This is a genomic window from Ruegeria sp. YTSC106 (assembly GCF_059609765.1).
The window spans coordinates 335,842-434,175 of the sequence record NZ_JBXWMI010000002.1 but is presented as its reverse complement, the minus strand read 5'-3'; the positions used below and the strand labels follow the sequence as shown (position 1 = coordinate 434,175).

94 protein-coding genes (1 of these 94 only partly in view) are annotated in these 98,334 nt (G+C 57.4%); 42 read left to right on the top strand and 52 right to left on the bottom strand.

Features of this window, described 5'->3' with window-relative positions:
- Positions 1–58 precede the first annotated feature (58 nt).
- Positions 59–700 carry an acyltransferase family protein gene (locus tag AC2FEB_RS04360; RefSeq protein WP_496671661.1) on the bottom strand — a complete coding sequence of 214 codons (642 nt, stop codon included), beginning with the start codon at positions 698–700 and terminating at the stop codon, positions 59–61.
- Between the two features lie 316 nt (positions 701–1,016).
- On the opposite strand from AC2FEB_RS04360, the gene AC2FEB_RS04355 reads away from it, so the two are divergent.
- The 4 genes from AC2FEB_RS04355 to AC2FEB_RS04340 all read left to right on the top strand — a co-directional run bounded on the left by AC2FEB_RS04355 (position 1,017) and on the right by AC2FEB_RS04340 (position 6,664).
- Positions 1,017–2,900, top strand: coding sequence for a glycosyltransferase family 92 protein (locus AC2FEB_RS04355; RefSeq protein WP_496883855.1), 1,884 nt, complete (start codon positions 1,017–1,019; stop codon positions 2,898–2,900).
- 94 nt (positions 2,901–2,994) lie between these two features.
- On the top strand, positions 2,995–3,666 hold the full coding sequence (locus tag AC2FEB_RS04350) for a class I SAM-dependent methyltransferase (protein ID WP_496681730.1): 672 nt from the start codon (positions 2,995–2,997) through the stop codon (positions 3,664–3,666).
- Positions 3,667–3,688: 22 nt separating this feature from the next.
- Positions 3,689–4,741, top strand: coding sequence for a glycosyltransferase family 2 protein (locus tag AC2FEB_RS04345; protein ID WP_299896191.1), 1,053 nt, complete (start codon positions 3,689–3,691; stop codon positions 4,739–4,741).
- A gap of 27 nt (positions 4,742–4,768) precedes the next feature.
- The gene (locus AC2FEB_RS04340) at positions 4,769–6,664 is read left to right on the top strand and encodes a hypothetical protein (RefSeq protein ID WP_496883854.1); all 1,896 of its coding nucleotides are present in this window, start codon (positions 4,769–4,771) and stop codon (positions 6,662–6,664) included.
- Positions 6,665–6,713: 49 nt separating this feature from the next.
- On the opposite strand, the gene AC2FEB_RS04335 is transcribed toward AC2FEB_RS04340, so the two are convergent.
- Entirely contained in the window at positions 6,714–7,016 is a 303-nt protein-coding gene (locus tag AC2FEB_RS04335) for a DUF6476 family protein (protein WP_496671673.1), read from the bottom strand.
- On the opposite strand from AC2FEB_RS04335, the gene AC2FEB_RS04330 reads away from it, so the two are divergent.
- The 6 genes from AC2FEB_RS04330 (at position 7,015) to AC2FEB_RS04305 (ending at position 11,671) form a co-directional block, all read left to right on the top strand.
- The gene (locus tag AC2FEB_RS04330) at positions 7,015–8,049 is read left to right on the top strand and encodes an RluA family pseudouridine synthase (protein WP_496883853.1); all 1,035 of its coding nucleotides are present in this window, start codon (positions 7,015–7,017) and stop codon (positions 8,047–8,049) included. The two genes, AC2FEB_RS04335 and AC2FEB_RS04330, sit on opposite strands and share 2 nt — an antisense overlap.
- Before the next feature lie 145 nt (positions 8,050–8,194).
- A complete protein-coding gene (gene rpoH / locus AC2FEB_RS04325) occupies positions 8,195–9,091 on the top strand; it encodes an RNA polymerase sigma factor RpoH (protein ID WP_299643484.1) in 897 nt (298 codons plus the stop codon).
- Positions 9,092–9,336: 245 nt separating this feature from the next.
- On the top strand, positions 9,337–10,311 hold the full coding sequence (locus AC2FEB_RS04320) for a Gfo/Idh/MocA family protein (protein ID WP_496671679.1): 975 nt from the start codon (positions 9,337–9,339) through the stop codon (positions 10,309–10,311).
- A 58-nt stretch (positions 10,312–10,369) separates the two neighbouring features.
- Positions 10,370–10,639: a DksA/TraR family C4-type zinc finger protein gene (locus AC2FEB_RS04315; RefSeq protein WP_170346639.1), complete on the top strand. Its 270-nt coding sequence runs from the start codon at positions 10,370–10,372 to the stop codon at positions 10,637–10,639.
- 165 nt (positions 10,640–10,804) lie between these two features.
- The gene (locus AC2FEB_RS04310) at positions 10,805–11,098 is read left to right on the top strand and encodes an alpha/beta fold hydrolase (protein ID WP_496671682.1); all 294 of its coding nucleotides are present in this window, start codon (positions 10,805–10,807) and stop codon (positions 11,096–11,098) included.
- A gap of 33 nt (positions 11,099–11,131) precedes the next feature.
- Positions 11,132–11,671, top strand: coding sequence for an alpha/beta hydrolase (locus tag AC2FEB_RS04305; protein WP_496671685.1), 540 nt, complete (start codon positions 11,132–11,134; stop codon positions 11,669–11,671).
- A gap of 120 nt (positions 11,672–11,791) precedes the next feature.
- Here AC2FEB_RS04305 and AC2FEB_RS04300 read toward each other — a convergent pair whose 3' ends face one another.
- The 3 genes from AC2FEB_RS04300 to AC2FEB_RS04290 all read right to left on the bottom strand — a co-directional run bounded on the left by AC2FEB_RS04300 (position 11,792) and on the right by AC2FEB_RS04290 (position 14,962).
- Positions 11,792–13,612, bottom strand: coding sequence for a M3 family oligoendopeptidase (locus AC2FEB_RS04300; protein WP_496883852.1), 1,821 nt, complete (start codon positions 13,610–13,612; stop codon positions 11,792–11,794).
- 85 nt (positions 13,613–13,697) lie between these two features.
- Entirely contained in the window at positions 13,698–14,672 is a 975-nt protein-coding gene (locus tag AC2FEB_RS04295; protein ID WP_496671691.1) for an alpha/beta fold hydrolase, read from the bottom strand.
- The gene (locus tag AC2FEB_RS04290; RefSeq protein WP_299642517.1) at positions 14,672–14,962 is read right to left on the bottom strand and encodes an SCP2 sterol-binding domain-containing protein; all 291 of its coding nucleotides are present in this window, start codon (positions 14,960–14,962) and stop codon (positions 14,672–14,674) included. Before AC2FEB_RS04290 ends, AC2FEB_RS04295 begins: the two co-directional genes overlap by 1 nt.
- 30 nt (positions 14,963–14,992) lie before the next feature.
- Here AC2FEB_RS04290 and AC2FEB_RS04285 point away from each other — a divergent pair, with 30 nt between their 5' ends.
- From AC2FEB_RS04285 to AC2FEB_RS04260, 6 genes are all read left to right on the top strand, one after another.
- Positions 14,993–15,601: a tetratricopeptide repeat protein gene (locus tag AC2FEB_RS04285; protein WP_496671695.1), complete on the top strand. Its 609-nt coding sequence runs from the start codon at positions 14,993–14,995 to the stop codon at positions 15,599–15,601.
- Positions 15,602–15,624: 23 nt separating this feature from the next.
- Positions 15,625–18,450 carry a helicase-related protein gene (locus tag AC2FEB_RS04280; RefSeq protein WP_496671698.1) on the top strand — a complete coding sequence of 942 codons (2,826 nt, stop codon included), beginning with the start codon at positions 15,625–15,627 and terminating at the stop codon, positions 18,448–18,450.
- A 6-nt stretch (positions 18,451–18,456) separates the two neighbouring features.
- Entirely contained in the window at positions 18,457–18,822 is a 366-nt protein-coding gene (locus tag AC2FEB_RS04275) for an RNA-binding S4 domain-containing protein (RefSeq protein ID WP_496671701.1), read from the top strand.
- A gap of 66 nt (positions 18,823–18,888) precedes the next feature.
- The gene (gene fdxA, locus AC2FEB_RS04270) at positions 18,889–19,227 is read left to right on the top strand and encodes a ferredoxin FdxA (protein WP_117869283.1); all 339 of its coding nucleotides are present in this window, start codon (positions 18,889–18,891) and stop codon (positions 19,225–19,227) included.
- Positions 19,228–19,509: 282 nt separating this feature from the next.
- Positions 19,510–20,019 carry a CarD family transcriptional regulator gene (locus AC2FEB_RS04265; RefSeq protein WP_117869282.1) on the top strand — a complete coding sequence of 170 codons (510 nt, stop codon included), beginning with the start codon at positions 19,510–19,512 and terminating at the stop codon, positions 20,017–20,019.
- A 118-nt stretch (positions 20,020–20,137) separates the two neighbouring features.
- Entirely contained in the window at positions 20,138–20,899 is a 762-nt protein-coding gene (locus tag AC2FEB_RS04260) for an ion channel (protein WP_117869281.1), read from the top strand.
- On the opposite strand, the gene cobS is transcribed toward AC2FEB_RS04260, so the two are convergent.
- Positions 20,896–21,660 (bottom strand): adenosylcobinamide-GDP ribazoletransferase, encoded by a 765-nt coding sequence (gene cobS, locus AC2FEB_RS04255; RefSeq protein ID WP_496671706.1) that lies wholly within the window; start codon positions 21,658–21,660, stop codon positions 20,896–20,898. The two genes, AC2FEB_RS04260 and cobS, sit on opposite strands and share 4 nt — an antisense overlap.
- A 78-nt stretch (positions 21,661–21,738) precedes the next feature.
- Here cobS and cobT point away from each other — a divergent pair, with 78 nt between their 5' ends.
- Positions 21,739–22,749: a nicotinate-nucleotide--dimethylbenzimidazole phosphoribosyltransferase gene (cobT, locus tag AC2FEB_RS04250; protein ID WP_496671709.1), complete on the top strand. Its 1,011-nt coding sequence runs from the start codon at positions 21,739–21,741 to the stop codon at positions 22,747–22,749.
- A 30-nt stretch (positions 22,750–22,779) separates the two neighbouring features.
- Here the strand turns inward: cobT and AC2FEB_RS04245 are convergent, their stop codons facing one another.
- Together AC2FEB_RS04245 and AC2FEB_RS04240 are read right to left on the bottom strand one after the other, a co-directional pair.
- Positions 22,780–24,660: a monovalent cation:proton antiporter-2 (CPA2) family protein gene (locus tag AC2FEB_RS04245; RefSeq protein ID WP_117869279.1), complete on the bottom strand. Its 1,881-nt coding sequence runs from the start codon at positions 24,658–24,660 to the stop codon at positions 22,780–22,782.
- A 20-nt stretch (positions 24,661–24,680) separates the two neighbouring features.
- Positions 24,681–25,136: an Lrp/AsnC family transcriptional regulator gene (locus tag AC2FEB_RS04240; RefSeq protein ID WP_117869278.1), complete on the bottom strand. Its 456-nt coding sequence runs from the start codon at positions 25,134–25,136 to the stop codon at positions 24,681–24,683.
- 147 nt (positions 25,137–25,283) lie between these two features.
- Between AC2FEB_RS04240 and hppD the strand changes: the two genes are divergently transcribed.
- Positions 25,284–26,381, top strand: a complete 1,098-nt coding sequence (hppD, locus tag AC2FEB_RS04235) for a 4-hydroxyphenylpyruvate dioxygenase (protein WP_117869277.1) — start codon at positions 25,284–25,286, stop codon at positions 26,379–26,381.
- Positions 26,382–26,469: 88 nt separating this feature from the next.
- Here the strand turns inward: hppD and AC2FEB_RS04230 are convergent, their stop codons facing one another.
- Positions 26,470–28,422, bottom strand: coding sequence for a hypothetical protein (locus tag AC2FEB_RS04230; protein ID WP_496671717.1), 1,953 nt, complete (start codon positions 28,420–28,422; stop codon positions 26,470–26,472).
- Positions 28,423–28,586: 164 nt separating this feature from the next.
- Here AC2FEB_RS04230 and AC2FEB_RS04225 point away from each other — a divergent pair, with 164 nt between their 5' ends.
- Complete coding sequence (locus AC2FEB_RS04225) at positions 28,587–29,282, top strand: SIMPL domain-containing protein (protein ID WP_496883851.1); 696 nt, start codon at positions 28,587–28,589, stop codon at positions 29,280–29,282.
- 2 nt (positions 29,283–29,284) lie between these two features.
- Here AC2FEB_RS04225 and AC2FEB_RS04220 read toward each other — a convergent pair whose 3' ends face one another.
- The 3 genes from AC2FEB_RS04220 to AC2FEB_RS04210 form a co-directional block, all read right to left on the bottom strand.
- A complete protein-coding gene (locus AC2FEB_RS04220) occupies positions 29,285–29,995 on the bottom strand; it encodes a GNAT family N-acetyltransferase (RefSeq protein WP_496671723.1) in 711 nt (236 codons plus the stop codon).
- A 2-nt stretch (positions 29,996–29,997) separates the two neighbouring features.
- Positions 29,998–31,290: an O-acetylhomoserine aminocarboxypropyltransferase/cysteine synthase family protein gene (locus AC2FEB_RS04215; protein WP_299896258.1), complete on the bottom strand. Its 1,293-nt coding sequence runs from the start codon at positions 31,288–31,290 to the stop codon at positions 29,998–30,000.
- 72 nt (positions 31,291–31,362) lie between these two features.
- Positions 31,363–32,358 (bottom strand): GT-B fold glycosyltransferase domain-containing protein, encoded by a 996-nt coding sequence (locus tag AC2FEB_RS04210; RefSeq protein ID WP_496671727.1) that lies wholly within the window; start codon positions 32,356–32,358, stop codon positions 31,363–31,365.
- A 453-nt stretch (positions 32,359–32,811) separates the two neighbouring features.
- Here AC2FEB_RS04210 and AC2FEB_RS04205 point away from each other — a divergent pair, with 453 nt between their 5' ends.
- Genes AC2FEB_RS04205 through preA form a run of 3 tightly spaced genes read left to right on the top strand, consistent with a single transcriptional unit; the run spans position 32,812 to position 36,352 of the window.
- Complete coding sequence (locus tag AC2FEB_RS04205) at positions 32,812–34,146, top strand: NAD(P)-dependent oxidoreductase (protein ID WP_496671730.1); 1,335 nt, start codon at positions 32,812–32,814, stop codon at positions 34,144–34,146.
- Between the two features lie 46 nt (positions 34,147–34,192).
- Positions 34,193–35,029 (top strand): methyltransferase domain-containing protein, encoded by an 837-nt coding sequence (locus AC2FEB_RS04200; RefSeq protein ID WP_496671733.1) that lies wholly within the window; start codon positions 34,193–34,195, stop codon positions 35,027–35,029.
- A gap of 18 nt (positions 35,030–35,047) precedes the next feature.
- Positions 35,048–36,352 carry an NAD-dependent dihydropyrimidine dehydrogenase subunit PreA gene (gene preA / locus AC2FEB_RS04195; RefSeq protein WP_496671735.1) on the top strand — a complete coding sequence of 435 codons (1,305 nt, stop codon included), beginning with the start codon at positions 35,048–35,050 and terminating at the stop codon, positions 36,350–36,352.
- A gap of 47 nt (positions 36,353–36,399) precedes the next feature.
- On the opposite strand, the gene AC2FEB_RS04190 is transcribed toward preA, so the two are convergent.
- Complete coding sequence (locus AC2FEB_RS04190) at positions 36,400–37,008, bottom strand: TetR family transcriptional regulator C-terminal domain-containing protein (protein ID WP_496671738.1); 609 nt, start codon at positions 37,006–37,008, stop codon at positions 36,400–36,402.
- A 172-nt stretch (positions 37,009–37,180) separates the two neighbouring features.
- Here AC2FEB_RS04190 and AC2FEB_RS04185 point away from each other — a divergent pair, with 172 nt between their 5' ends.
- The 10 genes from AC2FEB_RS04185 (at position 37,181) to AC2FEB_RS04140 (ending at position 46,506) form a co-directional block, all read left to right on the top strand.
- Positions 37,181–38,431 carry a Zn-dependent hydrolase gene (locus AC2FEB_RS04185; RefSeq protein ID WP_496717310.1) on the top strand — a complete coding sequence of 417 codons (1,251 nt, stop codon included), beginning with the start codon at positions 37,181–37,183 and terminating at the stop codon, positions 38,429–38,431.
- A gap of 93 nt (positions 38,432–38,524) precedes the next feature.
- On the top strand, positions 38,525–39,979 hold the full coding sequence (hydA, locus tag AC2FEB_RS04180) for a dihydropyrimidinase (protein ID WP_496883850.1): 1,455 nt from the start codon (positions 38,525–38,527) through the stop codon (positions 39,977–39,979).
- Positions 39,980–40,034: 55 nt separating this feature from the next.
- Positions 40,035–40,832: an ABC transporter ATP-binding protein gene (locus AC2FEB_RS04175; protein ID WP_496883849.1), complete on the top strand. Its 798-nt coding sequence runs from the start codon at positions 40,035–40,037 to the stop codon at positions 40,830–40,832.
- The gene (locus tag AC2FEB_RS04170) at positions 40,822–41,265 is read left to right on the top strand and encodes a GNAT family N-acetyltransferase (RefSeq protein ID WP_496717313.1); all 444 of its coding nucleotides are present in this window, start codon (positions 40,822–40,824) and stop codon (positions 41,263–41,265) included. Before AC2FEB_RS04175 ends, AC2FEB_RS04170 begins: the two co-directional genes overlap by 11 nt.
- Entirely contained in the window at positions 41,262–42,179 is a 918-nt protein-coding gene (locus AC2FEB_RS04165; RefSeq protein WP_117869265.1) for an ABC transporter permease, read from the top strand. Before AC2FEB_RS04170 ends, AC2FEB_RS04165 begins: the two co-directional genes overlap by 4 nt.
- Complete coding sequence (locus AC2FEB_RS04160; RefSeq protein WP_299896290.1) at positions 42,176–43,021, top strand: ABC transporter permease; 846 nt, start codon at positions 42,176–42,178, stop codon at positions 43,019–43,021. The genes AC2FEB_RS04165 and AC2FEB_RS04160 overlap by 4 nt, the downstream gene beginning before the upstream one ends.
- 59 nt (positions 43,022–43,080) lie before the next feature.
- Positions 43,081–44,070: an ABC transporter substrate-binding protein gene (locus tag AC2FEB_RS04155; RefSeq protein WP_496671745.1), complete on the top strand. Its 990-nt coding sequence runs from the start codon at positions 43,081–43,083 to the stop codon at positions 44,068–44,070.
- A gap of 157 nt (positions 44,071–44,227) precedes the next feature.
- Positions 44,228–44,941 (top strand): ABC transporter permease, encoded by a 714-nt coding sequence (locus AC2FEB_RS04150; protein WP_496883848.1) that lies wholly within the window; start codon positions 44,228–44,230, stop codon positions 44,939–44,941.
- Positions 44,934–45,668 carry an ATP-binding cassette domain-containing protein gene (locus AC2FEB_RS04145; protein ID WP_117869261.1) on the top strand — a complete coding sequence of 245 codons (735 nt, stop codon included), beginning with the start codon at positions 44,934–44,936 and terminating at the stop codon, positions 45,666–45,668. Before AC2FEB_RS04150 ends, AC2FEB_RS04145 begins: the two co-directional genes overlap by 8 nt.
- A gap of 22 nt (positions 45,669–45,690) precedes the next feature.
- A complete protein-coding gene (locus tag AC2FEB_RS04140; RefSeq protein WP_496671752.1) occupies positions 45,691–46,506 on the top strand; it encodes an ABC transporter substrate-binding protein in 816 nt (271 codons plus the stop codon).
- Between the two features lie 48 nt (positions 46,507–46,554).
- Here the strand turns inward: AC2FEB_RS04140 and AC2FEB_RS04135 are convergent, their stop codons facing one another.
- The 11 genes from AC2FEB_RS04135 to AC2FEB_RS04085 all read right to left on the bottom strand — a co-directional run bounded on the left by AC2FEB_RS04135 (position 46,555) and on the right by AC2FEB_RS04085 (position 56,114).
- Entirely contained in the window at positions 46,555–47,427 is an 873-nt protein-coding gene (locus tag AC2FEB_RS04135) for a substrate-binding domain-containing protein (RefSeq protein ID WP_496671755.1), read from the bottom strand.
- Positions 47,428–47,553: a hypothetical protein gene (locus tag AC2FEB_RS04130; RefSeq protein ID WP_256369669.1), complete on the bottom strand. Its 126-nt coding sequence runs from the start codon at positions 47,551–47,553 to the stop codon at positions 47,428–47,430.
- Between the two features lie 13 nt (positions 47,554–47,566).
- Positions 47,567–48,829, bottom strand: a complete 1,263-nt coding sequence (locus AC2FEB_RS04125; protein WP_496883847.1) for a c-type cytochrome — start codon at positions 48,827–48,829, stop codon at positions 47,567–47,569.
- Positions 48,830–50,026 (bottom strand): formate dehydrogenase subunit gamma, encoded by a 1,197-nt coding sequence (locus AC2FEB_RS04120; RefSeq protein ID WP_496671762.1) that lies wholly within the window; start codon positions 50,024–50,026, stop codon positions 48,830–48,832. It abuts the gene before it with no gap.
- 27 nt (positions 50,027–50,053) lie between these two features.
- Entirely contained in the window at positions 50,054–50,404 is a 351-nt protein-coding gene (locus tag AC2FEB_RS04115) for a putative quinol monooxygenase (RefSeq protein ID WP_117869256.1), read from the bottom strand.
- A gap of 109 nt (positions 50,405–50,513) precedes the next feature.
- Positions 50,514–51,107, bottom strand: a complete 594-nt coding sequence (gene fdh3B, locus AC2FEB_RS04110) for a formate dehydrogenase FDH3 subunit beta (protein WP_010439472.1) — start codon at positions 51,105–51,107, stop codon at positions 50,514–50,516.
- Between the two features lie 12 nt (positions 51,108–51,119).
- Positions 51,120–54,014, bottom strand: a complete 2,895-nt coding sequence (locus AC2FEB_RS04105; protein WP_496671766.1) for a formate dehydrogenase subunit alpha — start codon at positions 54,012–54,014, stop codon at positions 51,120–51,122.
- 105 nt (positions 54,015–54,119) lie between these two features.
- The gene (locus tag AC2FEB_RS04100; protein WP_117869254.1) at positions 54,120–54,308 is read right to left on the bottom strand and encodes a ubiquinol-cytochrome c reductase iron-sulfur subunit N-terminal domain-containing protein; all 189 of its coding nucleotides are present in this window, start codon (positions 54,306–54,308) and stop codon (positions 54,120–54,122) included.
- Between the two features lie 57 nt (positions 54,309–54,365).
- Complete coding sequence (locus tag AC2FEB_RS04095; protein WP_117869253.1) at positions 54,366–54,977, bottom strand: TorD/DmsD family molecular chaperone; 612 nt, start codon at positions 54,975–54,977, stop codon at positions 54,366–54,368.
- 4 nt (positions 54,978–54,981) lie between these two features.
- The gene (locus tag AC2FEB_RS04090; protein WP_496671770.1) at positions 54,982–55,563 is read right to left on the bottom strand and encodes a DUF3306 domain-containing protein; all 582 of its coding nucleotides are present in this window, start codon (positions 55,561–55,563) and stop codon (positions 54,982–54,984) included.
- A complete protein-coding gene (locus AC2FEB_RS04085; RefSeq protein WP_299896325.1) occupies positions 55,560–56,114 on the bottom strand; it encodes a DUF3305 domain-containing protein in 555 nt (184 codons plus the stop codon). The genes AC2FEB_RS04090 and AC2FEB_RS04085 overlap by 4 nt, the downstream gene beginning before the upstream one ends.
- A 263-nt stretch (positions 56,115–56,377) precedes the next feature.
- Here AC2FEB_RS04085 and AC2FEB_RS04080 point away from each other — a divergent pair, with 263 nt between their 5' ends.
- Positions 56,378–58,330 carry a 4Fe-4S binding protein gene (locus tag AC2FEB_RS04080; RefSeq protein ID WP_496883846.1) on the top strand — a complete coding sequence of 651 codons (1,953 nt, stop codon included), beginning with the start codon at positions 56,378–56,380 and terminating at the stop codon, positions 58,328–58,330.
- Here the strand turns inward: AC2FEB_RS04080 and AC2FEB_RS04075 are convergent.
- A complete protein-coding gene (locus tag AC2FEB_RS04075; protein ID WP_496671776.1) occupies positions 58,324–59,052 on the bottom strand; it encodes a c-type cytochrome in 729 nt (242 codons plus the stop codon). The two genes, AC2FEB_RS04080 and AC2FEB_RS04075, sit on opposite strands and share 7 nt — an antisense overlap.
- A gap of 122 nt (positions 59,053–59,174) precedes the next feature.
- Here AC2FEB_RS04075 and AC2FEB_RS04070 point away from each other — a divergent pair, with 122 nt between their 5' ends.
- The 3 genes from AC2FEB_RS04070 to AC2FEB_RS04060 are packed head-to-tail and all read left to right on the top strand — an operon-like array spanning position 59,175 to position 61,407.
- Positions 59,175–60,236, top strand: a complete 1,062-nt coding sequence (locus tag AC2FEB_RS04070; protein WP_496671779.1) for an Mrp/NBP35 family ATP-binding protein — start codon at positions 59,175–59,177, stop codon at positions 60,234–60,236.
- Positions 60,233–60,928: a biotin/lipoate--protein ligase family protein gene (locus tag AC2FEB_RS04065; RefSeq protein ID WP_117869247.1), complete on the top strand. Its 696-nt coding sequence runs from the start codon at positions 60,233–60,235 to the stop codon at positions 60,926–60,928. Before AC2FEB_RS04070 ends, AC2FEB_RS04065 begins: the two co-directional genes overlap by 4 nt.
- Positions 60,928–61,407: a DUF6505 family protein gene (locus AC2FEB_RS04060; RefSeq protein WP_117869246.1), complete on the top strand. Its 480-nt coding sequence runs from the start codon at positions 60,928–60,930 to the stop codon at positions 61,405–61,407. Before AC2FEB_RS04065 ends, AC2FEB_RS04060 begins: the two co-directional genes overlap by 1 nt.
- Here AC2FEB_RS04060 and AC2FEB_RS04055 read toward each other — a convergent pair.
- The 8 genes from AC2FEB_RS04055 to acs form a co-directional block, all read right to left on the bottom strand.
- Positions 61,404–61,904 carry a flavin reductase family protein gene (locus AC2FEB_RS04055; protein ID WP_117872785.1) on the bottom strand — a complete coding sequence of 167 codons (501 nt, stop codon included), beginning with the start codon at positions 61,902–61,904 and terminating at the stop codon, positions 61,404–61,406. The genes AC2FEB_RS04060 and AC2FEB_RS04055 overlap by 4 nt on opposite strands.
- An 88-nt stretch (positions 61,905–61,992) precedes the next feature.
- On the bottom strand, positions 61,993–63,405 hold the full coding sequence (locus AC2FEB_RS04050) for a 3'-5' exonuclease (RefSeq protein ID WP_496671783.1): 1,413 nt from the start codon (positions 63,403–63,405) through the stop codon (positions 61,993–61,995).
- 2 nt (positions 63,406–63,407) lie between these two features.
- Positions 63,408–63,926 carry a hypothetical protein gene (locus AC2FEB_RS04045; RefSeq protein WP_117869244.1) on the bottom strand — a complete coding sequence of 173 codons (519 nt, stop codon included), beginning with the start codon at positions 63,924–63,926 and terminating at the stop codon, positions 63,408–63,410.
- 27 nt (positions 63,927–63,953) lie between these two features.
- A complete protein-coding gene (locus AC2FEB_RS04040) occupies positions 63,954–65,777 on the bottom strand; it encodes a DUF294 nucleotidyltransferase-like domain-containing protein (RefSeq protein ID WP_496671786.1) in 1,824 nt (607 codons plus the stop codon).
- A gap of 108 nt (positions 65,778–65,885) precedes the next feature.
- Positions 65,886–67,670, bottom strand: a complete 1,785-nt coding sequence (locus tag AC2FEB_RS04035; protein ID WP_299896339.1) for a sodium:solute symporter family protein — start codon at positions 67,668–67,670, stop codon at positions 65,886–65,888.
- Between the two features lie 5 nt (positions 67,671–67,675).
- Complete coding sequence (locus AC2FEB_RS04030) at positions 67,676–67,957, bottom strand: DUF4212 domain-containing protein (RefSeq protein WP_117872784.1); 282 nt, start codon at positions 67,955–67,957, stop codon at positions 67,676–67,678.
- 180 nt (positions 67,958–68,137) lie between these two features.
- Positions 68,138–68,821 (bottom strand): adenylate kinase, encoded by a 684-nt coding sequence (locus tag AC2FEB_RS04025; RefSeq protein WP_117869241.1) that lies wholly within the window; start codon positions 68,819–68,821, stop codon positions 68,138–68,140.
- A 7-nt stretch (positions 68,822–68,828) separates the two neighbouring features.
- Entirely contained in the window at positions 68,829–70,793 is a 1,965-nt protein-coding gene (gene acs / locus AC2FEB_RS04020; RefSeq protein ID WP_299896346.1) for an acetate--CoA ligase, read from the bottom strand.
- Positions 70,794–71,220: 427 nt separating this feature from the next.
- Here acs and AC2FEB_RS04015 point away from each other — a divergent pair, with 427 nt between their 5' ends.
- From AC2FEB_RS04015 to AC2FEB_RS04005, 3 genes are read left to right on the top strand one after another with little or no spacing between them, the layout of a single operon-like run.
- Positions 71,221–72,237, top strand: coding sequence for a C4-dicarboxylate TRAP transporter substrate-binding protein (locus AC2FEB_RS04015; protein WP_117869239.1), 1,017 nt, complete (start codon positions 71,221–71,223; stop codon positions 72,235–72,237).
- A gap of 57 nt (positions 72,238–72,294) precedes the next feature.
- Positions 72,295–72,924, top strand: a complete 630-nt coding sequence (locus AC2FEB_RS04010; protein ID WP_117869238.1) for a TRAP transporter small permease — start codon at positions 72,295–72,297, stop codon at positions 72,922–72,924.
- A 3-nt stretch (positions 72,925–72,927) separates the two neighbouring features.
- Positions 72,928–74,331 (top strand): TRAP transporter large permease, encoded by a 1,404-nt coding sequence (locus AC2FEB_RS04005; protein ID WP_299642438.1) that lies wholly within the window; start codon positions 72,928–72,930, stop codon positions 74,329–74,331.
- A gap of 138 nt (positions 74,332–74,469) precedes the next feature.
- Here AC2FEB_RS04005 and ocd read toward each other — a convergent pair whose 3' ends face one another.
- Genes ocd through rocF form a run of 3 tightly spaced genes read right to left on the bottom strand, consistent with a single transcriptional unit; the run spans position 74,470 to position 77,360 of the window.
- Positions 74,470–75,510, bottom strand: a complete 1,041-nt coding sequence (ocd, locus tag AC2FEB_RS04000; RefSeq protein ID WP_117869236.1) for an ornithine cyclodeaminase — start codon at positions 75,508–75,510, stop codon at positions 74,470–74,472.
- Between the two features lie 9 nt (positions 75,511–75,519).
- Positions 75,520–76,440 carry a citrulline utilization hydrolase CtlX gene (gene ctlX / locus AC2FEB_RS03995; RefSeq protein ID WP_496671794.1) on the bottom strand — a complete coding sequence of 307 codons (921 nt, stop codon included), beginning with the start codon at positions 76,438–76,440 and terminating at the stop codon, positions 75,520–75,522.
- A complete protein-coding gene (rocF, locus tag AC2FEB_RS03990) occupies positions 76,440–77,360 on the bottom strand; it encodes an arginase (protein ID WP_117869234.1) in 921 nt (306 codons plus the stop codon). The genes ctlX and rocF overlap by 1 nt, the downstream gene beginning before the upstream one ends.
- An 86-nt stretch (positions 77,361–77,446) precedes the next feature.
- On the opposite strand from rocF, the gene AC2FEB_RS03985 reads away from it, so the two are divergent.
- Together AC2FEB_RS03985 and mprF are read left to right on the top strand one after the other, a co-directional pair.
- Positions 77,447–77,875 (top strand): Lrp/AsnC family transcriptional regulator, encoded by a 429-nt coding sequence (locus tag AC2FEB_RS03985; protein WP_117869233.1) that lies wholly within the window; start codon positions 77,447–77,449, stop codon positions 77,873–77,875.
- Between the two features lie 117 nt (positions 77,876–77,992).
- Positions 77,993–80,602 (top strand): bifunctional lysylphosphatidylglycerol flippase/synthetase MprF, encoded by a 2,610-nt coding sequence (gene mprF, locus AC2FEB_RS03980; RefSeq protein WP_496883845.1) that lies wholly within the window; start codon positions 77,993–77,995, stop codon positions 80,600–80,602.
- Between the two features lie 3 nt (positions 80,603–80,605).
- On the opposite strand, the gene AC2FEB_RS03975 is transcribed toward mprF, so the two are convergent.
- The 6 genes from AC2FEB_RS03975 to AC2FEB_RS03950 all read right to left on the bottom strand — a co-directional run bounded on the left by AC2FEB_RS03975 (position 80,606) and on the right by AC2FEB_RS03950 (position 85,339).
- Positions 80,606–82,156 (bottom strand): efflux transporter outer membrane subunit, encoded by a 1,551-nt coding sequence (locus tag AC2FEB_RS03975; RefSeq protein WP_496671802.1) that lies wholly within the window; start codon positions 82,154–82,156, stop codon positions 80,606–80,608.
- An 11-nt stretch (positions 82,157–82,167) separates the two neighbouring features.
- Positions 82,168–83,313, bottom strand: coding sequence for an HlyD family secretion protein (locus AC2FEB_RS03970; protein WP_117869231.1), 1,146 nt, complete (start codon positions 83,311–83,313; stop codon positions 82,168–82,170).
- Positions 83,314–83,334: 21 nt separating this feature from the next.
- Positions 83,335–83,697, bottom strand: coding sequence for a DUF3302 domain-containing protein (locus AC2FEB_RS03965; RefSeq protein ID WP_496671805.1), 363 nt, complete (start codon positions 83,695–83,697; stop codon positions 83,335–83,337).
- 35 nt (positions 83,698–83,732) lie between these two features.
- A complete protein-coding gene (locus AC2FEB_RS03960; protein ID WP_496671808.1) occupies positions 83,733–84,302 on the bottom strand; it encodes a disulfide bond formation protein B in 570 nt (189 codons plus the stop codon).
- 10 nt (positions 84,303–84,312) lie between these two features.
- The gene (locus tag AC2FEB_RS03955; RefSeq protein ID WP_496671811.1) at positions 84,313–84,468 is read right to left on the bottom strand and encodes a DUF5993 family protein; all 156 of its coding nucleotides are present in this window, start codon (positions 84,466–84,468) and stop codon (positions 84,313–84,315) included.
- Between the two features lie 109 nt (positions 84,469–84,577).
- Positions 84,578–85,339: a DeoR/GlpR family DNA-binding transcription regulator gene (locus tag AC2FEB_RS03950; protein ID WP_117872782.1), complete on the bottom strand. Its 762-nt coding sequence runs from the start codon at positions 85,337–85,339 to the stop codon at positions 84,578–84,580.
- Positions 85,340–85,519: 180 nt separating this feature from the next.
- Between AC2FEB_RS03950 and glpD the strand changes: the two genes are divergently transcribed.
- Entirely contained in the window at positions 85,520–87,103 is a 1,584-nt protein-coding gene (gene glpD / locus AC2FEB_RS03945; protein WP_496672131.1) for a glycerol-3-phosphate dehydrogenase, read from the top strand.
- A gap of 74 nt (positions 87,104–87,177) precedes the next feature.
- Here glpD and AC2FEB_RS03940 read toward each other — a convergent pair whose 3' ends face one another.
- From AC2FEB_RS03940 to AC2FEB_RS03895, 10 genes are all read right to left on the bottom strand, one after another.
- Positions 87,178–90,315, bottom strand: a complete 3,138-nt coding sequence (locus AC2FEB_RS03940) for an efflux RND transporter permease subunit (protein WP_496671814.1) — start codon at positions 90,313–90,315, stop codon at positions 87,178–87,180.
- A gap of 3 nt (positions 90,316–90,318) precedes the next feature.
- Positions 90,319–91,419 (bottom strand): efflux RND transporter periplasmic adaptor subunit, encoded by a 1,101-nt coding sequence (locus AC2FEB_RS03935; RefSeq protein ID WP_496672134.1) that lies wholly within the window; start codon positions 91,417–91,419, stop codon positions 90,319–90,321.
- Positions 91,420–91,721: 302 nt separating this feature from the next.
- Positions 91,722–93,467, bottom strand: coding sequence for a methionine--tRNA ligase (metG, locus tag AC2FEB_RS03930; RefSeq protein ID WP_496671817.1), 1,746 nt, complete (start codon positions 93,465–93,467; stop codon positions 91,722–91,724).
- Between the two features lie 33 nt (positions 93,468–93,500).
- Positions 93,501–93,665, bottom strand: coding sequence for a hypothetical protein (locus AC2FEB_RS03925; protein ID WP_496671820.1), 165 nt, complete (start codon positions 93,663–93,665; stop codon positions 93,501–93,503).
- A gap of 59 nt (positions 93,666–93,724) precedes the next feature.
- Positions 93,725–94,954 (bottom strand): MFS transporter, encoded by a 1,230-nt coding sequence (locus AC2FEB_RS03920; protein WP_117869224.1) that lies wholly within the window; start codon positions 94,952–94,954, stop codon positions 93,725–93,727.
- A gap of 80 nt (positions 94,955–95,034) precedes the next feature.
- Entirely contained in the window at positions 95,035–95,631 is a 597-nt protein-coding gene (locus tag AC2FEB_RS03915) for a YceI family protein (protein WP_496671823.1), read from the bottom strand.
- The gene (locus AC2FEB_RS03910; protein WP_496671826.1) at positions 95,628–96,842 is read right to left on the bottom strand and encodes an MFS transporter; all 1,215 of its coding nucleotides are present in this window, start codon (positions 96,840–96,842) and stop codon (positions 95,628–95,630) included. Before AC2FEB_RS03910 ends, AC2FEB_RS03915 begins: the two co-directional genes overlap by 4 nt.
- A 62-nt stretch (positions 96,843–96,904) precedes the next feature.
- Positions 96,905–97,525 carry an ImuA family protein gene (locus tag AC2FEB_RS03905; protein ID WP_496671829.1) on the bottom strand — a complete coding sequence of 207 codons (621 nt, stop codon included), beginning with the start codon at positions 97,523–97,525 and terminating at the stop codon, positions 96,905–96,907.
- A 48-nt stretch (positions 97,526–97,573) separates the two neighbouring features.
- Positions 97,574–98,155, bottom strand: coding sequence for a retropepsin-like aspartic protease family protein (locus tag AC2FEB_RS03900; RefSeq protein ID WP_496671832.1), 582 nt, complete (start codon positions 98,153–98,155; stop codon positions 97,574–97,576).
- A gap of 42 nt (positions 98,156–98,197) precedes the next feature.
- A protein-coding gene (locus tag AC2FEB_RS03895; protein WP_117869219.1) for a MarC family protein crosses the window boundary here: on the bottom strand, positions 98,198–98,334 show its end. 481 nt of this gene lie beyond the right edge of the window; only the last 137 of its 618 coding nucleotides appear in the window; the start codon falls outside the window, past its right edge; the stop codon is at positions 98,198–98,200.

Sequence of the window (98,334 nt, the reverse complement as noted above, 5' to 3'; positions counted from 1 at the left end):
CCAAAGGTATTCCTCTCGGCCATCGCTCTCGCTGCTACAGTCCTATTCTGGCTGTAATTCAATGAGTCTGGAGCCTAGGTGTCCAACGGTAGGCGCACCAAACGATCAGGCCCAACGCAAAGTACGGGGCGTTCGTGAAAAAACTGGTCCAATAGTAAAAATCGGGAACTTCACCCTGACCAGATAAGTTTACATACGCCCATCCCAAGCAGGCGAGCAAAAAGAGAAACATCGCTGACCAAATGCTCCGCCAAATCCAAAGGAAGGGGAACAGAAGATAGAAGATTGCTTCGACGCCGATTGACCAACCCGCCGGAACAAGACTGGTTTGTTCACTGGGGACAAACCCGAACAGAAATGTAATATTCCTGATGATCGTACCTGTTTCGGCCTGGACCCCTATATACAGCCAAGCAAAGAGCATCAGGTAGAAGAGTGGGGCAATTCGAAAAAAACGGCGTAAGGCATAGGCCCAGCTTCGATCAAAGGACACTCCCTTTTGGTAAGCCAGCGACATAGACATCGCGCTTATTATGAAAAACAGCGGCACTCCCATCGCATAATAGTCGGCACCCCAGTTCTTGTAGTAGACGCCGAGTGGATGAATGTGCACTGCGTGTACAAACACGACCGCAGACGCTGCGATACCGCGCAGTGAATCAAGGCCATGCGCCCTTTGATCTTTTAGATTACCTGTCATGATCCACTCGAGGTACCGCATCCTTGCTGCCAAAAACCTTTGGCGACATTGAAGGTCAGCTATAAATGGTTGGCGCCCGAAGGCAATCAAATTGTCGTTTTCAAGCATAAGGCCCTACGCATTGAACGCTGCCCACGGGGCTGCGATCGTCTGCGGAGTTTGGAGTTGGCAGTCGCTGAACCGCGGGCTCGTCCACTTGCAATGCAATTCCGGGGCCCGTAACAAAGCCGCAGGCAGGGATGCGCGCTATACATCTGCAAAGATGCGTTTTTTCCCGCTATCCTGAATTTGCGGGCCACGGGTGCAGGTAGATGCGATGAGACTTGTCATATCCACGATGAAAGACGAAGGGCCGTTCATCCTGGAATGGATTGCATACTATCTTTCGATCGGCTTCACGCATTTTATAGTCAATTCAAATGATTGTTCCGATGGCACCGACGCGATCCTTCGGCGATGCGAGGAGCTTGGATTCCTGGCGCATATCGACAATCCCGGCCCGTGGGAGTTTGGACCTCAGGCTTCAGCTTATGCAAACGCCATGGAACACCCCTGGAGCAAAGAGGCCGAATGGATATTGGTCTGCGACGTAGATGAATTCCTTGATATTCGCATCGGCGACGGGACACTGGACGATTTATTTCGTGCATTGCCGCACGCAGATGGGTTTGCTGCAATTTGGCAGTTGTTCGGGCACAACGGAATCGTCGAGTTCGAAGACCGGTTCGTTGTCGAGCAATTCACCCGTGCAGGCGAGCTTGGTGCCGTCAGTCCCCATAACTTGCGGGCGTTCAAATCGCTGTTCCGCAATAACGGATCGTATCGGACGATAAGTACGCATCGTCCGCGGGGTCCGATACCAAACAAGGCGGATCGATTTGCGTGGGTAGATGGGGATGGTGACCCGTTGCCGCCAGCAATGCGAAGACGCGGGTGGGCGTATTCATCGACGGGCGCAGGGTTTGGGCGCAGGCTTTTTCGGATGAACCACTATGCGGTGAGGTCTGTGGAAAGCTATCTGATGAAGCGACTGCGAGGGGATGTGAACACCTCGAGCTTTCACCCGAAGATGGAGGCAACTGGTCAAGCTTACTGGAAACTGCATTGTTATAACGACGTCGAAGAAACCTCGGTCCTGTCCAAAGTCACACGCCTTCGCGAGGTTTTTGAAAAACTGCGATCAGATCCTGTTTTGGGGCAACTGCATCATCAGGCGGTTGCATTTCACAAGGAACGTATTGCAAGCCTCCGAAAAACCGAGGTAGCGCGGGATTTTATCGCAAAGTTCAGCCGCTTTCGCAGCGGGCGCTATGTCAAGGCACTGGAGCTCGGGGTGATGGAAGATGGTGATTTGTCCTTCAACGCCGAAATGTACAAGGACCCCGAAATCACATTTGCCCAGGTCGCGAAGTGGACCCGCCTTGGCAAAATGTCCAAACCCGAGAACTCCAAGCCAAACAATTTCCCCTGGTTTGTTCGGCTCGATGCCCTCGAAACGTCGTTCGATTACGAAGAGGCCGCCGCGCAACACGCGCAGATTACGGATGCCAAACAGGTTTCGGTGCCGTTTGATCCAAAGGATCCTGTTTTCCTGCCTGCTGCCCCTCCTGAAGTTGAAAGAACAAGAGACCAGCGGCAGAGTTTTCTTGGATCAATCAGCGGCAAGAAGAACTGGGTGCTGATCGGACATGTTGAGACTGAAATCATAGAAGAAATTCTTGGCCTGGACGCTGTCGAAAAATTGACGGTCATAGGGCCTTGGGGGCTGTCATGGGACGGCTTCACCTGTGCGGATGCAACTCAGGATCCCGAGCTACAGGCATTGGATCGCACGTTTTATGCACTGCTGGAATATTTCCGCGACCCCATTCTTGCCGGACGATTGCATGTCTACCGGGCGCTGCCCCCCTTGATGCTGAAGCTGTTTGAAGACGAAAGCGTCGGTGTGGTCATCATTCGCGGAGTTCGGGCAGAGCAGGTGATGAACCAGCTTTTACGCCGCATCGACCGGGTTCTCGCGCCCGGGGGCAGTATCGCGTTCACATCCTATCGCCGTCATGGAGGTGGGTCGTATACCGGTATGAATGCAGCGATAAACAGTTTTCTGGGGCGCAATGCCGCACGGTACCGGATAACCAGCTTGCAGCCACCGTGGCTTGGTATCGACAAGTTGCCACCACTTGACAAAAAGGATGCATAGCTTCTGGTTCTTGAGCCGACGGCGTGGTAGCCATGTTTCAATAAACAAAACGGGTTTTGCGTGAACAGGACACCCGTCTGCAAGTGAGGTCGAGATGTCAAACGAACCCAAGGTTATCGGTGTTGCGCCCGGCAGCCAGAAGAAACCGAAGGCTGACAAGGCGACCAAGCGCAAGAACAGCAAGGAAGCAATCCGTCGCACATTCCTTTCGCGTCTGCCAAAGGGCGGGGTGGCCGTTGAGATCGGTGTCTGGCAGGGCGAATTCTCTCCGACCATTCTGAAGTTGATTGAGCCCAGTCAGCTGTTTCTGATCGATCCGTGGAAACACATTGGTGAGGATTCGCATACAACTGCGTTTGTGGGCCGGACCGAAGACGAAAAGATGGAGGCCATCTTCCAGAAGGTCGTAAAGTCTTTCGAGGCCGAGATCGAAGAGGGCAAGGTCGCTATTATCCGGGATTTCTCGGTGCCCGCGCTTGAGCTTTTCGATGATGACAGCATCTCGTTTGCCTATGTTGATGGGGATCATTCATATGAAGGCGTGACCGCCGATCTGGCCGCTTTGTTTCCCAAGATCAAACCCGGTGGGATCATGGCATTCGACGACTACCACCGCCGCGGCTGGTGGGGCGATGGCGTGATCCGTGCGGTCAACGAATTTCTGGGCCAGCACCCCCGAGAGTTGCGCATCCGCGCGATTGCCGGCGCGCAGATCGCAATCGAAAAGATTGTCCCGCAAGATGACAGCAAAGGTCAGAACGACTAGGCAGCGGGGATAAGTGGCAACGATGGAAAAGCCTGAAAAAGTCCTCATCACTGCGATGAAGAACGAGGGTCCCTATATTTTGGAATGGGTGGCCCATCACAAGGTGTTGGGGTTTGACCGGATCATTGTCTACACCAATGATTGCACGGACGGCACCAACCAGATTCTGAGACGCTTGCAGGACTTGGGCCATGTGGAGTTTCACACAAACCGCGTCGGAACCGGCGGGATTCATCGATCTGCGCTGAGGCAGGCGCGACGCTTGCCAGTGGTGAAAGACGCAAAATGGATATATGTCGGCGACGCGGATGAATTCCTGAATATTCACGTTGGAAATAACAGGGTTGATGATCTGATCGAGGCAACGCCTGGCGTTGACGTCATTTCCATCCCCTGGAAGATATTCTCGAACAGTGGTCGGCATGTTATGCGCGATACGCTCGTAACGCGACAGTTCTACGATTGTGAACTGGATTTCGAACAAGGCGGGGCAGGGCGTCGGTTTGTCAAATCCCTGTTCAGACAGGGGGATTTTTATCTTCGCTACGGGTTGCACAACCCGCACCCCCGCCCCGAACTTCAGGCCGGCGTGTTCCGGTCAGTGCCCGGAGGGCACGCCACGGAACCTGCCCCATTCGGTAACCACGTGGCGCCCCCATTTGGTTTTGAAGTCGCACAGATCAACCACTATGCCGTGAGATCTACGCAGGCCTATCTGGCCAAGCGCAGCCGAGGTCGGGCAAATCATTCGTCGCAGACACTGGGAACCGAATATTGGGACCGCTGGAACCGTGGTGGTGCCAAAGATGAAACAATCCTGCGGTACAAGGATGAAGTGGATGCGGTGCTGGAAGAGTTTCGCGCTGACGACAGGCTTCGACGGTTACACAGAAGAGCGTTCCGCTGGCACAAGGCCCTGATCAACGATCTGCTGAAACTGCCAGAGTATGATGAGTTGTATCAGAAGCTTCTTGAAAAACCTGCTGTGGATTTTGTCGCAAAAGACCGCGGCGTGCGGGAACGTCTGTCTGCCGGCGCACCGTCTTCGTCTGACGAAAACCGGACAGAGTCCTGACAACACAGCCCTCGGAGAAATAGACTAATGGTTGCGGATCGCTCTCTTCCGACGATTGGGATGCTGTGGATGGAAGGCAGCCTGAGCTTTCTGGAGCAGATGTGCATGCTGTCCTTCGTGGAATGCGGTCACAGGGTCGTTTTGTTCCACTATGGACAAGTCGACAATATTCCGAATGGTATCGAACTGGTGTCGGCAAACGAAATCCACGAACCTAAGCAGTTCATCGTAAACAACCAGTTCAAGACGCCCGTGCCCCAATCCGATATCTTCAGATTGCACCTGATGAAGAAAACGGACTTTCTGTGGTGCGACACGGATGTGTTGGCGCTTGCCGCGATACCAAGGGCAGATCATGTCTTTGGGTATTTCAACCGCGATACCATCTGCAATGCCGTCATGCGGCTGCCATCCGACAGCCCCACGTTGAATGCGTATTCCGAATACTGTCAGGATCCTTATCCGATCCGCCCGTGGGTTGAAGGTGAAGAACGGGAGAAACTGGAACGTCAGAAACGCGCGGGTGAATTGCCGCATGCGTCAGATCAGGAACACAGCGTCTACGGCCCCGGTGTCATGACGTGGTTTCTTCGCCACCACGACGAACTGAAACATGCCAGCCCCATACCGGTCTTTTATCCTTTGCCTTTCAGACGGGCAGGACAAGCCAATGATATTCACGTCCGAGAGTTCAGGGACGCGTATATCAAAGACGAAACGCTTGCCGTACATCTGTGGGGGCGTCGGATGCGATGGTGGATTGCAAACGGTATCAAGCGGCATTCGTTTCTGGACCGACGTCTGAGGAACCTGGGCGTGCGACCCGGCGATGCGCCTTTGCCACGCCACGGCAGAGGGGGCCTGAAACCGGTGGAGTTTCCGGCAAATCTGCCCGCATTGCGCGCAACGACAGAAGAAATCCACGTCGCCACCGGCGGCGCAATGTCAGTTGCCCTTCTGTCTGACCGGGAAGACTATCTTAAGGCGGCTCAGGCTGAATTCGACGCGATCACAACTGACGATCTGTACGGTGTGAACAATCCGCCACGCGTCGGTTTTTCGCGCGGTTGGGAACACTACGGCAGTGACCCTGCACGGCTGAATGCGCTTGGCATGTCACTTTACAACTATGCAGATAGCCATAGGTCTTTACCCGACCTGAGCGCCCCAAAGACATTTGCCGAAAAGCTGGTGGTCATGAAGCTGTTTGGCGAAGTCCCCGATACGTTGATCTCTGACCGGTCCAAATACGTGGGAAATGCCTCGGAACTGCTTGCCTGCCCACAGCGTATGTGGGAGGCGCAAATTCCGGAATTGCCGGAAACACCCGACATAGGGCCCGGCCAGTATTGGTTGAAGGGAACATTGAGCCAGGATCACACGCTGGCCCTGTCGTTTCCGCTGAATGGTACGCAGCGCGACGATGTCAACCAGCAACTGGCCGCGTGGCATAAGACCAAAACGCCCGAGGGCTTCTGGACAGGCGAATGGTGGCGAGTCACAAAGCAGCCCCTCTATTACATCGAAGAGGATCTGACGAACGGGGACCGACAGTGCGGCACCTGGAAATTCTGGGTAATCGCCGGACGCGTGCAGCTTGTGCAGGTTGACCGTGACCGGGGGAGAGGGCGCGTTCAGATGCTCCATGATCGCGACTACAGGTATGTCGAAGATGAGTTGTCTTCACCAACCAGCAGCGCCGTTGAACTCCGGCCTGAGCGCTTTGATGACATGATCCAGATCGCTGAAGCCCTGGGGCAGGACCTCGAATGCGTGTGCGTAGAGCTTTTCCCGGTCGGTGACAGGATTTGCTTGAGCGACATCATGCTGTCCCCGGTTTCAGGCAAGCACAAGATACGGTCGGATGCGCTGGATCAGCGTCTGGGTGCTGCGTGGACCGGAACTCGGCTGTTTCCCGGTTGAAGCAAGGTGATCCTCTGATCTTTCATGCCGCCGGAACGGGCTGCAGGGCCTATTCGATTGCGATCTCCTGGCGCAGTTTTCCTGTTGTTTTGTCAAAGATCAGTATGCGATTGTCATCGGTAACGACGGCATACCAGTTTGACCCGATGGTCAGGGCCTGCGCCCGGGCACCATCGGGCAGTTCGATCTGATCCGGTAAGGTGGGGGTGCGGTCCGATAGGCGGATGACAATCAGGGCGAATGTCACTAGAACCCCGCCAATCATCACCGCGGTCAACAGCATGACCATCCGCCGCAGCAATCGCAGTTGCGGAGTTTCCTGCGGTTCTTGAGCTTCGGAAGGGACAGTCATGGGCACCCGCCAGATTGAGTTTCACATCGCGGCCAATCCGCCGCCTCGCCTTGATAAGGCGCTTTCCCGGGATGTGCCAGATGGGGAAAACCTGTCGCGCACCCGGCTGGCCCGTCTGATCGAAGAAGGTGCGGTTCAGATCGACGGTGCCGAGACATGCGATTCCAAGGCCAAGGTGGTCGAAGGGGCGCGGGTCACGATTGTCGTGGCCGAGGCCGAAGACAGCCATATCGGCCCTGAAGACATCCCACTTGAGGTCGTTTTCGAGGATGCAGACCTGATCGTCGTCAACAAACCCGCAGGTATGGTCGTACATCCTGCGCCGGGATCACCCGGCGGTACTCTGGTTAATGCTTTGCTCCACCATTGCGGAGACGATCTGTCGGGCGTCGGCGGGGTGAAACGCCCCGGTATCGTGCATCGAATCGACAAGGAAACAAGTGGCCTTCTGGTGGTCGCTAAGTCCGACGCGGCGCATCACGGTCTGGCCGCGCAGTTCGCGGCGCATAGTGTCGAACGGTATTATCGCGCGGTGTGTTACGGGGTGCCGGATGCCAACGATCCTCGTTTGCGAGGTGTCAAAGGGATCAGCTTTGAACCCGGCAACATCATGCGCGTGACAACGCAACTTGCGCGGCACAAGACTGACCGTCAGAGACAGGCGGTTCTGTTCCACGGTGGGCGCCATGCCGTGACGCGTGCACGTGTTGTCGAAACCTTTGGAGCTCCTGCGGGTCTTGCCCTGATCGAATGCTGGCTTGAAACGGGCCGAACCCATCAGATCCGCGTTCATATGGCCCACGCAGGGCACGGGCTGGTGGGCGACCCGGTTTATGGTGGCAAGCGAAAGCTTTCTGCCAAGGCGTTTTCCGCAGCCGCCGCCGGGTCTGTAAGCGCTTTCCCGCGTCAGGCGCTTCATGCAGCCGTTTTGGGATTTGAACACCCGGTCACTTGTGAAACCCTGCGGTTTGAGGCTGATTTGCCGCAAGATATGCAGAACCTTATTGAACGTCTGCGCACACCGCTGTCATAATAAGCAAAGTCCTGTGAATAAGGGCTTTTTATCTTTCCTTAACGTAAGATTAATTCCAGATTGTTAGCAGCACCTCTTGAATGGGAAGGGTTCCTTACCCATATCCTATGTTAAAGACTTAAACATTTGTCGGAGGGACATCATAATGGCAAACTACGCAAATCTCCCCGCACCGACGCCCGAGGGCGGCCTGAATCGCTATATGCAGGAAATCCGCAAGTTTCCCCTGCTGGAGCCGGAAGAAGAATACATGCTGGCCAAGCGCTGGGTCGAAGAGCAGGACACTGAAGCCGCACACAAGATGGTGACATCTCACCTGCGTTTGGCAGCCAAGATTGCCATGGGCTATCGCGGCTATGGACTGCCGCAGGCCGAAGTGATTTCCGAGGCCAATGTGGGCCTGATGCAGGCAGTCAAAAAATTCGACCCCGAGAAAGGCTTCCGTCTGGCGACTTATGCCATGTGGTGGATTCGCGCCTCGATTCAGGAGTATGTCCTAAGGTCTTGGTCGATGGTCAAGTTGGGCACGACTTCGGCTCAGAAAAAGCTGTTTTTCAACCTGCGTAAGGCCAAGGCCCGCATCGGAGCGCTGGAAGAGGGTGATCTGCGCCCCGAAAACGTCAAGAAAATCGCGGAGGATCTGGGCGTCACTGAAGACGAAGTCATCAGCATGAACCGCCGAATGTCCGGTGGCGATGCGTCCCTGAACGCCACGGTCGGGTCCGAAGGCGAAGGCACCATGCAATGGCAGGACTGGCTTGAGGACGAAGATGCCGATCAGGCCGGTGATTACGAAGCACGCGATGAGCTGGAAGCGCGTCGGGAACTGCTGGCAGCGGCTTTGGATGTGCTGAATGATCGGGAAAAGGATATCCTGACCCAGCGCCGTTTGATGGATCAGCCTGTCACGCTCGAGGAATTGAGCACACAGTATAACGTGAGTCGCGAGCGAATTCGCCAGATCGAAGTACGCGCGTTCGAGAAGCTGCAAAAGAAAATGCGGGATCTGGCGCGGGAAAAAGGCATGCTGGGCGTCAGCTGACAAATAGGCCCTTGGGCCGACCCTGTCGCGTTTACGCGAAGACAGAAAACGCTCTCTGAAGATCAGGGGGCGTTTTTTTTGCAATTATTGGCAGCCACTGACGCTGAGGCGCGAAAAAGTGGCTGAAGGCCGGAAGCTGTGCTACGAGAAAGAACAGTTTTTCTTCTTTGATATTGTGGCAGGTCGAGCCTTCGGGGACCCTTTGTAAGCGCACAATCTGAAACGAGACGAGTACGGAGGGCGCAATGCAAAAACCGGTTCAATTTGGTGTATTGGGTGCTGCGAAATTTGCCCGTGAATACATGGCCCCAGCGATACATGCTGCCAACGGGGCGCGTTTAGCCGCGCTGGCAACGTCCGATGCCGCAAAGGCCGAACCGTTTCAGTCTTTTTGCCCGGATTTACACGTGTATGACAGCTATGATGCGCTGTTGGCAGACACCGGAATTGACGCAGTCTACATCCCGTTGCCCAACCATATGCATGCGGAATGGAGCCTGAAAGCCTTGGAAGCTGGCAAGCACGTTCTGTGCGAAAAGCCAATGACCATGAAGGCTGATGAATTCGACGCGTTGATCCAAAAGCGGGATGAAAGCGGCCTGCTGGCCGCCGAGGCATACATGATCGTTCATCACCCTCAATGGCAGCTTGCAAGGAAACTGATCGCTGATGGTGCCATCGGAAAACTGGCACATGTGACCGGTGCATTCAGTTTCGACAATCGCTCTGACACTCGGAACATTCGAAACCGTGCGGAAACGGGCGGCGGAGGTTTGCGTGACATCGGGGTCTACGTGATCGGTGGAGCACGCTTTGCAACCGGGCAAGAGCCTGTGTCGGTGCAATCCGCGATCCGTTGGCAGGATGATATCGACATCTTTACCGAAATTCGCGCGCAGTTCCCTGGATTTACCTATTCCAGCTATGTGTCCATACGGATGCATCCCCATCAGGAGATGGTATTTCACGGCGAAAGCGGTTTGATCCGTCTGACGACCCCGTTCAATGCACGTGTGTTCGGAGAGGCTCGGGTCGAGCTGCACCGGCCGGGGCTTGACGTTCAGGTTACCCGCTTCCCCGGAGCAGACCATTACAAGTTGCAGGTCGAGGCCTTTTGCCGATCAATCAAGGAAGGGGCGGAATATCCTTGCCCTTTGGAATTCTCACGCGGGACGCAAGAGGTGATTGATCGTGTATTCGAGGGCGCGGTTTCACTGTAACTTGCGTTGCGGCCAGCGGCTCAGCTATCCTGAGTGTCACAATTTCAGGAGATGACCGATGGCCGGAGGTTGGGCACGCGACGGCGCTGTGAGCGAACAGATCGAAGCATCGATCTCAGATGAACTGGCGCGGATGCAGGCGCAAAAGCGGCCCCAGGGCGAAAGCCTGACCCATTGTGCCGAATGCGAAGAACCTATCCCGGAAAAGCGTCGCGTCGCGTTGCCGGGGGTAAAGCTCTGCCTGGATTGCCAGCAAGAGCGGGACGGCGCGTTCAAGGCACGTGGCGGTGTCAATCGGCGTGGATCGAAAGACAGTCAGTTGAAGTGATCTTGGGTATGGCCGCTATGAGCCCAAATCGACATCTGCGTTTCATTGTGCGGTTTAATAGTTATGGTTCAGAAATAATGAGTATGGCTCGTATCTATAAATCAAATCTATGCCAGCAGCCTGATGAACACACGACTCGAAGCTATTTCGCTGTAGGAGAGCAACTTGAACCAACACATGACGCTCAGAGATGGTAGAACGCTCGCCTTCAGCACTTACGGCGATCCAAATGGAACACCGGTGATTTTTAGCCATGGGTTTTCTGACTCTCACGTCATTCGTCACCCCGACGACAGTCTGACCGCTTCGCTTGGCGTACGGTGGATTGCAGCCGACGAACCCGGTGTCGGCGGGTCGAGCCCGAAGAAAGATCGGAGAATGGTCGATTGGGGCGCTGATATGGAGGCTCTGGCTGACCATCTTGACCTCGATACCTTCAATGTCGCGGGCCATTCCTGAGGCGGCCCTCACGCATTGGCAGTGGCATTCCACATGCCCGAACGTGTGCGCAAGGTCGCGCTCGCTTCTCCTGTGGCTCCGTTTGATGAGCCCGGCGTTACCAAAATGCTGGTATTGAAGGACCTGAAGACCATCGCGAAACTGCGCCACCTGACCTTCCTAATCCGCTGGGCAGAGCGTGCTGGTGCCAAAAGTGCATTGAAAGACATCCCTTCATATGTGGAGTCCGTCGTTGACCAGATGCCCAACGAGGCCAAAACAATACTCCGTACTCCCGAGCAACAAGCCCTGTTCGAAGAAAACTTTCGCCTTGGGTACCAACAACACGAGGAGGGTGTTTTCGAAATGACGATGGCCCTTTGGGATTGGGGCTTCTCGCCAAGTGATATCGCGCAACCCGTGGAACTCTTTTATGGTACTGCGGACGACATTATTTCACCGGAAATGCCACGACACCTATGCTCTGAGCTTCCCAATTGCACAGCGCATGAGTGGCCGGGTGCAGCACACTATGGGTTTGTGGACCGCGCGCGGTGGACCGAATTTGTCGGCGCGGTTGCTAGTCTGTCTTAGCAAGCCAAAGGCAGATTTGTCCGCGTAGCGGACATTCAAGAGCCCCTTGGGCGCGACATTGCCGGACATGGCAAGTTTTTTTCCGCAAGGCAGATGTCGCCACCCTCTGTTAAGGGCGTCTCAGCCCTCCATCGCCTCCAACTCATCAATGAAGCCTGAGATCATCGACAGGCCCTTGTCCCAGAATTTCGGGTCGCTGGCATCCAGCCCGAACGGGGCCAACAGTTCCTTGTGGTGCTTTGATCCACCTGCGCGCAGCATTTCGAAATACTTGTCCTCGAACCCGTCCGCGCCGCTTTCATAGACCGAGTACAGCGCGTTCACCAACCCGTCGCCGAAGGCATAGGCATAGACGTAGAAAGGCGAGTGAACAAAGTGCGGGATATAGGCCCAGAAGGTCTCGTACCCGTCCATGAATTCAAACGCGGGGCCAAGGCTTTCGGCCTGAACGCTCATCCACAGGGCGTTGATGTCGTCCGGGGTCAGTTCCCCTTCGCTCCGGGCTGCGTGCAACTTGCATTCAAAGTCGTAGAAGGCGATCTGGCGGACCACCGTGTTGATCATGTCCTCGACCTTGCCGGCCAGCAGCACCTTGCGCTGTTCGGGCGTTTCGGCCTGGTCCAGCATCTTGCGGAAGGTCAGCATCTCACCGAAGACGCTGGCGGTTTCGGCCAGGGTCAGCGGCGTTGACGACAGCATCTCGCCCTGATCGGCGGCCAGCACCTGATGCACGCCGTGGCCCAGCTCGTGGGCCAGGGTCATTACGTCGCGCGGTTTGCCCAGGTAGTTCAGCATCACATAGGGGTGCACATCGGTCACGGTGGGGTGCGCGAAGGCGCCCGGGGCTTTGCCGGGTTTCACCGCAGCGTCGATCCAGCCTTTCGAGAAGAATGGGGCCGCGATGTCGCCCATGCGGGGATCAAAGGCGTTATAGGCATCCATTACCGTCTTTTCGGCTTCGTCCCAATTTACAATGCGCGTATCTTCCATGGGCAGCGGTGCATTGCGGTCCCAGACCTGCATGACGTCCAGACCCAGCCATTTGCGCTTCAGCTCATAATAACGATGGCTCAGTTTGGGGTAGGCGGCCACAACCGCCTCGCGCAGGGCCTCGACCACTTCGGGTTCGACATCATTCGACAAGTGACGCCCTGTTTGCGCGGTTGGCATACTGCGCCAGCGATCGACAATTTCTTTTTCTTTGGCCTGCGTGTTGTGAACACGTGCAAATGTTTTGATGTTCTCCTGAAAGACCGAGGCTAATTCGCGCGCCGCAGCCTCACGTTTGGACCGGTCCTGTTCGGTCAGCAGGTTCAGGGTACCTTCGATGTTCAGTTCATTACCGTCCACATTGAACGTCAGACCGGCAATGGTTTCATCAAACAGGCGTTCCCACGCGTCGCCGACAACGCCCAGATCGTGCAGGAATTTCTCAAGCTCATCAGACAGCTGATAGGGTTTCATCGCGCGGATGCGGCGGAACACGGGCTCGTATCGGGCAAGATCCGGGTTGGCAGCAAAATGTGCCTTGAGCACATCATCTTCAATCCGGTTGATCTCGAGCGTGAAAAACACCAGAGGCGTTGTGAAAATCGTGACTTTTTCCTGCATGTCCGACAGGAATTTGGCCCGCTCTGCGTCGGTAGTCAGTTGATAATAGCGCAAACCGGCAAAGGACATGATCCGGCCTGCGATGGCGTTGATCTTTTCATTGCGCTGAACGCAGGTCAAAAGGGCCGCTGCGTTCAGTTCTGCCAGCTTGCCTTCATAGTCAGCAGCGAAAGCCGCACATTCGCCTTCCAGCCAGTCCAGGTCGCGCGCCAGTTCGGGCGCCTCTTCGGATGCGTAGAGATCCGTCAGATCCCATTCGGGCAGATTGCCCAGATTGTCGGCACCGCCCATTGCGTTTGCGTCACGGACGGGAAAGGGAAGGTCGCGCATGGATCACCTTTTGTAGACTGCTTTTGCAAACATCTAGGGTTGGCGCGCCCGGATCACAAGCGGCCAATCCCGAAGGTGAAAAGGTTTACGAGGAAACCAGCTTGGCCGCTCCATTTGATTGGTTGGCCAGGAAATGCTTGGCAAGCTGGTCCAGAACCGGTCCCCGAACGTCGGGTGCTTCCATCAGTACCTCGTGTTCTCCGTCCGGGATTTCGATCAATGTGCCGTTCGGCCAATTGGCCATACGTGCCCTTATGGCCTTGCGATCGACGATTTGCTCGTGGCTGCCCAGAAAAGTCAGACAGGGTGTCTTTGGGGCAGGCTGCTCCATCAACCATTCACATTCGTCCAGCGACTCGCGCAGCCACCGGTTGGAAGGGGCACCAAGTGCAAGTTCGGGATGCGCATTCAGCTGATCTTGCATCATCCGGTACATGTCCGGGTCGCGGGTCAGCATATTCCCGTCGAAAGGTTGAGACAGGACATAGCTTTCAAGCGTTGTGGTCGGGGGAGTGCGTTCGCCAAGGCCAAGCGCCGTGCCCCAATATGCGGTAACGCGGCTCAGGGGTTTCATCACCGGAGTGAAGAAAATTCCCCACATCGGGCCCGTGAACGCGCAAGCGGCAAAGCACCCTTTTTCGATGACGGCACGCAACCCGATGGCGCCGCCCATCGAATGCCCCACGACGTACCACGGTTTCGGCAAATCCAGAGCGTCTGCAAGGTCCAGGGTTGCCTGAACATCGTGCTGGTAATCGGTGAAATGATCGACATGGCCGATGCGTGGGTTTTCCAGCAGCCGATCCGCAAGACCCTGACCGCGCCAGTCTACGGCCAGCACCGCGAACCCTCGATTCACGAATTCTCCGGCGGTATTGCCATACTTTTCTATGTATTCCGTGCGTCCGGGAAACACCATGACGGTGCCATGGGCGCGACCAACCGGACGCCAGTGACCAACGCGAATGCGTTTTTGGTCAGACGTCGTCAACCAGTGGGCCTTTCCACCGGCAGGTCCGCCGGCCACGTCTTCAAAAAAGGGGGCCGGCGACAACTCCATCAGGCCAGCACCGAGGCAAGCTTCATGGCAACACCCATGTCGCCATCAATGCTCAGCTTGCCGGACATGAACGCGCCGGTAGGGTTCAATTCACCGCTGAGGATCTGTTCGAATGTGTCGGCGTCAGCGCTCATGGTAACGTCAGCGTCGTCATCACTGACCCGCGCGCCATTCTCGTCCAAAACAATTGCGCCCAGATCGGCGATATCAAACTTGGCCGAGGCATCGAACGCGCCGCCTTCCAGTTTTTCGTTCAGCGCGGCAGCTGCCTTTTCAAGAATCTCGCTCATGCTTTTCCTCATATTGTTAGTGCGCCGTGAATGGACATCCCCGGTCGCAACGCTACACTGACTATTGTTATGAGCATTGCAATTCACAATCTCAAAGGTACCGTTGCGGCACTTTTTGTCCTAGTCACGTTTTCCACCAATTGCTTCGCGCAACAGGCGGATTCGCGGGACGAGGGCGAGTTGTTGCAAAAACTGGCCCACTCGACGCCCGAACAGGCATTTGCCATTGATAAGCAATTGCAGGCTCTTTGGTCGCAATCCGGCTCGCCGTCAGCTGATCTGTTGCTGGAACGGGGCCGTGAAGCATTGGATGATGGCGAAGTCGACGCCGCACTGGATCACCTGACGGCACTGACGGATCACGCTCCTGATTTTGCCGAAGGTTGGCATCTGCGCGCGTCTGCCTTTTTCGGCGTCGAGCGATTTGGTATGGCGGCTGCCGACCTGGAACATGTGCTGACCCTGAATCCAAATCACTATGAGGCGATTTACGGTCTGGGGCTGATCTTCGAAGTTATCGGGGAACCTCAGAAAGCGTACGAAGCATATTCTCGGGCCTTGGCTATACATCCCCATCATGAAGAAGTAACCAAAGCCGTGAATCGGCTGAAGCCTCAGGTTGAAGGCAAGGCGCTGTAAGGCTCAAGGCGCAGGGGGCGAATGTGAGCGGGTCATCCCGAATCGTGGCCGTACTGGGCCCGACCAACACTGGTAAAACCCATTACGCTATTGATCGCATGCTGGGCCATCGGACCGGCGTGATCGGTCTGCCGTTGCGCCTGCTGGCGCGCGAGGTCTATGACAAGATCGTTGCGATCCGTGGGCCGTCGGTCGTGGCGCTGGTTACGGGTGAAGAGAGGATTGTGCCGCCTCGCGCTCAATACTGGGTGTGTACCGTTGAAGCGATGCCAGAGGGCATGGGCGCAGACTTTGTTGCCATCGATGAGATACAGCTCTGTGCCGATCCTGAACGGGGTCACGTCTTCACCGACCGTCTTCTCAGGTCACGCGGTACGAACGAGACATTACTCCTGGGCTCGGACACAATGCGTGGCCCCATTTCGGCGCTGGTCCCCCAGGCACAGTTCGTGCGGCGAGAGCGGATGTCGCAACTGGTTTACTCTGGCTCCAAGAAGATCAGCCGGATGCCCCCGCGCAGCGCCATCGTCGGATTCTCGGTAGAAAACGTCTATGCCATCGCCGAATTGTTGCGCCGCCAGAAAGGTGGTGCAGCGGTGGTTATGGGCGCGCTCAGCCCGCGTACGCGGAATGCACAGGTAGACCTGTACCAAAACGGCGAGGTTGATTACCTGGTCGCCACGGACGCTATTGGGATGGGGTTGAATCTGGATGTGAACCATGTTGCGTTTTCATCCCTGTCCAAGTTCGATGGGCGCCGGATGCGTCCACTTGCGCCAAATGAGCTGGCGCAGATCGCAGGCCGGGCAGGTCGCGGTATGTCCGATGGTACCTTTGGCGTGACTGGAGAGGCCCCACCGCTGGACGAAGGGTTGGCTCAGGCGATCATGGACAGCCGGTTTACGCCGATGAAAAAGGTGAACTGGCGGAATGCTGCCCTGAGGTTCGGCTCGATTGACGCGCTGATCGGTTCTCTTGAAGTCAGCCCAGATGATGAACACCTGATCAAAGCCCGCCCCGCTGACGACCTGAACGCGTTGAAATCGCTGTCGCAAGTGACCGAGGTCATAGCCCGTGCAAGCGACGGCCCGTCCATCCGCTTGCTGTGGGATGTGTGTAGAATCCCTGATTTTCGCGGTATCAGCCATGCAGAACACGCCAGTTTGCTTGAGGTGATCTATGGCCACCTGCATGAACGGGGATCTATTCCCGACGAATTCATGGCACGGCAGATCCGGCGGATCGATCAGACCCACGGCGATATCGACGCTTTATCTAAAAGATTGGCATATATTCGCACGTGGACATATGTTGCGCAGCGAAAAGGTTGGGTTCGTGACGAATCACATTGGCGCGACGAAACCCGCACTGTAGAAGACAGACTGTCTGACGCTCTGCATGAGCGTCTAACGCAAAGATTTGTGGACCGGCGCACGTCTGTGTTGCTGCGCCGGCTCAAGCAGAAGGAGGCCCTTTTGGCCGAAGTAAATGATAAGGGTGAAGTGACCGTCGAAGGCGAATTCGTCGGTCGTTTGGAAGGGTTCCGGTTTACTCCGGACAAAAGCGCGCAGGGAACCGAGGCGAAAGCTCTGAAATCGGCATCCCTGCAAGCACTCGCGCCGCAATTCCATCTGCGCGCCGACCGCTTCTACAATGCGCCCGATACAGAAATTGATTTCACTGATCAGGGTGGCCTGATGTGGGGCGAATATGCCGTTGGCAAACTGGTTGCCGGGGCAGAACCTCTCAAACCTGTTGTCGAGGTATTCGTTGACGAAGCCGCAGGGCCGGACGTCGAACAGAAAGTGCAGCGCCGGTTGCAGCATTTCATTGACCGAAAAGTAGCGGCATTGTTTGAGCCGTTGCTGAACCTGTCACGCGATGAGGAACTCAGCGGTCTTGCCAGAGGTTTTGCCTTCCGCATGGTCGAAGCGCTGGGCGTTCTGCCGCGCGCTCAGGTCGCACAAGAGGTCAAGGATCTCGATCAGGATGCCCGTGGCGCCTTGCGCAAACATGGTATCCGGTTTGGCCAGTTCACCATCTTCATGCCGCTATTGCTGAAACCAGCCCCGACGCGTCTGCGTTTGGTGCTGTGGGCGTTGTCCAGTGGGTTGCAGGAGTTTCCCGAAGCGCCACCACCCGGGCTGGTCACCGTGCCGGTCGCCAAGGATGCACCGCAGGGTTATGACACCATGTGTGGCTACCGCGATGCAGGCGAGCGCTCGATCCGTATCGACATGCTGGAACGCTTGGCCGACATGCTGCGTGCTGAAGACAGCCGCGGCGGTTTCGAGGCCAAACCCGATATGCTGTCGATCACCGGGATGACGCTGGATCAGTTCGCCGATCTGATGCAGGGTCTGGGCTACAAGGCAGAACGTGGCGAGCGCGCGAAAGTCAAACCTGCACCGGTCGAACAGCCTGCGGCAGATGCGGCTGACAAACCGACCGCCGAAGAGGCTCCGGCGAGTGAAGTCGCGGCGGAAGAGGTCGCCACACCCGCCGAGGCGGCAGCCGAGGCCGCTGACAGTACCGAGGCGGCAGCCGAGGTTTCCGCAGAGAGTCTAGCCGCAGAACCTGTGTCAGACGAACCCGAAGTTGAAGTGTTCTATACCTTCACCTGGGCCCGTCAGCGACAGCCCAACCGGGCCCCGCGCCGTGAACAGGGACAGGGCAAGGGCAAACCGCGTGGCAAACCGCAGGATGGCCGTGGCAAACCTCATGGCAAGAAAGGCGGCAAACCTCAGGGGGCCAAGACCTTCTCGTCACGGCCTCCGAAAAAGGAAAAGGCCATCGATCCCGACAACCCGTTTGCTGCTGCGCTGATGGGTTTGAAGGACGGTAACTGATCCGAAATGGCCGAGGCCAGGCTGCGGATCGATAAATGGTTGTGGCAGGCACGGTTCTTCAAGACCCGTAGCCTGGCCGCCAAACAGGTCAGCGGCGGTTATGTCAGGCTGAACGGAGACCGGGTGCGGAAACCGGCGCAAGCTGTGGCTCCCGGTGACGTTCTGACGTTTCCACAGGGCCGCATTGTTCGTGTCATACGCGTGGAAAAACTGGGTGAACGCCGTGGTCCGGCACCCGAAGCGCAAATGCTGTATTTCGATATGACCGAAAAACAGGACGTCCCGCCTAAAAATCCGGGGTTCGAGGGAAAAGGTCGTCCGACTAAGAAGGACCGTCGCGCACTTGATCTTTCTCGCACAGAAGATCGCTGATCTTATCTTGAAGAGTAGGCCAGACTGAATTAGCTAAACGCTCAAACCGCAAACGGGAATCCGATCATGACCTATGTTGTCACCGAAAACTGTATCGCTTGCAAATACACCGACTGCGTCGAGGTGTGCCCGGTGGACTGTTTCTATGAAGGTGAGAACACATTGGTCATTCACCCCGACGAATGCATTGACTGCGGTGTTTGCGAGCCGGAATGTCCGGCAGATGCGATCCGTCCCGATACCGAGCCAGGCATGGAGCAATGGGTCGAATTCAATCGCAAGTTCTCGGAAATATGGCCCGTGATCGTTACCAAGAAAGACCCGCTTCCCGACGCCGAAGAACACGATGGTGAAGAAGGTAAGATGGAGAAGTATTTCTCGGAGGCGCCTGGCGAAGGCGGCTAAGCGATTCGCGCTCATATCCATGTTTTCTGCACAAGGAATGCAGCATAACCAGTTGAAAACAGGATAAATATGAAAAATTCCCGTGGGGTAAACTTTCGGGTGTCGTGTTTTTGTGATATACTCTTTACCTGTATGATGACCGAGATTGGGATGCGCTCCACAAGTATGCTCACTTTGGAGTTCTGAATTTTTGACAATATCGCCGCCTGTCGGGGCTGAAACAGTCCCCGCATGTGGTGTTTTTGTTGTCTGTGTCCCGTCCGTAAGCAAGGAAAAAACTGAATGACAAAGTCGAAAAAGCTCGAGTTCCGCCCGAACGACTATGTTGTCTACCCCGCACATGGCGTAGGCCAGATCATCTCGATCGAAGAACAGGATGTCGCGGGGTTCTCTCTGGAGCTGTTCGTCATCTCATTTGAGAAAGACAAGATGACGTTGCGTGTGCCGACGAACAAGGCTACCGAATCCGGCCTGCGGTCGCTCAGCTCACCCGATGTGATCAGCCAGGCGATGAAAACGCTGAAAGGCAAGGCGAAGGTTAAGCGCGCCATGTGGTCCCGGCGTGCGCAGGAATATGAGCAGAAAATCAACTCTGGCGACCTGATTTCGATTGCGGAGGTGGTCCGCGATCTGCATCGCACGGACGATCAGCGCGAGCAGAGCTATTCCGAGCGTCAGCTATACGAAGCGGCCTTGGAGCGTCTGACCCGCGAGGTCGCGGCCGTTTCTGGTGCAGGCGAAGTATCCGCCGCCAAACAGGTAGACGAAGTTCTGACCTCACGCGCTGCCTGATAGCGAACTCTATGAAAAAACGGGGCCGCTCCAAGTTTGGGGTGGCCTTTTTCGTGACTTGGTGAATTGCCCAAGTGCCGCTAATTTCACTGTAGATGCAGCAAGCTACAGGGCGGACATGAAGCAGACAGTTAGATATCTGTATATCGGACATGACCCGATTTCGGTCTGGTTTCGGTACGCGCTGATCCTGTTCGATGTTACGACAATCGTTTTCTTTGTCGCGACGGCACATGTCCCTCACGGTCCCGGCTTGGTCCTTGCAAGCCAGTTGATCGGTTTTTTGATTTTGTTGGACTTCTCTGCGCGGCTTTGGATTTCAAAAGACCGCTGGAAGCTGCTGCGCCAGATTTATACGCTGGCGGATATTGTCGTTATCATGTCGTTGGTTCTGGATCCGTTCCTGACGGGGAACCTGGCTTTCCTGAGGATTCTGCGTGCCTTGCGCCTGATCCACTCATACCATCTGCTCAGGGACTTGCGACGCGACAGCAGCTTTTTTCGCACCCATGAAGACGCGGTGATTGCAGCGATCAATCTGATGGTTTTTGTCTTTGCCACCTCTACGGCGGTTTTGGTGTTCTTTATTCCGGAAGACGCACAGACGCCTTACATAGACGCGCTGTATTTCACCATGGCCACCCTGACCACAACTGGTTTCGGTGACATCACGCTGAGCACCCCCTGGGGGAAGCTGTTCTCGGTTTTCATCATGGTCGTGGGTGTCGCGTTGTTTGTCCGTTTGGCGCAGGCGATCTTTATGCCGCAGAAAGTACGTCACAAATGCCCAAGCTGCGGGTTGTATCGGCATGATCCGGATGCCGTGCATTGCAAGCATTGTGGTGGAACACTGCGGATCGAAACTGGCGGCGCGTCCTAAATCCGGGCGCTGATGGCAAGCAGAAACGCGATCTCTGCCAGTTGTTGCGATGCCCCAAGTATGTCCCCGGTCTGGCCGCCGATTTTCTTGCGCGCTATCAACGCCAAGATGGCTGCAACCAAGGCAGCAGAGAAGATGGCGGTGATCGCCATACCCCCGCACAGGAAAACGGCGATTAGAACGGCCAGGCCCAGGGACATGCTGACTGAAATCGTGCTGGGGGTTCCCACCGAATGGCTCAGCCCGGATTTTCTGGCGTTCGGCAGGGATGCCATCAAAACCGGCATCAGGGCGCGTGAACACGCGCAAGCCGCCAGAATCGTCCAAATCGATCCGCTTGCCAAAATCGCGGCAACTGCCAAAACCCGAGCAAGCTGAGAGATAACCAAAGCAAGAACACCATAGGTTCCGGTCTGGCTGTCTTTCATGATTTCAAGTCGGCGTTCGGGGGTGAATCCGCCCCAGAGGCCGTCGAACGTATCTGCCAGACCGTCCTCGTGCATTGCACCCGTCATCATGATCAATGTCGCAACCAACAAGGTCGCAGCAACCAACGGGGACAGATGAAAGACCATTGCCAGCCATCCAACCATACAGGCAATCCCTCCGACTACCAGCCCGGCGACGGGGAAGGCCCATGCCGCCTGTGCCTGCCGTCTGAACACAGGTTCAGGCAAACGGGGCAGGGGCAGGCGGGTCAGCAGCACCAGCGCCAGCGGAATATCCCACAGGGAAAAGGGTTTGGTGTCGTTTTTTTGCACGCCCGTGCCTTTCCGGGTCTTGTTGGATTCAATGCTTCGGTTAAACACACAGGACCACTCTGATGCAATGAGGCTTTCATGTTGCCTGAACTGAATGATTTGAACGCGTTCCGCGCTACGCTCGTAGCTGCTCCGGGGCCGGATGCCACCGCGGCGCAGGGCGCGGCAGAGCGAAACGGACAACTGACGAAACCCCCCGGTGCGCTGGGGCGACTTGAAGATTTGGCTATCTGGTACGCAGGATGGCGAGGAGATGCCCGGCCACAGATAACGGCGCCACAGGTCATTGTCTTTGCAGGAAACCACGGAGTCACTGCACAAGGGGTCTCGGCTTTTCCGTCGGAAGTGACCGTGCAAATGGTGATGAACTTCGAACATGGCGGTGCGGCGATCAACCAACTGGCCCGGGCGGCGGGTGCGGCGATGGATGTACACGCACTGGCTCTGGACAACCCGACCGCAGATTTCACCCAGGCACCGGCCATGGCGGAAGCCGAATTGCTGGACGCGCTGCGTACCGGCTGGCAAGCCGTGGATCAGCAGGCTGACCTGTTGGTCGTGGGCGAGATGGGCATTGGCAACACCACCCCGGCTGCCGCCATTGCCTGCGCGCTGTTCGGTGGTGACGCGTCTGATTGGACGGGTCGCGGGACGGGCGTCGATGATGCAGGTCTGACCAACAAGACCCGTGTTGTGGCCGAAGGTGTAGCGTTGCACAGGTCAGAGGATGGCCTGGAAATCCTGCGCTGCCTCGGAGGGCGTGAGATCGCAGCGATGGCCGGGGCGATTGCCGCGGCGCGAGTATTGCGCATTCCTGTGATCCTTGATGGGTTCATCTGCTCGGCCGCCGCTGCCTGCCTGTGGAGACTGTCGGATACCGCGCTGGATCACGCCGTGGCAGGCCACCAAAGCGCCGAGGCTGCGCATGGCGCCGTGTTGGCGAAGCTGGGCAAGGAACCGCTGTTGAGCCTTGGTCTCCGGCTGGGTGAAGGGTCGGGCGGGGCTCTGGCGATCAACATTCTCAAAAGCGCCGTGGCCTGCCATTCCGGTATGGCGACCTTTGCCGAGGCAGGGGTATCTGACGGCTGAGTACTTGCGTGACCCGGGCACAGACCTGGGTCAGGCGGATTTCTTGGCGTGCTTTTCAGCCAGTTCCAGCAGCGCGGTTTCCAGATCTTTTTCCAGTTGCTGCGCGCGCTCGATGTACTTCTTGTTTTCCGCTGTTGGCAAACCCGGGACCCAAAGCTCGGCCAGATCGCGAACTGACATCCGGTCATGGTGGTAAAAGGTCTGCTCCGCCTGCGCGGCTTCGTATTCACTCAACCCGATATTCTCCAGAACATAGCGGCCTGCGCGCAGCGAGCTGTCGAACAGTTCCCGCACGATGTCATTGGCACCAGCCTGATAAAGCTCATACACATGGGTACGATCTCGGGCGCGGGCGATGATGTGCAAGTCAGGGCGCTGCCGTCTGGCAAAACTGACGAGCCGTGTGACTTGCTTGTGGTCATCCATAGCAGCCACAAGAACCGACGCTTTTTCCAACCCCGCAGCGCGCAGCAACTCGGGGCGAGTGGGATCGCCCAGAAAGCCTTTGACTCCGAAACGGCGCATCAGCTGAATTGTTTCGATGTTGTGGTCCAGTACAACCGTCTTGAAACCGCTGGCCCGCACCAGCCGGTTTACAATCTGTCCGAACCGGCCAATCCCGGCAATGATGACGGGGCCTTTTTCATCAATCTCATCCGGTACAGGTTCTTTGGAGGTGTCGCCGATCTTTCGAGACAGAAGATCGTAGATGATAAACAGAAGCGGTGTGATCAGCATCGTCAGAGCGATGATCATCAGCAGTTTTTGGGACAGGTCGGGGGGTATGACATTCTGTTGCGTTGAAAATGCCAGCAGGACAAAGCCAAACTCACCGGCTTGCGCCAGCCCCAACGTGAACAGCCAGTGATCGCGCGCATGCAGCTTGAACGCCTTGCCAACGAGATACAGGATGATCCCTTTTGCAAGGATCAAAAGAAGCGCCAGACCGATCAGGTCAAGGGGGTCATCGAAGAAATACGCAACATCAATACCGGCACCGACCGTTATAAAGAAAAGCCCGAGCAATAGCCCTTTGAATGGCTCAAGGTCGCTTTCCATTTCGTGCCTGAACTCGGAACTGGCCAGAACCACGCCCGCCAGAAAAGCGCCAAGGGCAGGGGAAAGGCCGACGAGGGTCATCAGGAAGGAAATCCCGACCACGATCATTAGCGCCAGAGCGGTATACATCTCGCGCAGGCGGGTCGCGTGGATGAAGCGAAACAGCGGGCGGGTCAGGTAGACACCGGCCAGAATGACAAACACAACTGCGCCGATCGTGACCAGCGTGACGGCCCAACCCGGCAAACCTTCGACCAGAGAAAGGCTGTGATGGTCCGCGCCGTGAAGATCACCGGCCCCGCGGTCGATCGAACCATCCGATTCGATATGAGGCATGGCCGGCAAGGCCAGAAGTGGCAGCAAGGCCAAGATCGGAATGACCGCAATGTCCTGTGTCAGCAGTACCGAAAATGTAGCTCGACCGCCATTTGTCTGCATCAGACCCTTTTCCGACAGGGTCTGAAGAACGATTGCTGTAGAGGACAGCGACAAGGTCAGCCCGACGGCCAGAGCAACCGACCACGGGTGGTTCGCATAGATTGCCACGGCAGCGATCGCAGCCGTTGACAACGCAACCTGCAACCCGCCCAACCCCAGCAACTTGTCACGCATATCCCAAAGCGCGCGCGGCTCCAGTTCAAGGCCAATCAGGAACAGCATCATCACCACGCCGAATTCGGCAACGTGCTGAAGGTTTTCCGTTTCCGCACCGACAAGCCCGAGAACAGGGCCAATGATGATCCCGGCGGCCAGGTATCCCAGAACCGATCCCAAGCCTAGCCTCGCAGACAGGGGAACGGCGATGACTGCCGCTGCCAGATAGATCGAAGCCTGGTATAGGAAAACGTCCATTTGTGTCCTCTAGGGCCCGTTCAGGTGGGCAGGGGCGCGTCGCGTTTCAGTTGATCCATTACGATCTGGCTCTGAACTCTTGCAACGGCAGGATGCGGCAGGATGACCGAATGTAGCAAGCTGTTGAGGGCGGAAAGATCGTCACAGTAGATATGCAGCAGGTAATCTGCCTCTCCGGTCATCGTCCATGCGCTGGTAATTTCGGGACGGGTATCGACCATGCGGGCAAAGCTTGCGGATTGTTCAGGGCCATGAGTACCCAGATGAACCTGAACAAAGCCTTGCACGTGAAGACCCAGTTTCAGCGGGTCAAGCCGGGCGGCATACCCGGTGATGTACCCTTCGGCCTCAAGCCGTTGTCGGCGACGTCCTGCCTGACTGGGCGACAGGTTCAACATCTCGCCCAGTTGGTGTGCGGTCAGATGCGCGTCCTTCTGCAGGGCGGAGAGCAATCGCTTGTCGGTCGCGTCCAGCATGTGCGGAAGAATCCTGACTTTAATAACTTTTATGCGCGTATTGCGCGCCTAACGGCAGTCTACAAGAAAACAATGCGCAGAAACAGCGCCAAAAAAGTCGTATTTTTGAATCAGCAAAGAAATTCCTGTTCTCGAAGGAGACGCGCCATGGGTCCTTTCCCGCACAACGCACCGAAATCTGTTATCAGCGAAGAAAACCCTGCCGGTACCGATGGGTTTGAATTCGTCGAGTTTGCCCATCCTGAACCGCAGGAGCTGCGTGATCTGTTCGCAAAGATGGGGTTTGACCTGGTGGCCCGCCATAAAGACAAACCTGCCATCGAACTGTGGCAGCAAGGGGATGTCACCTATATTCTCAACGCTGACCCTGACAGTTTCGCGGAAAAGTTCGTGGCTGAACACGGCCCGTGCGCTCCTTCTATGGGCTGGAGAGTCGTGGACGCGCAGAAAGCATATGACCATGCGGTATCAAAGGGTGCAGAACCTTACAACGGTGCCGACAAGACCATGAATGTGCCTGCGATCAAGGGCATCGGCGGATCATTGATCTATTTCATTGATCAGTACTACGACACGTCGCCCTACAATCAGGAATTCGAGTGGATCAAAGAATCCAAACCACGGGGTGTGGGGTTCTTCTATCTCGATCACCTGACGCACAACGTCTACAAGGGCAACATGGACAAGTGGTTCAAGTTCTACGGCGACCTGTTCAACTTTCGCGAAATCCGCTTCTTTGACATTCAGGGCAAGTTCACCGGGCTTTTCAGCCGCGCGCTGACATCTCCCTGTGGCCGCATCCGTATTCCGATCAACGAAGATCGCGGTGAAACGGGTCAGATCGTGTCTTATCTTAAGAAATACAAAGGTGAAGGCATTCAGCATATCGCCGTCGGCAGTGACGACATTTACGCCTCGACCGATGCAATTGCGGAAAACGGCCTGAAATTCATGCCGGGCCCGAACAAGGCGTACTACGAAATGTCCAAGACCCGCGTGGCCGACCACGATGAGCCGCTGGACCGGATGATGAAACACGGCATCCTGATCGATGGCGAAGGTGTCGTTGATGGGGGTGAGACCCGGATCTTGCTACAGATATTCTCGAAGACTGTCATCGGTCCGATCTTCTTCGAGTTCATTCAGCGCAAAGGTGACGACGGTTTCGGCGAGGGGAATTTCCAGGCGCTATTCGAATCCATCGAACGCGAACAGATCGAAAGCGGCGAGATTTCCGCAGCCTGATTGAAACGCACTGGCACGCCGGGGGCTGTTCATCTGCCTCCGGCGCTTTTATGTGACAGTTGTTGCGTCAAAAGATCGGTTGCCGGTTTCAGCTGCGCGGCATCGCCAGCGTCACGTTTCGACCCTTTTTCTGATACCGAAGTTCACTGTCACTGATCGCAATGACCTTGCCGCCGTCAATGCGGTCTCCGACTTTCAGCTTCTTGTAACGCCCGCTGGGAAGCCGCACCAATGCGCGTCTGTTGGCTGGCGTTCCGTAGACTCCGATCAGGTTCAGCCTGCGCAGATTGATTGCGTTGTCGATCGTGGCTTGTCGTGCGACGGACGCGGTCGAGGGGATTTTGGGTGCGACGGTCTTTGGTTGGAACGACCCTGCTTCATCAGATGTCTGATCCAATGCTGCCGTAGACCCCAGATTTGAACTGCTTGAAGCGGGTGTTTTGGCAGGGGCCAATCCGGCTGGACGGGACTTGGGGCGCGGGACTCTGACGACAGCCAAAGCGGTTGGTGCTTCGTCAACTTGCGGCTGAACCTGAAGGCTTTCGGGGCGCTCTTTGGGCCGCTTGCTCGCCAGCTCTTCCAATGACCGGCCACCCAGCTGGCCGCGCTCAAAATTCTCAACCAGATCGGAGGGGCGTGGCTTGGGGCGAATTCCGGCCAACCTGCCGTCGGCTTCGTCAACCAGCGGTTCTTCTTCGAAACGAACCGGAGTTTCAGGGGGAACCTTGGAGGGGCGCCCTAGAAAAACAATGACCCCATCCGGATTCACGGTGCCATCCGGTGTTGGCACGACCAAGCCGTTCTCATCCAGATCAAATCGTGTGCCAGCAATGTTTGGGGATACGTCGGGTTTGAAAGGAGCGTCAGTGTCAAAACTGGGGTCGGGAGGCAAGGCAACCGCATCGGTGAACAGATCGGAGTTGTCAAGCGATGCCAGATAAAACTCCTGCGGTTCCACGGTCTCCGGTATTTCCGGTGCTGCAGGCGCGGTTGTGTTGACGCCCGTAACGGCCAGTATATCCTTCTGCGTCGCGGGGTCCTGAGCGACGGATTCCACCGGGGTAGGGGCAACCTTGAGGGCTTCCAGAATAGCTGCGTCTGTAGCGGTCAGATCCGGCTGCGCATCGGTCTCCGCCTCTGAGACGTTGGTTCGAGGCTCTTCAGGATCATCGGTGGCAAGATCCGAAACTACTTCCTGCGGGTCCTCCAGCGCGGCCGTGTCCGGCTCTGGCTCGGGCGTGGGCCCTGGGGTTGGTTCTGGGGTCGAAACCTCGACCGGCGCAGGGCTCTGTTCCGCCTGATCCTGTTCAGAGCCGAACCCCATGGCCAGCCATGCGCCAACAAGTCCGCCAACAAGCAGCACAGCGGCAAAGACAGGAATGGCAGACCGGTTTACCCCCGCAGGCCCAACAACGTTCTTACCCGTGGTTTCCGGGGGCGCGCGGAAAGCCTCGGGCGCGGTGGCGCCGGCAATAGGATGGGTGGGCAGGCCGGACGTATTGGCCTGTTCAGGAGCGTCCGATTCTACCAGTGCAGGCTGGTCTTCCAGGAGTGAACCCTCGGAACTGTCTGAGGTTTCGCGGAACACCGCCTCGCGCGGGAACGCGCCCTCGTGACCTTCGGCGGTGAACGTCACCACCACAAAACCATGTTCCGAGGCAAAGGTTCGCGCTTCGGCCAGAGTTTCAACCGCGACGGCAGAAACATAGGTCGTATCACCTTCGGTCTGGCTGTCATAACTCAGTTCTGACAGGGCGTAAGGTGTGGCTTCCACCAGAGCATTCTTGATACGTTCCGTCCGGTCTTTTGGGGGCAACCCATCGGTCGATAGCTGTAGAAACCGAACCTGATCCGCCGGTAGCACAAGCTTGCAGCTCAGATCATTTTCCAGCGCAAACGCCTTTTCCCGCAATGCCTGCATCTGTCCGGACAAGTCCGGAACATCCAGCGGAATCGTACCGATGACGAACCAGTCGTCATCCGAACGGTGGTACAGTGTTATTCCGGTCGTAGAAAAAGACAGCGCAAAGGCGGGTTTCATATTCCGGAGGAACCATAATTATCAACGTCAATGCAAACGACTTTGCGTGTGCAGACCGACATTAAAGCAGGAACCCGCCGAGGGAAAGAAAAAGGCAACCTCTCCTCTTGTATAGCCAAGCCCTGCCAACCCATCTTGGAACAGAACAACTTGGAGTGATAACCTTGAAGACATTCGCTTTTCTGGCCGCGATGATGGCGGCAACGGCCGCTGGAGCAGCCCATGCGGAAGAACGTCGCATCAACGTTGATGCAACCGGGACCGTGCAGGTCGCGCCCGATATGGCGACGATCACGCTGGGCGTAACAAACGAAAACGCCGAAGCCTCGGCTGCGATGCAGGCAACGTCGGATGCCGTTTCCAAAGTCCTGGCGCGCCTGACCGAGATGGGTATCGAAGATCGTGACGTCCAGACACGGGACCTGTCATTGTCGCCCGTTTGGTCGGGTCGTCATGGACAGAATGGGGAGAAGCCTGAAATCACCGGCTTTACAGCGTCCAACCGCGTGTTTGTGCGCGTGCGCGATCTGACCCAATTAGGGAAAATCATGGACGCGGTCATTCAGGACGGCGCCAATGATTTCGGGGGCTTGAGCTTTGGCGTACAGGATCCCAAACCGATCGAGGCGCAAGCCCGCGCCAAAGCCGTAGGTGAAGCCACTGCCAAGGCACAACAGTTGGCGCAGTCAGCGGGCGTAACGTTCGGCCCGGTTCAATCCATATCCGAACAAACGGCCGGTATCCGCCCGATGGCCGAAATGCGCGCCATGAGCATGGCGGATGCGGGTGGTGTTCCCGTTGCAGGCGGAGAGGTCTCGGTTTCCGTCAGTGTTTCGATGGAATTCGAGATTTCGGAATAAGATCAAACTTTCGCGCGGGCCAGCAGCGGTTTACGCTGCTGGCCCTTGCTGTCAAAATTGTCGGGCGACAGCCAGGATTCGAATGCATCGCGGATGCGCGGCCATTCAGTGTCGATGATCGCGTACCATGCCGTGTCCCTGTTGCGGCCCTTGTAATGGGTCGCCTGCCGGAACACCCCTTCGAAAGTAAATCCCAGCCGTTCAGCGGCACTGCGTGACGGTGCATTCAGCGCATCACATTTCCACTCATACCGGCGATAGCCAAGCTCGTCGAAAATCCGCTTCATCATGAGGTACATGACCTCTGTCGATTGCGGCTTGCGCTGCAGCAGCGGGGAAAAGTGGATATGCCCAACTTCGATGGCGCCAGCTGCGGGTTCGATCCTCAGATAAGATGTCATGCCCACCGGCACCTCGTCCGCATCCAATACAGTATGAAACATCGGGTCCGCATCCATGCAGTTGGCACGGACCCAGTCTTCAAACTGCGGCTCACTGTCAAACGGGCCATAGGGCAGGTATGTCCAGTTACGACCATCCCTGTCATTTGCAAACGCCCGGAACAGTCCGGGCGCATGTCTGTTCACATCAAGTGGCACGACAGAACAATACTGTCCTTCCATCGGTGTATACGGCGGTGTCGGGCGCGGAAATTCACCCGAAACCGGTAAACCGATTGGCTGGCCAAGGTCGTTTGTGTCGTGCCCGGTCATCGTCAGGCGCTGGCTTTAGCCAGAGCTTGATCAAGATCCGCGATCAGGTCGTTCACGTCCTCGATCCCGATGGAAACACGCACCACGCCCGGACCTGCGCCGGCAGCCTCCTGCTGTTCCGGCGTCAGTTGTCGGTGGGTGGTCGAGGCCGAGTGAATGATCAGCGAGCGTGCGTCACCCAGATTGGCCACATGGCTGAAAATCTCAAGGGCGTTGACCAGTTTGATACAGGCGTCATAGCCACCCTTCACCGCAAAGGTGAACAATGCACCGGCGCCACGTGGATATTGTGACTTGACCCGGTCCTTGTAAGGCGATGACGGCAATCCCGCATAGGTGACGTATTCCACCCGGTCATCCGCTTCCAGCCACGCAGCGATTTTCTGGGCGTTTTCAACGTGACGCTCCATCCGCAGCGACAGTGTTTCGATTCCCATCAGCGTGTAATGGGCTGCCTGTGGGTTCATTGTCATACCCAGATCGCGCAGGCCAATGGCAATACCGTGGAACGTGAAGGCCAGCGGGCCAAAGGTCTCGTGGAACTTCAGGCCGTGATAGGCTGGTTCAGGTTCGCTCAGTGACGGGAATTTGTCATTCGCGGACCAGTCGAACGTGCCCGAATCCACGATGCACCCGCCAGTGACGGTGCCGTTGCCGGTCAGGTACTTGGTGGTCGAATGCACAACCAGCGTCGCACCGTGCTCAATCGGGCGGCACAGGTACGGCGTGGCTGAGGTGTTGTCGACGATCAGCGGGATGCCCGCAGCATCAGATACGTCTGCCAACGCACGGATATCAGTCACATAACCGCCGGGGTTGGCGATGGATTCGCAGAACACCGCGCGAGTGTTTTCGTCGATGGCAGCTTTCACGGCATCCAGATCATCGGTGTCCACGAATTTTGCCGACCAGCCAAATCGTTTGATCGTCTGGCTGAACTGCGTGACCGTGCCGCCATACAGACGGGTCGAGGCGACAACGTTGCAACCCGGTCCCATCAACGGGAACAGCGCCATGATCTGTGCTGCATGCCCGGACGAGCAGCACACCGCTCCGACGCCGCCCTCAAGCGTCGCCACGCGTTCCTGCAGAACGGCGACGGTTGGGTTGGTCAGGCGGGAATAGATAAAGCCCACCTCTTGCAGGTTGAACAAGGCCGCTGCGTGGTCCGCATCGCGGAACACATAGGCAGTTGTCTGATAAATCGGTGTCTGGCGCGCTCCGGTCGCCGGGTCGGGGCGGGCGCCCGCATGAATTTGCAATGTGTCGAAACCGTAGGTCGGGCCGTCAGACATCTTGAAAATCTCCTGTTGGTATCTGTCTTGCGGAATCTGTAGGCCATTGCCCGCCTGCGCACAACGATCCTGTCAGCGCAGCCAGAGGCCTTTGCTTTTGATCGCGTTGCGCAGCGCTTGCTCCCGTCGCGGCAGGTTGTCCTGATCAAACAGGCCGCGGATTTTCGCGCCTTTCCCCTGAAGAACCAGCTTTTTCAGCGGATCATACTGTTTGAGCACTTTTTTGACCTTGTTGGGGGCCACGACGGTTTCCAGCACATCGATCACGTGATCGCTTTCGCGGGCATAAAGCAAAGGGAACAGGCGATAGTGGCAGCTGACGGAACCGTCCAGAAGCCCGTCAGGCAAAGCATCCCGCCCGCCGCCGAAAGAATGAATGACCAGCGGCAGGGCCGCCTGATCCAGCCATGGGTCAAGGTTCTGGCCCGTCAATTCGGGAATGTTTTCATCCCGGATAGTTCTTGCGTAGTCCAGGTACCGTTCACCGAAAATCCTGGGGCATTTGTAAAAGAAGTAACCCGCGTTGAAGTAAAGGTAGCGCCGCCAGTAACCATCGGGTTGGTCCGGATCCACCGAGCTTTCGAAATCCAGCCCGAAGCGCGCATAAAGCGCCCGCCAGATACCGTCAAAGCCGGGGCCGTACAGCGTCGGCTTTGGCCACGTGCCCTCGACCTTCAATGAGGCTCCGGGGCGGTCGAAATCGAACGGAACGCTTGTGATGTCACCGGTGATCAGCGTGTCCGTATCGAATAACACAAAGGGTTCACCTTCCGGCAGGGCCAACAAAGCCTCGATCTTGTTGCCATAAGGGTAGCTTTCACCAAAAACATGCGAGTCGAATGGCAGGATTTCGACATCCAACTGGTTCAGGGCCCTCAGAACGTCCTCGTCCTGAATGCTGGGGTCGTGCTTCCAGCGCGGGCCCGGGTTGGGTGTGGCGACAAACAACCTGCCCTTGAACTCAGGTGAGCAATGGCGAAGCGAGGCCGCGAACAACAGGGCCTCGTATTGCAGGCGGTTGTTTTGCCCGACAACCGCGATGTTGAAATTCTGAGAACTTGCCTGCATCTGTGCCCATTTCTGAAAGCTGCCGGAACCGGCACCCTTGGTCCGGGTTACAGCAAGCGGAGTGGGGCGTCAAAAGCCGATAGTTTGATTTTTCATCATCTATGTCATTCCCTTCACCGGGCCGAGGAAGGTTTCGCGCAAGGTGGTCTTTGCAGACATCTCGAGGGTTTCACAGTCCATATGGAAGGGAGAAATCGGCGACGTGCCATGCTCAGTGGGCCGTTTTTTTGATCCCCGCACAGCCTGAAGGCGGGTGTATTTCTGTCAAATCCGAACACCTGCCCCAGTTATACGTCGTTTTTTGTGTTCAGTTCGCGGGTGAAGCGCCTGAGAATGCAGGTGTTTTGACTGGGCTTGTCATTTTTTGATCATTTGGCAAATTTTACCAATTGATAAAAAATTTATTTGTGGCAAGCTGAGAGCATAACAAACATATCTACAGGGAGTAGAGTGATGGCACAGGGCCAGATGGCACCCGGTATCGTAGCCGGGCGGCTTTCAAGCGATGAGCTGACCTCAAATTTCACCGATCTGCATCCGCCACTTGCGCAGCATGAGGCCGCAGTAGCCGCAGATCGCTGTTATTTTTGCTACGACGCACCATGCGTTACGGCCTGTCCAACGGATATCGATATCCCGTTGTTCATTCGCCAGATTCAAGCCGGTCAACCGCAATCAGCAGGGCGCACGATCCTGGAACAGAACATTCTGGGCGGAATGTGCGCTCGGGTCTGTCCAACCGAAACACTGTGCGAAGAGGCCTGTGTTCGCGAAGCCGCCGAAGGCAAACCGGTTGAAATCGGGCGCCTGCAACGTTTTGCCACCGATGAAATCATGGCCTCGGGTGTGCATCCGTTCGAACGTGCGCCTTCGACCGGTAAGACAGTTGCGGTTGTGGGGGCTGGGCCTGCGGGTCTGGCATGCGCCCACCGGCTGGCCATGCTGGGCCATGATGTGGTGATCCATGAAAGCAAGCCCAAACCCGGCGGCCTGAATGAATACGGTATTGCGGCCTACAAATCGACCAACGATTTTGCACAGGCCGAGGTGGACTGGCTGCTGAAAATCGGCGGGATTGCAATCGAGACCGGTTCGGTTTTGGGCGAAAGCATCTCATTGGATGGGCTGGTCGAAAACTACGACGCGGTGTTTCTGTCCATTGGTCTTGCTGGCGTCAACGCCCTGCGTGCAGGCGGTGTCGATAAAGACGGAGTACGGGCTGCGGTCGATTTCATCTCGGACGTGCGGCAGGCCAGTGACCTCGCCAATCTGCCCGTTGGGCGGAATGTGGTCGTTATCGGCGGAGGCATGACCGCGGTGGATGCTGCTGTGAAGTCCAAGCTTCTGGGCGCGGAACATGTGACCATTGCCTATCGTCGTGGCCGCGACGCTATGGGGGCCAGCCGGTACGAGCAGGATCTGGCAGCGTCGCACGGTGTTCGGATTTTGACAAATGTTCAGCCAGTGGCCGTACACGGCAATGGTGCAGCGGCCGAGATTGAGTTGGAATATACATCCAGCCAGAACGGTCAGCTCACTGGAACCGGAGAGATGATCCGCCTGCCAGCAGATCAAGTGCTCAAGGCTATTGGGCAGACGCTGGAAGGCACACCGGACGGGCTGACGCTGGACGGCAACAAGATAGCCGTCAGCGGGGCTGGCCGAACCTCCTTGGCTGGTGTCTGGGCTGGTGGTGACTGTGCTGCGGGTGGCGAAGACCTGACCGTAACCGCTGTTGCCGAAGGTCGGGACGCGGCGATGGACATCCACGCGACGCTCTTTTCGTGATAGGGTGGGGTATTCACCCCATTCCTTTCGCTGCTGAGGTATTCCCATGTCCCAGATCGAACAAGCTGTTGCTCAACACTATACCACCGGTGCACTGACCGAACGCGTCCGAGCGGCACTGGAGGCCAGCGGCATCGACCCGGATGCGGCCACGGTCGCTGATCTGAAGGCTGGGGATGAGTTCCATACAGGCGGCGTTCTTGCAACCGACAACCTGTTTGCGCAGCTTTCGCCGACCCATGCGACACGTGTTCTGGATGTCGGATGCGGCATCGGAGGCACATCCCGGTACATAGTGGACAAATATGATTCAACGGTAACAGGGGTCGACCTGACACCAGAGTTCGTTGAAACCGCCGCCGCGCTCAGTGATCTGGTCGGTCATTCTGAAAAGGCCAGCTTTCACGTTGGCAGTGCACTGGACATGCCTGTGCCAGATGCGGGGTTCGACCTTGCGGTCATGATGCATGTGGGCATGAACATCGAAAGTAAGGCCGGGCTGTTTGCGGAAGTGTCGCGGGCGCTCTCCACGGGCGGAACCTTTGCCCTGTTCGACGTCATGGGCGGAGAGGTGGATGAGCCGCTGGCTTTTCCGCTTCCCTGGTCCACTTTGCCAGAAACCTCCTTTGTTCACGCGCCGGATGTCTATAAGGACGCCGCAAAGAAGGCTGGTCTTGAATTGGTCACCGAAACAGACCGCACCGCGTTTGCGATCCAATTCTTCGAGGACGTGTTTGCCAAGATAGCCGAGACCGGACCAGCACCGCTGGGTATCCACCTGATGATGGGCGAAACGGCGCCCGAAAAGTTCCAAAACTACGTCAAAAACCTCAAGGCCGGGCGCATTCGCCCGACCGAAATGATATTCAAAAAAACCGGCTGAGCCGGGAAGGGAGAAGCCATGGCCGATCTGACGACAAACTTTCTGGGCATTTCCAGCCCCAACCCGTACTGGCTGGCCTCTGCGCCGCCGACGGACAAGGAATACAACGTTCGCCGCGCGTTCGAAGCGGGATGGGGTGGCGTTGTCTGGAAAACTCTTGGGTCCGAGGGACCTCCGGTCGTGAACGTGAATGGCCCGCGTTATGGCGCAATTTATGGCGCTGATCGCAGATTGCTGGGCCTTAACAATATTGAACTGATCACTGATCGTCCGCTTGAGGTAAACCTTGAGGAAATGGCGCGGGTCAAATCAGATTACCCGGACCGTGCTCTGATCGCGTCAATCATGGTGCCATGCGAGGAAGAGGCGTGGAAGGCGATACTGCCGCGTGTGGCTGAGACTGGTGCCGACGGGATCGAGCTGAACTTCGGCTGTCCGCATGGGATGAGCGAACGCGGTATGGGCTCGGCCGTTGGGCAGGTTCCGGAATATATCGAGATGGTCACACGCTGGTGCAAGAAATACTATGACCGCCCGGTCATCGTGAAGCTTACGCCAAACATAACTGACATCCGTAAACCGGCTGCGGCCGCCAGAAATGGCGGCGCGGATGCGGTGTCGCTGATCAACACAATCAATTCGATCACCAGCGTCAATCTGGACACGTTCAGCCCTGAACCTTCGATTGACGGCAGGGGTAGTCACGGTGGGTATTGCGGCCCGGCAGTAAAGCCGATTGCCCTGTCGATGGTGTCCGAGATCGCGCGGGCCGAGGCGACGCGAGGCCTGCCCATTTCCGGCATCGGCGGCGTCACCACATGGCGCGATGCGGCCGAGTTCATCTCGTTGGGCTGTGGCAACGTTCAGGTGTGTACAGCCGCGATGACCTATGGCTTCAAGATCATCGACGAACTGACGGCGGGTCTGTCGGAGTGGATGGACGAAAAGGGATATTCAAGCGTCGACGAGGTGATCGGGCGTGCGGTGCCCAATGTCACCGACTGGCAGTATCTGAACCTCAACTACATCGCCAAAGCCAAGATCGATCAGGATCAGTGCATCAAGTGTGGCCGGTGTTACGCGGCCTGTGAAGACACCAGCCATCAGGCGATTTCCATGTCCGAGGACCGCGTCTTCGAGGTGATGGATGACGAATGCGTCGCCTGTAACCTCTGCGTCGATGTTTGCCCGATCGAAGGCTGCATCGATATGGTGCCGATGGCAGCGGGCGAGGTTGATCCCCGAACCGGAAAAGAAGTTCAGCCAACTTATGCGAACTGGACGACGCATCCGAACAACCCGATGGCCAAAGCGGCCGAATGAGGGGATTGCGACAGATCGTCAAGGGGCCGTTGTTGCGGCCCCTTTTTTCAGGGGCTCAGAAGTTTTCGGTACAAAGTATCAACAAAGGTTTCTGCGCCCTCGAACGGATCTTCGTTGCCCAGAATTGCACGAACCTGAACATCGAAATCAGCATAGTGCTGTGTCAAGGCCCAGATCGAAAACATCAGGTGGTAGGGATGCACCCGTGCGATTTTTCCCTGATCCATCCAGCCGGTAAGGATCGTGGTCTTTTCGTCGACCAGTGCCTTGAGATCATTGGACAAAGCATCATGAATGCGCGGTGCGCCCTGCACAAGCTCGTTGGCGAAAAGGCGGCTTTCGCGTGGTAACTCCTGACTCATCTGCAACTTGCGCCGAATGTATGCCAGGATTTCTTCCATAGGATCGCCTTTTGCGTCCAGGTCGTGCAGCGGGGCCAGCCAGGTCTCTAACAACCCGGAAAGCAGCTCTGTATGGATCGCCTCTTTTGAAGGGAAATAATACAGCAGGTTCGGTTTGCTCAGACCCGCTTCGGCCGCAATCTGATCAACGGTTGCTCCGCGAAACCCGTGAGCAGAAAACACGTTCAGGGCAGCCTCTAGAATCGCAGCACGGTTCTTTTTCTGAATGCGAGTCGGTGCGCGGTCTTTTGGCATGTTTTCAACGTGTCTCTTTTTTCGTCGAACAGGTGCGGAATACACTGAAAATTTCAGCCGTGCCGCGCAAATTCTTGACTGATACCAAACCCGTGATAGCGTGAGTTTGACCATATGGTCAAATCAAGACACCAAAAGCGAGCTAAATCGCAAGCAAACAGGGAAGATGAACATGGCAGCTCCGGCGCAGAATCTCAGGATCAATGGCGACAGGTTGTGGGACAGCCTGATGGAGATGGCCAAGATCGGCCCGGGTGTCGCCGGTGGCAACAATCGCCAGACCCTGACGGATGAAGACGCGGAAGGCCGCGCCCTGTTCCAGAAGTGGTGCGAGGAAGCGGGCTGTACCATGGGGCTCGATCAGATGGGCAACATGTTCGCCCTCCGCGAAGGCACCGACCCGGACGCGTTGCCGGTTTACGTGGGATCGCATCTGGATACGCAGCCTACGGGAGGTAAATACGATGGTGTGCTGGGTGTCTTGGGTGGGCTGGAACTGATCCGGACGCTGAACGACCTAGGGATCAAGACAAAACATCCGATCGTCGCCACCAACTGGACAAACGAAGAAGGCACGCGTTACGCACCGGCTATGCTATCCTCGGGCGTGTTTGCAGGGATGCACACGCAGGATTGGGCATATAACCGCGAAGACGCTGAGGGCAAAAAGTTCGGGGATGAGTTGAACCGTATCGGCTGGCGAGGCGATGAAGAGGTGGGCGCCCGCAAGATGCATGCGTTCTTTGAGCTGCATATCGAACAGGGGCCGATCCTTGAAGCCGAAGGCAACGATATCGGCGTCGTCACCCATGGACAGGGGCTGAGTTGGACGCAGATCACGGTAACGGGCAAGGATGCTCATACCGGATCGACACCGATGCCGATGCGCAAGAATGCCGGGCTGGCCATGGCGCGGATCCTGGAAAAAGTCGACGAGATCGCCTGGTCTCATGCTCCGCATGCGGTGGGTGCGGCGGGGCATATCGATGTCTATCCGAACTCACGCAATGTGATCCCGGGCAAGGTGGTGTTTACGGTCGATTTCCGCTCGCCCGAGCTGGAGGTGATCACCGACATGGAAAACCGCCTGCGGGTGGCTGCCGAGGATATCGTTGACGAGATGGGCCTTCAGATCGAATTCGAGAAAGTCGGTGGGTTCGATCCGGTGAAATTTGACGAAGCTTGCGTGTCTGCCGTGCGAAACGCAGCCGAACGGCTGGGCTATTCGCACACCGATATCATTTCGGGTGCGGGGCATGACGCCTGTTGGATCAACAGGGTTGCTCCGACCGCGATGGTCATGTGCCCCTGTGTTGATGGGCTGAGCCATAACGAGGCCGAGGAAATCAGCAAGGAATGGGCGGCAGCCGGGGCGGATGTTCTGCTGCACGCCGTGGTCGAGACTGCCAAAATCGTGGAATAGGGGGCGCTGCCCCCCGTCGCCCCGAGGGCGACTCCCCCGGGATATTTTTGGCCAGATGAAGCAAGCGGCGTAGACCGCATCAGGGAGTTCAAAATGAGTACTGTTATCAAAAATGGAACCGTTGTCACTGCGGACCTGACTTACAGGGCGGACGTATTGGTCGACGGTGGCGTGATCACCGAAATCGGTATGAACCTGACGGGGGACAAGGAGCTGGACGCAACCGGCTGTTTTGTGATGCCGGGCGGGATTGATCCCCATACCCATCTCGAAATGCCGTTCATGGGCACTTATTCCAGCGATGACTTTGAAAGCGGGACGCGGGCGGCCTTGGCCGGCGGCACGACGATGGTTGTCGATTTTGCTCTTCCCAACCCTGGTGAAAGCCTGCTGGATGCGCTGAAACGTTGGGACAACAAGTCGACACGGGCGAATTGTGACTATTCGTTCCACATGGCGGTGACCTGGTGGGGAGAACAGGTGTTCGACGACATCAAAACCGTGATCGAGACGCGCGGTATCAACACCTTCAAACATTTCATGGCCTACAAGGGTGCGCTGATGGTGAATGATGATGAGCTGTTCGCCTCGTTCAAGCGTCTTGCGGAGCTTGGCGGTACTGCCCTGGTTCATGCCGAGAACGGGGATGTGGTGGCAGAACTGAGTGCCAAGCTGCTTGCCGAAGGGAACACCGGCCCCGAAGCACATGCGTATTCGCGCCCGCCGCAGGTGGAAGGTGAAGCCACCAACCGGGCGATCATGATTGCGGACATGGCGGGTGTGCCGCTTTACGTTGTACACACCTCGTGTGAAGAGGCGCATGAAGCTATCCGCCGGGCGAAAATGCAGGGTAAGCGAGTGTGGGGAGAGCCCCTGATCCAGCACCTGACATTGGACGAAAGTGAATACTTCAATCAGGATTGGGACCACGCGGCGCGACGGGTCATGAGCCCTCCGTTCCGGAACAAACAGCATCAGGACAGTCTGTGGAACGGCCTGCAATCCGGAACGTTGAGCGTGGTTGCAACCGATCATTGCGCCTTCACAACCGAACAGAAACGCTTTGGCGTTGGGGATTTCACCAAGATACCGAACGGCACCGGCGGGCTGGAAGATCGGATGCCGATGCTGTGGACGCATGGGGTCAACACAGGGCGCCTGACGCCGAATGAATTCGTAGCTGTTACTTCAACAAACATTGCCAAGATTTTGAATTGCTATCCTAAAAAGGGCGCAGTTCTGGTAGGTGCAGATGCTGATCTTGTCGTTTGGGATCCTGAGAAATCCAAAACGATCAGTGCCGGTTCCCAGCAATCCTCGATTGACTACAACGTGTTTGAGGGCAAGGAGGTCAAAGGTCTGCCACGCTTTACCCTGACACGGGGACAGGTGGCGGTGCATGACGGTGAAATCCGCACGCAGGAAGGTCATGGGGACTTTGTCGCGCGCGAGGCGAACACTACCGTCAACAAGGCGCTGAGCACCTGGAAAGAACTGACGGCCCCAAGGCCTGTCGAGCGGACGGGAATTCCGGCGACCGGTGTTTGATCAGTTGGGGCGGCCTTGCAGGCGGCCCTGGCACCACTCTTCTCAAGGCAATAAAATGAACACTGAAAGCACGACCCGGCCCGTCATCGAGGCAAGGCAGCTAGACCTGACATTCCAGACCAACGATGGGCCAGTACACGCCCTCAAGGACGTGAACCTGACAATTGAAAAGGGCGATTTCGTCAGTTTCATCGGTCCGTCCGGTTGTGGCAAAACCACCTTTCTGCGCTGCATCGCAGCCCTTGAGATACCTACGGGCGGGACGCTGACCGTCAATGGCATGACCCCCGATGAGGCGCGTCGAAACCGGGCGTACGGGTATGTCTTTCAGGCTGCGGGCCTTTATCCCTGGCGCACAATTGCCAAGAACATAAAACTGCCTCTTGAGATAATGGGATTCACCGCTGTCGAACAGGATGAGCAGGTGAAAAGGGTACTGGAACTTGTTGATCTGGAAGGGTTTGGCGGCAAGTTTCCCTGGCAGTTGTCGGGCGGGATGCAGCAGAGGGCCAGTATCGCGCGTGCCCTTGCCTTCGATGCGGATATCCTGCTGATGGACGAGCCGTTCGGGGCGCTGGATGAGATCGTGCGGGACCACCTGAACGAGCAGCTTCTTGAGCTCTGGGCGCGGACGGAAAAGACGATCGGATTCGTGACACACTCCATTCCCGAGGCGGTTTACCTGAGCACAAAGATCGTGGTGATGAGCCCGCGGCCTGGGCGGATTGCTGATGTGATTGACAGCCCGTTGCCCAAGGAGCGGCCGCTGGATATTCGTGACACTCCGGAGTTCATTGAGGTCGCGTATCGCGTCCGGGAAGGTTTGCGGGGTGGGCATTCCAATGACGACTAAGCTGAATGCGGATAGGATCCGGCGTGCGGCTCCAGGTGATGTGCCAGCCTGCGCCAGGGTTGTTCATGACTGGGTCACGCAAACAGACTGGATGCCCGATGAACTGCCGGTAGAAGAGTTGGCGAAACTGATCAGCGACGCATTCGACGACCGTGAAATGTGGGTCGCCGGTGATCCGGTCGATTGCTACATGTCAGTGGACCCGACACAGAACAAAATCGGTGCGCTGTATTGCGGCCGGAGGGGACAGGGTATCGGCAAGCGCTTTGTCGACAAAGCAAAAGAGGGCCGCGATTTTCTCTGTCTGACGACGCACCGGCCCAATACGTCGGCGCAACGCTTTTATCGCCGCGAAGGGTTCGAAGTGACGGCCGAAGAACCCCCCGTGCCGCCGGATACCGTGCCTGTCTATAGGATGGAGTGGCGTGCATGAAGCAGGTCATTGCCGTATTCACCGTCGTCGCCGCAATTGTTCTGTTCTGGTACGTGGCCTGCATTCCGATGAACATAAAGGGCGTGTTGACCGAACAGGAACGTGCGGGGGCCGTGGTGCAGCCGCCATCCGCCAAGGACCGGCGTGACATGTCCGAGGTTGGTCTTGTTTTGAACAACGCCTTCGCCATCCCGGCCACGTGGGAACAGGACAGGCCTCGACTGCCGGCCCCGCATCAGGTCGCCATCGAGATGTGGGAGACGACGGTCCAGAAAAAGATTACCTCGAAACGGTCGCTGATCTATCACGGCTGGGTCACGCTGAGTGCTACGATGCTGGGATTTGCGATTGGCACCGGGCTGGGCATTCTGCTCGCAGTCGGGATCGTGCATAGCCGCGTGATGGATTTGTCGGTCATGCCCTGGGCGATTGTGAGTCAGACTATTCCGATCATCGCGCTTGCGCCGATGATCATTGTTGTTCTGTACTCCATTGGTATTCAAGGGATCATTCCCAAGGCGATTATATCGGCCTATCTGAGTTTCTTCCCGGTTGTTGTTGGCATGGTCAAAGGATTGCGCAGTCCTGATGCGATGCAACTGGACTTGTTGCGGACGTATAACGCAAGCCGGTCTCAGGGTTTCTGGAAGCTGCAATTGCCTGCGTCGATGCCGTATCTGTTCACGTCGCTCAAGATTGGGATCGCTGCATCGCTGGTCGGTGCCATTGTTGGTGAGCTTCCGACAGGCGCCGTCGCAGGTCTGGGCGCGCGGTTGCTTGCCGGCAGCTATTACGGGCAAACGGTACAGATCTGGTCGGCCCTGTTTGCTGCAGCCATTCTGGCGGCGTGCCTGGTCGGGCTGCTGGGGCTGATTGAACGGGCCGTACTGAAACGGATGGGGATGGCGCAATGATACTGGTTTTCTGTGCTATCCTGCTTTGGCTTTTTGGCTGGTGGTTGAACAGTCGGTTGGCCAGTGGGCCTTACGCCGATACCCGAATGGTGCGGTTTCTGGCCCCCTTGATCTTTGGACTGACTGTCATCGGGATCTGGGAGCTTTTGGTGCGCGGCCTTGAGGTTCCACTGGTCATCCTGCCAGCGCCATCGGTGATTGCGGTGCGGTTTGCGGACAGCCTTCCGATCCTGTGGGCTGACTTTGTGCAGACCATCATCAAGGGCGCGTTAAGCGGCTATGTCATCGGGTGCTTTGCGGCCTTTCTGATGGCGATTGCGGTGGATCGCTGGGATTTCCTGCGTCTGGGCCTGTTGCCGGTCGGCAATTTCGTGGCCGCCCTGCCGATTGTCGGGACCGCCCCCATTCTGGTGATGTGGTTTGGGTTTGACTGGCATTCCAAAGCGGCGGTGGTGGTTGTGATGGTGTTCTTTCCGATGCTCGTGAACACCGTGGCCGGGCTTCGTGAGGCCACCTCGATGCAGCGCGACCTGATGGAGACTTATGCCGCAACCTATTGGCAGAGCTTTTTGAAGTTGCGACTGCCTGCGGCGATGCCCTTCATTTTCAACGGGCTGAAGATTTCCACCACTTTGGCGCTGATCGGCGCTATCGTGGCTGAGTTCTTCGGTTCACCGACACTTGGTATGGGGTTCCGGATATCTACCAGCGTCGGGCAACTGTCATTAGACATGGTCTGGGCCGAAATCGTTGTTGCGGCACTCGCAGGTACAGCTTTTTATGGTCTGGTGGCGGGGATCGAAAAAGTGGTGACCTTCTGGCACCCGTCACAGCGCGGATAAAACAAGGAAATCAACAGACCCCGAAATTGGGGCACAACAAGCAACTAGGAGAATTGAAGATGAACAAGCTACTCAGCGGGGCGGTTGCCGCCTTTGGTCTGGCAGCCAGTGCGGCGCTGGCTGCGGACGAGGTGACATTGCAACTGAAATGGGTCACGCAAGCACAATTCGCGGGCTACTACGTTGCCAAGGACAAGGGCTTTTACGAAGAAGAGGGGCTGGACGTCACCATTCTTCCCGGCGGACCAGACATTGCACCGACGCAGGTGATCGCAGGTGGCGGCGCTGACGTGACCGTTGAATGGATGCCCGCCGCGCTGGCTGCACGCGAAAAGGGTTTGCCTCTGGTCAATATCGCGCAGCCGTTCAAAAGCTCGGGCATGATGCTGACTTGCTGGAAAGATGCCGGGATCGCGGCACCCGAAGACCTTAAGAACCGCACGCTGGGCGTCTGGTTCTTTGGCAACGAGTTTCCGTTCATGAGCTGGATGAGCCAGTTGGGCATCAGCACTGATGGCAAAGGCGAAAACGGCGTGGAAGTTCTGAAGCAGGGCTTTAACGTGGACCCGTTGCTTCAGCGTCAGGCGGATTGCATCAGCACCATGACCTACAATGAATACTGGCAGGTCATTGATGCCGGTGTCAGCCCGGATGAACTGGTGACCTTCAAGTACGAAGACCAGGGCGTGGCGACGCTGGAAGATGGTCTTTACGTTCTGGAAGAGAACCTGAGCGATGCGGCCTTCACTGACAAGATGGAGCGGTTCGTTCGCGCGTCGATGAAGGGTTGGAAATATGCGGAGGAGAATCCAGACGAAGCGGCGGAAATCGTTTTGGAAAACGATGCAACCGGTGCCCAGACGGAAGAACACCAAAAGCGTATGATGGGTGAGATCGCCAAGTTGACCGCAGGGTCGAACGGAGCGCTGGACCCGGCTGATTTCGACCGCACTGTCAACACTCTGCTGGCAGGCGGTTCCGATCCGGTTATCACCAAAAAGCCCGAAGGGGCTTGGACGCATCAGATCACCGAAGCTGCGCTGAATTAACTTCAGCCCTCTATTCACGAATTGAGACGCGGTCCCAATCGGGGCCGCGTTTTTCATTTAGAATGCCGGATATGTGTCTGTACTCAAACCAAAAACAGAGTAGTATTTGCTTGTAAAAGAGCGCATTTCGTACGGAATGCAGAAAAAGTGGAAAAAAATGCATGGATTTGCATCAGAATTCAATTCTGCGATCGCTCTGATCTTTGAGGGAGACCCAGAGCTTTGGGCGATTGTGCTGTTGTCCCTTAAAGTATCCGTGTTTGCGGTTCTGATTTCTGCCCTGATTGGCATGCCTGTCGGTGCTTCTTTGGCTGTGGCCCGGTTTCCGGGACGGCGGATGCTGATCGTTCTGATGAACGCCTTGATGGGGTTCCCACCCGTGGTTGTGGGGTTGCTGGTCTATCTGATGCTGTCCCGTTCTGGCCCGCTGGGTGTGCTCGAGCTTTTGTATACCCCGACGGCAATGATCATCGCTCAGGTCGTGTTGGTCACTCCTATTGTTGCCGCGCTGACCCGACAGGTGGTTGAAATGCTGGCCGAGGAGTACTCTGAACAGTTGCGATCACTGGGCGTGTCACGGCTTGCATCGGTCCCTGTGCTGCTGTGGGATGCACGGCTGGCATTGGTCACGGCCTTGCTTGCGGGGTTTGGGCGCGCCATTGCCGAGGTGGGCGCGGTGATCATTGTGGGCGGCAACATCAACCATGTTACGCGCGTGATGACCACAACCATCGCGCTGGAAACCTCGAAGGGAAATCTGGCGCTGGCACTGGCCTTGGGGGCAATCCTGATTGGGATAGCGGTGGCCGTGAACGCGATGGTGAGCGCGGTCAGCCTGCGCGCCGAACAGGAGGGGGTGCGCCATGCGTGACCTGCTCTGCGACATGGTGAATTGCCTGAAGGTCGAGAACCTGCAAATCCGCAGTAGTGGCAAGGCGTTGTTGGACGTCTCGTCATTGGTATTGGATGGGCCGGGGCCAACCTTGATCCTTGGCCCCAACGGTGCAGGCAAAAGCCTGTTGCTGCGCTGTCTGCACGGGCTGATCACTCCGGATCGGGGGCAGGTCGTCCAAGATGGAAAACCGCTTGGCGCGGCACAAAAAGCCCGCCAGGCCATGGTGTTTCAGAAACCGGTTCTACTGCGTCGATCAGTTGCGGCAAACCTTGACTTCGTTCTAAAGCGTCAAGGCATGGGGCGAACGGCACGAAAGGCCCGCATCGCCGAATTGCTGACCGAAGGCGGGCTGGACGGCAAGGCCAGACAACCCGCGCGATCATTGTCCGGAGGGGAAGCGCAGCGGTTGGCGATTCTACGGGCGCTGGCATTGAGCCCCGAGACTTTGTTTCTGGACGAGCCCACCAGCGCACTGGATCCAAGCGCGACCCAGATGATTGAACGAATGATATTACGGGCTTCGGCTCGAGCTGTGCGGATCGTGATGGTGACACATGATATCGGTCAGGCACGCCGTTTGGCCTCGGACGTGGTCATGATGCAGGGCGGACATGTCGTGGAACACGGTGCGGCAAAACAGGTCTTGGATTCTCCCGAAAGCGATGCGTCGCGCCGCTATTTGGCGGGCGGATTGGTTACCTGAAAAAGAGAAAGAGGAGAGTGTGATGTTCCGGAAACCAATTCGGGCAGCGGTGATAGCTTTGGGCCTGTTGACCAGCGCGGTTTCAGCAGAAGAACCATTTATTGTGGTGCAGTCGACAACGTCAACGCAGAACTCGGGACTGTTGGATTACATCCTGCCGTGGTTCGAAGCCGAATCAGGTATCGATGTCCGTGTTGTGGCAGTGGGCACCGGTCAGGCCATTCGCAACGCCATCAACGGGGACGGGGATGTTCTTTTGGTTCACTCCAAACCGGCTGAGGAGAAGTTCGTTGCTGACAGTTGGGGCGTGGAGCGGAAGGATCTGATGTATAATGATTTCGTTCTGATAGGCCCCAAGTCTGACCCTGCTGGAATTCGCGGCGGCACCGATGTGTTGGCCGCGCTCTCAAGAATCGCCGAGGCGGAAGTTCCGTTTGCATCTCGTGGTGACGACAGCGGAACGCACAAGGCCGAGCTGGGCCATTGGTCCGCGGCCGGGCTGGACCCTGCCGAGGCTTCAGGTGCTTGGTATCGCGAGACCGGATCTGGTATGGGGGCGACGCTGAACGTGGCCAGTGGAATGGATGCCTATACGCTGACGGATCGGGCCACGTGGTTGTCTTTTGGAAACCGGGGAAACCTTGGCGTTCTGGTCGAGGGGGATCCGCGCCTGTTCAATCAATACGGTGTGATCCTCGTGAATCCTGAAAAACACCCGCATGTGCGGGCAGCTGCCGGTCAACGCTTTATCGACTGGCTGACGGGGCCGGACGGGCAGGAGGCGATCGCGTCTTTCAGGCTGGACGGGCAGCAGGTGTTCTTTCCGAACGCCCAATAGCTGGCCTGCGGCAGAAGTACCATGACAAGGAACAAGGTGGGTGATGGTTCACCCGCTGGCACCGTTGTGGTGTATCGTGCCCAGGCCTGACAGGTCGTAGCCACCGAATTCACGGGCCCTTTGCGCAAATTGATCCGAGCGCAGCAGCGTTATCAGTTTTTGCATTGGCGGATCAAAATATGACCTGCGCCAAATCGCCAAATCCAGCCTCTCGGAATGGGTGGAGACGAAACCCAGATTGTAAAGCCCTGCCAAAGCACCCAACCCAAAGCCAACCTCGGCCTTTTGGTCGTGAAGGGCGATGGCCAGTTCCTCTTCGGTGCGTGCGCAGCCGGGGGTTACGTCCAGATCGTCTCGGCACATGCCATGTGCTTCAAGCTGTGTTTCGAACAGGCGTTGGCTGGCTGCACTGTCCTGACGCATGATTAGGCGGCGCGACTTGAGATCTTCGAATGTTCTGATATCCGATACGCCCGGGGCAAGAAGCAGCCCGCGCTTGCGCCGGGCGACTTCGTACAGGATCACCGGTGCTTCGCCAAGGGCGCCCCGAAGAGAGTCTTTGTTGAACCCTCCATCTTCGTGGATGTGCAACACCGCAGCCTGAGCGTTGCGTTCACTCAGCCTTGTCAGCCCGTCAAAAGAACCGTCGTAATAGGTGGCAAGCCCCGAACCGCTTTCGCGCAGCGCCCAGTCCAACAGGGGATCGTGGCTGCCGGCAACAATCTGGGGCAGGGGCGGTTCGGCAACCTGTGGACCGGATCGCGAAGCGTTGAGCCAGGCAAGAACCTCGGCGCGCGGGAACAGCAGTTTGCCCATGGCGCGCACGCAGGGCACCTCGCCTGACGAGGCGAGATCATAGGCTTTGCGCTCGCCAATGCGCAGCAGATCGGCCAGTTCGCGGGTGGTCAGGTATTGCGACATTCAGTCGAGGCGCACGGCAGAGCCGGACGTGGCGTCGGCGGCGCTGAATCCGATCTGCTCCAGCACAAAAGGCGCTGCTACTGCAATGACGACCATTGCGGCGACTGCGGCAAGAAAGGCTTTCATGGTCTCCTCCAGTTCAGTTCCGGGCACCCGTTGCGCGGCGCAGAAAAGCAATAAGATCCTGACGATCCTGAGCTGCCGTAATTCGCTGCATCGGCATCTTAGACCCCGGAATGTAATGGTCAGGCCCTTCGTCGAAAAGAGCATTTATTGTTTCGTCATTCCAAATGATGTCAGAGCCTTGCAGCGTGTCCGAGTATAAATATCCGGGCGACGTACCGGCCCGTCTGCCGAAAACCCCGTGTAAGGTAGGACCTGCGCGGCGTTCGCTGTCGGGTGTCAGGCTGTGGCAGATTGAACATTTGCGCGCGAACTGACGCTCACCATTGTCCATCTCGTCAGGGTTTTTGAGGAAACTCGGCTCTGCTGCCGCCATTTGTTGCTGGTCGGAAAAGGCGGTTACGGGCCAACTGTACATGGCCTCGTCTATTCCGCCCGCATGGATGTTTTCACCATCGACGGAAAAGGCCAGGGCCCAGACTGGCCCTCGCAACGTCGCGCGAAAATCCCGCGTGATACGCCATTCGGCGGTATCGATGACCATGATATAACCTTCGCCGTCACCCACGGCGAGAAGCCTGCGATCCGGGCTGAGTGCCAAGGCAAGGATGGGTCGGCGATCCAGCGTAAAATCACGTTCTTCACCCGTGGAAAGGTCCAGTATTCGGGTCACGCCATCAACAGCACCGTAAGCGATCCAGTTGTCTGGTTCATTCAGGACCAGTTCATTGATGCCGAACCCGTGTTCGATGAGACGGGTGATCTCTTGTCCACTCATCACGTCCCAGATGCGCAGCGATCCATCCATACCTGCCGAATAAAGCTGTGTGCCGTCAGAAGAAAACACCACGGCGTTCACACCGCTTCCGGTTGGCCCAAGAGTAGTGGGGCCGGTTCCGTTTACGGGCCACACCCCGATTGTTCCGTCCCAACTGGCGGTCGCAACGTGTGTCTTGGACGCTGCCAGACCAACGATCTTGCCCTGATGGCGCCCAACCACGTCGCCACCGGGCCACTTGCGCAGAGTGAAGTCATCTCCGGCGGAATAGATGGCAGTACCATTGAAGGCAACAGCGTTCACGGCGGCTTCATGGCCCTCCAGCCATTCGGGGTTCTGATCAACCCATAGCCCGACGGAATTGTCGAAACTGGCCGTTGCGATACGCCCGTCCGGGGCTGTGGCGATTCCCATGATTGGGCCGCCGTGCCCTTTGAGTGTGAAGAATTCGGCCAAGGCGGGCAGCGGGATCAGCGCCAGGGCCAGAACCAGCCCCCGCATCTATTCAGCGGGTGAGGCGGCGGCCTTGCCTGCCTCTTTTTCCTGAACTTCCTCCAGCCACAGCGAGTGGTGTTCGCGCGCCCATTGTTCTTCGACCTCGCCGGTGCCCATGGCGTCAAAGGCGCCCTCCATTCCGACAGAGCCGAGATAGATATGCGCCACGATGATCGCAATGAACACATAAGCCACCATCACATGCCAGACTTGGGCGTATTGCATCTCTTCCTGCGGCGACATCTGCACCGGCAGGTTCAGGCCCATCATTTGCGGAATACCGGTCGAATTGGCGATCTGGAAGGTTTTTGCAAACAAGGGCATCTCGAACGGGAACAACAGCGACAGACCCGACAGGCTAATCGATGCGCCCAGCAGGATGCACGCCCAGAAGATGATCTTTTGGCCCGCGTTGAACTTCTTTGCCGGCGGGTGGCTGTTCTTGGTGAACAATCCGCCGCCTGCGGCCAGCCATTTCAGATCCACGCGGTTGGGGATGTTATGGGCGATCCAGTTTACCGTGACGATGATCAGGCCAAGCATGAAGGCCCAGGCCAGATTGTTGTGCAGCCACTTGCAACCTTGCGCAATGGTGGCAAACCCTTCCTTCCCGAACAGCGGGATCAGGAAGTCACGCCCGTAAAGCGTCAGCAGGCCAGTTGCACCAAGGATCAGGAACGACCCCGCAAAAAGCCAATGACCAAACCGTTCAAACCCGTTGAAACGCGTGACCGTACGGCCGGTTTTTTCACCGTCGATGCGTATTTTGCCACGGATCAGGAAAAACAGCAGGATGATACCCAGCATCCCGGCAACGATATAGGTGCCGTATTCGCGTAGTGGCCCGGTGCGGAAGTTCAGCCACCACATGCCGCCATCCTGAATCAACACGCTCGCCGCAGGGCCATGCGACGACACCGTCACATCAGCCGAGCCGTAGCGCAATGCGCGGTATACGTCGCTGTCCGAGGCCACGCCGCGCGTGCCAAGCTGGCCCAGCAACCCCTCTGCATTGCCCTGACCGGTATTCTCAGAGCGATATCTGTTGTCGACATTCTCACCACGTTGCCGGGCAAGAATATCTTCCAGGGTTGTCGCTCCGCCGGTCGAGGTGCGCTCATCCGCCGTGGGTTCAGAGGTCTCTTGCGCCCATGCGGCTCCGGTTAGAAAAATCGAAACGAGCAGGTACTGAATCAGGCGCATAGGGGTATCCTCCTGTGCATTTTCATATCAGCGGTCAAATCCACCGATTTGCTGGTGAAAAACGGCGCCGACTGGCGTGAGTGCTTCGCGAAGATCATCCTTGGCCGGACCATAAACGTCCAATCCCACTGGCGTCAGAAGGGCCAGAAAACGTTCAGCAAAATGCGCACCGAAATTCTGCATATGTATCATGGCATCTTCGGAACTGGCGTAGCGTTCGAAGATATGGACGGCCGAACCGGTCATGTGCCATTCATAGCTTCTGGCGCCGGTCTCCTGCTGCGTGGCCGCGACCATCTCTGCCATAAGCGCTTCGAACTCACCCTTTTTATCCAGATCTAGGTCAAGTTTCAGCAGCCAGTAAACATCATTGGTCATGTGCGCCTCTAAAATAGATTGTTGTGCCAATGCAGGAAACGGATCCCTGCTCGAAGCATCCGGAAAGCCTCCCGCACGTGGCGGGAGGCCATTTTTCTAAGGCCGGGTTTTACCCGTCTTTCTGGTCGTAGGCAGTACCCCAACCCCAGGCGCCCGAGCCGAAACCGCGCGCCACGACGCGTTCACGGTAAACTGCGGACACCACGTCGCCGTCACCAGCGAGCAGGGCCTTGGTGGAGCACATCTCGGCGCAGATGGGCAGTTTGCCCTCGGCGATCCGGTTGCGACCATATTTGGCGAACTCTGCGGTCGAATGCGTTTCCTCGGGGCCGCCGGCACAGAAGGTACATTTGTCCATCTTGCCACGCGATCCGAAGTTACCAGCCTGCGGGTATTGCGGCGCGCCGAATGGGCACGCGTAGAAGCAATAGCCGCAGCCAATGCACAGGTCCTTCGAGTGCAGGACGACCCCTTCTTCGTTTTGATAGAAGCAGTCGACAGGGCAAACCGCCATGCAGGGCGCGTCGGAACAATGCATGCAGGCCACCGAAATAGAGCGTTCGCCCGGATTACCGTCATTGATCGTCACCACCCTGCGGCGGTTGATGCCCCAGGGCACCTCGTGCTCGTTCTTACACGCAGTTACGCAGGCGTTGCACTCGATGCAGCGTTCAGCGTCGCAGAGAAACTTTGCTCTAGCCATTTATCGTCCTCCTTACGCTGCCGAGATCTTGCAGAGAGTCGCTTTGGTCTCCTGCATCTGGGTCACTGAATCATAGCCATAGGTCTGGGCGGTGTTGGAACTTTCACCCAGCACATAGGGGTCAGCGCCTGCGGGGTATTTGTCCCGCAAATCCTGACCCTGGAAATGGCCGCCGAAGTGGAATGGCATAAACGCCACGCCGGCACCGACCCTGTTGGTCAGCATCGCCATCACCTTGACCTTGCCGCCTTCGGGACCTTCCACCCAAACCTGCGCCCCGTCCCGAATACCAAGGTTGTTGGCATCGCGGGGATTGATCTCGACGAACATGTCCTGCTGCAGTTCAGCCAGCCATGGATTAGACCGGGTTTCATCGCCGCCGCCTTCGTATTCGACCAGACGACCTGACGTGAGGATTATCGGATAATCCTTTGAAAAGTCGTTCTTTTGAATTGAGGCATACAAGGTCGGCAGACGATAGGCCTGACGGTCCTCGTAGGTCGGATAGTCCTCCACCAGATCGCGCCGGTTCGTATAGAGCGGTTCGCGATGCAGTGGGATCGGATCCGGGAAGGTCCAGACAACCGCGCGGGCTTTGGCGTTCCCGAAGGGCGCACAGCCATGGGCGATTGCAACCCGCTGGATACCGCCGGACAGGTCGGTTTTCCAGTTGGTCTCTGGTCCTGCCACGGCATCAATCGCCGCGCGTTCCTCAGCCGTCAGATCGCCATCCCAGCCAAGGTCCATCAGCATCTGCATCGTGAATTCAGGGTATCCATCCTGAATTTCGGATCCGACGCTATAGACCCCTTCGGCCAGCAGGTTGTCACCATCGCGTTCCACACCGAAGCGGGCGCGGAAGGTCAGGCCGCCTTCGGCCACCGGTTTGGACATGTCATAGAGGTTTGGTGTCCCCGTATGACCCATCTCGGCGGTGCCCCAACAGGGCCAGGGCAGACCGTAATACTCGCCGTCGTTTGGTCCACCAATGGCTTGCAGCGTGGTTCTGTCGAACGTGTGCTGGTTGGCCATGTGGCTTTTCAGGCGTTCCGGCGACTGACCGGTATATCCGATGGTCCAGAGGCCCGAGTTGAACTCACGCGTGATGCTTTCAACATTCGGGGTTTCCGGGTCTTCCATCTCGATATTGCGGAAGAGCCGATCCGCCCAGCCGAACTTGTTGGCGAACTTGGCCATGATGACCTCGTCCGGCAAGCTTTCGAACAGCGGATCTACCACCTTATCACGCCATTGCAGCGAACGATTCGAAGCCGTGACCGAGCCCCGCGTTTCAAACTGTGTGCAGGCCGGCAGCAGGTAAACGCCATCGGTGCGGTCATGCAGAACGGCAGAAACGGTGGGGTACGGGTCGATTACCACCAGCATGTCCAGCTTTTCCATTGCCGTCTTCATTTCCGGGCCCCGCGTTTGCGAGTTCGGCGCATGACCCCACAGAACCATGGCGCGGACGTTGTTGTCCTGATCCATGTTCGCCGGATCTTCCAGAACACCGTCGATCCAGCGGGAGACCGGAATGCCACGCTCATTCTGCAGCGACTTATCCTTGCCTTCCTTGTCCTTGATCGACGCGAACTGACCCGCCAGCCATTCAGGCTCTTCACCCCAGACACGTGCCCAGTGGCCCCATGCTCCCTTTGACAGGCCATAATAACCGGGCAGGGTGTGGGACAGAACACCTAGGTCCGTTGCGCCCTGAACGTTGTCATGGCCACGAAAGATATTGGTGCCACCACCAGAGGTGCCCATGTTGCCGAGCGCAAGCTGCAGCACGCAATAGGCGCGGGTGTTGTTGTTGCCGTTGGTGTGCTGTGTACCGCCCATACACCAGACGACCGTACCGGGACGGTTGTTCGCCATCGTGCGGGCAACACGCTTCAGCTGCGACCCCGGAGTACCGGTGACGCGTTCCACCTCATCCGGGTTCCACTTGGCAACTTCTTCGCGGATCTGATCCATGCCCCAGACGCGGGTGCGGATGAACTCTTTGTCTTCCCAACCGTTGTCGAAGATGTGCCACAGGATACCCCAGACCAGCGCAACATCTGTGCCGGGACGGAAACGGACATATTCATCCGCATGGGCCGCTGTTCGTGTAAAGCGCGGGTCGCAGACGATCAGCGGTGCGTTGTTCTGCTCTTTTGCGCGCAGAATATGCAGCAGCGAGACGGGGTGCGCCTCGGCCGGATTGCCGCCGATGATGAAGATCGCCTTGCTGTTGTGCATGTCATTGTACGAATTGGTCATGGCGCCGTAGCCCCATGTATTCGCAACGCCAGCAACAGTGGTCGAGTGGCAGATACGGGCCTGATGGTCCACGTTGTTCGTGCCCCAATAGGCCGCGAACTTGCGGAACAGATAGGCCTGTTCGTTGTTGTGTTTCGCGGAACCCAACCAGTATACGCTGTCTGGCCCGGATTCTTCGCGGATACTCATCATGCCGTCGCCGATCTCGTTGATCGCCTCTTCCCAGCTGATGCGCTTCCACTCTCCGCCTTCCTTTTTCATCGGATATTTCAGGCGGCGTTCGCCATGGGCGTGCTCGCGAACCGATGCCCCTTTGGCGCAGTGTGCACCCAGGTTGAACGGGCTGTCCCAACCGGGTTCCTGCCCGATCCAGACACCGTTCTGCACTTCGGCAACGACCGTACAGCCGACCGAGCAGTGGGTGCATACGGATTTGATGTTTTCAACGGCGGTGTTCGCCGCTGTCTGGGCACTGGCCGGCGTCACGGTTCCACCCGTGGCGCTGATCGCGGCAAGGCCGCCGATCGTCAGGCCCGAGCCACGCAGGAATGCGCGGCGATCGACGGTTTTCTCGCCGACCTGGGACAGGATACTTGTCCGCTGGGGGCGTCTCGCAACCCCGTTGGTCTTTTTCCTAAGCATTTGTTTCCTCCCTTGCGCGCCGTGTGTGCCACGGCTGGCTTGGTACTGCTGAAGCCGACGTCGGGGCCAATCGCAACCGTCAGTCGGGTGTGAAAACGTCCGATCCTAGAACCGGGTGCTTTCGATGTAGGCGCGTGTATGCGCAGTATCCTGAATGCGGGTATCGTCGGTCGGCAACTCGGCCGCTTCGGCTTTCCCGGTCAGGCTGGCGGCGGCAACGGCAGCAGGTGCTGCGGTTCCGGCCAGTTTGAGGAAGTCGCGGCGTGTGGCGCCTTCTTCCTTGGTCTTGCTCATGGGCTCCTCCTGTCCCAATTGCGGTTTGGTGCCCATTGGACACCGGCGATTTGCGGGTTACCCCGCCGTCATCCGGAATGCTTCGCGCTCGATCTCCATGAAAACCCGACCGGCGGTGCCGACGGATGCATAAAGAACCGAGTTCTCGGCGGCTTCCAAATCTGAATAGAAATGCGTGGCCCAGGGGCCGATATGTTTGTTCCAGAACGCTTTCTGGTCTTCCAGTGAGGCCGGGGTGCCAAAACGCCCAACGATCATTCCGGCCATCATTTCCATCAATGATGCGATGTTGTCCTCAGGCTCAAACACGTTTTGGGCACGTGTGATCCCACGTACCGCCATGTCGTTGCGCAGCTGTGCCAAGGGTTTTTCGTTCAGGAAACCCGTCAGGTAGAAGCTGGCATAGGGCAGCAATTCGCCCCGACCCAAACCGATGAACAATGCATTGAATTCCCGCTCGGCCCCGGCGGGCTTGGTGACCTTGGCGACCCGCGCCATGGCTTGAATGGCCTGGCCCAAGTCAGTGTCATCGCCGCCCAGACCAGCCAACTGATCCAGCAGCATCTGGTCGGGCGGGCCGGCCAGCAGCAAGCCCAGAAAGTTGTAGAAATCCGCGCGCAGGCGATCCTCGGTTGAAACGTCCAGAGCATGCGCGTCACTTGCGGTCATTCGGTCATCCTTCAAATTCAAATATCATTCGACGTGGTGCCGGGGGAAGGTCGAATTCCTCCGGCTCTTCCGCCCGAGCGACTGAAACCGGCTCGGGTACTAGATCGGGTTCGACCGGCGCGGCCTCGGGTTCAGTACGCGTATCGGCTTCACTTTCAACGACATCGTCTGTTGTTTCTTCTGCGTCGGCCGCCAGTGCTTCGATATGCGCCAGCATGCCTTTGCCAACTTGATAGGCGGTCTGGATGTTTTCGATCACGCAGGCCGCATCGGTATAGTCCTCGCCATAATCAACCAGCCCGTCGACATTGGCCAGAACCGGGTTCAACCGCCACAGCCGACGAAGGGCGCGGCGACGCAGGCGATCTGGCACGGCCTTGGCCATAAAACCCGATACATCATCGCCGGGCTGCAACATGTCCGGATCGGGTAGGTCAAACTCAGCAAGAATGTCCGCGTCAGTCTTTTCATCCAGCTCCGCTTGCTGAGCCGCGATCACTTGGTCTTCCGCAACCAGAACCTCGGCTTCGGCTTCAGCCTGAACAGCGGCCTTTCGGCGCGACCAGAAATCACGCGGCCGCGTCATTGGAACACCTTCCTGGGGGCGCGGTAAACGTCCGATTCCTGCCTGATACGCGCGTCACCTTTGCCGTCTTCCACCAGATCGGTCCGTTTCTTATCGCGGCGGCGCTTGACGAAAACTTCGTGCTGATGATGTTTCAGTGTGAAATCCCGAACCCAGGCGATCAGCCCTTCGGTCATCGGGATTTTCTCGACAATTTCTTCGCCGGTATCCGCATAGTCCTGCCCTTCGAACGGAGAGGCGGTGATCAGAACTGCATTCAGGGGCGTGTCACCCTTCAGTTCGTCTCGCAGCACAAGGTATAGCGAAGGCTGTCCATCCGACAGGTTGACCATGTAGGCTTCGGTTTCATCTGCCCAGAGCGTCAGCGGCAGGGTGGCGGCGTGATACTCGACCGCATCGCCTTCACGGCGCAGCTCCTGCCAGTTGGCTGCTCCTGCGCCGGGTAAAAGGGCAACGGCACGCCAGTTCCACCGGGCCCAACGTGTGACCCCGGGTGTCTTGCGCACGATGACGCCAACCGGCATTTCAGTCTGGCTTGCGGCCTTGGCCACTGGCTCCTCCCCGAAAGGCTCTCCCCTGCCTTTGCAAGTCCACTATGGTACACAAACTGGCTGTGTGCCAAGCCTAAGCTCTACGACTTTGGTCGTAGTCCAGGGTAGCAACTGCGTGAGCAGGCCCAATGAACGCTTATGTTTTCTGACAATTTGGCCCGAAATGCAGTCTGGAGCAGGGCGTGCGGCAAGGGGTTGAAGTTGTCTTGCCGGGGGTACAGCCTAGTGTGCATGGGACCAGAACGGTTTCCCGAGGAGGGGATATGGGCACCAAACTACTGCTATGCGATTGCGCCGGTACTCAGGCGCTGGACCCGGACGTGATTGAGAGCGCTTGCAGTATCAGGTGTTCCAGAGTGCACACCGCGCTTTGTACAACCGAACTGAAATCAGCCGCCAAGCTGATGCAGGAAGGCGAAACAGTCATTGCCTGCCTGCAAGAGCAGGAAGTTTTTCGATCACTCGCCGAAGACCTGAATATCGATGCGCCCGGATTTGTCGATCTGCGCGATCGGGCAGGGTGGTCCGATCAAGATGCGGATGCGACCCCCAAGATGGCGGCCTTGGCGGCCGAGGCCATATTGCCGCAACCCGTCACGCCCAGCGTGGATGTCTTCAGTGAAGGCACCTGTTTCATCATCGGGCCCGGTACGGTGGCCTTTGATCTGGCAAAGCGTCTGGCCGACTCAATGGCTGTGACCGTCATGACGACCGATCTGTCGGATCCTCTCTCGCGGGACTATGACGTGGTGCGGGGGCGGCTTCGTTCGGTTTCCGGTGCGCTCGGTGGGTTTTCCCTGCGGCTGGACGCGCTGCAGCAAGTCGTACCCGGAGGGCGCGGCGCTTTTGCATGGACCGATCCAAAGGACGGAGCGCTTTCTGCGTGCGACATTGTCGTTGATCTGGCGGGTGAAACACCTTTTGTTCAGGCTCCGGCAAAGCGCGAGGGCTACCTGCGAGCTGATCCCAAGGATGCGGTTGCTGTGGAAAGGCTGGCTTTTGAAGCTGCACAATTGGTGGGAACGTTTGAAAAACCTCTCTATGTGCGGTTGGAAGAAACCCTGTGTGCCCATTCCCGCGCCGGGCAGGTGGGCTGTTCCAACTGTCTGGATATCTGCCCAACCGGAGCGATTTCCCCAGCGGGCGAGTATGTCGCCGTCGATCCGATGGTATGCGCCGGCTGTGGTGCTTGCGCTGCGCTATGCCCTTCAACGGCGATAACCTATGAAGACCCACCTGTTTCGGCGCTGTTGTCGCGGATGCATATTCTGGCCCGCACTTATCGCCGGGCTGGTGGCACCGCGCCTCGGTTGCTTGTGCATGACGCCCACGGTGCTGAGATGACCCGGCTGGCTGCTCGTTTCGGGCGCGGATTACCTTCGGATGTCATCCCGTTGGAACTGAACGTGATTTCTGGCTTTGGCCATGCCGAGATGCTGGCGGCTTTGGCGCATGGGTTTGCACGGGTGGATGTTCTTCTGGCCCCGACGACCGAACGCCAAGCGCTGAACCGGGAACTCGAATTGGCACATGCCATTGCAGGCTCGGAGGGAATAGGTCTGATTGATGAGGTTGACCCCGATGCGATGTCCGATCTGCTGTACGGGCAAGCGGTGCCCCGACCTTTGTCTGATCCGGTTCTGCCGTTGGGCAATCGCCGGCAAATTGCACGGCTGGCAGCGCAGGCGCTGAACCCGCAGGCCGACGCGCCTTTGCCATTGCCCGAGAATGCGCCTTACGGGGCGGTTGCAGTAAACACCGATAGCTGCACCCTGTGCCTCAGCTGTGTGTCGCTGTGCCCATCAGGTGCTTTGATCGACAACCCGGACAAGCCGCAACTGAACTTCCAGCAAGACGCCTGTCTGCAATGCGGGATGTGCAAGACCATTTGCCCCGAGGACGCGATCACTCTTGTTCCACAACTTGATCTCAGCGATGCGGCCCTGTCACAGCAGGTTCTGAACGAAGAGGAACCTTTTGCCTGCGTAGAATGCGGGGCGCTGTTCGGCGTGAAATCCACGGTTGAGCGGATCATGGAGAAGCTGTCGGGTACGCACCCGATGTTCGCGACTTCAGATCAGGCGCGGATGATCCAGATGTGTGACAATTGCCGGGTGAACGTGCAGTTTCAACAGCAAGACAATCCGTTCCAGTCAAAACCCAGGCCTCGGGTCGTCAGAACCGAGGATTACTATTCGGACAGAAAGGATCACTGAAGCTTTAGAGGGGCACCCAGATCTGCGGCGTCGATGCGCGATACGAACGCCAGAATCGCGTCAAGATCATCCAATGTCATCTCAACCGGGTGAATTGGAGAAGGGCGTTCGGGATCAAAAGGGGGCGTCAGCCCGTCGATCTGCGTGAATGCAGGGTGGGGGTTCAGGGCGAAAAACGCCTCGAACCGCCGCGACCAGTCAGGCATTGCGCGCAGAACGGCGAAAGAGGGTGTCGACCCCAGGCCATTCATGCGGTTCTTTGGCCCGACAACATGACAGCGTCCGCAATGGGTCATCGACAATTCTTCGCCGAGTTGGGTGTCGCCATCGACGATGTCATCGGCCTCAACAACTGCGAGGTCGAAGCTGGCAGAAAAGGGCTCTCCCTGTGCCGGAGCAAAGCTTTCCACCGTGCGCTTGCCGATATCCGATTTCAGCCATTCAAGAAAACGGGCCTGGCGGTCACTGTCTTCGATACGCAGGTGATAGATCACCTCGCCGCGGGCAAAGACCGGATCACCGGGCGGCGCGGTTTCCAGCACCATAACCCCGGCGTCGTCCGCAATAACGCGGATCCCGGTCTTGAGAGAGAAGCGAGGAAGGATATGTTGCAACAGGCCAGAGCCGTTCACGTCTGCCGGGGCCGCAAGGCCAATAGCCTCTTGTGACCAAGAGGGGGTGGCAGAGAGCGTCAGGCTCAGGCACAAGAGGACAAAGCGCATGGCTCAACGTAACTTCGCGGGGCGGGATGCGTCAATTGAACAGAAAAAGACGGAGACACGTGCAATGAGCGGTGAGTCGATACGCACGCCCCTGTCAGCAGGGCACATCAAGGGGAACAAGCATGAGTGTTCGTGACGCGGTTCTGGCGAACCTGAAAAAGATCACCGACCCGATTTCCGGGCAGGACATTGTAAGTGCGGGCATCGTGCGTGCCCTGAACGTAGACGGCGATACTGTGCGCTTTGTGCTTGAGATCGACCCCAAGAACGCGGAAAAGATGGAACCTGTCCGCGCTACGGCCGAAAAGGCCGCGCAAATGGTTGAAGGCGTTGCAAGTGTTTCGGCCATGATGACCGCGCATTCCGAAAAGGCGCCGCCGGATCTGAAACCGAAACCCAAGCCATCACAAACCGGGCCGCAGGCGGTACCGGGTGTGGATCGGATCATCGCCGTTGCGTCCGGCAAGGGTGGGGTAGGCAAATCCACTGTATCGGCCAACCTTGCCTGCGCATTGGCTGCGGAAGGACGACGTGTGGGTTTGCTGGACGCCGATGTCTACGGGCCGTCGCAGCCCAGGATGCTGGGTGTCTCGGGCCGTCCGGCCAGCCCTGACGGCAAGACGATCCTACCACTGCGCAACCACGGCGTCACCATGATGTCGATGGGCTTGATGACCAATGAAGGTCAGGCGGTTGTCTGGCGGGGGCCGATGCTGATGGGTGCGCTGCAACAAATGATGAGCCAGGTGCAATGGGGCGCGTTGGATGTTCTGATTGTCGATCTGCCACCGGGCACCGGTGACGTGCAACTGACGCTGAGCCAGAAGTTTCAGGTGGACGGAGCCATTGTCGTTTCGACGCCGCAGGACGTAGCCCTCATTGATGCCCGCAAAGGGATCGACATGTTCAATCAGCTCAAGACACCCATTGTCGGGATGATCGAAAACATGTCCACGCATATCTGTTCGAACTGTGGACATGAAGAACATGTTTTCGGTCATGGTGGTGTCAAGTCCGAGGCAGAGGCGCTGGGCGTGCCGTTGCTGGGTGAAATCCCCTTGCATCTGGACATCCGGGTCGCCGCTGACGGAGGCGCGCCGATTGTCGTCAGCAAACCTGACAGCCCGCAGGCCGAGGCGTTCCGCAAAATCGCCCGGGACCTGATCGCCAAGGGCAACGCATGAGCCAACCGGTATTCCCCCCACTGTTGACAGGCCATCCTGTGCAGGGCGGAGAGGACCCGTTCGAGCGCGCGCTGGCAATGGCGGCGCTGGGCTGCGATGCGGGGACGGTGGTTTACAACGTTCAGGCGGATTTCCTGCGGGTGGCAATTGTTTTTGCCCCCGAGGTGCCGTTGCAGGATGCGATGGTGATGCTGCCGCTCTGCGCAGTGGGATTCCAGAACGCGCTGGGCGCTTTGGCCCCGCCAGAGGTTGCCGTGCATTTGGGTTGGGATGGCCTGATTTGTGTAAACGGCGCGCGTTGCGGCCGGTTCCGTGCGGCTGCGTCGACATCAATGCCCGAGGAAGAGCCGGACTGGCTTATCGTTGGTTGGGAACTGACGCTGTTGCAAACCAGCGACGCGCCGGGCGAAACCCCCGATATCACAGCGCTGTACGATGAAGGCTGTACCGAGGTTTCGGCAACGCAGCTGGTGGAAAGCTGGTCACGACACATGTTGACCTGGCTCAACCGTTGGCAGGAGGATGGCAACGCCTCCTTGCACGCCGAATGGATGGGCCTGCTGCGTGGTGTAGGCGAACCGTTGATCGACGGAGGCGTATTCCTTGGAACGGATGAACGTTTCGGGATGCTGATCCGCGACGGGGTCGATACGCACCTTCGTCCCCTGACCGACTTGTTGGAGAACCGATAATGAAACTGGCCCGAGCAATCCATTTCGACGAAAGCGACATGAACGTGTTTCATTCCCCGGCTCGCACCGGAGAGTGGTGCGTTTCGGGCGGGTTCGAGTTTTCGAACTGGGGCCAGGGTGATCTTGAAGGCAAGGCGCGACAGGCATTTGCGAATGGCTGGCTGGGGTTGGAAACCTTTGGCCGGGTAACTTTTGTGGCCGTGACGCAGATCGAAGCCGCAGAGAAAAACCAGATCACGCGTGATCTGGCCGAACATTTTGTGCAGTTCTATGGCGCGCCCTCGATAGATGCGGCATTGGGTGTCGCCCAAGCTGAAATCGATCACATGTCGGAACTGTGCGAAGACCACGCGGCCAACACGCTGTTGATTGTCGCAAGGGAATTGACCGACACAGGCGTCCACGAAGCTTTTCGGGTGATCACTCCACAGGATGCCGAGCTGGAAGCGCTCGCGGTTCACGGGTCGCTGGACGATTAGATCAGGTCGACAAAACCGCCGAACTGTCCGCGTTTGAAGATCAGCCCTTTGCCGGTGCGATACATGACCTGTTCCACCTGACCCACAATGATCAGATGATCGCCGGCGTCATGACGGGTATGCAGACGGCAGTCAAACCGGGCCAGACACTGGGCCAGATGTGGACGCCCGACCGCATCCTCGGTCCAGTCTGCATGTGAGAAATCCGCTCCATCGCGTGCAAACCGCAACGCCTGATCCTGCTGATCCTGTGCCATGACGTGGATAGAATAGAGATCACAGGTACTGAACGTATCGAAACGGAATGATTCCCTGGCCAGACACCACAGCACCAGTGGCGGTTCCAACGAGACTGACGCAAATGAATTCACTGTTATGGCGCGCGGACCTTCGTCGGATTGCGCGGTAATTACCGTGACGCCGGTGCCAAAGCATCCGAGTGCTTCCCGAAAGGCGGGGCTTTGATCCGGGGTCGGTGTAAAGGTCTTTTCGGTCATTGCGCGCTTAATCCTTGGCCGCGCATCAGGTGCCATGCGTGGCCCGGATTGTCCATGAAAAGCTGACTGCCGAGGTCAATATAAGCCGTCAGTTCAGGTCTTCCAGCAAACGACCGTGTTTACGGGTTTCCATAATCACTTCGCCAAAGGTTGTCAGGCTACGGGCTTGCAGGATCGGCAGCATCTTGACCAATGCCTCGGCTGTGGCAACCGCATCGCCCAGTGCTGTATGGCGCAAAGCGTCGGGGATCGTAATTTCCAACCGTTCACACAAGGCGTCCAGCGTGTGTGTATCGCTGGCCCCGAACAGCACCGCAGATAGTAGGACCGTGTCGAGTATCGGATGGTCCCATTCAACACCCATCCGTTTGGCATGACGACGCAGGAACGCCATGTCGAACGGGGCGTTATGCGCCACGATCACCGCGTCACGCGTGAACTGATGGAAAACGCGCCCGGCTTCGGTAATATCCGGCGCGCCATGAACCATGCGGTCGCTGATCTTGTGTACCTTGGTCGAGGCAGGTGGAATTGGAATGCCGGGATCAACCAGCATGTCCAGATGCTCACCCTGAACGATTTTGCCATTCAGAACGCGTACAGCGCCGATCTGCACAATCTCATCCTTGTGAGGCAGCAAACCGGTTGTTTCCGTGTCGAAGACCACGAAGCACAGATCCGACAGGGGGCGGTTCTCGAACGCGTCATCCCCCGGTGTATTGAGAAGTTCGAAATCATAGACCAGCGGGCGGGCATCGTCCGGTGACATATGTGCCGCGCTGTCTTCGAAGACAAGCATATATCCTGGTGCATCGCCCAAGGGTTTCATCCGGGCGGAGTATGTCTGCCGCCCATCCACGCTGGACAGGGTGCAATAGACGTCCTTTCCGGTTTTGCACATCTTGGCATAAGCGTCTGTCAGGCCGGTGGCTTCGAGATACTCGAAAAGAGACGCGTTCAGACGAGGATGCGCGATCTGGGCAAGAATCTCGGCTGCCTGCCCGTCGTACAGAACGATCTGATGCTTCGGACTGGCCAGCAGCATGGCCACCGGGATCTCGGTCAGCAGGGCGGTCAGGCGTTGTTTCTCCGCAGCCAGATGCGCAGTTTCCGCAGCGACGGCTTCGGCTGTGCGCATGGCGTTCGAGGCGAGTTGTTCCGCCAATCCCGCTGCAGCCGGGGCAAGATCGCCCAGATAACGCGCGGCCTGCATGTCGAGGTCGGTGCTTACACCGGCATGAGCACGGGCACGCAGCTGGGCGGAAAGCCGTTCGATCGGTTTAGCGACGTTGTCGTCAAACAGCAGCCAAACACCTGCAACCAGTGCCAGTAATCCAAATCCGATCAGGATTTCAGCAAAGACGAAATCATTCACCAGATCGGGATTTCCCGCGCGGGAATAGGTGATCCAGAGAGCGGTGGCACTTATCGCAACCCCTCCAAAAGCAAGGAGGCAGAAGAACAGAAAAATCCTGACCCTCAGACTTAATCCGGTAAGCATGATCAAACCCCGCAAGTGGCTTCGATGATGGGATCGTTGTCCCCGGCTGCAATCCAGTCAGCGTTCACCAGGCGCCCGTCATCGGCGAACTCGGCGCCATCTGCCAGGTTGGCGCGGCGGTTTTCTGCACAGTTTACAGCAACCGGCAGCTTCGATACCGGAGCCCAGCGGCCAAAGAAATAGAGGTCGACAAGCCGTTGTTCCGGAACGTTTTCATTTGTCCGCACAGATACGGTGTCGATTGCGGCAAAGCGATCAACGAACGGCACTGCGTAGGTCCAGGGACGATAAAATGCGCGGCTTTCGACCTCTTGCACGATTGTCATCTCTTCGGGCAGTTGGTCGCGCGTGCGGTCATACCAGGAATACTCGCTGGTGATGGTCATTCCGATCATACCGAGGCCAGCGGCAACCGGAGTGGTCCATTTCGGCAAACGTCCTCCGGTCAGCTTGTTCAGCAGAAGAACGATGCCTGCAAATGCGATCCCCGCAAAAACCGTACCGATCAGTTCCAGAAACATTTGGTCTCTCCGTTCCTCAGACGCATGTCAGCCCAGCATTCCCTTGCCGTGGCCAACTGCCGATTGCATCGTTTTTACCACCACGAAGGCATCGCGCAGATGACTTCGCTCAAAGTCCGACAATTCGGACGGTGGCAGATAGTTGTCGGGCATCGCTCCGGATTTAACCAGTCGAACCTGATGCTCCAGCCGGGTTTCTGCGATCAGATCATAGGCATCCAGCAGGTCACGCGCACCAGAGGGGCTGAGCACACCGCTGGACTCGGCTGCCTTCAGGCGGGCGCGGGTGTTGGCTTCGGTCAGTTCGCCCTGCAATGCGTAGATGCGTGCCAGATCGACAACGGGCACCACTCCGTTGTGTTTCAGATCCAGCGTGTTGCGATGCTCGCCCGAGCGGATCGTCGCGAAACCGCGCAGCAGGCCCAGGGGGGGCGTATGCTTCAGCGAGTTTGAAATCATGTGTGCGACGAAGATCGAGTTTGCTCGGGCCGCTGCCAGAGTGTCCGCTTGCAGGTTGGCAAACAACTCAAACGCGCCGCCGATGGGGCGCAGGTCAAACATGACCGAGGCCAGCATTTGCGCCTCAGGGTTTGGCGTGGCAATCCAGCCCTTGAAATAGTCGCGCCAGACACGAACCGGCTGACACCAGCGCGGATTGGTCGCCATCATGTCGCCGGGGCAGTAAAAATACCCGCAGACGTCCAGCCCGTCCGAGACGAATTTGGCCAGTTTGGTGAAATAGGTCATATCGGCGTCGGTGACGCTGTCATCCAGCATCAGGCAATTGTCCTGATCGGATACGCCGGTTTGTTCTTGCCGCCCCTGTGAGCCGCAGGCCAGCCACAAATAGGGTACAGGGGGCGGTCCCAGTTCGGTTTCAGCCAGTTTCAGCAGGCGGCGGGTAGCAGTGTCAGCAATATCGGTGATGAGCCGCGTGACAATCTCGTGCCGGTTCCCGCCAGCAACCAACTGTACCAGCAGTTTCGGAATTTCTGCGGTCACGCGCGCCATTTCTTCAGCAGTGTCCGCCTTAGCAATGCGGCCAACCAGCTCGGCCGAGTTGACGGCCTGATAATGCGTCAGATCGGTCTGTGTCACGATCCCGACCAGACGACCGCCTTCGGAAATCGGGATGTGGCCAATGCCGCGCTCCATCATGATGTGAAGAACATCCGAGCCGATATCACTGGGTGACAGGGTCACGGGGTTTGCAGTCATGATTTCCGAAATCTGTGTGGTTGCTGGCAAACCATCTGCAACATACTTGCCCGAAATGTCCCGTAGGGTGGCTATACCCTTCAAGATATCTCGATCGGTCACGCAAAGCGACGAGATATGTTTGTCGCGCATGATCCGGGCCGCTTCCTGAACCGACGTGTCCGCAGGGCAGGTGGCAGGATTGCGCGCCATCAGAACGTCAATCGAGCTGGTCGCAAGGCTTTGGGGACCGCTGCGATCGCCCCGGGTTCGATCGAAGAATTTGGCGACGACATCGTGCCCTTCAATCAACCGCCTGACCAGATCCGGTGGCAGTAGCATCAGAACCGATGGTGTATGCGCGCGGGCTTTGGTGGCGGCTTTGCCGTCTCTCAACAGGCCGCGCTCACCAAAGGAATTGCGCAACCCCAGATGAGAAACGACTGCACCGTTCTCGTCGGTGATCTCAACCTGTCCTTCATAGATCACGAACACACCGGGCAGGGTATGGCCGAGTTCATAGACTGAAGCGTTTTCCTCAACCTCCCAGACCTCGATCTGCTTGACGATCTGGTCCAGGGCGTCAGACGGCAGCGCGTCATAGGGATGAACGGATTTCAGAAACCGGGCAATTTCATCGTGGGACAGGGGCATCTGATGTCTCCGGTATTCTGGTTAAAAAATCCCGCCCGGTGGTATGCCGGGCGGGAACAGTGGATCGAAAGAAGCGGTCGAAGGCAAGTGCCGACAACCGCATCATACTCAGTGATCCTGAGCTGCGCCCGCACCACGGGGAATGCGTACGCTTTCGACCAGATCCTTGATCTCCTGCGGAGTTTCCTTGGTCATACCTGCAATGATGTAGGCTGTTGCAAAGTTTACCATGGCACCAATCGCGCCGAACGAGGTCGACTTGATCGGACCCAGCAGGGGGTCTGCATCGGTGAACGAGTTGGTGCCCGGAATGAACAGCCAGCCCTTGTGCAGGAAGATGTAGACCAGTGTCACGGTCAGACCAGCCAGCATGCCTGCGACCGCGCCGGTGTTGTTGATGCGGGTCGAGAAGATCCCCATCATCAGCGCCGGGAAGATCGAAGCCGCCGCCAGACCAAACGCAAGCGCCACTGTCTGCGCCGCGAAGCCCGGTGGGTTCAGACCCAGGTAGGTTGCGACAACGATGGCAACAGCCATTGCGATCCGCGCTGACAGAAGCTCGCCTTTTTCCGAGATCTGCGGGTTGATCGCACCTTTGATAAGGTCGTGCGACACAGCCGACGAGATTGCCAGCAGCAGACCCGCAGCGGTTGACAGGGCAGCCGCAAGACCACCAGCCGCGACCAGACCGATCACCCAACCCGGAAGGTTGGCGATTTCGGGGTTGGCCAGAACCAGGATGTCGCGGTTGAACTTGGTCAGCTCGTTTCCGACCCAGCCTTTTTCTTCTGCCAGTGCCTGCATCGATTCAGACTTGTCATTGTAGTACTGAATCTTGCCGTCGCCGTTCTTGTCTTCCCAGTCCAGCAGACCGGTTTTCTGCCAGGTGGCCATCCAGTCATAGCGTGCGTCATTGTCGATTTGTTCAACAGAAACCGCGCCGCCTTCGATGCCACCATTGGGCCACATCATGTCACTGATGTTCAGACGCGCCATGGCACCAACCGCAGGGGCAGTCAGATACAGCAGAGCGATGAAAACCAGCGCCCAGCCAGCAGACCAACGTGCGTCAGCAACTTTGGGAACGGTGAAGAAGCGCATTATGACGTGCGGCAGACCCGCAGTACCGATCATCAGCGACAGGGTGAACAGCACCATGTTCAGTGTGTTCGAGTGGTGGGCCGTGTATTCATTGAAGCCCAGCTCGGTTACGATGGCGTCCAGCTTGGTCAGCAGGGGTTCTCCGCTGGCGGTGTCGCCAAACAGACCCAGCGCCGGAACCGGCGTGCCGGTCAGCTGCAGCGAGATGAAGATCGCCGGGATGGTGTAGGCGGTAATCAGCACGCAGTACTGAGCGACCTGAGTGTAGGTCACGCCCTTCATTCCGCCAAACACCGCATAAGCGAATACCACGGCTGCACCGATCAGCAGGCCGGATGTGTTCGACACTTCGAGGAAGCGACCAAAAGCCACGCCAACGCCGGTCATCTGACCAATCACGTATGTCACCGAAGCAACGATCAAACAGATCACCGCAACGATGCGCGCGGTCTGGCTGTAGAAGCGGTCGCCGATGAATTCGGACACGGTGTACTTGCCAAATTTGCGCAGATAGGGCGCAAGCAGCAGAGCCAGCAACACGTAACCACCGGTCCAGCCCATCAGGAACGAGCTGTTGTCGTAGCCGGTGAAGGCAATCAGACCCGCCATCGAGATGAACGAAGCCGCAGACATCCAGTCCGCCGCCGTTGCCATACCGTTGGTGACAGGATGGATGCCGCGACCCGCAGCGTAAAATTCAGATGTGGACCCCGCTCGGGCCCAGATCGCGATGCCGATGTACAGCGCGAAGGATGCGCCAACAAACAGCAGGTTGATGGTAAACTGATCCATGGGGTTTACTCCTCAACACCGTATTCGGCGTCTAGCTTGTTCATGCGCCAGGCGTAGTTGAAGATCAGCACCAGAAAGACCAGAATCGATCCCTGTTGTGCGAACCAAAAGCCCAGATCGGTCCCGCCTACGGCGATCCCCGACAGCATCGGACGCAGCAGAATGCCGAATCCAAATGACACCAGCGCCCAGATTGCGAGGCTGATGTAGATGAGGCGCAGGTTGGCCTGCCAATAGCCCTTATCGGACTCGGCAGTCTGCGCGGAGTTGGTAGATTGATCCGCCATTGCGGGTTCCTCCTTCGCTTCCTCGTTGGACGGCCCAGTGCCCAAGTCCTCCAGTGCGTCGGGCCGTTTCTCACTTGTGCCAAACACCACGTGGCGTCAGGCAAAACTCCACCAGTCCGCCAAAGCGGTTCAATGAAGTATTCTGTTTGGGATCAAAGCCTTGCGGCTCTTATCCACCCCCTAGTTCATTGCTTCGCCGACGATACCTTCAAGATCATTGGCAATGTCTTCGATTTTACCCATGGCGTTTGTGCGCTGAAGCACGCCCTGACCGTCATAGTAGGTGATCAGTGGCGCGGTCTGCTCATGGTACGCTGCAAGACGCGAAGCCACCGTTTCGGCATTGTCATCCGCACGGCGCTTGAATTCGGTATGGCCACACTTGTCGCATTTGCCCTCTTCGGCAGGCGTCTTGAACTGGTCGTGGTAACCTTCACCACAGCCAGCGCAGGTGTAGCGGCCCGAAATACGGATCACCATTTCTGCGTCTTCCACCTCAAGGCTGATCGCAGCGTCGATCTTCTGGTTGTTCGATGCCAGCAGACCGTCCAGCGCTTCGGCCTGAACCGTCGTGCGCGGGAAGCCGTCCAGAATCACGCCCTTGGCGCAATCCGGCTGAGCCATACGGTCCCGCAGGATTGCGATGACGATCTCGTCGCTGACCAGATCGCCGGCTTCCATTACCGCTTTTGCCGCTTTGCCGGCTTCGGTTCCGGCCGCGACGGCTTCGCGCAGCAGGTCACCCGTGCTGAGTTGTACAAGACCGAATTTCTCTTCCAGCATGCGGGCTTGCGTACCCTTCCCGGCTCCGGGAGGGCCGAGAAGGATGAGAACGGCGGGTGTGGTGATCGTGGCAGCGTCCATCACATCCTCACTTGTTCGCACGGTTTTCGATCAGGTCTTCGACCACCGACGGATCTGCCAGTGTCGAAGTGTCGCCCAACGATCCGAAATCGTTCTCGGCAATCTTGCGCAGGATACGGCGCATGATCTTGCCCGAGCGCGTCTTCGGCAGGCCGGGTGCCCATTGGATCACATCCGGGGACGCAATTGGGCCGATTTCAGTGCGGACCCATGTGCGCAGCTCTTTCATCAGCTCGTCCGAGGGCTCGCGATCATTCATCAAGGTGACGTAGCAATAGATGCCTTGCCCTTTGATTTCATGAGGATATCCAACCACAGCAGCCTCAGCCACAGCAGCATGTGCAACCAGCGCGCTTTCCACTTCGGCTGTGCCCATGCGGTGACCGGATACGTTGATTACGTCATCCACGCGGCCCGTGATCCAGTAGTCGCCATCTCCGTCGCGACGGCATCCATCACCCGTGAAGTAGTAGCCTTTATAATCCGAGAAATAGGTTTTCTCGAACCGCTCATGATCACCCCAGACAGTGCGCATCTGACCTGGCCAACTGTCTTTGATGCACAGCACGCCCTCGACACCGTTGCCTTCGATCTCGACGCCGGATTGCGGGTCCAGAACCACCGGTTCGATGCCAAAGAACGGCTTCATGGCCGAGCCTGGCTTCATCGCATGTGCGCCGGGCAGGGGGGTCATCAGGTGACCACCGGTTTCAGTCTGCCACCAGGTGTCCACAATAGGGCATTTGCCTTTGCCGACAACGTCGTTGTACCAGTTCCACGCCTCGGGATTGATCGGTTCACCCACGGTACCCAGGATGCGAAGATCGCTCAGATCGCATTTCTCGACCCATTCATTGCCTTGCCCCATGAGCGCGCGCAGCGCGGTGGGTGCGGTATAGAATTGGTTCACCTTGTGCTTTTCGCAAACCTGCCAGAAGCGCGAGGCATCCGGGAAGGTCGGCACACCTTCAAACATCAGCGTGGTCGCACCATTGGCCAGCGGCCCATAAACGATATAGCTGTGGCCAGTCACCCAACCCACGTCCGCAGTGCACCAATACACGTCGCCTTCGTGGTAATCGAAGGTGATCTCATGTGTCATCGCGGCATAGACCAGATAGCCGCCGGTGGTGTGCACAACGCCCTTGGGCTGACCAGTCGAACCTGACGTGTACAGAATGAACAACGGATCTTCGGCGTTCATCTCGGCAGGGGCACAGTAGTCGTCCGCCTCAAGTGCCATTTCGTTGTAGTCATAGTCGCGACCGTTGATCCAGGTGGTCTGACCGCCAGTGCGCTTGACCACAAGGCATTTCACCGTGTCCTTGCAGTGCAGCAACGCCGCATCTGCGTTGGACTTCAATGGCGTTTTGCGACCTCCGCGCGGGGCCTCATCTGCGGTGATCACAACCTTGGCGTCGCAACCGTTGATCCGTGCGGCCAGAGCGTCGGGCGAGAAGCCCGCGAAAACGATGGAGTGAATTGCGCCGATCCGTGCACAGGCCAACATGGCATAAGCGGCCTCAGGGATCATCGGCAGATAGATGACGACGCGATCGCCCTTGCGAACGCCCAGAGATTCCAGAATATTGGCCATCCGGCAGGTGCGGCGATGCAATTCCGCATACGAGATATGCTGAGCCGGGTCATTTGGATCATCTGGTTCCCAGATGATCGCGGTCTGGTCGCCGCGGGTTTTCAGATGGCGATCCAGGCAGTTGGCCGAAACATTCAACGTGCCATCAGCATACCAGTTGATCTTGACCGAGCCAAAATCGTAACTGACGTCCTTGACCTGGGTGAAGGGTTTGATCCAGTCGATGCGCTTGCCTTGCTCGCCCCAGAACGCGTCGGGGTTGCTGATTGAGGCTGCATACATGTCGGCATACTTTGCGGCGTCGACATGCGCACGAGCGACGGTTTCTGCGGATGGCGGATAAGTCTTGGCATCTGCCTGGGCAGCGGTGGTCATCTTTGAGGCTCCTCCCTCTGGACTGGATTGCTTGTGGAATCTTTGCCGGTCATTTGGGCAATGTCGATCCCGTTCCTCCCCAAGTTTGAATATTAACGCGTTGTGAAAATAAATAAATAAATTGGTGTAATCCTTGGTTTTTTTTGTAAAGAAATTTTAATTATTTCGAGTTTTTAGTAAAGAAAGTCAATATAATTATGAAATAATAAATTAAATCAATAATTTAAATGTTATGAACTTTTCGTGCCCGGCATGTCGAAAGCGTGGGCAAGGATTGGTAATCTTAGAACTGCCGGTCTTCTTGTCACTTTATGGGGCTTCTTCTGATAATTACGCAAATCCCGGACAGGGTTGGCACAATCGAATGTTGGCGCTAGCTTGATCGACAAGCGCCTCGGTAGGGGGCGCACCAATGGGAGACAAAACTATGAAAAAGATGTTGAGCGGTGCCGCAGTCGCCGCCCTTGGCGTTGCTTTTGTAACCGAAGCCGCCGCAACAGAATGGAACGCGTCCGTCTGGGGCAAGCGCCGCGCCTTTACAGAACATGTGGAGAAGCTGGCCGAATTGGTCAGCGAAAAAACCGGTGGCGAATTCACCATCAATGTCAGCTATGGTGGCCTGTCCAAACCCAAGGAAAACTTGGATGGGATCGAAATCGGTGCCTTCGAGATGGCTCAGTTCTGTGCCGGCTATCACCGTGACAAGAACCGGGCGATCACCGTATTGGAGCTGCCGTTTCTGGGTGTGAACAACCTGCAGGAAGAAGTTGCGGTCAGCCATGCAGTTTATGACCATCCGGCGGTCAAGGATGAGATGGCACAATGGAATGCCCGCATCATCATGACTTCGCCAATGCCGCAGTATAACCTTGTCGGTACCGGCGAGCCGCGGGATGAACTGGCTGAATTTGACGGAATGCGGGTCCGGGCGACCGGTGGCCTTGGTCAGGCCTTTGAGGCGGTCGGAGGAGTGCCAACATCGGTTCCGGCGACAGAAGCCTTTAATGCGATGGAATCGGGTGTTGTCGACACCGTGGCCTTTGCACAGCACGCGCACCTTTCGTTCGGGACGATCAACGAAGCTGATTGGTGGACCGCGAACCTGAATCCGGGAACTGTGAACTGCCCGGTTGTCGTCAACATTGATGCCTACGAGGCGCTGCCAGCCGAGCACCGTGAAGTTCTGGACAGCTCGATTGATGAAGCGATCGACCATTACCTGGCGAATTACGGCGGCCTGCTTGAGCAATGGGACGGTGTCCTGGAAGAAAAGGGTGTCCAGAAGGTCATGATAGACGACGCCGTAATTGAAGAGTTCCGCACGAAGGCGGCTGATCCGATCCGTGAAAAATGGATTGCGGACATGACGGAACAGGGCCTGCCAGCGCAGGATCTATATGATCTCGTCCAGATGACGCTTAAGCAACAGCGCGGCGGCAACTGACTGTCAAAGCCGGGTGCCTTCAGGGCACCCGGTAACAAACAATAGGGAAACATCGGAATGGCAGGACAAGCCACGGTTCTGGTAGACGGTAGCCGTCTGAGCCAGCTGGATCAGCGATTGCTGGTGTTGGAACGGTTTCTGGCGCTGATCAGCGGGTTCGCAGTTTTTTCACTGATGGTTATGGCCGTTGTGTCCGTCAGTGGCCGTAACGCTCTGAATGCACCATTGCCGGGATATGTGGACTGGATCGAACAGGCGATGCCGCTCATCGCGTTTCTGGGCATTTCATATGTTCAGCGCGATGGGGGGCATATCCGGATGGATATCGTCATTTCCCGCTTGCACGGACGAGCTTTATGGCTTTTTGAACTGCTTTCGGTGGTTCTGATCCTGATCCTGATGCTGGCACTTGTTTGGGGCAGTTGGTCTCATTTCGACCGATCGTTTGATTTCGGCGCGCCAATGTGGAGCCGGGACAGTTCGATCGACATCGGCATACCCTTGTGGCCGGCCAAGCTGCTGGCACCCGTTGCATTTTCCGTTCTCTGCCTGCGCCTTGCGCTACAGGTCTGGGGGTATGGTCGGGCCTTCTGGCTGGATCTGGACGCTCCGGCGGCAGTTCCTTTGATACAGGATGCAGCGGCGCAGGCAGCGGCCGAGGCCGAACAGTTCGAAGGGCAGGACTGATACATGGACACGATTGAGATTGGCCTCTGGGTCACAGGCGTCCTTCTGGTCCTGGTCGTGGTGGGCATGCGGGTTGCGTTCGCAGCAGGTTTGGCAGGGCTTATCGGGCTGGTTTGGATTTTCTGGGCCAAGTTCGGCTACGACCCGAACCGGTTTGGCAAGGCGCTGACAGTGGCGGTCAAAACCGCAGGGCAGGTGCCACATTCCAAGGTCGCGTCTCACACTCTCAGCCTGATCCCGACCTTTATCCTGATTGGATATCTGGCTTATTATGCGGGACTTACCCGCGCCTTGTTCGAGGCCGCAAAACGCTGGGTCGCATGGGTTCCTGGAGGGTTGGCAGTGTCGACCGTTTTCGCCACTGCCGGCTTCGCTGCGGTGTCCGGTGCTTCGGTTGCGACGTCCGCCGTCTTTGCCCGCATCGCGATTCCGGAAATGCTGAAGGTCGGCTACAACAAACGCTTTGCAGCCGGTGTGGTTGCCGCGGGCGGGACGCTGGCATCCCTGATTCCACCTTCGGCCATTCTGGTGATCTACGCGATCATCGTCGAGCAGGATGTCGGCAAACTGCTTTTGGCGGGTTTTATTCCGGGCGCGTTTTCCGCAATCGTTTATGGTCTGCTGATCGTTGGGATTGCCGTGATTTTCAAATCCGTTGGCCCACCGGTCACGGGGTTTACCTGGAAACAGCGTTTTGCCGCACTTCCCGGTGCCTTCCCGATTGTCGCCGTCATCCTGATTATCATCTGCTTCGTCTACAACCCGTTTGGTGAAAAGGCGTGGGGTACACCGACAGAAGGCGGTGCCATTGGCGCCTTCATCGTATTCTGTTTCGCTCTGTTCCACGGAATGCGCTGGACCGAGTTCAAATCCGCGCTGTTGGAAACCGCCAAGCTGACAGCAATGATCTTTTCGATTATCTGGGGCGTTCTGATCTATGTGCGGTTTCTTGGTTTCGCCGACCTTCCCGGTGCCTTCTCGGATTGGATCACGGGGCTCGAGATGTCGCCGATGATGATCCTGATCTGCATTCTACTGGCTTACGCGGTGTTGGGCATGTTCATGGATGCAATAGGGATGCTGCTTTTGACCTTGCCCGTGGTCTATCCGGCGGTGATGGCCTTGAACGGTGGTGAAACCGTCAGTGCCGCCGACAGCGCGTTTGGAATGTCTGGCCCGATGTGTGCGATCTGGTTTGGTATTCTGGTGGTCAAAATGGCTGAGTTTTGCCTGATTACACCGCCCATTGGGCTGAACTGCTTTGTCGTTGCCGGTGTGCGCCCGGACCTGAGTGTTCAGGATGTTTTCAAGGGTGTCACACCCTTTTTCATTGCCGACGCCCTGACCATCGCAGCGCTCGTGGCTTTCCCGGGTATTGTTCTCTACTTGCCATCGCTTGCGGGGTAGTTCGGAAGCGAGGCTCTGCCTCGCGCTCCGGGATATTTGTGGCCAGATGAAGTTCGGATCCCTTGCTTCATCTGGCCCTTGAAACTGCGGGGGAGGCGTGCATGGCGCGACAGGGACAGAGCCCATCGCCACAATGCGTTATCCGGCCCGCATCAACATCCCAAACAGATCGCGTGGATCGTCCGGGTCCGCCAACATGTCCAGAGGTTCAAAGAACGTTGTGCCTTCAATCGCCTGTTTCACATAGCGCAGGGCCGAGAAATCCTCGATTGCGAAGCCAACACTGTCGAACAAAGTGATCTGCCGCTCATCGGTGCGCCCCTTGGCGGCGCCGGTGACGACCTGCCACATCTCGGTCACGGGGTGATCCGAATCCAGCGCCTGAATTTCGCCTTCGATCCGGGTTTGTTCAGGGTATTCGACGAAGATGTCCGAACGTAACAGGATGTCACGATGCAACTCGGTCTTGCCGGGGCAATCGCCTCCGATGGCGTTGATGTGGACGCCGGGTCCAACCATGTTGTCGGTCAGGATCGTTGCGTATTTCTTATCTGCCGTGCAGGTGGTGATGATCTGGGCGCCTTCGATGGCGTCTTCCGGCGTCTTACAAGGGATGACGGTCAGGCCCTTGCCCTGCAAATTCGCGGTGCATTTCGATGTGGCATTCGGATCGATGTCATAAAGCCGAACGGTGTCGATCCCGCACATTGCCTTGAAGGCGAGGCACTGGAATTCGGACTGTGCGCCATTGCCGATCATGGCCATTGTCTTGGCATTTTTCGGGGCCAGATAGCGCCCGACCAGAGCCGAAGTCGCCGCCGTGCGCAGCGCGGTCAGCATTGTCATTTCGGTCAACAGCGTCGGATATCCTGTATAGACGTCTGCCAGCAGGCCGAATGCAGTAACGGTTTGCAGCCCTTCGGAAGTGTTCTTGGGATGGCCGTTTACGTATTTGAACCCGTACGCCTCGCCATCCGAAGTTGGCATCAGCTCAATCACGCCATGAGGAGAGTGCGCCGGAATGCGAGGTGTCTTATCGAAGCTTTCCCATCGTTTGAAATCGGATTCGATCTGTGCAGCAATCTGCATGATCATCTGTTCGACGCCAATATGGTGTACCAGTCGCATCATGTTGTCGACGGAAACGAATGGTACCAGGGCCTTGTCTGAAGGTTGCATAGTGCTCTCCTATCGGCGGGCAAGATGAACGCCTGCAATCATGCAGCGCACGGACCCACCGGCGGTTTCAATTGTTGGAACGGACAGCGGCAACGGTGTTGCACTGTTCTGGATTGTTGCGATTTGGTCTGGTGTGAGGGCGGCAAGTGCCCTGCGGGACAGGGCCAGCACCAACCCATCCCGCCCTGTCAGCTCAATGGCGTTACCCGCGAACTCGGCGATCTGGTCATGGGTCAGGTCAATGACGGTTCGACCGGATTCCTCCAGCCGATTGTGGACGGTCAGGCGGCGAACAGGGTCCGAAATCATATCGAGGCAAATCAAGGCGTAATGCGTGCCGATTCCCATCAATACGTTGGTGTGATAAACGTCCCGGCCCTTGGCATCGCGGGCCTCAAAGGCGATTGGCTCATAGTTGAAATGCGTGCAGAACCGTTCCAGCAAGACCGGATCCGCGCGATTGGACGTCACCGTGTAAGCGATGCGGGCCACGTGATCCAAAACCATCGCGCCGGTTCCTTCCAGAGCCAGGTTGTCTTGTTCCAGCCCGGAATAGTCGATGACATCTTGCACGCGGTATTCCTGTTTGAGCAGCTCGATTACATCGTTCCGGCGTTCGCGCCTGCGCGATGGCACAAACATCGGGTAGATCGCCACATGGCCGCCGGGATGTGTTGAGAACCAGTTGTTAGGAAAAACGCTGTCAGGTGTGTTGAGGTCGCCGAAATCGTCAAACACATGAACAGTGACTCCGGCGTCGCGCAATTGTTGCACCGCCCGATCATGTTCATCCCTGGCCGCGTTCGATGTCGCCTCGGCGGATACGGTGCTCAGCGTTTGAAAGGCATTGTCATCGCGTGTTTCCGGGTTGGATGCAAAAGCGTGTGGCCGGATCATGACAACGGCAGATGGCGCTTGAAGAGACAGCATCAGAAACTCCGGGTGGGGCGATCGAAGATACGGCGGCCCATCAAAGAGGCAGCCAGATCGACCATCAGCTTTGCGGTTCGGCCCCGGTCATCCAGAAACGGGTTCAGTTCGACCAGGTCCAGTGAGCAGACAAGCCCGCTTTCATGCAGCAGTTCCATGGCCAAATGGGCTTCGCGCTCGGTCGCACCGCCGGGCACAGTCGTGCCGACTGCGGGTGCCACGGCCGGATCGAGGAAATCGACATCCAACGACACGTGTAGCAGAGCGTTTTCAGCCCTGACGCGATCCAGAAAGGCCAACAGGGGGGCTTTGATGCCATTTTCATCTATGCTGCGCATATCCGCCAGCATGGCGCGGTCCTGTTCCAGCGCCGCTCGTTCCGCCGGGTCGACAGAGCGCAATCCGATCATGCCGACGCGATCCGTCGGTATGACGGCGGGCAAAGGGGGAAAGTCCTCGAACCCGGGTCTGCCGGTAAAATACGCCACCGGCGTGCCGTGCAGGTTGCCGCTGCCCGTGCTGTCCGGAGTATGAAAGTCGCTGTGGGCGTCAAGCCATAGTACAAACAGGGGGCGATCGATCTGAGCAGCATGGGCGGCCATCCCGGCAACCGTACCCATGGACAGGGCGTGATCGCCCCCCATGAAAATAGGAATACCCTGACCCGCCGCGTCTTGCGCAGCTTTGCTGATAGCTTGTGTCCACCCCACACATTCGGGCAGGGCGAACAGGTGCGGGTGTTGGGGAATGTCGACGCTTGCGGCTTGCACGTCGCCCCAATCGTGAACGGTGTGACCAAGATCAGACAGCGCTTGCTCCAACCCTGCCACGCGATACGCATCAGGGCCCATCCGGCATCCCTGACGGCGTTTTCCGGCGTCCATCGGGGCGCCAACCAGTATGATATCCTTGAGTTCCATATGTTCATTTAGGCCGTCATACTGTCTTGCGTGAAGTCAGCAAATTGCTCAAAATGGTCTCGGAAAATTCTTTATGAGAAAGCGCTATGGACGAATTGGACAATCGACTGCTCAATGCGTTGCAGCGGGATGCTCGGGCAAGCCTGTCAGAGCTGTCGGAAACGCTGGGCGTGACGCGCACAACGGTGCGCAGCAGGTTGCAGCGGCTGAAACAGTCCGGTGAAATCGTCGGCTTCACCGTTTTGACTCGTCGCGATCTGGCGCAAAGCCCGGTGCGCGGATTGATGATGCTAGAGATTGAAGGGCGCGGAACAGAACGCGTGATGGCCCGGATCGGAGCCATGCGTCAGGTGACGGCGGTTCATTCGACAAATGGCAGTTGGGATCTGATCGCCGAGATCAGCACCGAAACTCTGGCCGAACTGGATGAGGTTCTGTTTCAGATCCGAAAGATCGACGGTGTGACGCGTTCGGAAACGAACCTTTTGCTGTCAACACGCAGGGGGCGGCTCTAGCGCTTTGAGATAAAAACAAAATGTGCCAGAGTCTGTTGGTAGATGAAGTATTGATAGTCGACGGGCGGGTGAGCCGCACGCGGTATCTGCGATCAGAAACCGGCGGGGACGTGCAGCATGACCAATGCGGAAAGTGACGGTGAACCTCTGGCGGTGCACTGGGTTGAAAAGCTTACGGCCATGTTGGAAAAACCCTGGCTGCGGATCGCGATACCGGTTCTCGTGACTGGGATCGCGCTGACGGTTTTGCATGATTTGTCTACGCATGTGAAATGGTCGGATGTCCAGGCCGATATCGCGACGACGTCGTGGAAACTTATGTTTTTCGCCTTGCTTTGGACTGCGTTCAGTTTTCTTTCGCTATCGCTCTATGATGTGTTTGCCGTGCAGAGTGTGGCAGGCGGCAAAGTGCCTTTGCCTGTAGCCGGATTGGCAGGGGCCAGCGGCTATGCCGTATCGAATTGCCTGGGGTTTTCCTACATCACCGGGACGGCGATCCGGTACCGGATATATGCGTCTTTGGGATTGGATCTGGGGCGGGTGGCCGGGGTTATCGCAACGTCTTGGGTCGCGTTCTGGATGGGGCTTGTTCTGGTTCTGGGTGTGTTGCTGACCGTGCATCCGGACGGAATCTCCAAAGTGATGCCTGTCAGCGAAACGGTGGAAACCGTCATCGGATTGTGCCTTTTGGGGGCATTGGTCGCGATGTTCATATGGTTGTCCAGCGGCGGCAGGCGGTTGGCCTTAGCCGGTATAGGGTTTGATTTGCCAGGCGGCAAACTGGCCAGCTTGCTGACACTGGCCGCTATCGGAGATCTGGTTGGCGCGTCCATGGCGCTCTATGTCCTGATGCCGGACGATCTGGGCGTTGGCTATCCCTATTTCTTCACGATCTACATTGCAGCAATCGCCGTTGGAATCCTCAGCCACGCGCCGGGCGGGCTTGGGGTATTCGAAGCCACGCTGATCGCGGGGCTTGGGGTGTCGGGACGTTCGGATGTGATCGCAGCCTTGTTGTTGTATCGCGTCGTTTACACCTTCTTGCCGTTCGGTATCGCCAGCGTGTCCATTGCGGTCGCGTCCGCACTGACGCAGAGGCACAGGATCGGTGGGGCCGCGACATGGGTCTATCGGGTCATCCGCCCCATCGTTCCTATGGTGGCAGCCGGGATTGCGGCAGTGGCCGGAGTGATCCTGCTGGTGTCCGGAGCGTTGCCAGCGGGCACGCAGAACCTTGGCGTTCTGAGAGAGGTTTTGCCGCTATCGTTTGTCGAGGCATCGCACCTTGCCGGCAGTGCTGTTGGAGTACTGCTTTTGCTGGTGTCTCGCGGTTTGTTTCGAAAGCTCTACCGCGCATGGGTGGTGGCAATGTTGTTGATGGTGGCCGGGTTCTTTGCCTCGCTGGCAAAGGGACTGGACACTCACGAAGCGCTATCGATGCTGGGTACGATTGGCCTTCTGGCCATGTTCCGCGGGGCGTTCTATCGGGTCAGTGGCGCGTCGATTTTCAGGCTGAATATCCCTTGGCTGATCAGCGTCGTGGTTCTGCTGGCAGTCATCTTCTGGGTCGGTCTGTTCACCTATTCCCACGTCGAGTACCAGAACGCCCTGTGGTGGGAATTTGCCTGGAACGGAGACGCCTCGCGCTTTTTGCGCTCCAGCCTTGTCGTAGCGGTGATCGTGGGGATTGTGGCCGTGAACTCCCTGTTCGGGCGAGAGATTCCGACACCTGTGCGCACGGAAATCCCCGGTGTCGTCGAACGGCTGGTGATGGAGTGCGAGGATACCGAATCCCAAATCTCGCTTACCGGTGACAAACAGTTCCTGATCTCACCGGATGAAACTGCATTCATTGCGTACGCAGACACGGGCAACGCTCTGATCTCGAAGGGAGAGCCGGTCGGCGATGAAGCAGCGGGGCAGCAATTGATCTGGCAGCTCAGGGAAATGGCGGACCGTGAGGGAAAACTGTGTGCCTTCTACAGTGTTTCAACCAAATACCTGCCGACATTTCTGGATTTGGGGCTGTCGATACTGAAGGTCGGCGAGGTCGCGCGGGTGCCGCTAAAGGATTTCTCGCTGGATGGAAAGTCGCGCAAGCGGTTCCGGCAGGCCAGAAACCGGGCCGAGCGGGAGGGCTATGTATTCGAGATCATTCCGAAAGAAGACCTGGCCTCGGTTTTGCCGGAATTGCGCGCTATTTCAGATCATTGGCTGGCACAAAAGGCGGGTGCTGAAAAGGGCTTTGCACTTGGGGGATTTGACGATCAGTACCTGTCCTATTTTGATCATGCGGTTCTGCGTGACGGTAAAACAGGCAAGATCATGGCCTTTGCCAACCTGTTTCAAGGCGGCAACAAATCCGAGCTGTCACTGGATTTGATGCGCTATGAACCTGATAGTCCAAGCTTTGTCATGGATGCACTTTTTGCGGAAATGATGAATTGGGGATCACAGCAGGGGTTCCACTGGTTCTCGCTGGGTGCGGCGCCGTTCTCGGGGATCGAAAACCGTCAACTTGCATCGCTTTGGAACCGCATCGGCGGCTTTGTCTATGAGCATGGCGAGCAGTTCTATCATTTCGAAGGGCTGCGCGCCTTCAAACAGAAATTCGACCCGGAATGGAGCCCCAACTATCTGGCCAGCCCCGGCGGGTTCGCCGCGCCCCGCATCCTTTACGAGGTCAATATCCTGATCTCGGGCGGTCTGCGCGGGTTGACCAAGTAGCCTCTAGTTCAGGCTGGCTCGGGTCGGGGTTTTTTCAAGCAGATCGCCCCAGTCGGTGCGATAGGCCATTTCGGCCAGCACGGTTTCAGGCAGGAACTCTTGGTTTTGACGGATCTGCCATCCGCCGCCCAGACCTTTGTAAACCGCAACCAGATTGCTGGACACCTGCTGCCGCGCTTCGATCAGGTTGGCCTGCGACCGCAATAGCGCGGTCTGCGTGTTCAGAATGCGCGAATAGCTGGCGATGCCGTCCGTGTACTGGCTTATGGCGATATCTGCGGCCTTGCGTGAGGCATCGACGCTTTTCTGATAGAACCCAACCTGTTTTCGCGCTTGCGTATAGGCGACCATTGCGCTTTCCACTTCGGAATACGCGGTCAGAACGGTGTTCTGGTAATTGGCAATCAGCGCTTGATATGCCGCATCCTGCGCGCGGACGTTGTTCTTGATGCGACCATAATTAAGCACGTTCCAGACCACGCCAGCACTCGCCAGACCGGTGGTGCTGTTGCCGCTGAACAGATCGCGCCCGCCCGATGCCTGCAAACCGATCGCGCCCGACAGCACGAACTGCGGATACAGGTCAGCCATTGCGATGCCCACTTGTGCCGATTGCGTCGCGGCGGCCAGTTCTGCCGCGCGGACATCCGGGCGGCGGCGCAGCAGTTCTGCCGGCACGCCAACGGCCACATTTGTTCGCGCAGACGGGATACGACCGGAATTCCCAAGAAGACTTGTCATCCGGGATGGCGTGGTCCCCAGCAGCACGGCCAAAGCATTCTTGGTCTGTTGCAGGTCACTTTCCAGCTCGGGCACCAAGGCCTTGGTATTGTTGAGCAGGGCTGTGGATTCCTGAACGTCCAGCTCGGTCGTGACTCCGTTGTTGAATCGCAGCTGGGTCAGGTCCGCCGATTCCTGCTGCAATTTGATGTTTTCCCGGGCTACTGCCAAAGATTCCTGCAACGCGCGAATATTGACGTAGAGCGCGGCGACGTCGCCGGTCAGTGTCACCAATGCGTCATCATAGTTTGCGACCTGCAAGGCCAGATTTGACCGAGCCGCCTGAACACCGCGCCGCTGCGCGCCCCAGACATCCAGTTCCCACTGGGCATCGAACCCAACCTGCGACGTCGAGAATTCGGTATCTAGGGGGATGATCCGGTTGATATCGGCAACAGGCCCTAGGTTATTGCTGATTTGCCGTCGCTGCAATGACCCGCCGATGGCCTGAGATTGCGGGTACAATTCGCCGAAAGCAATCCCCAACTGTGCCCGCGCTTGCAGCACCCGTGCCCCCGCGACCTGAAGCGTCAGGTTTTGGGCGTAGGCCTCGGCAATCAGCCGGTTGAGGGTCGGGTCATTGAATGTTTCCCACCATTTAACCACGGGTGCGCTGCGCGATGTCAGGCCGCCTTGGCCGGCGCTGGGTGTGTTGACCTCGATCCATTGTTTCACGACCGGAGAGTTCGGCCGCACGAAATCGGGCCCCACGGGCGTGCAGGCCGCCAAAGTGGCGGCGCAAAGTGCGGTTCCCATCAACCGGCGGAGTGTCATGGCGCGCATCCTCAGATATCCAGCGGTCGGATGAAGTTGGCGAAGGAATAGAGACGGATGTTGATGCGTCTCAGGAACTCAAAGCTTTTGCCCTGTCCGGTGTAGATCGCCACTGCGGCGTGGCCGCCAGCTGGGAAAGTGTGCCCTTCAGGGACATCGACGGTGATCTGCACAGCAATTCGACCGGGCAGTTTCGGCAGTTCAAAGCCGGGCAGGCGGCCTGAAGGGATCAGTTGCCCTTGCCGCGTGGCCCACCAGATTGCCTCGACCTTGCCGGTCAGGATTTCACCCGGGTAAAGATCCAGCGCCACCTCGACCTCTTGCCCCGGTTCCACGAATTTCAGGTTTTGCTGGCGGTAGGTCGCAAGAATGTAGGGGCTGTCTTCGGTCACGAAACTGGCAATCGCGCCCAGTCGAACATCGCCGACGACCAGCCCGGGGCGCGCTTGCTGCGAAACGATCATGCCGTTTTCTGGTGCGTAGATCGTTGTGTTTTCGAGGAAATATCTGGCCTCAGCCAATTGCGCCTGGGCCTGAAGAATACCCGTGTTCACACCGTCTATCTGGGATTCCACAGCCAACTGTGCCTTTTCCAGATTTGCCTCGGCCTGTTTGACGGCGGCAAGGTCTTCTGTCACCTGCTCGTTCCAGCGGTCCAGATCGTCTTGCCGCGCTCCACCGGCGGGCACGAGAGTTTCATAGCGTGCTTGCTGAGTCTGCGCGTAGGCCAATTGCGCGTTTGCACGTTCAACTGCTTCGGTCGACGCGATCACATCCTGTTCCAGAATTTTGGCATTCTGTTCGGCGGCGACCAACTGCGCCTGCGCATTGTTCACCGCCAGTGAAAACACCGTGTCATCAAAGCGGTAGAGCGGATCGCCCTTGGTGACCGGTGTATTGGGTTCCACAAGTACCTCGGTCAGGATCGTTGGCTGTGTCAGCTTTGGGATGATCTGTATGGTCGAACGCACCACATGGCTGTCGACCGAGAAGGGCTGGAAGAACCGCAATGCGACCAGAAAGATCAGCAGCAGATGCGCACCGACCCAGAAGGACACAATGCCCCAGGCAATGTTGAATTTCAGCAATTCCAGCTTGAAGAAGATAAGCCAGACAAAAATGATGTAGAAAAGCGTAATGCCGAGGGCGACGAACATGTTTGGTTGTTTCCTTCAGCCTTAGCTTCGCTGCGTGTCGTCTGTGTCCAGACGATCTTGATACTCTGGCCTGACGTCGCCACCCAGACGGTTGATTTCATCACGAATAGCGTCTTTTTCCTCATCAGGGCCACGGCGAATGTCGACTGTAACACCGTCGTGGAACGCCCACATGAAGGCGTGAACCCAGGGCACCACGGCCAGAAACCCCATCCAGCCCATGATCTTTACGGCTTCGGCATGGGGATGATTGCGTTTGATGGCGATCCGCCCCGGAAGACCCATGAGGAACAGAAACAACGCCATCACCGCTGCCAGTAGCAGGATGAGTGCCACGAAAGTGAGGTAGTCGTAATAGCCAAGCGGCTGTCCCAGTAGTCCCATGCTCGTGCCTCCTTTTGGGGCAGGTTAAGGTATCTTCAGTTGCCTGCGTCCAATTCGTCAATCACCTTGTAGCTTGTCGGCGGGTCGGCGCAGATACCCGGTCCGCATTCCAACAAGGCCGATCCGGCATTCAGCACCGCCAAAGCCAGCATGACGAAAAACGCGATCTTGGCCAGAGTATTCCCGCCGAACTTTGGTTCCTGATTTGAAGGGTCCACGTATTGGCGATCAAACAACAGCATGATCGAAGTGCCCAGCAAAACAAGGAAAAAGGCGATTCCGGCCCAGGTATAATAGTGCAGCCCCAGAATAGGAGAACCGTAGTGCCCGGTTCCGGGCACGATATGCAGAAGAATTTGCCGGATCGAGACACTGCCGCCATATAAGGCCGCAATCAGCATGATGGCGTAATGTTGCGATCGCGCGCCGTAGAGCAGGTTCAAACCAATTCCTACGCCGACGGCGACAAGTCCGACGCGCTGCAGCAGGCAAAGCGGGCAGGGCAGTTCGTAAAGGACGACTTGATAGAAAAATGCCAACGCCAGAACCAGACAGACGGCCAGCATTCCTATCGCGTTGAGGGTGCGGGACAGTTCAGGTGTCATGGCAAGCCCCTCAGAGTTGAATTGTCAGCTGGGTGGTGGCGTGGAATTTCAGCCAATACACACACAGGGCCAACGTGGCGAAAAACAGCACGTTGCCAACCTTTGTCAGATTGAAATAGTTAAGCGCCATCGTGGCGGTAAGTAATGCAAATAAAAGCGCAATCATGGCCCGGTACTCCCCTCCCGTGCACAATTCCTTGTACAATGGATAGTGTCAGGCCAGGTCCCGTCTGGCAAGCCGCGCGACCCGCCTGAGCGTTGAAAGGTGCGATTGCTTAACCGCAGATAACAACGTTTGTTTGCCATTCGCGACAGCGCTGCCACAGGGTGCCGGGCAGGGGCGCATTGGTATAGACCGCGTCAAGTTCGGCCATCGAAGCTATGCGTGCCGGGGCCGAGCGTTGGAACTTTGAGTGATCGGCCACCAGAAAAGTACGGCGGGCCTGATCGATAATGGTCTGGCTGACCTGAACTTCCTGAAAGTCGAAGTCCAAAAGATCTCCGTCTGTATCCAGTGCTGAGCACCCGATGATGGCGAGATCGAATTTGAAGTGCCGGATGGTCGACACGGTCAGGGTGCCGATCAGACCGCCATCTGTTCGACGCAGGACTCCACCGGCCATGACGATTTCACAGTCGGAGTTTTCAATCAGGATGTTTGCAACGTTCATATTGTTCGTCACCACCATCAGGTTTTTGTGGTTCAGCAATTGTCTTGCCACGGCCTCGGTCGAAGTTCCGATGTTCATGAAAACCGACGCACCGTCTGGGATTTCGGCCGCGCAGGCCTGCGCGATGCGGGTCTTGGCGTCAGCGTTCAAGGCACGGCGGTCTTCGTATCCGATATTTGAGACGCCTGATCGCAGAACCGCACCGCCATGAACCCGGTCCAGTTTGCCCGCATCTGCAAGCTCTGTCAGGTCGCGTCGGATTGTCTGGACGGTGACACCAAAGCGTTCGGCCAGGCCGTCGACCGTAACGCGTCCTTCGGCGCTGGCGATTTCCAAGATGTCGGATTGGCGAAAAGACAGGGACATGAGCGGTTCCGGCGCAGAAGATACGTTTTCGTTTTTGTTCTTTTTGTTGGTTTTGGCAAGACAACTTGCTTGCAATACATACCAGCGTTGCAAAAAGAAAGAAAACGAACATAAACATTGACGAAGCGAAGGGTGTTCTGGCTAATGCCCGTAACCGTGTTTCGCAGGGAATCAATGGATATGCAGTCGACGGACACCCAGATCACAGACCTTTTCATCATTGGCGGCGGGATTAACGGTTGCGGCATCGCACGGGATGCTGCCGGACGGGGTCTTTCAGTAACATTGGCCGAGATGAACGATCTGGCTTCGGCGACATCGTCAGCCTCGACCAAGCTGTTTCATGGCGGGTTGCGGTATCTGGAGTATTTCGAGATCCGTCTGGTGCGCGAAGCCCTGATCGAACGCGAAACCTTGCTGCGCGCGATGCCGCATATCAGCTGGCCGATGCGCTTTGTGCTGCCGTACCACAAGGACATGCGGTTCGATTCGGAAACGCCGACCTCTCGGCTGCTCAGCACGGTCATGCCGTGGATGCGGGGGCGGCGTCCGGCCTGGCTGATCCGGTTGGGTCTGTTCATGTATGACAATCTGGGCGGGCGCAAAATCTTGCCGGGTACGACGTCGTTGAACCTGCGCTCGGCACCAGAGGGCGCCCCTCTGCAGGACAAGTTTGAAACAGCTTATGAATACTCTGACTGCTGGATCGAAGATTCACGACTGGTGGTCCTGAATGCGCGTGACGCCGAGGCACGCGGCGCGCAGATCATGGTCCGAACCGAAGTGACCTCGGCCGAGAGGGTTGGTGATCTTTGGGAAGTTTCCATTCGGGACCGAAGCAGCGGCGAAACCCGTTTGGTCCGGGCCAAAATGCTGATCAATGCAGGCGGACCCTGGGTGGGCGACATCATTCAAACCAAGATCCGTGTGAACTCTCGCGAGGGCGTGCGGCTTGTGCGGGGCAGTCATATCGTGACGCCCAGGCTTTACGATCACGACAAATGCTACTTTTTCCAGGGCGAAGATGGCCGCATCATTTTCGCCATTCCGTACGAGCAGGATTTTACCCTGATCGGAACAACGGATCAGGACCATCCGGACCCGGCCACGAAACCGGTCTGCACCGAGGCCGAGCAGGATTACCTGTGCGCCTTCGCGTCCAATTACTTCAAACGTGCCGTGACCCGCGACGATGTCGTTTGGACCTATTCCGGCGTACGGCCTCTTTATGATGACGGAGCAAGCAGTGCCACTGCTGCGACACGGGATTACACGTTGAAAGTCGATGCGCAGGGCGGGGCACCTGTTTTGAATGTGTTTGGCGGCAAGATCACAACCTATCGCAGGCTTGCAGAAAGCGCGCTCGAAAAGGTTGGTGAGTTTTTCCCGAACCTGCCCGGCCCCTGGACCGCTGGTGTCGCACTTCCGGGGGGTGATTTTCCGGTGGATGCTGTCGAAACCCTGAAAGGCGATCTTTTGACGGCCTTCCCCTTTTTGACCGAAACCTGGGCTGCCCGCTTGATCAGAGCTTACGGGACAGAAGCACGGGACGTTTTGGGAGATGCGAAACAGGTATCCGATCTGGGAGAGGACTTTGGCGCAACGCTGACCGCGCGAGAGGTCGCGTGGCTGATGGACAAGGAATATGCCCGCACAGCCGAAGATGTGGTTTGGCGCCGCAACAAATTGGGCTTGCGGCTGACGCCCGAGCAGATTGCGCGGATCGATCAATGGATGTCCGCACGGTCTGAGGATGAAAGCTAGCTTTAAAAAGCCTGAAACCTATCAGCGGAATTGCAAAAAAGCCCCACCAGTTCTGGTGGGGCTTTTTTGTGTAGTCAGGCGGCTTCTTCAGAAGGGTCGGGCTCCTTCTTGCTGCCCTTCAACCATTCTCGCAAGCCCTGCATCAGGGCGTAGAGCACGGGCACCACGATCACACCAACCAGCGTCGCGGCCAGCATCCCGCCGAACACCGCGACACCAATCGCTTTCTGGCTAGCGGCGCCGGCTCCGTTGGCGGCCAGCAGTGGTACAACACCGAGGAGGAAGGACAAGGCAGTCATCATCACGGCGCGGAAACGCTGATGCGCAGCCTCTGCGGCGGCCTCTTTAATAGACAACCCCTTGGCGCGTTGCTCCATGGCGAACTCGACGATAAGAATACCGTTCTTCGAGGCCAGCCCCACAAGCATGATCATACCGATCTGCGTATAGAGGTTGATGTCACTGCCCACGATCGCCACCGCCGCCACGGCACCAAACAGGGCCACAACAACGGAAAGCAGGATTGAAACAGGTAAGGTCCAGCTTTCGTACTGACCCACCAGGAACAAGTAACCGAACAGGATGGCAAGCCCGAGGATGATGATCACCAGACTGCCCGAGGCCAGCTGTTGCTGTGCTGTACCTGTCCATTCGAACGAATATCCCGGGGGCAGTGCGGTTGCGGATTCCTCCGTCATCACGTTGATTGCGTCGCCGCTGGACAAGCCGGGTGCAGGTACCGCCGTCACCGTGGCAGACCGGAACAGGTTGTGGCGCTTCAGCAGAACCGGACCCAACACGTTTTCCACGTCGATCAGTGTCCCTAACGGCACCATGTCGCCGTTTTGAGAACGGACATAGAGGTTCGCGATATCCTCGACATTGTCCCGATAGGTGCCATCAGCCTGAATCATCACGCGGTAGACGCGGCCGAACAGGTTGAAGTCATTGACATAGTACGACCCCAGTTGTGCCTGCATGGTCTGAAAAATCTCGGCGACCGAGACATTCAGCGTTTTGGCCTTTTCGCGGTCCAGATCAACGAACAGCTGCGGGACGTTGGCGCGGAAGGTTGTATAGGCCTGCCCGATCTCGGGTCTCTGATTGGCCGAATACACGAACGAACCCACGGCCGAGGCCAGATCCTGCGGTGTGCCACCGCCGGTTTGCTGAACCTCCATTTCTACGCCCGCGGACATGCCAAGACCCTGGATAGGTGGTGGATTGAAGGCCAGGATCGAAGCCGCTGATTCACCATTCGCAATCGCCAGTACCTTGGCCAGAATAGCATCAGCGCTCAGATCGTCTCCTTGCCGCTCGCTCCAATTGTCGAGATTGACGAAAATCGCAGCGCCATTGGTGATCGTGCCGTTCAGCATCGAAAAGCCGTTGACAAGAACCGTGCTCGCAACGCCCGGGATTTCGCTTATCTGTTCGTCCAGACGTGCGGTGACCGCCTCTGTCCGTTCCAGAGTGGCAGCATCCGGCAACTGAACATCGACGAACAAGTACCCGTTGTCCTCAAGCGGGATAAACCCGGCAGAGGTATTCGACATGATTGTCCCCGTACCAAAACCAAGACCGACCACGATGGCCAGCGCGATGGCGGGGAAAATCAGCAGTTTGCGTACTATGGCGACATAGCCGTTGCGCACGGTGCCGATGAAACTTTCGAAGACCGCCAGCAGCCCTTTGGGAGGGCCAGATCTGGCACGTAGCACCAAGCCACACAGGGCGGGCGAAAGGGTCAGCGCGTTGATGGATGAGATAACGACAGCGGTCGAGATCGTGACCGCAAATTGGGAATACAACCGCCCCGAGATGCCGGGCATGAACGTCACCGGCACGAACACCGCCAGAAGAACCAAAGTGGTCGCGATGACCGGTCCAGTTATCTGGCCCATGGCTTTTCGGGTCGCTTCAGCCGGAGGCAACCCTTCATCCGCAATGATGCGCTCCACGTTTTCAACAACGACAATGGCGTCGTCCACCACAATACCAATGGCAAGCACCAAGGCGAACAGCGAGATGGTGTTCAGGGACATCCCAAACGCCAGCAGGAAGGCAAAAGTGCCGATCAGGGACACTGGAATTGCCACCGCCGGAATGATCGTTGCGCGCCAACTTCCCAGGAAGACGAACACAACCGAAATAACGAGAATGAAGGTCAGGATCAGGGTCGAGACCACGTCGTTCAAAGAGGCCTCGACAAAGTCGGTCGTGTTGAAGGGTACATCATACTCGACATCCGTTGGGAACGCGCGGGACAGCCGTTCCAATTCGGCCTGCACACGTTCCGATACCGCCAAAGCGTTTGCGCCGGGGGCCTGATAGATGCCGATAACCGTGGCAGGAACCGACTGAAAATAGCCCGAAGCCGCATAATATTCTGCGCCAAGCTCAACCCGAGCGATGTCCTTGACGCGGACGATGGCGCCGGCTTCGCCGGTCCGGATAACAATGTCACCGAATTCTTCTGCGGATGTCAGACGGCCTTTGGATTTGATCGTGTATTGAAACGTCTGCCCTTCGGGTACAGGTGGTGCACCGATGGAACCGGCAGACACTTCGATATTCTGTTCCCGGATTGCATTGATTACATCCCCCGGAGTGATGGACAGCGCCGCCATCTTGTCCGGGTCCATCCAGATCCGCATGGCGTATTCAAGGTTGGTCAGAACATCAGCCTTACCAACGCCCTGCACACGCGCCAGCGCATCGCGCAGATTGATCGAGGCATAGTTCGACAGGAACACACTGTCATAGGTCCCATCGGGTGAGGTCAGAGTGACCAGCATCAGCATGTTGGTCGAAGATTTCTGTGTCACGACGCCGGACGAAGTGACCTCGGCTGGCAATGACGACATGGCCTGCGCAACCCGGTTTTGAACGTTGACCGATGCGATGTCAGGATCGGTGCCCACCTCAAAGGTCACATCCAGCGAGTAGGACCCGTTGTCCGACGATCTGGACGTCATATAGATCATGTCGTCCACACCGTTGACCTGTGCCTCAATCGGCGCGGCAACGGTGTTTTCAACGGTTTCGGCGTTTGCACCGGTATACGTGGTTGAGACGTTGACCACCGGTGGTGTGATGTCCGGAAACTGCGCGACCGGCAGTACCAGGTACCCGATGCCGCCCATGATGGTCAGCACCAGTGAGATGACAAGCGCCAGCTTGGGGCGGCTTATGAACAGGGCTGAGAACATCTGTTACTCTCCCGGCTGTTCAGAGGCCACGACCGCGTCAACAGCCACACCGGGGCGGACCCGCTGCAAGCCCTCGACAATGACGCTTTCACCTTCACGCAGTCCGTCCAGCACGATAATCGCAGTACCAAAAGTGTCACCTGTTGTGATGTAGCGTTGTTCAACCATTTGCTTGTCATTAACCACCAGGACAAAATCGCCCCGCTGATCGCGCTGCAAGGCGGCTTGTGGCACCAGAACCTGCAAGGTCGGCTCCAGCGCTTCGATCTGCACATTCACGAAAGCGCCGTCCAGGATCAGCCGGTCCTTATTGTCGAATTGGGCCCGCATTGTGATTGCGCCGGTCAATGGGTCGATACGGTTGTCAACGAATACAATTCTGCCGACTTCATCCATCTCTGTGCCATTGGGCAGGGTGACGTGCACGTTTGGGCTTTGCGGACTATCCGCAAGAGAGGCTGAGTTTTCGCCAACGGTCTGCAAAACCGAGGTAAAGAGCTTTTCGTTCAACGAGAAATTCACGTAGATTGGCGTCTCGCTTACGATATTGACCAGTGGAGGGTTGTTTGGACCAACAACATCGCCAACGCTTGTGGTGATCCTGCCGATACGGCCATCAAATGGTGCGTGGATCTGCGTGTAGCTCAGGTCGAGCTCGGCCTGCCGGATCGCAGCTTTGGCTGCTTTCACCTCTGCCTCTGCGACCAGTTCATTGGCGCGGGCGATGTCGCGTTCCGATTCCGGCGTCGCGTCACGTTTGTAAAGCTCTTCTTTACGCGCCAGATCAACCTTTGCCAGCTCAAGATTCGCTTCCGCCCGGTTCAGATCGGCCTTTCGGGCCTCAAGCGTGGCCTCGTAAAGGTCGGGTTCGATAGTGAACAGCAGGTCGCCTTCATTTACCGTCGCTCCATCCTCGACCTCGCGGCTGTTGAGAAACCCGTTCACGCGCGCCACGATATCGACTTTGTTGATTGCCTCGGCGCGCCCGATGAACGTGGCCTCGTCGGTGATTTCCTCGGTATAGGCTGCGGCTATGGAAACCTTCGGTGGTGCCCCTTCTTCCTGCGCGGTCGCAGGATGCGCCAAACCCAAGGACAACAGCATGAATACGGCGGCCAAATGCCTGCTGGTCTTGTTGGGCGAAATGAATGCTGGGGACATGGCGAAAGCCTCGTTCGATGCAGAAACAAAAGATACCGACCCGGTCGTCTGGGCGACCCGAGTCGGAGGAACTTGATCTCAGGATGACTTTTTTGTGCCGATATCTCAAGCGTGATGAATCTTGAGTCGATCGGGGCCGATGTCAAAAATTTCAGCACTTATGCTGGCTTAGGTCCCGGCGTGGTCATCGGGCCCGAGCGAGAAGGGGGTCGGAATGGCCCCCCTGGTTCTAGGTATCGGATGGTTCAGTCGCGGGTCCCAGCGAATTTCTCCTGCCATTCTTCACGCTGTTCATCCGCTATCTTGGCGAACAGAACGTCGGGCACGGTAAAGTCGTGTCCGGAGGGCAGGGCGTTCAACGCCACGGCGACATCATCCGGCCAGCTGGTATCCAACGTGTTCATCGCGCTCAGCATACGGGCCGAGGTGTCGGGGATGAACGGCGCGCTGAGAACGGCGTAAAGGCGGATCAGGTTCAGGCCAAGACGTACCTGCGCAGCAGCCCGCTCGGGGTCTTCCTTGAACGTGGACCACGGAGCTGCAGCCTGCAGATATTCATTTCCGGCAACCCAGATTGCCCGTAGCTCCTGCGCGGATTTGCGAACCTCCATCGCCCCCATGTGGCCCTCATAGGTGCGGACGCGTTTGGTGAGTTCTTCGATCAGAGCTTGCTCGCGGGCGTCAAACTCACCGCCTTCGGGCACGGTTTCACCAAATTTCGAACGGCAGAATTTGGTAATCCGGCTGACAAAGTTGCCCAGAACGTCGGCGAGGTCCTTGTTCACCGATTGCTGGAAGTTCTCCCACGTGAACTCACTGTCGCTGCTTTCCGGCGCATGGCTCAGCAGCCACCAGCGCCAATAATCGGCAGGCAGAATGTCCAGTGCCTGATCCATGAACACGCCACGGCCCTGGCTGGTCGAAAACTGGCCGCCGTCATAATTCAGGTAGTTGAACGACTTGATAAAATCCACCAGCTTCCAGCGTTCGGGTGATCCGGTCTCTTCATTATGCGTGTTGGTGCCCAGAATGGTGGCCGGGAACGACAACGTATGGAACGGCACGTTGTCCTTTCCCATGAACTGGACATAGCGCACGTCGTCCGCGCCCTTGTCGGTGCGCCACCAGCGTTCCCAATCCGCGTCTGTCCTGCCGTTGGCGTCAGCCCATTCCTTGGCACAGGCGATGTATTCAATGGGGGCGTCGAACCAGACGTAAAAGACCTTGCCCTCCATCCCCGGCCAATCCTGATCGCCTTTTTTGACCGGCACACCCCAGTCCAGATCGCGGGTGATGCCACGGTCTTGCAAGCCGTCGCCGTCATGCAGCCACTTCTTGGCAATTGACGTGGTCAGGACCGGCCAGTCTGTCTTGCTGTCGATCCACGCATCCAGCTTATCCTTCATCGCGGATTGGCGCAGATACAGGTGCTTGGTTTCACGTATTTCAAGATCGGTCGACCCGGAAATGGCCGAGCGCGGCTCGATCAGGTCCGTCGGATCCAACTGCTTGGTGCAGTTCTCGCACTGGTCGCCGCGCGCGCGGTCATAGCCGCAATTGGGGCAGGTGCCTTCAATATACCGATCGGGCAAAAAGCGGCCATCACCGTTGGAATAAACCTGTTTTTCGCTGACTTCGCGGATGAGGCCCGCGTCATCCAACTTACCCGCAAAATGCTGGGTCAGGCACTTGTTCTGTTCGCTGGACGAGCGTCCAAAGTGATCGAAGCTGAGCCCAAACCGATTGGCGATATCGGCCTGAATCGCATACATGTCGGCGCAGTACTCGGCCACCGGTTTACCCGCCTTGGCCGCTGCCAGCTCGGCTGGTGTGCCGTGTTCATCCGTGGCGCACAGGAACATGACCTCGTTCCCCCGGCCACGCTGGTAACGTGCATACAAGTCGGCAGGCAATTGCGAGCCGATCAGATTGCCGAGGTGTTTGATCCCGTTGATATAGGGGATCGCCGAGGTGATGAGAATCCGAGCCATGATCCGTTTCCGCGTAACTGTTTGCGCGCCCGTCTACATGATGTGATCGTCCAGCAAAAGCCCGACATTGACCTGCAAGTCAATTTGGACGCCGAATGGTCCGAAAACCGCGCTGCCCCGGCGATCTGGTTCGCGTTCCCGGAACAGTATAACCGCAATGCGTTGCATCTGAGCTGTTCGGACCCGTCCTTGTTTCATGCAAGGCCGACCGAAAAAACCGGGGCAATCACGAAAGGCATACAAAAACCAGCGGGTGTCTAGTTTTTCAAGTTTTCCCGCGACCGTTTGAGAAGGCGACCAATCGTGAATGAGGTACGCGGGGCATAAACATAGTTCGTACGCTCCTCGGGGGTGGGGCGGGACCGCATCCGCGCCAGACCAAATACGATCAGGAAGACATGCCCGAACGCGACGAAGGCAAAAAGGGCCCCGGGACCAAATTTCTGGATCAAAGTCGAGGTAATATAGGGCGATGCAATTGCCCCCAAGGCAAACCAGAACATCAGGGCCGCAGACAGCTCCACCCGTTCCTCGGATGTGGCGAAGTCATTTGCGTGGGCAGAAGAAACCGAGAAGATCGGGAAGGTTGTCAGGCCAAAGAATACCGCTGCCGACATGACCCCGATCGTTCCGGTGCCGCTTGCCGCCATAGTGACGCCACAACTGAGCACCGCTGCAGCTGACAGCCAGATCAGCACCCAGCGCCTGTCATATTTGTCAGCCAGCCAGCCGACGGGGTATTGTGCAAGCGCACCACCCATTACGAACGAGGCCAGGAAGAATGCGATCTGATCGACGGCAAGGCCGACTTCTTGCCCGTAAACCGGACCCACCATACGGAACGAGGCCGAGCTGACCGCGGCCACGATCACACCCGCCACGGCCAGCGGTGAGCTGCGCCATGCCAGCCCGGGTTTAAGGCGAGGCGCATCAGGTGTTTTGGGCTGGCTTGCTTTGGTCAGAGTCAACGGCAGCAGCGACGCACAGCACAAGATCGCAAGCAGGTTGTATGAGACATATGAAGCCGGGGGCAGAACGGCGATAATTAACTGGGCGCACAGGGATGCGCCCATATCCGCGATCCGGTACGTACCCATCGCACGCCCTCGGGTTTCATTGGTGACCTTTGCGTTCAGCCAGGCCTCGATCACCGTGTACGCGCCTGCCACGCAGGTGCCAGAGGCCACACGCAGGGCCGCCCAGATGTATGGGTTTTCAGTCAGCGTATGCCCGATCAAGCCCATTGCACCCAGCGCAGTGCAAACGGCAAATGCACGCGAATGACCAACATTTCCCATCAGACGTGGTGCCCACCAGCAGCCGATGAAAAACCCCAGAAAGTGCGAAGATCCCAATAGGCCGATCTGTTCTGTCGTGAAATTCAGCGTGATGCCCGATATGGCATCGAGAGGTCCGACGCCTCCTGTCGAAAGCTGTAGCAGAATGACCGAAAGAAACAGGGCGGCAAATGAAATGATCGTGCGCATGGTGGTCTCAGATTGGCAGTGTCGCCGCACAATGCGCGCATCAATTCGACTTTAGCGAGTCGTTTTTTGCCAATTGACGATCAGGTCGCGCGGATAATCTCTGCGTGGATGTCCAGGCCGACAGTGTCATGAACCAAGTCAGGATAGCCCGAAGCTCCGAAGTCGTGCCGGTTCAGAGCGCCCTTCAGGCCAATGGTCAGACGGTTCAGATTGTTCTCGGCACTTCCCGCCTGCCGGTACAGATTGGCCTCCAGCGTGATCGGGCGGATCACGCCGCGGACCGTCAGATCACCCGTGATCCGAGCGCCATCTGATATTCGTCCTTCCGTGCCCAACTGTATGTCCGTTGACACAAACCGGATCGTTGGGTGCTGTTTCGCGTCCAATACGCTGGGGCTGAGCATGGGCATTCGGGCAAAGGGCAGCCGCGTTGTGGCCTTGCTGACGTCCAGTGTCACTGTGACCTGACTGTTCTGCAGGCGACGTGAGTCAATTTGAACTTCGGCGGTCCGGATCGGCATTGTCCCTGACTGAGTCACCCCCGCAAGATCAAAAGTGAACCCGACCCTGGTGCCTTCATCCGACAAGATGTAAGGCCGCAAAGCAGCGTGTGCCGCCTGGGTCAGGGGCAGGGTTGCCAGGCCGGCAAGCAGGCTACGACGGGTCAGAAGGGTCATGCCATGACCCGTTCTCGCCCGGGGCGGGATCTCCTGAGCAGCATCAGAACGATTGCAATGTTCAGGCCATTCCAAAGAATGCCATTCACGAACGCCAGTTGGTAGTTTCCGGTGAGGTCGTATATCCACCCTGACATCCAGCCGCCGAGTGCCATGCCAAGAATGGTCATCATCATGACGAACCCGACCCGCGCGCCAGCTTCTTGTGGCGGCATGTATTCGCGGACAATCAACGCATAGCTGGGCACGATGCCACCCTGTGCCAGGCCAAAGAGCAGGCTGATGGCGTAAAGTGACACCATTCCGTCGTACGGCAGGAACAGGAACAGGGCGATGCATTGCAGAAGAGAACCGATCAAAAGCGTCACGACGCCGCCCAGCCGGTCAGCCAACAGACCCGAGATGATGCGGCTGACAACGCCACCCAATAACATCAGCGACAGCATTTCGGCCCCGACTGCGGGCCCATATCCCAGTCCGACGCAATACGAGACGATATGAACCTGCGGCATCGACATGGCGACGCAACAACCGATCCCGGCCAGGCCTAGAATATATTGCAGCGCGCGTGGTGATACGCCGACACTTCGTGCATTGATTTGAGCGGATGCTGCGGCGGTGCTGTGTGCCTCGACCGGCACCCTGCGGCGTAGCAGAAGCGACAGGGGAATGACGACGACAAGCGTCAGAACGGCGAGCGTCAGATAGACCTGTTGCCATCCGTCCCGAGCCAGAATTCCGGACAGCATGGTGGGCCAGATGGCGCCGGACAGGTAATTCCCGCTGGCCACCAGTGCGACGGCAATACCGCGCCGCTTCACGAACCAATGCGAGATATCGGCGATCAGCGGACCAAACCCAATTGACGTGCCCAGCCCAAGCAGAAGATGGGCCGCGGATAGCAACATCATATTCGGTGCCAGCGTTGCCAGCACATAGCTCAGAGCACTCAAGACGGCTGCTCCGATCAGGGCGCTGGTGACACCCAGCCGGTCCACCAACTGCCCCAACCACATATTACCCAAGGCAAAACCGATCATCGCCAGCGTATACGGCATCGAGGCTTCGGCGCGACCGGCCCCGAATTCGGCTTCAACCGCGGGCATGACCACGATCACCGCCCACATGCCAACATTCGCCACTGTTGCAATGGCGAGCGTAATCAGAAGGCGAAGCCAGGAATAGCGACTGTCATGGATCGGATGGCTCATGCGGTGACGCTAGGGCGCGGCCCGGGGTTTGACCAGTCACTTCTTGCGTGATCCGCGTGGCTTTACGCCGTTGCATCTTCGGTTTCGATCCGTTTCAGATGCAAACCGGCACGGGCGGCGGTCATGGTGGCCTGCCATGTGACCGGGGGCAGGGCACGGGCGCGGCGGCGGGTCAGGGTCCAGAGTCTCGCATCGTCCCGATGGGTGGCAGCCATGTGCCAGCGTGTCTCAACCCCTTGCGCGCCACCATCTCCGGGTGTCAGCAGCAAACCAAGCGGAGCCCGCCCCATCATACCCCCTTGTTCGGCGGCCAGATGCATCCGGCGTATCGGTGTCAGCCCCGGCGCGCCGGGCAGGTCGCCGACGATCAGCGGAATGGCCCCGCTGCGCAGCGCCTCCTCCAGACACCACAGCAGATCCTCGGCACGGGTGGGCTGAACAAAGATGAACCGGGCCGGATCGGTAAAGGCCATCATCCCATCGGGGTTTAGCTGGCCAGGTTCCCACGCGGGGGAAATCCACAAGACCGGCCCCTGTGTCTGACTGGCCAGCCACATGGCAAAGCTGCGCCGGGCGGGGCCGCACGCCTCGTGCACACGGCCCAGTTGCAGGGTGATCTGCGGATGGAGGTTTACCCCCGGTGCCTGACGCGCAGGTTTGTGGCCAAGAAGCTGAGTAGACATGCCGGAACATTAGCATGTTCTTTTTTTGTTCTCAAGTGATCAGAGCCGCTAACGAGACAAGATCAGCTTGCCATCTACGAACTGAATGCTTGAGAAACGATGCAGGTATTCCATCCCCAAAAGCGATTTATCCAGCTCGCCCTCATTGACCCAGGCCGATACGTTCTGATCGGTAATTGGCCCTACGGTCAGGGTCTCAAGCCGCACCGGCGCGGTGCGCACCTCACCGTTGGCGGTCAAGGCGCGTCCGAAATAGTTCAACTGATCAGGATCGATACCAACGCGCGCAGCGTCCTGAGCGCTGAGCACGATCTGGCTGGCGCCGGTGTCGACAAGAAAGCTGATCGGCTCATCATTCACCAAAACCGGCAAATAGTAGTGACCGTCATAGGCACGGGGCACCTCGATCGCGTTGCCGGTGACGGTCATCTGCGGGGCAGGCCCAACCGAGGACCGGATGTCCTCCCACAATCCAACAACGGCAACGACACCAACAAAAATGAACACCCAAGCCATCACCTGCTGCAATGTTTTGTTCAGTGACTGGCGGTTTTGCGAAACGAACCAGAACGCGATCGCCAGCCCGAGCACGACCAGATAGACCAGTTGTCCGATATCGATGCTGTCCACAGGGTTCACCCCACTCAAGTTACGCGCATTGTATATGGGGATTTAAGACGCAAATCCAAAGGCCTTGAGGCCATCAAGAATGAATTGAACAGACAGGGCCGCAAGCAACATACCCAGTAGTCGCGTCAATACGTTCAACCCGGTTTTGCCCAAAACCCGTGCGACAGCGCCGGATGTCA

Bases quoted from the DNA above. Each gene is read 5' to 3' on its own strand.
- AC2FEB_RS03970 (WP_117869231.1), bottom strand. From the start codon at position 83,313: ATGTTCGTCGCCCTCGGCATTACGCTTTTCTACATCATTTTTGTCTGG.
- AC2FEB_RS04050 (WP_496671783.1), bottom strand. From the start codon at position 63,405: ATGCTTACCGGATTAAGTCTGAGGGTCAGGATTTTTCTGTTCTTCTGC.
- AC2FEB_RS04350 (WP_496681730.1), top strand. From the start codon at position 2,995: ATGTCAAACGAACCCAAGGTTATCGGTGTTGCGCCCGGCAGCCAGAAG.
- AC2FEB_RS04360 (WP_496671661.1), bottom strand. From the start codon at position 700: ATGACAGGTAATCTAAAAGATCAAAGGGCGCATGGCCTTGATTCACTG.
- AC2FEB_RS04220 (WP_496671723.1), bottom strand. From the start codon at position 29,995: ATGACCGGGCACGACACAAACGACCTTGGCCAGCCAATCGGTTTACCG.
- AC2FEB_RS04055 (WP_117872785.1), bottom strand. From the start codon at position 61,904: ATGACCGAAAAGACCTTTACACCGACCCCGGATCAAAGCCCCGCCTTT.
- hydA (WP_496883850.1), top strand. From the start codon at position 38,525: ATGAGTACTGTTATCAAAAATGGAACCGTTGTCACTGCGGACCTGACT.
- AC2FEB_RS04175 (WP_496883849.1), top strand. From the start codon at position 40,035: ATGAACACTGAAAGCACGACCCGGCCCGTCATCGAGGCAAGGCAGCTA.
- ocd (WP_117869236.1), bottom strand. From the start codon at position 75,510: ATGCAACCTTCAGACAAGGCCCTGGTACCATTCGTTTCCGTCGACAAC.
- metG (WP_496671817.1), bottom strand. From the start codon at position 93,467: ATGGCTCGGATTCTCATCACCTCGGCGATCCCCTATATCAACGGGATC.
- AC2FEB_RS03965 (WP_496671805.1), bottom strand. From the start codon at position 83,697: ATGGGACTACTGGGACAGCCGCTTGGCTATTACGACTACCTCACTTTC.
- AC2FEB_RS04145 (WP_117869261.1), top strand. From the start codon at position 44,934: ATGCGTGACCTGCTCTGCGACATGGTGAATTGCCTGAAGGTCGAGAAC.
- AC2FEB_RS04065 (WP_117869247.1), top strand. From the start codon at position 60,233: ATGAGCCAACCGGTATTCCCCCCACTGTTGACAGGCCATCCTGTGCAG.
- fdxA (WP_117869283.1), top strand. From the start codon at position 18,889: ATGACCTATGTTGTCACCGAAAACTGTATCGCTTGCAAATACACCGAC.
- AC2FEB_RS04100 (WP_117869254.1), bottom strand. From the start codon at position 54,308: ATGAGCAAGACCAAGGAAGAAGGCGCCACACGCCGCGACTTCCTCAAA.
- AC2FEB_RS04060 (WP_117869246.1), top strand. From the start codon at position 60,928: ATGAAACTGGCCCGAGCAATCCATTTCGACGAAAGCGACATGAACGTG.
- AC2FEB_RS03915 (WP_496671823.1), bottom strand. From the start codon at position 95,631: ATGACCCTTCTGACCCGTCGTAGCCTGCTTGCCGGCCTGGCAACCCTG.
- AC2FEB_RS04345 (WP_299896191.1), top strand. From the start codon at position 3,689: ATGGAAAAGCCTGAAAAAGTCCTCATCACTGCGATGAAGAACGAGGGT.
- AC2FEB_RS03905 (WP_496671829.1), bottom strand. From the start codon at position 97,525: ATGTCTACTCAGCTTCTTGGCCACAAACCTGCGCGTCAGGCACCGGGG.
- AC2FEB_RS04090 (WP_496671770.1), bottom strand. From the start codon at position 55,563: ATGACGCGGCCGCGTGATTTCTGGTCGCGCCGAAAGGCCGCTGTTCAG.
- AC2FEB_RS04335 (WP_496671673.1), bottom strand. From the start codon at position 7,016: ATGACTGTCCCTTCCGAAGCTCAAGAACCGCAGGAAACTCCGCAACTG.
- AC2FEB_RS04045 (WP_117869244.1), bottom strand. From the start codon at position 63,926: ATGTTTCTGGAACTGATCGGTACGGTTTTTGCGGGGATCGCATTTGCA.
- hppD (WP_117869277.1), top strand. From the start codon at position 25,284: ATGGGTCCTTTCCCGCACAACGCACCGAAATCTGTTATCAGCGAAGAA.
- AC2FEB_RS04115 (WP_117869256.1), bottom strand. From the start codon at position 50,404: ATGACCAATGATGTTTACTGGCTGCTGAAACTTGACCTAGATCTGGAT.
- AC2FEB_RS04040 (WP_496671786.1), bottom strand. From the start codon at position 65,777: ATGCCCCTGTCCCACGATGAAATTGCCCGGTTTCTGAAATCCGTTCAT.
- AC2FEB_RS04245 (WP_117869279.1), bottom strand. From the start codon at position 24,660: ATGGACGTTTTCCTATACCAGGCTTCGATCTATCTGGCAGCGGCAGTC.
- AC2FEB_RS04135 (WP_496671755.1), bottom strand. From the start codon at position 47,427: ATGTCGCAATACCTGACCACCCGCGAACTGGCCGATCTGCTGCGCATT.
- AC2FEB_RS04185 (WP_496717310.1), top strand. From the start codon at position 37,181: ATGGCAGCTCCGGCGCAGAATCTCAGGATCAATGGCGACAGGTTGTGG.
- AC2FEB_RS04035 (WP_299896339.1), bottom strand. From the start codon at position 67,670: ATGGATCAGTTTACCATCAACCTGCTGTTTGTTGGCGCATCCTTCGCG.
- AC2FEB_RS04275 (WP_496671701.1), top strand. From the start codon at position 18,457: ATGGCCGAGGCCAGGCTGCGGATCGATAAATGGTTGTGGCAGGCACGG.
- AC2FEB_RS04320 (WP_496671679.1), top strand. From the start codon at position 9,337: ATGCAAAAACCGGTTCAATTTGGTGTATTGGGTGCTGCGAAATTTGCC.
- AC2FEB_RS04125 (WP_496883847.1), bottom strand. From the start codon at position 48,829: ATGCGGGGGCTGGTTCTGGCCCTGGCGCTGATCCCGCTGCCCGCCTTG.
- AC2FEB_RS04005 (WP_299642438.1), top strand. From the start codon at position 72,928: ATGGACACGATTGAGATTGGCCTCTGGGTCACAGGCGTCCTTCTGGTC.
- AC2FEB_RS04155 (WP_496671745.1), top strand. From the start codon at position 43,081: ATGAACAAGCTACTCAGCGGGGCGGTTGCCGCCTTTGGTCTGGCAGCC.
- AC2FEB_RS04265 (WP_117869282.1), top strand. From the start codon at position 19,510: ATGACAAAGTCGAAAAAGCTCGAGTTCCGCCCGAACGACTATGTTGTC.
- AC2FEB_RS04130 (WP_256369669.1), bottom strand. From the start codon at position 47,553: ATGAAAGCCTTTCTTGCCGCAGTCGCCGCAATGGTCGTCATTGCAGTA.
- AC2FEB_RS04330 (WP_496883853.1), top strand. From the start codon at position 7,015: ATGGGCACCCGCCAGATTGAGTTTCACATCGCGGCCAATCCGCCGCCT.
- AC2FEB_RS04070 (WP_496671779.1), top strand. From the start codon at position 59,175: ATGAGTGTTCGTGACGCGGTTCTGGCGAACCTGAAAAAGATCACCGAC.
- AC2FEB_RS04140 (WP_496671752.1), top strand. From the start codon at position 45,691: ATGTTCCGGAAACCAATTCGGGCAGCGGTGATAGCTTTGGGCCTGTTG.
- AC2FEB_RS03935 (WP_496672134.1), bottom strand. From the start codon at position 91,419: ATGCTGTTGTCCTTGGGTTTGGCGCATCCTGCGACCGCGCAGGAAGAA.
- AC2FEB_RS03940 (WP_496671814.1), bottom strand. From the start codon at position 90,315: ATGTTCTCAGCCCTGTTCATAAGCCGCCCCAAGCTGGCGCTTGTCATC.
- AC2FEB_RS04215 (WP_299896258.1), bottom strand. From the start codon at position 31,290: ATGTCTGACGGCCCGACCTACGGTTTCGACACATTGCAAATTCATGCG.
- AC2FEB_RS04305 (WP_496671685.1), top strand. From the start codon at position 11,132: ATGCCCGAACGTGTGCGCAAGGTCGCGCTCGCTTCTCCTGTGGCTCCG.
- AC2FEB_RS03920 (WP_117869224.1), bottom strand. From the start codon at position 94,954: ATGCGCACGATCATTTCATTTGCCGCCCTGTTTCTTTCGGTCATTCTG.
- AC2FEB_RS03985 (WP_117869233.1), top strand. From the start codon at position 77,447: ATGGACGAATTGGACAATCGACTGCTCAATGCGTTGCAGCGGGATGCT.
- AC2FEB_RS04010 (WP_117869238.1), top strand. From the start codon at position 72,295: ATGGCAGGACAAGCCACGGTTCTGGTAGACGGTAGCCGTCTGAGCCAG.
- AC2FEB_RS03925 (WP_496671820.1), bottom strand. From the start codon at position 93,665: ATGAAACAAGGACGGGTCCGAACAGCTCAGATGCAACGCATTGCGGTT.
- fdh3B (WP_010439472.1), bottom strand. From the start codon at position 51,107: ATGGCTAGAGCAAAGTTTCTCTGCGACGCTGAACGCTGCATCGAGTGC.
- AC2FEB_RS03960 (WP_496671808.1), bottom strand. From the start codon at position 84,302: ATGACACCTGAACTGTCCCGCACCCTCAACGCGATAGGAATGCTGGCC.
- glpD (WP_496672131.1), top strand. From the start codon at position 85,520: ATGCAGTCGACGGACACCCAGATCACAGACCTTTTCATCATTGGCGGC.
- AC2FEB_RS04190 (WP_496671738.1), bottom strand. From the start codon at position 37,008: ATGCCAAAAGACCGCGCACCGACTCGCATTCAGAAAAAGAACCGTGCT.
- AC2FEB_RS04160 (WP_299896290.1), top strand. From the start codon at position 42,176: ATGATACTGGTTTTCTGTGCTATCCTGCTTTGGCTTTTTGGCTGGTGG.
- AC2FEB_RS03910 (WP_496671826.1), bottom strand. From the start codon at position 96,842: ATGAGCCATCCGATCCATGACAGTCGCTATTCCTGGCTTCGCCTTCTG.
- AC2FEB_RS04300 (WP_496883852.1), bottom strand. From the start codon at position 13,612: ATGCGCGACCTTCCCTTTCCCGTCCGTGACGCAAACGCAATGGGCGGT.
- AC2FEB_RS03955 (WP_496671811.1), bottom strand. From the start codon at position 84,468: ATGATTGCGCTTTTATTTGCATTACTTACCGCCACGATGGCGCTTAAC.
- AC2FEB_RS04080 (WP_496883846.1), top strand. From the start codon at position 56,378: ATGGGCACCAAACTACTGCTATGCGATTGCGCCGGTACTCAGGCGCTG.
- AC2FEB_RS04260 (WP_117869281.1), top strand. From the start codon at position 20,138: ATGAAGCAGACAGTTAGATATCTGTATATCGGACATGACCCGATTTCG.
- AC2FEB_RS04210 (WP_496671727.1), bottom strand. From the start codon at position 32,358: ATGCAGGCAAGTTCTCAGAATTTCAACATCGCGGTTGTCGGGCAAAAC.
- AC2FEB_RS04075 (WP_496671776.1), bottom strand. From the start codon at position 59,052: ATGCGCTTTGTCCTCTTGTGCCTGAGCCTGACGCTCTCTGCCACCCCC.
- AC2FEB_RS04340 (WP_496883854.1), top strand. From the start codon at position 4,769: ATGGTTGCGGATCGCTCTCTTCCGACGATTGGGATGCTGTGGATGGAA.
- AC2FEB_RS04240 (WP_117869278.1), bottom strand. From the start codon at position 25,136: ATGCTGGACGCGACCGACAAGCGATTGCTCTCCGCCCTGCAGAAGGAC.
- AC2FEB_RS04095 (WP_117869253.1), bottom strand. From the start codon at position 54,977: ATGACCGCAAGTGACGCGCATGCTCTGGACGTTTCAACCGAGGATCGC.
- AC2FEB_RS04025 (WP_117869241.1), bottom strand. From the start codon at position 68,821: ATGGACGCTGCCACGATCACCACACCCGCCGTTCTCATCCTTCTCGGC.
- rpoH (WP_299643484.1), top strand. From the start codon at position 8,195: ATGGCAAACTACGCAAATCTCCCCGCACCGACGCCCGAGGGCGGCCTG.
- AC2FEB_RS04315 (WP_170346639.1), top strand. From the start codon at position 10,370: ATGGCCGGAGGTTGGGCACGCGACGGCGCTGTGAGCGAACAGATCGAA.
- AC2FEB_RS04150 (WP_496883848.1), top strand. From the start codon at position 44,228: ATGCATGGATTTGCATCAGAATTCAATTCTGCGATCGCTCTGATCTTT.
- mprF (WP_496883845.1), top strand. From the start codon at position 77,993: ATGACCAATGCGGAAAGTGACGGTGAACCTCTGGCGGTGCACTGGGTT.
- AC2FEB_RS04170 (WP_496717313.1), top strand. From the start codon at position 40,822: ATGACGACTAAGCTGAATGCGGATAGGATCCGGCGTGCGGCTCCAGGT.
- preA (WP_496671735.1), top strand. From the start codon at position 35,048: ATGGCCGATCTGACGACAAACTTTCTGGGCATTTCCAGCCCCAACCCG.
- AC2FEB_RS04290 (WP_299642517.1), bottom strand. From the start codon at position 14,962: ATGAGCGAGATTCTTGAAAAGGCAGCTGCCGCGCTGAACGAAAAACTG.
- ctlX (WP_496671794.1), bottom strand. From the start codon at position 76,440: ATGCTGTCTCTTCAAGCGCCATCTGCCGTTGTCATGATCCGGCCACAC.
- AC2FEB_RS03950 (WP_117872782.1), bottom strand. From the start codon at position 85,339: ATGTCCCTGTCTTTTCGCCAATCCGACATCTTGGAAATCGCCAGCGCC.
- AC2FEB_RS04205 (WP_496671730.1), top strand. From the start codon at position 32,812: ATGGCACAGGGCCAGATGGCACCCGGTATCGTAGCCGGGCGGCTTTCA.
- cobT (WP_496671709.1), top strand. From the start codon at position 21,739: ATGTTGCCTGAACTGAATGATTTGAACGCGTTCCGCGCTACGCTCGTA.
- AC2FEB_RS04165 (WP_117869265.1), top strand. From the start codon at position 41,262: ATGAAGCAGGTCATTGCCGTATTCACCGTCGTCGCCGCAATTGTTCTG.
- AC2FEB_RS04200 (WP_496671733.1), top strand. From the start codon at position 34,193: ATGTCCCAGATCGAACAAGCTGTTGCTCAACACTATACCACCGGTGCA.
- AC2FEB_RS04285 (WP_496671695.1), top strand. From the start codon at position 14,993: ATGGACATCCCCGGTCGCAACGCTACACTGACTATTGTTATGAGCATT.
- AC2FEB_RS04295 (WP_496671691.1), bottom strand. From the start codon at position 14,672: ATGGAGTTGTCGCCGGCCCCCTTTTTTGAAGACGTGGCCGGCGGACCT.
- rocF (WP_117869234.1), bottom strand. From the start codon at position 77,360: ATGGAACTCAAGGATATCATACTGGTTGGCGCCCCGATGGACGCCGGA.
- AC2FEB_RS03975 (WP_496671802.1), bottom strand. From the start codon at position 82,156: ATGACACTCCGCCGGTTGATGGGAACCGCACTTTGCGCCGCCACTTTG.
- AC2FEB_RS04355 (WP_496883855.1), top strand. From the start codon at position 1,017: ATGAGACTTGTCATATCCACGATGAAAGACGAAGGGCCGTTCATCCTG.
- acs (WP_299896346.1), bottom strand. From the start codon at position 70,793: ATGACCACCGCTGCCCAGGCAGATGCCAAGACTTATCCGCCATCCGCA.
- AC2FEB_RS04105 (WP_496671766.1), bottom strand. From the start codon at position 54,014: ATGCTTAGGAAAAAGACCAACGGGGTTGCGAGACGCCCCCAGCGGACA.
- AC2FEB_RS04030 (WP_117872784.1), bottom strand. From the start codon at position 67,957: ATGGCGGATCAATCTACCAACTCCGCGCAGACTGCCGAGTCCGATAAG.
- AC2FEB_RS04230 (WP_496671717.1), bottom strand. From the start codon at position 28,422: ATGAAACCCGCCTTTGCGCTGTCTTTTTCTACGACCGGAATAACACTG.
- AC2FEB_RS04015 (WP_117869239.1), top strand. From the start codon at position 71,221: ATGAAAAAGATGTTGAGCGGTGCCGCAGTCGCCGCCCTTGGCGTTGCT.
- AC2FEB_RS04120 (WP_496671762.1), bottom strand. From the start codon at position 50,026: ATGCGCCTGATTCAGTACCTGCTCGTTTCGATTTTTCTAACCGGAGCC.